107 protein-coding genes, 2 tRNA genes, 1 other RNA gene and 1 pseudogene are annotated in these 88,751 nt (G+C 71.7%); 60 read left to right on the forward strand and 51 right to left on the reverse strand.

Going from position 1 to position 88,751, the window contains the following annotated elements; genetic code table 11:
- Together AB0K37_RS02905 and AB0K37_RS02910 are read left to right on the forward strand one after the other, a co-directional pair.
- Positions 1-2,402, forward strand: a 2,402-nt coding sequence (locus tag AB0K37_RS02905; RefSeq protein WP_363973842.1) for a transglycosylase domain-containing protein, incomplete at its 5' end; no start/stop codon positions are given.
- Positions 2,403-2,496: 94 nt separating this feature from the next.
- Positions 2,497-3,933 (forward strand): glycosyltransferase 87 family protein, encoded by a 1,437-nt coding sequence (locus AB0K37_RS02910; protein WP_363973844.1) that lies wholly within the window; start codon positions 2,497-2,499, stop codon positions 3,931-3,933.
- Between the two features lies 1 nt (position 3,934).
- Here AB0K37_RS02910 and AB0K37_RS02915 read toward each other — a convergent pair whose 3' ends face one another.
- On the reverse strand, positions 3,935-4,867 hold the full coding sequence (locus AB0K37_RS02915) for a MerR family transcriptional regulator (RefSeq protein ID WP_363973847.1): 933 nt from the start codon (positions 4,865-4,867) through the stop codon (positions 3,935-3,937).
- Positions 4,868-4,992: 125 nt separating this feature from the next.
- The gene (locus AB0K37_RS02920) at positions 4,993-5,460 is read right to left on the reverse strand and encodes a hypothetical protein (protein WP_363973850.1); all 468 of its coding nucleotides are present in this window, start codon (positions 5,458-5,460) and stop codon (positions 4,993-4,995) included.
- Positions 5,461-5,764: 304 nt separating this feature from the next.
- Between AB0K37_RS02920 and AB0K37_RS02925 the strand changes: the two genes are divergently transcribed.
- Complete coding sequence (locus AB0K37_RS02925; protein ID WP_363973853.1) at positions 5,765-6,232, forward strand: barstar family protein; 468 nt, start codon at positions 5,765-5,767, stop codon at positions 6,230-6,232.
- A 10-nt stretch (positions 6,233-6,242) separates the two neighbouring features.
- On the opposite strand, the gene AB0K37_RS02930 is transcribed toward AB0K37_RS02925, so the two are convergent.
- The 3 genes from AB0K37_RS02930 to AB0K37_RS02940 form a co-directional block, all read right to left on the reverse strand.
- On the reverse strand, positions 6,243-6,626 hold the full coding sequence (locus AB0K37_RS02930; protein ID WP_345178694.1) for a DUF4190 domain-containing protein: 384 nt from the start codon (positions 6,624-6,626) through the stop codon (positions 6,243-6,245).
- 183 nt (positions 6,627-6,809) lie between these two features.
- On the reverse strand, positions 6,810-7,577 hold the full coding sequence (locus tag AB0K37_RS02935) for a deoxyribonuclease IV (RefSeq protein ID WP_363973856.1): 768 nt from the start codon (positions 7,575-7,577) through the stop codon (positions 6,810-6,812).
- A 56-nt stretch (positions 7,578-7,633) separates the two neighbouring features.
- On the reverse strand, positions 7,634-7,945 hold the full coding sequence (locus AB0K37_RS02940; protein WP_363973859.1) for a hypothetical protein: 312 nt from the start codon (positions 7,943-7,945) through the stop codon (positions 7,634-7,636).
- A 221-nt stretch (positions 7,946-8,166) separates the two neighbouring features.
- On the opposite strand from AB0K37_RS02940, the gene AB0K37_RS02945 reads away from it, so the two are divergent.
- The 6 genes from AB0K37_RS02945 to AB0K37_RS02970 all read left to right on the forward strand — a co-directional run bounded on the left by AB0K37_RS02945 (position 8,167) and on the right by AB0K37_RS02970 (position 11,452).
- On the forward strand, positions 8,167-8,331 hold the full coding sequence (locus AB0K37_RS02945) for a hypothetical protein (RefSeq protein ID WP_363973862.1): 165 nt from the start codon (positions 8,167-8,169) through the stop codon (positions 8,329-8,331).
- Between the two features lie 342 nt (positions 8,332-8,673).
- Positions 8,674-8,964, forward strand: coding sequence for a 30S ribosomal protein S6 (gene rpsF / locus AB0K37_RS02950; protein WP_345178700.1), 291 nt, complete (start codon positions 8,674-8,676; stop codon positions 8,962-8,964).
- Between the two features lie 37 nt (positions 8,965-9,001).
- The gene (locus AB0K37_RS02955) at positions 9,002-9,583 is read left to right on the forward strand and encodes a single-stranded DNA-binding protein (protein WP_363973865.1); all 582 of its coding nucleotides are present in this window, start codon (positions 9,002-9,004) and stop codon (positions 9,581-9,583) included.
- Between the two features lie 82 nt (positions 9,584-9,665).
- Entirely contained in the window at positions 9,666-9,902 is a 237-nt protein-coding gene (gene rpsR / locus AB0K37_RS02960) for a 30S ribosomal protein S18 (RefSeq protein ID WP_019631633.1), read from the forward strand.
- A 17-nt stretch (positions 9,903-9,919) separates the two neighbouring features.
- The gene (gene rplI / locus AB0K37_RS02965) at positions 9,920-10,366 is read left to right on the forward strand and encodes a 50S ribosomal protein L9 (RefSeq protein WP_363973868.1); all 447 of its coding nucleotides are present in this window, start codon (positions 9,920-9,922) and stop codon (positions 10,364-10,366) included.
- Positions 10,367-10,609: 243 nt separating this feature from the next.
- Positions 10,610-11,452 (forward strand): peptidoglycan recognition family protein, encoded by an 843-nt coding sequence (locus AB0K37_RS02970; protein ID WP_363973871.1) that lies wholly within the window; start codon positions 10,610-10,612, stop codon positions 11,450-11,452.
- A 4-nt stretch (positions 11,453-11,456) separates the two neighbouring features.
- Here AB0K37_RS02970 and AB0K37_RS02975 read toward each other — a convergent pair whose 3' ends face one another.
- Positions 11,457-11,645: a hypothetical protein gene (locus tag AB0K37_RS02975; RefSeq protein ID WP_052357975.1), complete on the reverse strand. Its 189-nt coding sequence runs from the start codon at positions 11,643-11,645 to the stop codon at positions 11,457-11,459.
- A gap of 192 nt (positions 11,646-11,837) precedes the next feature.
- Here AB0K37_RS02975 and AB0K37_RS02980 point away from each other — a divergent pair, with 192 nt between their 5' ends.
- The 3 genes from AB0K37_RS02980 (at position 11,838) to AB0K37_RS02990 (ending at position 13,593) form a co-directional block, all read left to right on the forward strand.
- Positions 11,838-12,536 (forward strand): Crp/Fnr family transcriptional regulator, encoded by a 699-nt coding sequence (locus tag AB0K37_RS02980; RefSeq protein ID WP_363973874.1) that lies wholly within the window; start codon positions 11,838-11,840, stop codon positions 12,534-12,536.
- A 92-nt stretch (positions 12,537-12,628) separates the two neighbouring features.
- Entirely contained in the window at positions 12,629-12,841 is a 213-nt protein-coding gene (locus tag AB0K37_RS02985; RefSeq protein WP_363973877.1) for a hypothetical protein, read from the forward strand.
- 8 nt (positions 12,842-12,849) lie between these two features.
- Complete coding sequence (locus AB0K37_RS02990; RefSeq protein WP_363973880.1) at positions 12,850-13,593, forward strand: hypothetical protein; 744 nt, start codon at positions 12,850-12,852, stop codon at positions 13,591-13,593.
- Positions 13,594-13,618: 25 nt separating this feature from the next.
- On the opposite strand, the gene AB0K37_RS02995 is transcribed toward AB0K37_RS02990, so the two are convergent.
- Complete coding sequence (locus AB0K37_RS02995) at positions 13,619-14,944, reverse strand: MATE family efflux transporter (protein WP_363973883.1); 1,326 nt, start codon at positions 14,942-14,944, stop codon at positions 13,619-13,621.
- 337 nt (positions 14,945-15,281) lie between these two features.
- Between AB0K37_RS02995 and dnaB the strand changes: the two genes are divergently transcribed.
- From dnaB to AB0K37_RS03010, 3 genes are all read left to right on the forward strand, one after another.
- Positions 15,282-17,912 carry a replicative DNA helicase gene (gene dnaB / locus AB0K37_RS03000; RefSeq protein WP_363973886.1) on the forward strand — a complete coding sequence of 877 codons (2,631 nt, stop codon included), beginning with the start codon at positions 15,282-15,284 and terminating at the stop codon, positions 17,910-17,912.
- 90 nt (positions 17,913-18,002) lie between these two features.
- Positions 18,003-18,338, forward strand: a complete 336-nt coding sequence (locus AB0K37_RS03005) for a hypothetical protein (protein ID WP_363973889.1) — start codon at positions 18,003-18,005, stop codon at positions 18,336-18,338.
- Positions 18,339-18,526: 188 nt separating this feature from the next.
- Positions 18,527-18,973, forward strand: a complete 447-nt coding sequence (locus tag AB0K37_RS03010) for an NUDIX domain-containing protein (protein WP_363973892.1) — start codon at positions 18,527-18,529, stop codon at positions 18,971-18,973.
- Positions 18,974-19,032: 59 nt separating this feature from the next.
- Here AB0K37_RS03010 and AB0K37_RS03015 read toward each other — a convergent pair whose 3' ends face one another.
- Positions 19,033-19,914: an NAD(P)-binding domain-containing protein gene (locus AB0K37_RS03015; RefSeq protein WP_363973895.1), complete on the reverse strand. Its 882-nt coding sequence runs from the start codon at positions 19,912-19,914 to the stop codon at positions 19,033-19,035.
- Between the two features lie 49 nt (positions 19,915-19,963).
- Between AB0K37_RS03015 and AB0K37_RS03020 the strand changes: the two genes are divergently transcribed.
- Positions 19,964-20,365 carry a MerR family transcriptional regulator gene (locus tag AB0K37_RS03020; protein ID WP_363973898.1) on the forward strand — a complete coding sequence of 134 codons (402 nt, stop codon included), beginning with the start codon at positions 19,964-19,966 and terminating at the stop codon, positions 20,363-20,365.
- A gap of 36 nt (positions 20,366-20,401) precedes the next feature.
- Here AB0K37_RS03020 and AB0K37_RS03025 read toward each other — a convergent pair whose 3' ends face one another.
- The gene (locus tag AB0K37_RS03025) at positions 20,402-20,974 is read right to left on the reverse strand and encodes a PadR family transcriptional regulator (protein WP_363973901.1); all 573 of its coding nucleotides are present in this window, start codon (positions 20,972-20,974) and stop codon (positions 20,402-20,404) included.
- Between the two features lie 118 nt (positions 20,975-21,092).
- Here AB0K37_RS03025 and AB0K37_RS03030 point away from each other — a divergent pair, with 118 nt between their 5' ends.
- The gene (locus tag AB0K37_RS03030; protein WP_363973904.1) at positions 21,093-21,485 is read left to right on the forward strand and encodes a nuclear transport factor 2 family protein; all 393 of its coding nucleotides are present in this window, start codon (positions 21,093-21,095) and stop codon (positions 21,483-21,485) included.
- A gap of 98 nt (positions 21,486-21,583) precedes the next feature.
- On the opposite strand, the gene AB0K37_RS03035 is transcribed toward AB0K37_RS03030, so the two are convergent.
- The gene (locus AB0K37_RS03035; RefSeq protein WP_363973907.1) at positions 21,584-21,868 is read right to left on the reverse strand and encodes a hypothetical protein; all 285 of its coding nucleotides are present in this window, start codon (positions 21,866-21,868) and stop codon (positions 21,584-21,586) included.
- A complete protein-coding gene (locus AB0K37_RS03040; RefSeq protein ID WP_363973910.1) occupies positions 21,865-22,416 on the reverse strand; it encodes a dihydrofolate reductase family protein in 552 nt (183 codons plus the stop codon). The genes AB0K37_RS03035 and AB0K37_RS03040 overlap by 4 nt, the downstream gene beginning before the upstream one ends.
- A 104-nt stretch (positions 22,417-22,520) precedes the next feature.
- On the opposite strand from AB0K37_RS03040, the gene AB0K37_RS03045 reads away from it, so the two are divergent.
- The gene (locus AB0K37_RS03045; RefSeq protein ID WP_363973913.1) at positions 22,521-23,426 is read left to right on the forward strand and encodes a LysR substrate-binding domain-containing protein; all 906 of its coding nucleotides are present in this window, start codon (positions 22,521-22,523) and stop codon (positions 23,424-23,426) included.
- Positions 23,427-23,560: 134 nt separating this feature from the next.
- Here the strand turns inward: AB0K37_RS03045 and AB0K37_RS03050 are convergent, their stop codons facing one another.
- Positions 23,561-23,950, reverse strand: coding sequence for a cupin domain-containing protein (locus AB0K37_RS03050; protein ID WP_363973916.1), 390 nt, complete (start codon positions 23,948-23,950; stop codon positions 23,561-23,563).
- A 76-nt stretch (positions 23,951-24,026) separates the two neighbouring features.
- On the opposite strand from AB0K37_RS03050, the gene AB0K37_RS03055 reads away from it, so the two are divergent.
- The 5 genes from AB0K37_RS03055 to AB0K37_RS03075 all read left to right on the forward strand — a co-directional run bounded on the left by AB0K37_RS03055 (position 24,027) and on the right by AB0K37_RS03075 (position 27,215).
- Positions 24,027-24,983 carry a helix-turn-helix domain-containing protein gene (locus AB0K37_RS03055; RefSeq protein ID WP_363974112.1) on the forward strand — a complete coding sequence of 319 codons (957 nt, stop codon included), beginning with the start codon at positions 24,027-24,029 and terminating at the stop codon, positions 24,981-24,983.
- Positions 24,984-25,056: 73 nt separating this feature from the next.
- Positions 25,057-25,560 (forward strand): SigE family RNA polymerase sigma factor, encoded by a 504-nt coding sequence (locus tag AB0K37_RS03060; RefSeq protein WP_363973919.1) that lies wholly within the window; start codon positions 25,057-25,059, stop codon positions 25,558-25,560.
- Positions 25,557-26,405 carry a hypothetical protein gene (locus AB0K37_RS03065; protein WP_363973922.1) on the forward strand — a complete coding sequence of 283 codons (849 nt, stop codon included), beginning with the start codon at positions 25,557-25,559 and terminating at the stop codon, positions 26,403-26,405. The genes AB0K37_RS03060 and AB0K37_RS03065 overlap by 4 nt, the downstream gene beginning before the upstream one ends.
- A 184-nt stretch (positions 26,406-26,589) precedes the next feature.
- Positions 26,590-26,946: a DUF6247 family protein gene (locus AB0K37_RS03070; RefSeq protein WP_363973925.1), complete on the forward strand. Its 357-nt coding sequence runs from the start codon at positions 26,590-26,592 to the stop codon at positions 26,944-26,946.
- 20 nt (positions 26,947-26,966) lie between these two features.
- Positions 26,967-27,215 carry a hypothetical protein gene (locus AB0K37_RS03075; protein WP_363973928.1) on the forward strand — a complete coding sequence of 83 codons (249 nt, stop codon included), beginning with the start codon at positions 26,967-26,969 and terminating at the stop codon, positions 27,213-27,215.
- An 8-nt stretch (positions 27,216-27,223) separates the two neighbouring features.
- Here AB0K37_RS03075 and AB0K37_RS03080 read toward each other — a convergent pair whose 3' ends face one another.
- Both AB0K37_RS03080 and AB0K37_RS03085 read right to left on the reverse strand, forming a co-directional pair.
- The gene (locus AB0K37_RS03080) at positions 27,224-27,736 is read right to left on the reverse strand and encodes a GNAT family protein (RefSeq protein WP_363973931.1); all 513 of its coding nucleotides are present in this window, start codon (positions 27,734-27,736) and stop codon (positions 27,224-27,226) included.
- Between the two features lie 61 nt (positions 27,737-27,797).
- Positions 27,798-28,262 (reverse strand): MarR family transcriptional regulator, encoded by a 465-nt coding sequence (locus AB0K37_RS03085; protein ID WP_363973933.1) that lies wholly within the window; start codon positions 28,260-28,262, stop codon positions 27,798-27,800.
- Positions 28,263-28,349: 87 nt separating this feature from the next.
- Between AB0K37_RS03085 and AB0K37_RS03090 the strand changes: the two genes are divergently transcribed.
- Complete coding sequence (locus AB0K37_RS03090) at positions 28,350-28,733, forward strand: nuclear transport factor 2 family protein (RefSeq protein ID WP_363973936.1); 384 nt, start codon at positions 28,350-28,352, stop codon at positions 28,731-28,733.
- A gap of 12 nt (positions 28,734-28,745) precedes the next feature.
- Here AB0K37_RS03090 and AB0K37_RS03095 read toward each other — a convergent pair whose 3' ends face one another.
- The gene (locus AB0K37_RS03095) at positions 28,746-29,534 is read right to left on the reverse strand and encodes an SDR family NAD(P)-dependent oxidoreductase (protein WP_363973939.1); all 789 of its coding nucleotides are present in this window, start codon (positions 29,532-29,534) and stop codon (positions 28,746-28,748) included.
- Positions 29,535-29,562: 28 nt separating this feature from the next.
- The gene (locus AB0K37_RS03100) at positions 29,563-30,339 is read right to left on the reverse strand and encodes an alpha/beta hydrolase (RefSeq protein ID WP_363973942.1); all 777 of its coding nucleotides are present in this window, start codon (positions 30,337-30,339) and stop codon (positions 29,563-29,565) included.
- A 145-nt stretch (positions 30,340-30,484) separates the two neighbouring features.
- On the opposite strand from AB0K37_RS03100, the gene AB0K37_RS03105 reads away from it, so the two are divergent.
- On the forward strand, positions 30,485-31,339 hold the full coding sequence (locus AB0K37_RS03105) for a helix-turn-helix transcriptional regulator (protein WP_345178759.1): 855 nt from the start codon (positions 30,485-30,487) through the stop codon (positions 31,337-31,339).
- A 6-nt stretch (positions 31,340-31,345) separates the two neighbouring features.
- Here AB0K37_RS03105 and AB0K37_RS03110 read toward each other — a convergent pair whose 3' ends face one another.
- Entirely contained in the window at positions 31,346-32,467 is a 1,122-nt protein-coding gene (locus tag AB0K37_RS03110) for a class I SAM-dependent methyltransferase (protein ID WP_363973946.1), read from the reverse strand.
- A gap of 17 nt (positions 32,468-32,484) precedes the next feature.
- Between AB0K37_RS03110 and AB0K37_RS03115 the strand changes: the two genes are divergently transcribed.
- A complete protein-coding gene (locus AB0K37_RS03115; protein ID WP_363973949.1) occupies positions 32,485-32,856 on the forward strand; it encodes a YrdB family protein in 372 nt (123 codons plus the stop codon).
- 19 nt (positions 32,857-32,875) lie between these two features.
- Here the strand turns inward: AB0K37_RS03115 and AB0K37_RS03120 are convergent, their stop codons facing one another.
- Together AB0K37_RS03120 and AB0K37_RS03125 are read right to left on the reverse strand one after the other, a co-directional pair.
- Positions 32,876-33,733, reverse strand: coding sequence for a helix-turn-helix transcriptional regulator (locus AB0K37_RS03120; protein ID WP_363973951.1), 858 nt, complete (start codon positions 33,731-33,733; stop codon positions 32,876-32,878).
- A gap of 44 nt (positions 33,734-33,777) precedes the next feature.
- The gene (locus tag AB0K37_RS03125) at positions 33,778-34,494 is read right to left on the reverse strand and encodes a DUF4097 family beta strand repeat-containing protein (RefSeq protein ID WP_363973954.1); all 717 of its coding nucleotides are present in this window, start codon (positions 34,492-34,494) and stop codon (positions 33,778-33,780) included.
- Between the two features lie 180 nt (positions 34,495-34,674).
- Here AB0K37_RS03125 and AB0K37_RS03130 point away from each other — a divergent pair, with 180 nt between their 5' ends.
- Both AB0K37_RS03130 and AB0K37_RS03135 read left to right on the forward strand, forming a co-directional pair.
- Positions 34,675-36,063 (forward strand): MFS transporter, encoded by a 1,389-nt coding sequence (locus AB0K37_RS03130; RefSeq protein ID WP_363973957.1) that lies wholly within the window; start codon positions 34,675-34,677, stop codon positions 36,061-36,063.
- Positions 36,064-36,072: 9 nt separating this feature from the next.
- Positions 36,073-36,828 (forward strand): SDR family oxidoreductase, encoded by a 756-nt coding sequence (locus tag AB0K37_RS03135; protein WP_363973960.1) that lies wholly within the window; start codon positions 36,073-36,075, stop codon positions 36,826-36,828.
- Between the two features lie 69 nt (positions 36,829-36,897).
- On the opposite strand, the gene AB0K37_RS03140 is transcribed toward AB0K37_RS03135, so the two are convergent.
- Positions 36,898-37,260 carry a nuclear transport factor 2 family protein gene (locus tag AB0K37_RS03140; RefSeq protein WP_185029635.1) on the reverse strand — a complete coding sequence of 121 codons (363 nt, stop codon included), beginning with the start codon at positions 37,258-37,260 and terminating at the stop codon, positions 36,898-36,900.
- A gap of 178 nt (positions 37,261-37,438) precedes the next feature.
- On the opposite strand from AB0K37_RS03140, the gene AB0K37_RS03145 reads away from it, so the two are divergent.
- The 3 genes from AB0K37_RS03145 (at position 37,439) to dnaN (ending at position 40,652) form a co-directional block, all read left to right on the forward strand.
- The gene (locus AB0K37_RS03145) at positions 37,439-38,911 is read left to right on the forward strand and encodes an AlkA N-terminal domain-containing protein (protein ID WP_363973963.1); all 1,473 of its coding nucleotides are present in this window, start codon (positions 37,439-37,441) and stop codon (positions 38,909-38,911) included.
- A 10-nt stretch (positions 38,912-38,921) separates the two neighbouring features.
- Entirely contained in the window at positions 38,922-39,431 is a 510-nt protein-coding gene (locus AB0K37_RS03150) for a methylated-DNA--[protein]-cysteine S-methyltransferase (RefSeq protein ID WP_363973966.1), read from the forward strand.
- Positions 39,432-39,506: 75 nt separating this feature from the next.
- Positions 39,507-40,652, forward strand: coding sequence for a DNA polymerase III subunit beta (gene dnaN / locus AB0K37_RS03155; RefSeq protein ID WP_363973969.1), 1,146 nt, complete (start codon positions 39,507-39,509; stop codon positions 40,650-40,652).
- On the opposite strand, the gene AB0K37_RS03160 is transcribed toward dnaN, so the two are convergent.
- Together AB0K37_RS03160 and AB0K37_RS03165 are read right to left on the reverse strand one after the other, a co-directional pair.
- The gene (locus tag AB0K37_RS03160; protein ID WP_363973972.1) at positions 40,649-41,488 is read right to left on the reverse strand and encodes a hypothetical protein; all 840 of its coding nucleotides are present in this window, start codon (positions 41,486-41,488) and stop codon (positions 40,649-40,651) included. The genes dnaN and AB0K37_RS03160 overlap by 4 nt on opposite strands.
- A 420-nt stretch (positions 41,489-41,908) precedes the next feature.
- The gene (locus tag AB0K37_RS03165; RefSeq protein ID WP_363973974.1) at positions 41,909-42,472 is read right to left on the reverse strand and encodes a helix-turn-helix domain-containing protein; all 564 of its coding nucleotides are present in this window, start codon (positions 42,470-42,472) and stop codon (positions 41,909-41,911) included.
- 160 nt (positions 42,473-42,632) lie between these two features.
- On the opposite strand from AB0K37_RS03165, the gene AB0K37_RS03170 reads away from it, so the two are divergent.
- On the forward strand, positions 42,633-43,298 hold the full coding sequence (locus AB0K37_RS03170) for a phenylalanine--tRNA ligase beta subunit-related protein (protein WP_363973977.1): 666 nt from the start codon (positions 42,633-42,635) through the stop codon (positions 43,296-43,298).
- Positions 43,298-44,170, forward strand: coding sequence for an EamA family transporter (locus AB0K37_RS03175; RefSeq protein WP_363973980.1), 873 nt, complete (start codon positions 43,298-43,300; stop codon positions 44,168-44,170). Before AB0K37_RS03170 ends, AB0K37_RS03175 begins: the two co-directional genes overlap by 1 nt.
- 102 nt (positions 44,171-44,272) lie before the next feature.
- On the opposite strand, the gene AB0K37_RS03180 is transcribed toward AB0K37_RS03175, so the two are convergent.
- From AB0K37_RS03180 to AB0K37_RS03190, 3 genes are all read right to left on the reverse strand, one after another.
- Positions 44,273-44,360 (reverse strand) — tRNA-Ser (locus AB0K37_RS03180).
- Positions 44,361-44,370: 10 nt separating this feature from the next.
- A complete protein-coding gene (gene tadA, locus AB0K37_RS03185; protein WP_363974115.1) occupies positions 44,371-44,808 on the reverse strand; it encodes a tRNA adenosine(34) deaminase TadA in 438 nt (145 codons plus the stop codon).
- 37 nt (positions 44,809-44,845) lie between these two features.
- Positions 44,846-45,283, reverse strand: coding sequence for a hypothetical protein (locus tag AB0K37_RS03190; protein WP_363973982.1), 438 nt, complete (start codon positions 45,281-45,283; stop codon positions 44,846-44,848).
- A 186-nt stretch (positions 45,284-45,469) separates the two neighbouring features.
- On the opposite strand from AB0K37_RS03190, the gene AB0K37_RS03195 reads away from it, so the two are divergent.
- Complete coding sequence (locus AB0K37_RS03195) at positions 45,470-46,789, forward strand: alkaline phosphatase family protein (RefSeq protein ID WP_363973985.1); 1,320 nt, start codon at positions 45,470-45,472, stop codon at positions 46,787-46,789.
- Positions 46,790-46,823: 34 nt separating this feature from the next.
- On the opposite strand, the gene AB0K37_RS03200 is transcribed toward AB0K37_RS03195, so the two are convergent.
- Together AB0K37_RS03200 and AB0K37_RS03205 are read right to left on the reverse strand one after the other, a co-directional pair.
- Positions 46,824-47,309, reverse strand: a complete 486-nt coding sequence (locus AB0K37_RS03200) for a tRNA adenosine deaminase-associated protein (protein WP_345178799.1) — start codon at positions 47,307-47,309, stop codon at positions 46,824-46,826.
- A gap of 154 nt (positions 47,310-47,463) precedes the next feature.
- A complete protein-coding gene (locus tag AB0K37_RS03205; RefSeq protein WP_363973987.1) occupies positions 47,464-47,793 on the reverse strand; it encodes a hypothetical protein in 330 nt (109 codons plus the stop codon).
- A gap of 77 nt (positions 47,794-47,870) precedes the next feature.
- Between AB0K37_RS03205 and upp the strand changes: the two genes are divergently transcribed.
- The 8 genes and pseudogenes from upp to AB0K37_RS03245 all read left to right on the forward strand — a co-directional run bounded on the left by upp (position 47,871) and on the right by AB0K37_RS03245 (position 54,147).
- Positions 47,871-48,509 (forward strand): uracil phosphoribosyltransferase, encoded by a 639-nt coding sequence (gene upp, locus AB0K37_RS03210; RefSeq protein WP_363973990.1) that lies wholly within the window; start codon positions 47,871-47,873, stop codon positions 48,507-48,509.
- Between the two features lie 164 nt (positions 48,510-48,673).
- Positions 48,674-48,934 (forward strand): hypothetical protein, encoded by a 261-nt coding sequence (locus AB0K37_RS03215; RefSeq protein ID WP_363973993.1) that lies wholly within the window; start codon positions 48,674-48,676, stop codon positions 48,932-48,934.
- A 101-nt stretch (positions 48,935-49,035) separates the two neighbouring features.
- Entirely contained in the window at positions 49,036-49,194 is a 159-nt protein-coding gene (locus tag AB0K37_RS03220; protein WP_363973996.1) for a hypothetical protein, read from the forward strand.
- Positions 49,195-49,200: 6 nt separating this feature from the next.
- Positions 49,201-49,710: pseudogene (locus AB0K37_RS03225) on the forward strand (PH domain-containing protein); the annotation flags it as partial.
- A gap of 466 nt (positions 49,711-50,176) precedes the next feature.
- Positions 50,177-50,299 (forward strand): hypothetical protein, encoded by a 123-nt coding sequence (locus tag AB0K37_RS03230; RefSeq protein WP_363973999.1) that lies wholly within the window; start codon positions 50,177-50,179, stop codon positions 50,297-50,299.
- A gap of 65 nt (positions 50,300-50,364) precedes the next feature.
- Positions 50,365-51,807 carry a helix-turn-helix transcriptional regulator gene (locus AB0K37_RS03235; RefSeq protein WP_363974002.1) on the forward strand — a complete coding sequence of 481 codons (1,443 nt, stop codon included), beginning with the start codon at positions 50,365-50,367 and terminating at the stop codon, positions 51,805-51,807.
- 222 nt (positions 51,808-52,029) lie between these two features.
- A complete protein-coding gene (locus tag AB0K37_RS03240) occupies positions 52,030-52,728 on the forward strand; it encodes a FadR/GntR family transcriptional regulator (protein WP_345178809.1) in 699 nt (232 codons plus the stop codon).
- 165 nt (positions 52,729-52,893) lie between these two features.
- Positions 52,894-54,147 carry an MFS transporter gene (locus AB0K37_RS03245; protein ID WP_363974005.1) on the forward strand — a complete coding sequence of 418 codons (1,254 nt, stop codon included), beginning with the start codon at positions 52,894-52,896 and terminating at the stop codon, positions 54,145-54,147.
- Here AB0K37_RS03245 and AB0K37_RS03250 read toward each other — a convergent pair whose 3' ends face one another.
- The 3 genes from AB0K37_RS03250 to AB0K37_RS03260 all read right to left on the reverse strand — a co-directional run bounded on the left by AB0K37_RS03250 (position 54,148) and on the right by AB0K37_RS03260 (position 56,096).
- Complete coding sequence (locus AB0K37_RS03250) at positions 54,148-54,456, reverse strand: type II toxin-antitoxin system VapB family antitoxin (RefSeq protein ID WP_345178813.1); 309 nt, start codon at positions 54,454-54,456, stop codon at positions 54,148-54,150.
- A 140-nt stretch (positions 54,457-54,596) separates the two neighbouring features.
- On the reverse strand, positions 54,597-54,986 hold the full coding sequence (locus AB0K37_RS03255; RefSeq protein WP_363974008.1) for a cytidine deaminase: 390 nt from the start codon (positions 54,984-54,986) through the stop codon (positions 54,597-54,599).
- A 165-nt stretch (positions 54,987-55,151) separates the two neighbouring features.
- On the reverse strand, positions 55,152-56,096 hold the full coding sequence (locus AB0K37_RS03260; RefSeq protein ID WP_363974011.1) for an NADP-dependent oxidoreductase: 945 nt from the start codon (positions 56,094-56,096) through the stop codon (positions 55,152-55,154).
- A gap of 134 nt (positions 56,097-56,230) precedes the next feature.
- Between AB0K37_RS03260 and AB0K37_RS03265 the strand changes: the two genes are divergently transcribed.
- Positions 56,231-56,728, forward strand: coding sequence for a MarR family transcriptional regulator (locus tag AB0K37_RS03265; RefSeq protein WP_363974013.1), 498 nt, complete (start codon positions 56,231-56,233; stop codon positions 56,726-56,728).
- Between the two features lie 20 nt (positions 56,729-56,748).
- On the opposite strand, the gene AB0K37_RS03270 is transcribed toward AB0K37_RS03265, so the two are convergent.
- Complete coding sequence (locus AB0K37_RS03270; protein ID WP_363974016.1) at positions 56,749-57,684, reverse strand: SMP-30/gluconolactonase/LRE family protein; 936 nt, start codon at positions 57,682-57,684, stop codon at positions 56,749-56,751.
- Positions 57,685-57,760: 76 nt separating this feature from the next.
- Between AB0K37_RS03270 and AB0K37_RS03275 the strand changes: the two genes are divergently transcribed.
- Both AB0K37_RS03275 and AB0K37_RS03280 read left to right on the forward strand, forming a co-directional pair.
- Entirely contained in the window at positions 57,761-58,213 is a 453-nt protein-coding gene (locus AB0K37_RS03275) for an Lrp/AsnC family transcriptional regulator (RefSeq protein ID WP_363974019.1), read from the forward strand.
- 60 nt (positions 58,214-58,273) lie between these two features.
- Positions 58,274-59,284, forward strand: a complete 1,011-nt coding sequence (locus tag AB0K37_RS03280; RefSeq protein WP_363974021.1) for a hypothetical protein — start codon at positions 58,274-58,276, stop codon at positions 59,282-59,284.
- A 93-nt stretch (positions 59,285-59,377) separates the two neighbouring features.
- Here AB0K37_RS03280 and AB0K37_RS03285 read toward each other — a convergent pair.
- Both AB0K37_RS03285 and AB0K37_RS03290 read right to left on the reverse strand, forming a co-directional pair.
- Positions 59,378-59,462, reverse strand: a tRNA-Ser gene (locus tag AB0K37_RS03285).
- 10 nt (positions 59,463-59,472) lie between these two features.
- Positions 59,473-59,817 carry a DUF952 domain-containing protein gene (locus AB0K37_RS03290; protein WP_363974023.1) on the reverse strand — a complete coding sequence of 115 codons (345 nt, stop codon included), beginning with the start codon at positions 59,815-59,817 and terminating at the stop codon, positions 59,473-59,475.
- 59 nt (positions 59,818-59,876) lie between these two features.
- Between AB0K37_RS03290 and ffs the strand changes: the two genes are divergently transcribed.
- The 5 genes from ffs to AB0K37_RS03315 all read left to right on the forward strand — a co-directional run bounded on the left by ffs (position 59,877) and on the right by AB0K37_RS03315 (position 64,127).
- Positions 59,877-59,972: signal recognition particle sRNA small type (gene ffs / locus AB0K37_RS03295), an RNA gene on the forward strand.
- Positions 59,973-60,057: 85 nt separating this feature from the next.
- Entirely contained in the window at positions 60,058-62,379 is a 2,322-nt protein-coding gene (locus AB0K37_RS03300) for a DNA polymerase III subunit gamma and tau (RefSeq protein ID WP_363974026.1), read from the forward strand.
- Between the two features lie 187 nt (positions 62,380-62,566).
- Positions 62,567-62,935: a YbaB/EbfC family nucleoid-associated protein gene (locus AB0K37_RS03305; protein WP_363974029.1), complete on the forward strand. Its 369-nt coding sequence runs from the start codon at positions 62,567-62,569 to the stop codon at positions 62,933-62,935.
- A 42-nt stretch (positions 62,936-62,977) separates the two neighbouring features.
- A complete protein-coding gene (recR, locus tag AB0K37_RS03310) occupies positions 62,978-63,577 on the forward strand; it encodes a recombination mediator RecR (protein WP_329097482.1) in 600 nt (199 codons plus the stop codon).
- Complete coding sequence (locus tag AB0K37_RS03315) at positions 63,570-64,127, forward strand: DUF5063 domain-containing protein (RefSeq protein WP_345178836.1); 558 nt, start codon at positions 63,570-63,572, stop codon at positions 64,125-64,127. Before recR ends, AB0K37_RS03315 begins: the two co-directional genes overlap by 8 nt.
- Before the next feature lie 53 nt (positions 64,128-64,180).
- Here the strand turns inward: AB0K37_RS03315 and AB0K37_RS03320 are convergent, their stop codons facing one another.
- Both AB0K37_RS03320 and AB0K37_RS03325 read right to left on the reverse strand, forming a co-directional pair.
- Positions 64,181-64,471, reverse strand: coding sequence for a hypothetical protein (locus AB0K37_RS03320; RefSeq protein WP_363974034.1), 291 nt, complete (start codon positions 64,469-64,471; stop codon positions 64,181-64,183).
- Between the two features lie 179 nt (positions 64,472-64,650).
- Positions 64,651-65,214, reverse strand: a complete 564-nt coding sequence (locus tag AB0K37_RS03325) for a TetR family transcriptional regulator (RefSeq protein ID WP_363974037.1) — start codon at positions 65,212-65,214, stop codon at positions 64,651-64,653.
- Between the two features lie 110 nt (positions 65,215-65,324).
- Between AB0K37_RS03325 and AB0K37_RS03330 the strand changes: the two genes are divergently transcribed.
- Both AB0K37_RS03330 and AB0K37_RS03335 read left to right on the forward strand, forming a co-directional pair.
- Positions 65,325-66,494 (forward strand): FAD-dependent monooxygenase, encoded by a 1,170-nt coding sequence (locus AB0K37_RS03330; RefSeq protein WP_363974040.1) that lies wholly within the window; start codon positions 65,325-65,327, stop codon positions 66,492-66,494.
- Positions 66,495-66,535: 41 nt separating this feature from the next.
- Positions 66,536-67,384 (forward strand): LLM class flavin-dependent oxidoreductase, encoded by an 849-nt coding sequence (locus AB0K37_RS03335; protein ID WP_363974043.1) that lies wholly within the window; start codon positions 66,536-66,538, stop codon positions 67,382-67,384.
- 81 nt (positions 67,385-67,465) lie between these two features.
- Here AB0K37_RS03335 and AB0K37_RS03340 read toward each other — a convergent pair whose 3' ends face one another.
- The gene (locus tag AB0K37_RS03340; protein ID WP_363974046.1) at positions 67,466-67,960 is read right to left on the reverse strand and encodes a helix-turn-helix domain-containing protein; all 495 of its coding nucleotides are present in this window, start codon (positions 67,958-67,960) and stop codon (positions 67,466-67,468) included.
- A gap of 92 nt (positions 67,961-68,052) precedes the next feature.
- On the opposite strand from AB0K37_RS03340, the gene AB0K37_RS03345 reads away from it, so the two are divergent.
- Positions 68,053-69,495: an MFS transporter gene (locus AB0K37_RS03345; RefSeq protein ID WP_363974048.1), complete on the forward strand. Its 1,443-nt coding sequence runs from the start codon at positions 68,053-68,055 to the stop codon at positions 69,493-69,495.
- 72 nt (positions 69,496-69,567) lie between these two features.
- On the opposite strand, the gene AB0K37_RS03350 is transcribed toward AB0K37_RS03345, so the two are convergent.
- The 3 genes from AB0K37_RS03350 to AB0K37_RS03360 form a co-directional block, all read right to left on the reverse strand.
- On the reverse strand, positions 69,568-69,828 hold the full coding sequence (locus AB0K37_RS03350) for a peptidoglycan-binding domain-containing protein (RefSeq protein ID WP_363974051.1): 261 nt from the start codon (positions 69,826-69,828) through the stop codon (positions 69,568-69,570).
- Between the two features lie 13 nt (positions 69,829-69,841).
- Entirely contained in the window at positions 69,842-71,008 is a 1,167-nt protein-coding gene (locus AB0K37_RS03355) for a hypothetical protein (protein WP_363974054.1), read from the reverse strand.
- A gap of 381 nt (positions 71,009-71,389) precedes the next feature.
- Positions 71,390-72,409, reverse strand: a complete 1,020-nt coding sequence (locus AB0K37_RS03360; protein ID WP_363974057.1) for a hypothetical protein — start codon at positions 72,407-72,409, stop codon at positions 71,390-71,392.
- A 319-nt stretch (positions 72,410-72,728) separates the two neighbouring features.
- Between AB0K37_RS03360 and AB0K37_RS03365 the strand changes: the two genes are divergently transcribed.
- Together AB0K37_RS03365 and AB0K37_RS03370 are read left to right on the forward strand one after the other, a co-directional pair.
- Positions 72,729-74,003, forward strand: coding sequence for an aspartate kinase (locus AB0K37_RS03365; protein ID WP_363974060.1), 1,275 nt, complete (start codon positions 72,729-72,731; stop codon positions 74,001-74,003).
- 176 nt (positions 74,004-74,179) lie between these two features.
- On the forward strand, positions 74,180-75,274 hold the full coding sequence (locus tag AB0K37_RS03370) for an aspartate-semialdehyde dehydrogenase (protein ID WP_363974063.1): 1,095 nt from the start codon (positions 74,180-74,182) through the stop codon (positions 75,272-75,274).
- Here AB0K37_RS03370 and AB0K37_RS03375 read toward each other — a convergent pair.
- Positions 75,264-75,683 carry a nuclear transport factor 2 family protein gene (locus AB0K37_RS03375; RefSeq protein ID WP_363974066.1) on the reverse strand — a complete coding sequence of 140 codons (420 nt, stop codon included), beginning with the start codon at positions 75,681-75,683 and terminating at the stop codon, positions 75,264-75,266. The two genes, AB0K37_RS03370 and AB0K37_RS03375, sit on opposite strands and share 11 nt — an antisense overlap.
- A 92-nt stretch (positions 75,684-75,775) precedes the next feature.
- On the opposite strand from AB0K37_RS03375, the gene AB0K37_RS03380 reads away from it, so the two are divergent.
- Positions 75,776-76,444 carry a TetR family transcriptional regulator gene (locus AB0K37_RS03380; protein ID WP_363974069.1) on the forward strand — a complete coding sequence of 223 codons (669 nt, stop codon included), beginning with the start codon at positions 75,776-75,778 and terminating at the stop codon, positions 76,442-76,444.
- Here the strand turns inward: AB0K37_RS03380 and AB0K37_RS03385 are convergent.
- From AB0K37_RS03385 to AB0K37_RS03395, 3 genes are all read right to left on the reverse strand, one after another.
- On the reverse strand, positions 76,422-77,120 hold the full coding sequence (locus AB0K37_RS03385; RefSeq protein WP_363974072.1) for a hypothetical protein: 699 nt from the start codon (positions 77,118-77,120) through the stop codon (positions 76,422-76,424). The two genes, AB0K37_RS03380 and AB0K37_RS03385, sit on opposite strands and share 23 nt — an antisense overlap.
- A gap of 177 nt (positions 77,121-77,297) precedes the next feature.
- Complete coding sequence (locus tag AB0K37_RS03390) at positions 77,298-79,061, reverse strand: prolyl oligopeptidase family serine peptidase (RefSeq protein ID WP_363974075.1); 1,764 nt, start codon at positions 79,059-79,061, stop codon at positions 77,298-77,300.
- 46 nt (positions 79,062-79,107) lie between these two features.
- Positions 79,108-79,488: a hypothetical protein gene (locus AB0K37_RS03395; RefSeq protein ID WP_363974078.1), complete on the reverse strand. Its 381-nt coding sequence runs from the start codon at positions 79,486-79,488 to the stop codon at positions 79,108-79,110.
- A gap of 63 nt (positions 79,489-79,551) precedes the next feature.
- Between AB0K37_RS03395 and AB0K37_RS03400 the strand changes: the two genes are divergently transcribed.
- The gene (locus tag AB0K37_RS03400; RefSeq protein ID WP_363974081.1) at positions 79,552-80,040 is read left to right on the forward strand and encodes a MarR family winged helix-turn-helix transcriptional regulator; all 489 of its coding nucleotides are present in this window, start codon (positions 79,552-79,554) and stop codon (positions 80,038-80,040) included.
- 28 nt (positions 80,041-80,068) lie between these two features.
- Here AB0K37_RS03400 and AB0K37_RS03405 read toward each other — a convergent pair whose 3' ends face one another.
- Together AB0K37_RS03405 and AB0K37_RS03410 are read right to left on the reverse strand one after the other, a co-directional pair.
- The gene (locus tag AB0K37_RS03405) at positions 80,069-80,932 is read right to left on the reverse strand and encodes a serine hydrolase (protein ID WP_363974084.1); all 864 of its coding nucleotides are present in this window, start codon (positions 80,930-80,932) and stop codon (positions 80,069-80,071) included.
- Positions 80,933-81,000: 68 nt separating this feature from the next.
- Positions 81,001-81,774, reverse strand: a complete 774-nt coding sequence (locus tag AB0K37_RS03410) for a MerR family transcriptional regulator (RefSeq protein WP_363974086.1) — start codon at positions 81,772-81,774, stop codon at positions 81,001-81,003.
- A 128-nt stretch (positions 81,775-81,902) separates the two neighbouring features.
- On the opposite strand from AB0K37_RS03410, the gene AB0K37_RS03415 reads away from it, so the two are divergent.
- Positions 81,903-82,133: a hypothetical protein gene (locus AB0K37_RS03415; protein ID WP_089310719.1), complete on the forward strand. Its 231-nt coding sequence runs from the start codon at positions 81,903-81,905 to the stop codon at positions 82,131-82,133.
- 87 nt (positions 82,134-82,220) lie between these two features.
- Here AB0K37_RS03415 and AB0K37_RS03420 read toward each other — a convergent pair whose 3' ends face one another.
- From AB0K37_RS03420 to AB0K37_RS03435, 4 genes are all read right to left on the reverse strand, one after another.
- Entirely contained in the window at positions 82,221-82,733 is a 513-nt protein-coding gene (locus tag AB0K37_RS03420; protein ID WP_363974089.1) for a hypothetical protein, read from the reverse strand.
- A gap of 203 nt (positions 82,734-82,936) precedes the next feature.
- Positions 82,937-83,080, reverse strand: a complete 144-nt coding sequence (locus AB0K37_RS03425; RefSeq protein WP_363974091.1) for a hypothetical protein — start codon at positions 83,078-83,080, stop codon at positions 82,937-82,939.
- A 13-nt stretch (positions 83,081-83,093) separates the two neighbouring features.
- Positions 83,094-83,366: a hypothetical protein gene (locus AB0K37_RS03430; RefSeq protein WP_363974094.1), complete on the reverse strand. Its 273-nt coding sequence runs from the start codon at positions 83,364-83,366 to the stop codon at positions 83,094-83,096.
- A gap of 124 nt (positions 83,367-83,490) precedes the next feature.
- Positions 83,491-84,396: a LysR family transcriptional regulator gene (locus AB0K37_RS03435; protein ID WP_363974097.1), complete on the reverse strand. Its 906-nt coding sequence runs from the start codon at positions 84,394-84,396 to the stop codon at positions 83,491-83,493.
- A gap of 88 nt (positions 84,397-84,484) precedes the next feature.
- Here AB0K37_RS03435 and AB0K37_RS03440 point away from each other — a divergent pair, with 88 nt between their 5' ends.
- Both AB0K37_RS03440 and AB0K37_RS03445 read left to right on the forward strand, forming a co-directional pair.
- Entirely contained in the window at positions 84,485-85,603 is a 1,119-nt protein-coding gene (locus AB0K37_RS03440) for a diaminopropionate ammonia-lyase (RefSeq protein WP_363974100.1), read from the forward strand.
- A 136-nt stretch (positions 85,604-85,739) separates the two neighbouring features.
- Complete coding sequence (locus AB0K37_RS03445) at positions 85,740-86,192, forward strand: hypothetical protein (RefSeq protein ID WP_363974103.1); 453 nt, start codon at positions 85,740-85,742, stop codon at positions 86,190-86,192.
- Here AB0K37_RS03445 and AB0K37_RS03450 read toward each other — a convergent pair.
- A complete protein-coding gene (locus AB0K37_RS03450; protein WP_363974106.1) occupies positions 86,189-87,847 on the reverse strand; it encodes a catalase in 1,659 nt (552 codons plus the stop codon). The genes AB0K37_RS03445 and AB0K37_RS03450 overlap by 4 nt on opposite strands.
- Before the next feature lie 115 nt (positions 87,848-87,962).
- A complete protein-coding gene (locus AB0K37_RS03455; protein WP_363974109.1) occupies positions 87,963-88,619 on the reverse strand; it encodes a hypothetical protein in 657 nt (218 codons plus the stop codon).
- Positions 88,620-88,751: the final 132 nt, after the last annotated feature.

Raw genomic sequence — 88,751 nt, forward strand, 5'->3', positions numbered from 1 at the left:
CGGAGCCGCCGAGCCCGCCGGGGCCGCCCGGCCCTCCCGGGCACGGCGGCTCCGGAGGGGGCGGCGACGACGGCTTCTGGGGTGACGAGGGACGCGGCGGGCGCGGCGAGCGCGGCGGCGGCGGCCGCCGCCGCGAACGCAAGGCCGCGGACGAGGCGAAGAAGAAGACGGGCTGGCGGCGCTATGTCCCGAACTGGAAGATCACCGTCGCCGTCGTCAGCGTGATGATCCTCGGCCTGGCGACGCTCGTCATTGTCGCCTATGCCAACACCCCGATCCCGACGGAGAAGCAGCAGGACGCGCTCCGCCAGGAATCGGTGATCACCTACGCGGACGGAACGACGATGGCCCGCATCGGCACCCACCGCGAGGACATTCCGCTGGACAAGGTGCCGAAGTACGTCCAGAACGCCGTCCTCGCCGCCGAGGACCGCAACTTCTGGCACGAGCCCGGCATCTCACCGGTCGGCATCGCGGGCGCGCTGTACCGGGCGGGGACGGGCGGCGGCGCCGCCGGCGCCTCGACGATCACCCAGCAGCTGGCCCGCAACTACTTCGCGAACCTCAGCCGGGACCGCACGGCCAGCCGCAAACTCAAGGAAATCCTCATCTCCATCCGGATGGGCAAGGAGATGGACAAGGCGCGCGTGCTGGAGCTGTACCTGAACACGGTCCCGTTCGGGCGGCACGCCTACGGCATCCAGGCCGCGTCCCGCGCCTACTTCCACAAGCCCGTCACCGAGATCAACGAGTCGCAGGCGGCGATGCTCGCGGCCATGATCCAGCGGCCGGGCTACTTCGCCACCTACGGGCCCGACTCCAACCCCGCCAAGAAGGCGCTGATCAGCCGCTGGAACTACGTCCTCGACGGCATGGTCAGCGAGGGCTGGCTCGACTCGGGCAAGCGCGCCCAGGCGAAGTTCCCCCAGACACAGAAGAACTGGAGCGACGTCCCGGACGACCCGAACACCGGTTACCTCCAGGACCGCGTCATCAACGAGCTGAAGACGAAGCTCGGCATCGACGAGCAGATGCTGGAGACCGGCGGCCTGAAGATCACCACCACGTTCCGCAAGGACCTGCAGGACTACACCAACAAGGCCGTCTCGCAGATCCGCAAGCAGAACGGGCTGAAGAACGACATCCAGTTCGGTCTGGCGGCGATCGACCCGAAGACGGGCGGGGTGGTGGCCGCCTACGGCGGACCTGACTACCGCAAGCAGCAGTTCGACAACTCCTTCCAGGGCAAGGTGCAGCCGGGTTCGTCGTTCAAGCCGATCGTGCTCGCCACGGCGCTCGACCAGGGCATCAGCCTGCGGACGACGATGGACGGCAGCTACAAGCGCACGATCAACGGCGCGTCCTTCACCAACGACAGCCGCTCGGAGAACGGGGTCTACAACCTCAAGCAGATGACGGCGATGTCGATCAACACGGCGTACGTCGACCTGGGGCAGAAGGTCCAGCTGGCCAACGTCGTGGACATGGCCAAGAAGATGGGCATCCCGGCGGACACCCCGAACCTCTCGAACACCATCACGTCGCTGCCGCTGGGCGTCATCGACGCGAGCCCGGTCACGATGGCGTCGGTCTACTCGACGTTCGCGGCGGGGGGCAAGCACCGGCAGGCCCACGTGATCGCCAAGATCACCGACAACCGGGGCCGCTCCATCGTGAACAACGAGCAGAAGCCGTTGGAGAAGCTGCCCTGGCAGAAGCCCACGACGGCCTTCGACGAGGGTGTCGCGGCCGACGCTACGAACGCAATGCAGGCGGTCGTCACCAGCGGTACCGGTAAGCGCGCGAGCCTCGGCGCCCGCCCGGTCGCCGGCAAGACCGGTACCACCGACGAGAACAAGTCGGCCTGGTTCGTCGGCTACACGCCGGAACTCGCGACGTCGGCGGCGATGTGGCGCCAGGACAAGAACGGCAACCGCAAGTCGCTGATCGGCGTGGGAAGCTACAGCCAGGTCTACGGTGGTACGGTCCCGGCCGACCTGTTCAAGACCTTCATGCTGAAGGCCCTGGAGGGCAAGGACATCACGCCGTTCCCGCCGCCGGTCAACGGCGGCGAGGTCGCCCCGTGGGCGAAGGCGAAGCCGACTCCGACGGTGTCCTCGACCCCGACGCCGACCAACACGCCGACCTGCCAGCCAGGGCAGGGGCAGGGCCAGGGGCGCGGGCAGCGGCCGCCGGCCGGCTGCCAGTCGGAGTCGCCCAAGCCGACGGACACGCCGACCATCACCCCGCCGACGTCGGGCGACGTGCCGTGCAACCAGTACAACATGCCGCTCGGCTGCAACCCCGACCTGCCTCCGACCGGCGACAAGACCTGGTGGTGCGCGAAACCCGAGCACAAGAACGACCCGGCCTGCCGGAAGGACGAACCCGGCCCGAACTAGCGGCGCGTCCGCGACGCGACGGCCCGGAGCCCCACGGCTCCGGGCCGTTCCCGTTCTTGATCGCCCGCGTCCCCGGGCGAATAGGCTGCTGTCCATGTCGTCGTCCACGGAGAGGCTCACGATGTCCGCCGACAGCGACCGGGCGAACGCTCCCGGACGGCTGAAGCGGCTCGCGCCGGTGCTGACCGGGCTCACCGCTCTGACGTGCCTTCTCGGCTGGCTGCAGAAGCAGCCCTGCGCGTCGGTGCGGTTCGACTTCCTCAAGACGACGGCGAGCGCGTGCTACACCGACGTCTATCCGCTCTACTACGTGCGCGGACTCAGCGACGGGAAGCTCCCGTACTTCGACACGTTCACCGGTTCCGACATCCGGTACGTGGAGTACCCGGTGCTGAGCGGCGGCTTCATGCAGCTGGTCGCGTGGCTGGTGAAGCCGTTCGGGGTGGACGGGCGCGGCCTCGCGTTCTACAACGTCACCGTCCTGCTCCTCGCCGTCCTCGCGGTCGTCGCGGTCCTCGCCACCGCGTACGCGGCCGGGCGCCGTTCGCTGCGCACCGGGCTGATGATCGCGCTGTCCCCCGCGCTCCTCCTCACCGCCTACATCAACTGGGACCTCCTGGCGGTCGCGCTGTCGGCGCTGGCACTCGCCGCCTGGTCGGCGCGCCGTCCGGCCCTGGCGGGCGTTCTCCTCGGCCTGGCGATCGCGGCGAAGTTCTATCCGCTGCTGTTCCTCGGGCCGCTCGTCCTGCTGTGCGTCCGGGCGGGGCAGTGGCGCCCCATGGGCCGCATGCTCGCCGGCACCGCCGCCGGATGGCTGGCCGTGAACGGGCCCGTGATGCTCTTCGCGTGGGACGGGTGGAAGGAGTTCTACACCTTCAGCCAGAAGCGCGGCATCGACTGGGGCTCGATCTTCTTCGTGCTGCAGGACCACGGGCTGGAGAAGCCCGCCTCCGACACCGGCCTCCTCAACCTGTTCGGCACGGGAACGTTCCTCGTCCTCGCCGCCGGGATCGCCGTCCTCGCCCTGGCCGCCCCGCGCCGCCCGCGCCTGCCGCAGCTGATGTTCCTCGTCCTGGTCGCGTTCATGCTGCCGAACAAGGTCTGGTCGCCGCAGTACGTCCTGTGGCTGCTGCCGCTGGCGGTGCTGGCCCGGCCGAAGCTGCCGGCGTTCGTCGCCTGGCAGCTCGGCGAGATCGCCTACTTCTTCGGCATCTGGTGGTTCCTGCTGTCGGTGTCCGCCCAGACGCAGGGCGCCGACCTGGCCGGAACGCTGTCGGCGGTGCTGAGCCTGGACGCGCCGGACGGCGGGATCAGCAAGGACGTCTACACGCTGGCGCTGCTCGCCCGGTTCGTGACCGTCCTCCTCCTGGCGGTGCTGGTGGTGCGGGACGTGCTGGTCCCGTCCGCCGACATCGTCCGGTCGGACGGGGCCGACGACCCTGCGGGCGGCGTTCTCGACGGCGCCTCCGACGTGGTGGCGCTGGCACGCCGGCGCGGCGACCACCACGCCGGCGTGCCGCTGCCCTCCTGAGTCAGCCGCGGGAGCGCAGCGCGTCGATGAACCACTGGTAGAGCGGCGTCAGCGTCGGCGGGACGGGCCAGCCGTTGATGAGGGCGAGCAACTGCCAGTACCGCTCGGTGCGCGGGTCGTTGCCGATCTCCAGCCGTTGCAGCAGATCGCGCCTGAAAGCGGCGTCGTCGGCGGCGTCCCAAGCGTCGGCGTAGGCGCGGACCAGTTGGTCGACGACGGGGCGGGCCGCCTCCGAGCCGGGCTCGATCCCGTCCGCGATGGCCTGCTCCGCCTTCTCCCGGGTCAGGTCGGCGAGGCCGGCGAACTGGTCAGGGACGGTTCCCTGCGCGACCTCGGCCGCCTGGAACTCGGCCATCCGGCGCACCGAGGCCCGGAAGCGGGGGTCGCCGACCAGTTCGGCCAGCTCGACCCAGGCGTCGACCTGCTCGGGTGCGGGCTCGTCGGGCAGCTCCGGCAGCGCGGCGCGCATCTTCTCCGCGAAGCCGGGGTGCAGGTCGAGTCCGGCGAAGGACTCGTCGATGAAGTCGGTGATGATCCGGCGCCGCTCCTCGTCGGACAGCCGGGCGAGCTTGTGCATGAGTTCGATCTCCTCCGGGGTGGATCCGCGTCTGGCCACCGCCCGCAGCACGGCCCTGCGCAGCCTGAGCGTGCGTATCTGCACGTCCAGCGCGTCCGCGTGCGCCGCCGCGACCTGCCCGACGTCGACCTCCCGGTCCAGCAGCCGCCGGACGGTGGCGAGGTCGACGCCGAGGTCCCGCAGCGTCCGCACGAGGTCGAGGCGCGAGGCGGCGTCCGCGTCGTACAGCCGGTAACCGGCCTCGGTACGGCGGGTGGGCGGGACGACACCGGCGTCGGAGTAGAACCGGATCGTCCGCACCGGCAGCCCGGTGCGGCGCGCCAGCTCGCCGATCGTGTACGTGGTGTCGCCGTCCATGTCCCTCACCCTGCGGCCTCCACCCGCTGGAGACTCAACCCGGAATCGCACGCTCTCACATCGGGCAAGGAACGGGCCCGTCCGGGCGGTTTCGCCGGACGGGCCCGTGACGCCGCGGGACCGGCTCAGTCCTCGTGGGCCGGATCGGCCACGGCGGGGGTGGTGCCCTCGCGGCGGGCGCGGCGGACGTCCTGGACGAACTCGCGGGAGAACATCGCCGACAGGGTGGCGACGCCGCCGCGGTGGACGCGGATCTCCCCGTGCCGGACCTCGCCGGTGACGCGGATCGCGCGGCCGTCGCCGTTCTCGCCCGTCCAGTCCTTGACGCGGCCGCGGCCGGTGTAGCGCAGGTCCCAGTGGTCGATCCGGGCGTCCTGCGGGACGAGCAGCTTCACCATCGAGTGGTCGAGGTCGACCTCGATCTCGATGTCGCCGTCCGGGATCCGCGGCGAGCGCAGGTCCAGCACGACCATGCCGCGGCGGGCGCGGACCTCGAAGCGGCGGCCGGTCGTCCAGTGGCCGAGCTTCTTGACGTTCTCGTAGTGGGCCTGGACGCGGGTCGGCGTGGCGGCGGTGGTGGGCGTGGTGTCCATCTCTGTGTTCCTCTCGGAATCGGGCAACTACCTCGCTCCAAGAGTTGCTCGCTATCTGAGCATCTCTCTAATCGAGAGAATAGGAGTCGGACGGGCCCCTGTCAAGGGACGTGGATGCGCCACGGCCAGGCCTCGCCCGACCCCGCGGGAAGAAGGAAGGCAGGGGAAGGGATGCCCGGTATAGCCGGAATCTTCCGGTTATGACGGGTTCCGTGGTGAGTGTGGGGGAACGGAACGCGGCGGACGGGGCGGCTCGCCCCGGGCCCCGCGCATCGGCGGGGAGCGGCAACTGCCGGGAGATGACGTGAACGCGGACCGAGCACTGACCGAGCTGCTCGCCGGGCGGCTGAGACCGGGCGTCTACCAGTGGCGGACGCCTCCCGTGCCGGGCGCCGTCGGCGACACGAGCTGGCTGGAGCGCGCCGACGAGGCCGGCTGGCGCGGCTTCTACCTCGACGGGCGCCGCGCCAGGGACAGGGACGCGTTCCTGCGGTTGTGCGGCGACGTTTTCGAACTGCCCGAGGGCGCGGCCGCCGACTGGGGCGGTCTCCGCGAATGCCTCAAGGACCTGTCATGGACGCCCGCGAAGCACGGCTACCTGGTGCTCTACGAATCGTGGGCGGAACTGGCCGACGCCGACCCGGCCTCGCTGCGCGCCGTCCTCGACGTGTTCGGGCGCGCGGTGAAGACCTGGCGGGACACCCCCACCCCCATGACGGTGCTGATGTCGAGCGTCGGTGTGGAAGTGGCGGGCGTCCCCCGGCTCCCCTGAGGGGGCCGGATCAGTAGGTGCTGGTGGAGCCGGCGCTCGCCGCGAACATCGCGATCCCGAGGATGTAGAAGAGCAGGATGAGGAGCCAGCCCGCGGAGATCAGGTACCCGAGGATCAGACCGGTGACGGCCATGCCGTGGCCGCCCTCGCCCGTCCGCTTGATCTGGCCGAGCGAGACGTGCCCGAAGATCACCGCGAGGACGGACGTCACACCGCAGGCGAAGAAGCCGATCAGACCGCACACCAGCGACGCGGTCGCCATCCCGTTGGTCGGTGGGGCGACCGGCATCGACTGCCCGTAGTAGTGGTGCTGCACGGCCGGGGGCTGGGAGTAGGACTGGGCGTAGGGGTCCTGGGCTCCGTAGCCGTAGGGGTCGTAAGGGGGCTGTGCCATGTGCTTCCCGATCGATTCGCGCGCCCGCCGCCGGAGAGAGCACGTGCGCTGAGGGCTGGTTCCGGATTATGCCAGTGTGACGTGACCTTCGAAGTTTGTCGTCAGGCTGGGTCTACGCGCAGTTAGATGCCGCTCCCGCCACCGCGGTTCCCGGACACAGGCGACGATCCCGACTCTGCTTCGTCAGAGCTTGGAACGCAACCACGAGATGTCGTCGGCCTGGCCCTCCGCGGGCGTCTCCACCACGACCGGGGCGCCCGCCGCCCTCACCACGCCGAGGATGAGCTCCGGGTCGATGCTGCCGCTGCCCAGGTTGGCGTGCCGGTCGGCCCCCGACCCGAACGAGTCCCGGCTGTCGTTGCAGTGCACCAGGTCGATGCGGCCGGTTATGGCCTTGATCCGGTCGACGGCGTCGACGAGCTCCTCCCCCGCCGCGTGCGCGTGGCAGGTGTCGAGGCAGAAACCGAGCTTGGACTCCAGGCCCGGCACCCCGGAGAGGACCTCCCACAGCCGCGAGATCCGGTCGAACCTGCGCGCCATCGCGTTCCCGCCGCCCGCGGTGTTCTCGATGTAGACCGGGATCGGGCATTCGACCCGCTCGAACACCTTGCGCCAGTTCTCGAAGCCGGTCTCCGGGTCGTCGTCCTTCAGCACGTGCCCGCCGTGCACGATCAGCGCCTTCGCGCCGATCGACGCGGCCGCCTCCAGCTGCTGGGTGAGGTTCTTGCGGCTCGGGATCCGGATCCGGTTGTTGGACGTCGCCACATTGATCGTGTACGGGGCGTGCACGTACACGTCCACGCCGGAACCCGCCAGCGCCTCCACGCCCTCGGGCAGGACCGGCTTCTTCCACCCCTGCGGATCGCCGAGGAAGAACTGGACGACGTCGGCGCCGACCGCGCGGGCGTTGTCGAGCGGGTTGTTCTGGTCGACGTGGGCTCCGATGCGCATGCCAACGAGACTAGCCGCGCCCTGCGACAGGCCGCGAGGTCGAGCCGGCCCCGCCGTCAGATCGAGAAGCCTCCGTGGCTCAGCGCGAAGCCGGCACCGACGAAGGAGGTGACCATCCCGATCACGTTCAGCCACCGCTCGTTCGTCGTCGCGGAGACCATCTGGGAGTACAGGGCGACCGGAAGGCCGATCACGCCGAGCAGCGCCCCGCCGAAGTGGGCCGCGGGGATCCAGCCGAGGATCAGCGCCACGATCCCGATCGTCACCGCGGTTACCGCCAGCACGTCCTTCCGCCGATGGGGCTCGGCCTCGCTCTGGGCGCGGACGGCGCGCTTCGGAGCGCCGGCGCCGGTCGCCTGCTGGGACATCGGGATCCCTCCTCCAGCTCAGACTCCCGCGCCAGTGGCCGCACGGTGAGCGCGGGACCGAACGGACCATGCGGGTAAAGCAATTCCCAGCCAGGCCGGGGATCAACCGGTGGGAGGCGCGGAATGTCGGCGGCACCCGGTACGGTCGAACACGGATTCGAGAACACCGGCTCGGGTCCGTCCCCCGAGGGGAAGCGGGGGAAGAGCAGGAGGTGCACACCGTGAAACAAGCGGAGCTGGGGCTCATCGGTGACGCGGAGCTCGTCGAGGAGCTGTCGATGCTGACCACGCAGGCCGCCCGCATGCGCGCCCGCATGGCGGACATCATGGCCGAACTGGAGCGCCGCCGCTGTACCCGCCCCACCCAGTCCCAGGCAAGGCGCTAGGCCCGCCCATGCCGCACGCCCAGCCCGCCCCTGCGCTCCGCTCCGGAAACCGGCGTCCCTCCTGTCGGGGCGACCCCCGAACCCCGTGATGAGCGGCTCGTGCCGGTTCCTGTGGGGCGCCCCCCACACCCCTGAGACGAACTGCACACGCCGGTTCCCTCCGTTCAGCCGGCGCTCCGCTCCGGGAACCGGCGTGTGCGCCTCCCAGTGTTGGTAGCCTGTATCGGTCTCGCGGCAGGTCCGCCCGGCGATCCGGGTCCGGCGCCGCCGCGACGGACGCAAGAGCCCTCCTGTCACGGAGAGACCGTGACCGCACCAGTCCAGAGGAGGTAGGGACACAGCATGCGTCGTTACGAACTCATGACCATTCTCGACCCCGCCATCGACGAGCGCACCGCGGGCGCGGCGCTCGACCCGTTCCTGAAGGTCGTCAAGGACGACGGCGGCAGCGTGGAGAAGGTCGACGTCTGGGGCCGCCGGCGCCTGGCGTACGACATCCAGAAGAAGTCCGAAGGCATCTACGCGGTGGTCGACCTGTCGGCTGAGCCTGCCACGGTCAAGGAGCTCGACCGGCAGCTCAACCTGAGCGAGTCGATCCTCCGTACCAAGGTCATCCGCCCCGAGGTCCACTGAGCCAGGCTCAGCCCTCACAGCAGCCGGAGCGAGCCCCATGGCAGGCGACACCGTAATCACGATCGTCGGGAACCTCGTCGAGGACCCGAATCTGCGCTTCACCCCGAGCGGCCAGGCGGTCGCCTCCTTCCGCCTCGCCTCGACCCCGCGGTTCTTCGACCGCCAGGCGGGCGACTGGAAGGACGGCGAGGCGCTCTTCCTGACCTGCAACGTCTGGCGGCAGGCCGCCGAGAACGTGGCCGAGACCCTGCAGCGCGGCATGCGGGTGATCGTGCAGGGACGCCTCAAGCAGCGCTCCTACGAGACCCGCGAGGGTGAGAAGCGCACCGTCTTCGAGGTCGAGGTCGACGAGGTCGGCCCGTCGCTGCGCAACGCCACCGCCAAGGTCAACAAGACCCAGCGGCAGGGCGGCGGCGGTGGCGGCGGCTTCGGCGGCGGTGGCGGCCAGGGCGGGGGCGGCGGCTTCGGCGGCGGCGGTCAGGGCGGCGGCGGTTTCGGCGGCGGCGGCCAGCAGGGCGGCGGCTTCGGCGGCGGCCAGCAGGGCGGCGCCCCGGCCGACGACCCCTGGGCCACCGGCGGCGGTGGCGGCGGCGGGTTCTCCGACGACCCGCCCTTCTAGGCCCGCCGCTCCGGCGCGACAAAGAGACAACGAGTACACGTCCATTCCCGCGTGAGCGGGGCTCTCCCAAAGGAGCACCACGATGGCGAAGCCACCTCCCCGCAAGCCGAAGAAGAAGGTTTGCGTTTTCTGTCAGGAGAAGATCTCCTACGTCGACTACAAGGACACGGGCCTGCTGCGGAAGTTCATCTCCGACCGCGGCAAGATCCGTGCCCGGCGGGTGACCGGCAACTGCACCCAGCACCAGCGGGACGTCGCCACGGCGATCAAGAACGCCCGCGAGATGGCGCTGCTGCCGTACACCAGCACCGCGCGCTGAGGCAGGGGGTAAAGAACATGAAGCTCATCCTGACCCAGCAGGTCTCCGGGCTCGGCGAGCCCGGTGACGTCATCGACGTCCGCGACGGCTACGGCCGCAACTACCTCGTCCCCCGCGGGTTCGCGATCAGGTGGACCCGGGGAGCCGAGAAGCAGGTCGACTCGATCAAGAAGGCGCGTTCGGCCCGCGAGATCGCGACCGTCGAGCACGCCCGCGAGGTCGCCGACCGGCTCGGCGGGCTGCGCGTGACGCTGCGCACCCGCACCGGCAGCAACGGCCGCCTGTTCGGCGCCGTCACGGCCGCCGACATCGCCGAGGCGGTCCGTGCCGCCGACGGCCCCGACCTGGACCGCCGCCGCATCGAGATCGGGAACCCGATCAAGACCGTCGGCACCCACCGGGTCAGCGTGCGCCTGCACAGCGACGTCAACGCCACGATCGACGTCAACGTCGTCGAGGCCTGACGCACGACCGTTCGACGACCCCCGGACCCGCCCAGGGCCGGGGGTCGTCGGCGTTCGCGCGCAAACCGAAACTCGTTTTCGGCCTGGTCACAAGGGCCGGGGATGCGGGGTCTGCCGACGTTTGCCAGGCCGTGGATGTTGGATTTCCCGTGAAACGCCCGTGAATCGCCGTGTGTTTGAGTGATCAGCTTTGCGGCGATTACGTTCCGTGATCATAGTGTCGCGGGACGAAGGGGGGCGGTGGTGACCGCGCATTCGGGGGAGGGCGCGCACGACCGGCGGAGCGCGGGCAGGGCAGTGACACGCAGGGCGGTCATCGGCGGCGTCATGGGCGCCGGGCTGCTGGAGATGCTGCCCCTGGGGGCGTCCCGCCAGAATGAGGCCATGGCGGCAGATCTTGCGGCGGGGCCGGGCCGGGGGGCCGGCGACCGCGTGCTGTTCACGGCGGACGCCCCGCAGGTGTACACGCGGGCGCAGTGGAACGCCAGGGCGCCGAGGCGCGCGGCGGAGGTGGTCGACCGGCCGCCGGACCACATCATCGTGCACCACACGGCGACGGCGAACGCGCGGGACCGCTCGCTCGCGCACGCGCTCGCGCTGTCGCGGTCCATCCAGAACATCCACATGAACAGGAACGGCTGGGACGACACGGGCCAGCAGCTCACGATCAGCCGCGGCGGCATCGTGATGGAGGGCCGCAACCGGAGCCTCAGGGCCATCCGGTCCGGGGGCCTCGCCATCGGCGCGCAGGTCCTGCACCACAACGAGCACACCATCGGCATCGAGAACGAGGGCACCTACATGTCCGCGGCGGTGCCGGGCGCCCTGTGGAAATCGCTGACGGAGGTGTGCGTCTGGCTCTGCCAGAAGTACGGGCTCGATCCGTCCGAGGCCATCGTGGGGCATCGCGACTACAACAACACCTCGTGCCCCGGGGACGTCCTCTACGCGCGGCTGCCCGAGTTGCGGCGCTCGGTGGCCGAACGTCTGGAGGGCGCGCCGAGCCAGAGTTCCACGAGCCAGGGCGATTCCGACGGCGGGTCGATCCTGTCGCCGCTGCTGCCGTCTCTCGACGACCTGGGCTGATTCGCTACGTCTCGGGCGTCGTGTAGCGGGTGCGGCGCCGGGCGATCTCGGGATCGATGCCCTCGACGAGCGACCAGATGCCCGCCACCCGTTCGACCAGGGTCTCGGGGGGCAGGCCGGCGAGGCCCTCCGCCGCCAGGTCGTCGATCGCCTGAGTCAGCCGGGCCATCCGCTCGCCATGTGTGGAACACATGTTCGAATAGTAGCGGGAGTGACTGGCGGTGCGGCGGCAAACCGAGAATCGGGCCGGCCGGGCGCGTCCGCATCCGTGGGCCGCAGTAGGGGCTGACCTGCCTGTCGGACCCTGAACCCTCACATCCGATCGGGGTTCATAAAGGGCCGGGCGTATGTCCACACCTCGATGTGGAGGCTTACACTGTGGTGTATGACTCAAGATACATCCTTCTGGGGGAGGCTCGGGAAGGCCGAGCGGGCGGCGCTGCTGGAGTACACGACCCGCGACGTCCTCCCGCCCGGTGACAGGCTGATCCGCCAGCGGGGGCGGTCCCGCTCGGTGATGATCATCTTGCGCGGGTGGGCGGCCGTCGTCTCCGAGCCCGACCCCAGGCCGGGAGACCCCTCCGCTCCCGGAGCCAACGGCAGGCTGCTGGCCTTCCGCGGGGAGGGCGACATCGTCGGGGACATGGCGGGCCTGCTCAACAAGCCGCGCTCGGCGTCCCTGCGCGCCCTGGACGAGGTCGAGGTGCTGGAGCTGGAGGACACCCAGTTCAAGGACTTCCTCTGGAACCACAAGGAGGCGTGGTGGACCTACACGGAGATCCTCGCGGAGCGGGTCGACGAGCAGACCGCCAACATCCACTTCCAGAAGCACAAGACCTCCATGCAGATCCCGGAGATCCTGGTGAGCCTCGTCGACAAGGTCGGCCGGAGCAACCGGGACGGCATCTGGCTCCCCTATCCGCGCACCCAGACCGAGCTGGGCAGCCTCATCGGCATCTCCCGCGAGTCGGTGTCCACCACATGGTCCAGGCTCCGTGACGACGGCCTGGTGGCGACCCGCAACGGCAGGATGCTCATCCTCGACCTCGAAGGCCTCCGCAAGATCTACTCCGCAGATTCCTAAGTACGATCCCACTTGTAGGTGTGGAAGGCTTCACAAATGGATGAGGATGCTTTACCTTCAGGGTGTGGCGACCCGGAAGGAAGGTAGGCACCATGTCGCTGGACGTCGTTGGAGCGGTGTGCATCGCCATCGGTCTCGTGGGGGGAGGTCTGCAGATCGGGGGACTTCTGAACGTCCCCACCCTGTCGAAGGTCAAGGTCATCGCCCTGGTGATCATCGGGGTCGTGTTCATCGCGACGAGCGTGGCCCAGCACCTGATCGCTCCCGCTGAGAGCAAGAGAGCGTCCCAGGTTCAGGCGGAGTAGGAGGAGACGTGAGCACCAGGCCCGGAGAGGCTGATCTCGAAGCGTCGGAGTTCGAAGCGGCGTTCCTGCTGGTGGACATCCGAGGCTTCAGCCGGATCGTGTACGAACTGGGTCCGCACAACCCCAGGCGCGCCGGAGTCCTGGCCCGGAGCTTCTGGTCGAAGGTGGAGCCGATCGCCAAGTCCCTCGGTGGTGACATCTACGCCTGGCAGGGCGACTGCCTCCTGGTCGCCTACCGGGGGACTCCCCGCGAACGGGCTCTCCGCGCGCTCAAGACCGCCCAGGAGGCACACGCGGTGGCATGGCAGGACCTGGTGCCCCAGTGCTGGGAACTCCTCAGGGAAGCCGCGCACGAAGTCCAGTACGCCGGCACGGGACAGGCGCCCAGCCGGGCTACGGGGTTCGCCGTGTCCAGCGCCATCTCCGACGGTTCCGTGATCGCCGTCCCCCGGTCGGACGGGAAGCGGTACACCGAGGAGCTGACCGGCGACACCGTCAACCTGGTCTTCTCCATCACCAAGGCGGTCGCGCCCTGGCACATCGGCGTGACGAAGCCGGTGTACGAGCGGCTGAAGGGGGACGAGTTCACCAAGGCCCTGGTGGACCAGTGGGAGGAGCACTCTCTCGACCTGTGCGGTGCCCCGAGGGACATCGCGTCGGTCAAGCTGCCGAAGCTCGACAGTCCCGTGCCGGACATCAAGGCCTCGACAGCCTCCGCCTCCCCGCCGACCGTCTCCTCGGTGCCTGCCTGATCTTCATGAGGGCGCCTCGTCCGGGTCAGCGGGCGGCGCCGGTGACCATCCAGCGGTCGCCGCGGGCCCGCAGGCTCAGCGTGATCATCCGGGTCAGCATCCACAGGCCGATCGCGGTCCAGAGGCCGACCAGGCCCGCGTCCGCCCGGTGCGCGACGAGGGCGGCGGGCAGGAAGACCGCCGTGGCGACGAGCGTCGTCACGGCGAGGTAGGCGCCGTCGCCCGCCCCGATCAGGATGCCGTCCAGGACGAACACCACCCCGGCGACCGGCTGCAGCACCGCCACGAGGAGCAGTGAGGCGAGCAGGAGGTCCCGGACGTCGCCGTCGGAGGTGAACAGGGCGGGCAGCCACTGCCGGACCACGAGGAGGGCCAGGCCGAACACGACGCCGCAGCCGGTGCCCCACCCCACCATCCGCCGCATGACGGCCCGCGTGGCGGCGGTGTCGGACGCGCCCAGATAGCGCCCGGTGATGGCCTGACCGGCGATCGCGATGGCGTCCAGCGCGAACGCCAGCAGCGTCCACACCTGGAACCCGACCTGGTACGCGGCGATCTCGGGGTCGCCCATGCGCGCCGCGATCGACGTCCCGACGATGAGGACGACGCGTAGCGCCGCCGTCCGAACCAGCAACCCGAAACCGGTCGTGGCGGACGTCCGCAACCCGGCCCAGTCAGGACGGAACGAGGCGCCGTGACGCCGGGCCGCCCGCAGCACCACGGCCACGTAGACGACGGCACTGCCGGTCTGCGCGAGGACGGTGCCCCACGCGGATCCGGCGATCCCCCACCCCAGCACGATGACGAACACCACGTTGAGCAGCAGGTTCAGCGAGAAACCGCCGATCGACACGAGGAGGGGCGTGCGCGTGTCCTGGAGGCCGCGCAGCACACCGGTCCCGGCCAGCACGACCAGCATCGACGGGATCCCGAACAGGCTCACCCGCAGGTACGTCTCGGCATAGGGCGCCACGCCCGGGGACGCTCCGAACGCGTCCACGATCCAGGGGATCAGCGGCCAGCCCGCCACGATCAGCACGGCCCCGATCGCGATCGCGAGCCACATGCCGTCGATGCCCTGCCTGATCGCTCCCGGCAGGTCCCCCGCGCCGACCTGGCGGGCCACCCCGGCGGTCGTCCCGTAGGCGAGGAAGACGCAGAGGTAGACGAGCGTGTTGAGGGCCTGCCCGGCGACCCCGAGCCCGCCCAGCTGCGCGGTGCCGAGATGCCCGACGATGGCCGAGTCCGACAGCAGGAAGAGGGGCTCGGCGACGAGCGCGCCGAAGGCCGGCACGGCGAGGCGCAGGATCTCGCGGTCGTGCGCGGTCGCGAGCTGCCGGGGGGTCGTCATCGCGCCGAGGCTACCAGCGTGTAACTCTCAAATGAAATAGAAGCCTTACAACGTGCCCGGCGCGACACTTTCTTTCCCGCACACCCGGTGGACGAGGTTATCCCAGCTCAGCACCCAGGTCCGGGTGTCGTCCCCGGAGAATCCACAGAGTTGTCCACAGGTCGTGCACAACCTGGCCCGCGTGTCTGCACAGGTCGTCCACAGGCTTGTCCACAGGACGCTTTGCCCGCGAGGGCGCGCCCTCGCGAGAATGTCCGACGCGACAGATAGACGTGGGTGAACGGTCGGCGATGGGCGGACGGGGCCGCCGGCGGGCCAGGACGAAGGGGGTGTGGCGGTGAGCGTTGCGGATATCGGGCCGCAGGAGCATGAGTTCGAGCGCACCCCCCCGCACGACATCTCGGCCGAGCAGGGCGTGCTCGGCGGCATGCTGCTCTCCCAGGACGCCATCGCCGAGGTCGTGGAGATGCTGCGCACCCCCGACTTCTACCGTCCCGCCCACCAGATCATCTACGACGTCATCCTCGACCTCTACGGCCGGGGCGACCCCGCCGACGCCGTCACCGTCGCCGGCGAGCTCACCAAGAACGGCGAGATCGGCCGCATCGGCGGCGCCCCCTACCTGCACACCCTGATCTCCCTGGTCCCCACCGCGGCCAACGCCGGGTACTACGCCAAGATCGTCCACGAGCGCGCGATCCTGCGCCGCCTGGTCGAGACCGGCACCCGCATCGTGCAGATGGGCTACGCCGCCGACGGCGCCGACGCCGACGAGATCCTCGACCGCGCCCAGGCCGAGGTCTTCGCCATCGCCGAGAAGCGCGCCGGCGAGGACTACGTCGCGCTGAGCGAGATCATGCCCGGCGCCCTGGACGAGATCGAGGCGATCGGCAGCCGCGGCGGCCAGATGGTCGGCTGCCCCACCGGCTTCGCCGACCTGGACGCCCTCACCAACGGCCTGCATCCCGGCCAGATGATCGTCGTCGCCGCGAGGCCCGCCATGGGCAAGGCGCTGCACGTCGCCACGCCGCTCCCGACCCCGGCCGGCTGGACGACGATGGGCGAGGTCAGGCCAGGCGACCACCTGATCGGAGCCGACGGGAGGCCGACCCGCGTGGTCGCGGCGACCGAGGTGATGCACGGCCGCCCCTGCTACGAGATCGAGTTCTCCGACGGCGAGGTCATCGTCGCCGACGCCCAGCACCAGTGGCGCACCACCGATGGCGACGCCTCCCCAGACGCCTCCTCCCTTCCTGGCCGGCGCCCGATTGCGGGTGAGGCTCGGCGCTCCGTTCCCACCGTCGCCGAATCCGCCTGCCGCGGCCCTCTCGCAGGTCAGGTGAACGCCCGCGTCCGCGCGGCCGCGGGCACGGGCGGAGGGCCGCGCGCGCACCGCCTGACCGCCGAGGCGTGCCCCGCCACGGCGCAGCAGCCCCGCTCCCCCCACGCTGAGCTCGTCCAGGCCGCCCACCGCCGATCCTCGGCGACCGGCGTCGGCGGCGGAACGCCCTCGGGCTCGCCGTCCCAGGGCGACGGCGCTACGGAAGGCCGCGCCACCACCTCGCCGCACGTGACCGAGACCGTCCGGATCGAGACGACCGAGCAGATCTTCGCGGCCCTGAACGGAGGCGCTCGCCGCGCGGTGGAGTTCGCCGCCGCGTTCGACCTCCCCGAGGCCGACCTGCCGCTCGACCCCTACGTCCTCGGCGCGTGGCTCGGCGCCGGCGACGATGACGAGGCCCGCGTCACCTGCCTCGACGGCGCGGTCATCACCCAGATCGAGGCCACCGGCCAGGAGGTCGCCGCAGAGGCCGTCTTCGGGTGCCATCTCCTGCCCGGCGTCCGCGAGCGGCTCGCTTCGCTCGGCCTGCTCGGCGGCAAGCACATCCCCGCCCGGTATCTGCGGGCCTCCGCCGATCAGCGGCGGGCACTCCTGGCCGGGCTGCTCGACGTCTGCGGGCACATCTCCCTCGACGGCCGCGTCGACGTCGCCGTCCCGTCCGCGCGCCTCGCGGGCGACATACGCGAGCTCCTCCTCAGCCTCGGCCACGATGCCGCCCTGACCGCCGACCCCGCCGGAGAATATCTCTGGCAGATGGGGCTCGTCCCTGCCGAGACGGTTTTCCGGCTGCCGCGCAAAGCGTCCCGGCAGCGTGCGGACGTCCACACACCCGTGCGGCACATCGTGGACGTCCGGCCCGTCGAGAGCGTGCCCGTGCGGTGCGTCCAGGTCGACAACGACGACCACCTGTACCTGGCGGGGCGTTCCTGCGTTCCGACGCACAACTCGACGCTCGCCCTCGACTTCGCCCGCGCCGCGTCCATCAAGCACGGGCTGACCTCGGCGTTCTTCAGCCTGGAGATGGGCCGTAACGAGATCACGATGCGGCTGCTGTCCGCGGAGGCGCGGGTGGCGCTGCACGCGATGCGGTCCGGCACCATGCAGGACGAGGACTGGACGCGCCTCGCCCGGCGCATGAGCGAGGTCGCCGAGGCGCCGCTGTTCATCGACGACTCCCCGAACATGTCGATGATGGAGATCCGCGCGAAGTGCCGCCGCCTGAAGCAGCAGCACGACCTGCGCCTCGTGATCATCGACTACCTGCAGCTGATGACGTCCGGCAAGCGCGTCGAGAGCCGCCAGGTCGAGGTCTCGGAGTTCTCCCGCTCGCTGAAGCTCCTCGCCAAGGAACTGGGCGTCCCGGTCATCGCGCTCTCCCAGCTCAACCGAGGCCCCGAGCAGCGAACCGACAAGAAGCCCATGGTGTCCGACCTTCGCGAATCGGGCTCCATCGAGCAGGACGCGGACATGGTGATCCTGCTGCACCGGGAGGACGCCTACGAGAAGGAGTCGCCGCGCGCCGGCGAGGCCGACCTGATCGTCGCCAAGCACCGCAACGGCCCGACCGCCACCGTGACGGTCGCCTTCCAGGGCCACTACAGCCGCTTCGTCGACATGGCCCAGTAACACGCTCCTGTAGCGCGAGGCCGCCTCGCAGGGCCCAGTGCCTGCGGCGTTGGCGGCGTGGGTGTCCGAGGTGCTCGCTACGGTCCCCACATGATCACGCGTCCTACCGAGAGCTGGCGGCGGCTCGGCACCGTGCCCGGCTCGTTCCTGGAGCGGGTCGACCAGGCGCTGCTCGCCTTCGAGGCCGAGCTGGCCGCCCTGGGCGTCGCCTCTGACCAGGCCGTGATGGCGGCTGTCGAACATGTGGTCGTCGCGCTGAACCGGATCGACGGCACCGATGGCCACGACTTCGACACGGTCGACCGGGAGGAGCTCTGCGAATACATCGACGGCGCACTCGCTCACACCGGAATCGACGTCGAGGCGCTGGCACGCCGGCGGGGCATCGACCCGGCCGAGCTCACGGACGAGTGGCGGGACTGGTGAGACACGCCCGATTGCCTGGCCAGGGAGGCCGCCCCTTCCATGGGTGAACCCGGCTGAGGCGCTCGGACCCTGCCGGACGGCCCCCAGCGGATTCCGGGCCCGGCCTTTAGCTCTCGTGGGTAGACCCCTGAGTTATGAGGCGGTGCGTTCCGGCATCGCCGGAGCTCCGCTTCGTGGAGGGACGTCGGATGATCAGCGCTGTGCCTCAGGACGAGCCGTTCGGAGTGGCGGTGATCCTCACCGATCGCCTCGGGCGGGTCCTGATGCATCTGCGGGACGACATTCCCGGCATCGCATGGCCGGGGTACTGGTCGCTGCCGAGCGGCCTGGCCGAACCGGGCGAGACCCCGGCGGAGGCGATGTCCAGGGAGCTTCGCGAGGAGACGGGCCTCAGCCTCCCCCTGACGCAACGGCTGGAGTCTCCCCCGGGGCCTGATGGTGATCGTGTCGTGTTCTTCACCGGGTTCTGGCATGGGGATCCCGCGACGATCCCGCTGACCGAGGGTGTGAAGCTGGAGTTCTATCCGCTGTCCGGTCTGGCGGGCCTGCGGGTTCCGCCGTTCGTCACCGAAGCGCTCCAGCAACTCCGAGACTCGGGGCTGCTCGGCGGCGAGGCAGACGAGGTCCACCCCTGAACGTCAGGCGGCACCGGCAGGCCTTTCGAGTCAGCCTCGGGCGCGCTCTCGCGACGTGGTCATTTCGGGGCGCCGGGGTTGCGGAACTCGTCGATGAGGACGGGGTACTGCTCTGCTCCATGGCCCGCGGCGATCGCGCGGTCGGCCATCGCCTTGAACAGCTTCGGCAGCTCGGCGTCGACGCCCGCCGCCTCGCTCTCCTCGATCAGGTGCGCCATCGCCCGCGCGTCGGTCTCCAGGGCCGAGACCTCGGCCGGGTAGGAGCCGCGGTCGATCTGCTCGGCGTATCCCGGCAGCCATCCGGCCACCACGCCGGCGATCTGCTGCGCGAACGGCGCGAACGCCGCGGCGTCGACACCGGCCGTCCCGAGCAGGGCGGTGCCCTGGAGCCAGGCGTTCAGGATGCTCCACATCATGGCCAGGCCCGCCACGTCGTAGAGGGACGCGAGCCCGGGGTCCTCGCCGAGGTGGGTGATGGTGCCGAGCGCGCCGAGTGCCGGCTCGTGCTCCTCGAAGTCCCGTCGCGGGCCGCTGTGCAGGATCACCGCCTCGGCGGTGCCGATCACCGGCGGGACGGCCATGATGGCGCCGTCCAGGTAGCGGGCGCCGTGCCGCTCGGCCCACCGGGCGGCATCCCGTGCCTGCGCCGAGCTGCCCGAGGTGAGGTTGACCAGCGTCCTACCGTTCGGCTCGCTCGTGTCGAGCACCTCATGCACGGCCTGGTAGTCGGTGAGGCAGATGATCGCCAACGGGCCGCTCCTGAGCGCGTCGCCGACCGTCGGCGCCAGTCGTGCGCCCGCGGCCACCAGCGGGTCGGCCTTGGAGGCCGTGCGGTTCCATACGGTCACTGGATGCCCGGCCTTCAGGAACGCGCGGGCCAGTGCCTGGCCCATCAGGCCGAGTCCGATGACCGTCACAGGGATGTCGCTGTTGTCGTCCATGGCAGCATCGTCAACGTTGATACCGGTGTGAAGGTCAAGTGAGGATGCGATGCGGATCGGGGAGCTGAGCCGTCGAACGGGTGTCAAAGCCCATCAGCTGCGCTATTACGAGGCGCAGGGCCTGCTGGAGGCGGAGCGCGGCGCGAACGGTTACCGCGAGTACGGCGACGCGGCGGTGGTGCGGGTGAAGCAGATCAGGCACCTGCTCGGTGCCGGTCTGTCCTCTGAGGACATCGCGTACCTGCTGCCCTGCGCGGCCGGGGAGGCCCCGGATCTGCTCGGATGTCCCGAGCTGCTGGCCGCGATGCGGACACGGCTGCGGCGACTGGACGATCAGATGGAGAGGCTCGCCCGGTCCCGCGACGCCCTCACCGGGTTCATCGACGCCGCTGAGCGGACGGGCGGTGAGAGCCCGCCGGTCTTCGCGTGCGCGGAGCCCCTTTCCGCCTGAGACGGGCGGGATGCCGTGCCGCCGCCGGAGACGCGGTCAGCCCTTCAAAGGGTGGCTGGTGGTGCGGCGGTCGAGGATGGTCAGGGTCTCCTCGCACCAGCGGAGGTTCTCGCGCTCGAACGCGAGGCCGCGCATGAGGGTGAGGTAGGGGCCGATCCGGTCGGCGGTGGCCAGGTAGTCCTCTTCGGTGCGGCCGTTCAGGAAGCGGGCCTGGAGCCGCTCGAAGCGGGCGATCTTGGATTCGGCCCAGGACCGGCGCTCGCGGAGGGCGGCCATCACGGCCTCGACGTCCCCCGCGTCCACCGCCTGGACCTGAACCATCAGCTCCTCGCGCATCGCGCCGGGCCGCGGGGGCCTGGCGGTGAACTCGTGCAGGGCGCGGCGGCCCGCCTCGGTGAGGGAGAACAGGCGCTTGTTGGGACGGCGCTCCTGTTGGACGACGCGCGCCTGGATCAGCCCGTCGGCGGCCATCTTGTCCAGCTCCCGGTAGAGCTGCTGGGGAGTGGCCATCCAGAAGTTGGCCACGCCGGCGTCGAAGCTCTTGGACAGGTCGTACCCGGACGCCTCGCCCTCCAGAAGGGTGGCCAGGACCGCGTTCCGCAACGACATGGTCCCGAGCGTAGCGGCCCGTGATCGCCGCCACGCCGCCGCCCGGTGGACGGTCCCCGGCGCCGCGGCTAGTGTAATTTGCACCTATTCAACAAGTTGGATATCTCGGGGGTGTGGCATGCATCCGTTCAGGCGGGCGGTGGAGGCCGGGGACACGGCGGCGATCGCGGGGCTGCTGGCCGACGACGCGGTGTTCACCAGCCCGGTCGTGTTCAAGCCGTACCACGGCAAGGCGATCACGGCGGCGATCGTGCGGGCCGCGGCGCGGGTGTTCGAGGACATCCGCTACGTGCGGGAGATCGTGGGCGCGGACGGCCGCGACCACGCGCTCGTCTTCCAGGCGACCGTGAACGGCCGCGAGGTGCACGGGTGCGACTTCCTCCACCTCGACGAGGACGGCCTGATCGACGAGCTGACGGTCATGGTGCGCCCGCTGTCGGGGGCCACCGCGCTGGCCGAGGCGATGGGCGCGCAGTTCGAGCAGATCGAGCGCGAGGTCCTCAGCTCCTGACCGCCACCCCGCCGGCCGGGGTATGCCGCACGCCATGCGGGCAGACGAGGGCCCTGCCCGGGCGCAGGGACCGCCGCCTCGCGCCGGCCCCCGAAGCCTCACAGATGGATGGTGTCCTGGCCGGAGCGCCCGGCCGTTCTGCCCGTTGGCGCCGGTCCCGGCCGCGGGGCGCCCGCCCATCGGGTAATCACGGTGGACAGCCGCGGCATGACCACGTTCACCATGACCGTGACGAGCACCCCGCTGATGACCGCTGCCCGGGCGGCCATCGGCAGCGCGGCGAGCAGGTCGCCGAAGAGCGCGAGCAGCGCCATCACCACGGCGAACGCCGCCAGCCACGCCACGAGGGTCATCGCGAGCCTGGCCCGCACCGCGGCGCTCACCGCTGCCCGCCCTGCCGGACGGCGTAGGTGGCGAGGACGGGGCCGGAGGCGAACGGCCGGCTCTCGACCAGCTTGAGCAGCGCCGCAGCGCCGTCCTCGAACAGCCGCTGCCCGGACGCGCGCACCACCGGGTACACGACCAGGGTGAGCTGGTCCACCAGGCCCTGGGCGAGCAGCGCGCCGACCAGCTGCCCGCTTCCGTTGACCAGGATGTCGCCGCTCGTCTCCTCCTTCAGCGCGGCGACCCGCTCGGTCAGGTCCGAGCCGATGACCGTGGTGTTGCGCCAGGGCGCCGGTTCGCCGGACGTCACCACGTACTTCGGCATCGAGTTGATCTTGTCGGCGAAGCCGGCCTCGTCCGTGCGGTCCGGCCAGGTGGCCGCGAAGACGTCGTAGGTGGTCCGCCCCAGCAGAAGCGCGTCGCTCGCCATCAGTTCGGCCAGCTTGAGCGCCATGATCTCTTCGTCGTGGTAGTCCATCGCCCAGGTCTCCGGCGCCTCGATCACGCCGTTCAGGGTCATGAACTCCGACACCACCAGCTTGCCCATGGTCAGGCCTCCCGCGTTCCGTTCGGTTCGACGGCTTCGACGCTAGGGCGGCCCGGCATGATAAGTCCAAGACAGGTTCACGCTCTCTGTAATAGCGTTTGTTTATGGAACTCCGGCAGCTCGGGTACTTCGTCGCCGTCGCCGAGGAACGCCACTTCACCCGCGCGGCCGAGCGCGTCCAGGTGGCGCAGCCGGCGGTCAGCCAGCAGATCCGCCGCCTGGAGGCCGAGGTCGGCGAGCCTCTGTTCCGGCGTGATCGGCGCTCCGTCGCCCTGACGGCCGCCGGGGAGGCGCTGCTGCCGCATGCCCGCGCCATGCTCGCCGAGGCCGCCAACGCGAAGGAGTCGATCGCCGCGCTGTCCGGGCTGCTCACCGGGAGCCTCGCGGTCGGTCTGGTCCAGCCGCTGCCCGACCAGCGGGTGCTCGCGCTGCTGGGCGCCTTTCACCGCCGCCATCCGCGGATCCGCCTCACCCTCCGCGAGGACGAGACCGACGGCCTGATCGCCGCCCTGGCCACCGGTGAGCTCGACGCGGCCATCGTCGGCCAGGGCCCGGCCGACACCCCGCTCGCCGCCGAGATGACCCCGCACGTGATCGCCCGGGAGGACGTCGTGGTCGCCCTGCATCCCGACCACCCCCTCGCCTCGCGGGACTCGCTCACCCTCGACGACCTGCGGGAGGAACCCCTCGTCACCGCGCCCCGCACCAGCAAGCTCCGCACCAACATCGAGGCCGCCTGCGCCCGCTTCGGCTTCGTCCCGAACGTGGTCGCCGAGACCCGCGACCTCACCCTCGTCCGCCAGCTCGTCCTCCAGCGGATCGGCCTTGCCGTCCTTCCCGAATCCGCGCTCCAGGGGCCGCCCGCGCTCGCTCGGGTTCCGCTGGCCCGTCCGTCGCTGGAACGCCGGATCGTGCTCGCCGCCCGTCCCCACCACGCCAGCCCAGCGGGCCGCGCCTTCCTCGCCATGGCCCACCGCCGCCTCCTGCCCGACGAAGAGAACGCACGGTGACGTGATCCATCTGCATTCCGGGCCCCCATGAACGAGCAGCAGCACGCCTCCCTCATAGCGGCACTGGTCCGCCGCGCAGGGCCGCGCAGGAGTCCCGCACCGGCCCCTGACCCGTGCAGACCACGTCGCGCGGCCTAGTCGAGCGGCCGCCCGGTGGTCGCGGCGACATGGTCCGGGACGTCATCGTGCCGGTCGCCGATGGTCGGCGTTCCGGTCGGCTCGAACATGAGGATCGAGGCCCCGCCCGGGGCGGACGGCCTGTGCTCGACGCCGCGGGGGACGACGAACACCGCGCCCTTGGGCAGCGTCACGGCGCGTTCGCCTCCTTCTTCGCGGAGCGCGATGGTCAGTTCGCCGTCGAGGACCAAGAAGAACTCGTCGGTGCTGTCATGGGCGTGCCAGAGATGGTCCCCGGCGACCTTGGCGACGCGGACGTCGTAGTCGTTCACCCGCGAGACGATGCGCGGGCTCCACAGGTCGGTGAAGGAGGCCAGCGCGGACTGCAGATCGATCGGTTCGCTCATCCGTCCACCGTCTCGGACGGCCCCGATCCGGTGTGAGTGCTAGGAATCGCATATGTCGCAAGGTTTCTCGCACCGTGTGGTGATGATCGTCGACCGGGGCTCGAACCCGTTCGAGATGGGCGTCGCGACCGAGCTGTTCGGCCTGCGCCGACCCGAGCTCGGAATCCCCTGGTACGACTTCACGCTCTGCGCGCCCGGCCCGGTGGCGATGCACTCGGGAATGTTCACGATGTCGGGGATCCCCGGGTTGGAGGCGGTCGAGGACGCCGACACGGTGATCGTCCCTAACCGTCCCGACCCCGACAACGCTCCCGACGAGAGGGTCCTCGCCGCGATCCGCGGGGCCGCCGACCGGGGCGCACGCCTCGTGAGCTTCTGTACGGGCGCGTTCACGCTCGCGGCCGCCGGCGTGCTCGACGGCCGTCCCGCGACGACCCACTGGCGCTGGGCGGATCTCTTCCGGTCCCGCTTCCCGTCGGTGCGGCTCGAACCCGATGTGCTGTTCGTGGACGACGGTGACGTGCTCACCGCCGCGGGCAGCGCCGCCGCACTCGATCTCGGCCTGCACCTGGTGCGCCGCGACCACGGCGCCGAGATCGCCAACGCCGTCGGCCGCCGCCTGGTCTTCGCTGTGCACCGCGACGGCGGCCAGCGGCAGTTCGTCGAACGTCCCGTCCCCGCGATCCCGGACACCTCGCTGGCGCCCGTCCTGGCCTGGGCCCAGGAGCGCCTCGACCTGCCGCTGACCGTCGCCGACCTGGCCGCCCGCGCCGCGACCAGCGCCGCCACGCTGCACCGCCGCTTCAGGGCCGAACTCGGCACCACCCCGCTGGCCTGGCTGACCGCCGAGCGGGTCGCGCTGGCATGCAGGCTCATCGAGAGAGGCGAGCTCCGGCTGGAGGCCGTCGCGCGCGCCAGCGGTCTGGGCACCTCCGCCAACCTGCGCACCCGGCTACGCCGCCAGACCGGCCTCAGCCCGTCCGCCTACCGCGCCCGGTTCGCCGCGTCCCCGAGGACTGAGCCGCGATCGTAAGAAAAGGCACCTGCCTGCCAATCGACGGGCCTTTCCTGCCAACCATCCGTGCTCCCTGCGGCGTTCAATGGGCGTGAGTGAACCGACGCAGGAAGCCGCGTACGCCACGTTCGCGGCCGCGGCGTGGAAACGCCACTACGGCCTGGCCACGCTGCTGACCGGCGACCCCCACCGCGCCGAAGAGCTCCTCCAGGACTGCCTGGTGAAGCTGTACGTGCGGTGGCGCCGGGTGGCCGACGGCGATCCGGACGCCTACCTGAAACGGATGCTGGTCAACGGCAACGTCAGCTGGTGGCGGCGCAGACGGCGCGAGTTGCTGACCGAGGCCCCCGAACGCCTCGACGCGCGCTCGAACTCCCCGCGGGAACCGGACGACGAGCTGCGCCGGGCGCTGCTCGCCCTGCCCCGCCAGCAGCGCGCCGTCGTCGTGCTGCGGCACTACGCCGACATGACGGAGGCGGCGACCGCCGGCCTCCTCGGATGTTCCGTCGGCACCGTCAAGAGCCAGCACTCCCGGGCGATGAAACGACTCCGTTCGACGCTCGCCCTTCCGCAGACCGAGGAGATCACACGATGAGCGATGAGCAGTTGACCCGGATGCTGCGGTCGGCGACCGACGGTCACCCGATCCCCAGCGCGCCGATCGAGGCCGTGGTGCACCGCGCCCGGCGCGCCCGGCGCAGGCGCCGCACGGCCGCCGGCGCCCTCGGCACCGGCGCGATCGCGCTGGTCGTGGCCGCCGCCACCATCGGCGGGAACGTCGCTTCGGGCGGCGGCGACGGCGACCAAGTGATCGTCCCCGGGCGCGGCGGCGACGTGACCCTGGCCGGTGCCACCGAGGCGACGGCGGGCACGACGTTCCACGTGAAACTGACCTGGACGCTGAGCTCGCGCGGTCGCCGCGAAACGGTGGAGACCTATCAGGGCGCCTTCGACGCCCCCAATCGGCGCGGCTACCTGCGCGGCCCCGGATCGGTGCCGATGGAGCAGCGCTTCATCGGCGACGACTGCTATGTGCTGCGCGGCAAGACATGGCGCAAGCTCGACCATGGGCTGAACGGGCTGACGCGCGGCACCACCGGCCCGCAGGAGCTGACCGCCGACCCCGGGCGGATGCTGCGGATGCTGGCCACGTTCGGAACGCTGACGCCCCAGGGCCGGTCCGGCAGCGGGGCGACGGCGGTGAAGACCTACACGTTCTCCCACGCGGCCCGTCCCGCCGAAGGATCGCCCGCCGGGACGCGGATCACAGGCACGGTGACGATCGGGATCGCGACGCGCAAGATCCAGAAGATCGTGCAGACCACCGTCATCACGAGCGCGACCCCCGAGATCGCCGACCGGGACCCCGTCCGCTTCACCTCCGTCACCGAGTTCTCCGACTACGGGACGCCGGTGAACGTGACGCGTCCGTCCACGTAGACGGACGACGCCGGCCCCGAGGCGCGGCTCGGGGCCGGCGACCGGCCTTGTTGGAGGAGAGCAGGTGACCGACCCCGACGCACGAACAGGTGTTGTGACGGGATCGCCGTGTGCTGCACACGGCTCAGGGTGATGTGGGTAGTGTCAACGTGGAGCCGAGTACCTGACTGAGGGGGTGGGCTCGATGAGCGTGCAGCCGCTCCACCAAGAGCCGGATCCGCGGGACCCGCAGGTCATCGTGGACAGTCTCCCCGAGGAAGAACGGGACTTCTTCCTCTCCCAGTACAGGGAACGTGCCCACGCCGCAGCCGACGACCTCACCGGCTACAAGGCGCTCCAGCGGTTCTTGAACGTGTGGAGCATTCGCGCGCGGACGCAACGTCCCTCCAGCAAGGAGATCCAAGACCGGATCCAGGAGATCCACGACGGCGCCCCCACGGTCCCGATCGAGGAAGTCCTCGCCCAGCAACTCGGCATGTCCCGCGCTGATGCCGCCGCCTGGTGGCAACAGAAAGTCGAACAAGCCGCAGAGGGTCGCTGAAGGTCGGCAAACTACGGCCCATGACCTACCGGGCCGAGCTCTCCCCAGAAGTGATCCGGCAGCTCGCCGGCATCCCCGAGCAGGCACGGCTCGCGCTCGCTGAGACCCTTGGCGTCATCGTCGCCGACCCTCACGACCCGACCACCAGCGAACCGACGCCGGACCCGCGGATCAGGCAGGCCGTGTTCGGCGGCGTGGGTCTCGTCGAGTACCTGATCTGGGACGAACTGCTCGTGGTAGTCGCGGTGGACCTCATCTGGGGTGGCTGATCCCGGCTTTAGCGGGCGGGGCGTTCGTAGATGAGTTCTCGGCCGTCGTCTTCGTCCCATTGCTCGCCTACGTGGGTGAAGCCTTGGCCGGCGATGGTGGCCAGGGACGCCTCGTTGTCGGGGCTGATCGTGGCGCGGACGGTGGTGACGGACGGTTCGGCGGCGGCGCGTTCGAGGAGGGCGGCGAGCATCGCGCGGGCGTAGCCCTTGCGGCGGTGGGCGGGGTCGACGGAGTAGGCGATCTCGACGGTCCCGTTCTCGTCCGGGGCGCCGTGGAAGCCCGCGTGGCCGACGACCACGCCCTCAGGCTCGGCGACGGCGGCCCGGACGATCCAGGGGGCGTGGGACGGGTCGCGGTCGAGTTGGGCGAGGCGGAAGCGCCACAGGAACTTCGCGTCGTCGGTGGTGAAGTAGTCGGTGAGGGGGACCCCGGCGACCGCGCCGGCGCCCTCCAGGTCGTCCTCCAGCAGGGCCTTCATCGCGGCGGGCGGCAGTTCGGCGAAGCGGACGGCGGGTGGCATGGGCGGCTCCTCGGGTCGGGGGCGATCACCTTATGTGGGTCGGCCCAACGGCCGCCAGCGATTAAACGGGGCGGCGGTTCTCCGCGTGGTGGTCGACGACGCGGAGCAGCAGTTCGGTGAGGCGGGCGCGCTCGTCCGGCGACAGGGGGGCGAGCAGGTCGTCCTGGATGCGGCCGAGGACCTCCTCGAGTTCCGCCAGGTGGCGGGAGCCCTCGGGGGTGAGCGTGATGACGTTGCGCCGCCGGTCGGACGGGTCGGGGGAGCGGTCGACCAGGTTCTTGGCGGCCAGCTCGTTCAGGGCGGCGACCACGTCGCTGCGGTCGATGGCCGAGCGGCGGCCGAGGTCGGCCTGGCTGGACGGGCCGTACTCGTCGAGGGCGGCGAGCAGCCGGTAGTGGTAGCCGCGGGCGCCGGCCGCGGCGAATCCCTCGGCGAGCAGGCGGTGGCTGTGCGCGGACGCCAGGTTGATCAGCCAGCTCGGGGTGTGCCGGAGCCGCGTGGGCGTCCGGTCGTCGGACGTCGTCATGCGGACAGTGTAGGGGCTTGTTGGTTCGGCCAACGATCAGCTAATGTTGGCAGCGCCAATGTTGGTGTCACCAATGAATGAGGAATCATGGACGACCGTGCCGAACTCTCCGCCCTCGTCAGCCGCCTGGGACTGTGGCTGGACGACAAGAGCCCCGGCGACGGGCGGGCCGTCTTCACCGAGGACGTCGAGGCCCGCACGCTGGGCGGCGTCGCGAAGGGGATCGAAGCCGTCGTCGCGCAGGCGCGCCGGAACCACACGGTGCCGACCCAGCACTTCATCACCAACCCCCTGATCGACGTGCACGGCGACCAGGCCGCGATCGGCGCGAACCTGCTGGTGGTCTTCGCCCGGGACGAAGGCCTGCGCCTCCTGGGCGAGCGCTACGAGTTGCGCGCCGTCCGGACGGCGGACGGATGGCGGATCAGCCGGGTCGAGGTCCGTCCGATCTGGGAAGCCGCGAATGTCTGAGACCGGCCCGCCTCACGGAGACGTGAGTTGGTCAGAGAGGGCCTTGAGGCGGGCGCGGGCGTCGGAGTCGTAGGCCTGGGCGTTCGCGCGCGCTTCCTGGAGCCCGTCGAAGAATCGGCCGGACACGTCGTCCAGGGCAGGGTCGGTGACGAGGCGGTGAGTGGCGCGGACGCCCTCCTCCAGAGTGCTGATCGGCGCGGACACCATCTTGGTCGGCATGTAGGTGGCCGGGTGCAGGGCGTTCGCGGTGACGCCCGTCCCGGCCAGTTCGGCGGCGAGGTCGATCGTGAACAGGATCTGGGCGAGCTTGCTCTGGCAGTACGCCCGCACCCCGCTGTACCCGCGAGTGATCATCACGTCGTCGAAGTCGATGGCCTGCTGGCCGAGGCTGCTGACGTTGACGATCCGGGCGGGCGCGGAGGCGGTCAGGGTGGGCAGCAGGAGCCGGGTGAGCAGGTAGCCGGACAGGTAGTTCACCTGGAACGTCAGCTCGTGGCCGTCCGCGCTCTCCCGCCGCGGGCCGTCGGCGCCGATGCCCGCGTTGTTGACCAGGACGTCCAGGCGCGGGTGGTCGGCGCGGACGGCCTCGGCGAGCGCGCGGGTCTCGGCGAGCGAGGACAGGTCGGCGCGGTACCAGGAGGCCCTGCCGCCGATCTCCTGGAGGGACGCCTCGCCGCGGCGGTCGTCCCGTCCGTGGACGAGGACCGTGGCGCCTTCGGCGGCCAGCTCGGCGGCCAGGGCGCGACCGAGCCCGTCGGTCGCGCCCGTGATGAGGATGGTCTGCTGATCGATGGGACGCATGTTCTCCATGGTGCCCGGCGCGCGGCGGTCAGGGGCGGTCGAAGAAGTCCTGGACGAGCTTGACGAACTCGTCGGGCCGCTCGGCCATCGCCACGTGGCCGGTGTCGAGCTCGGCGTACTCGCTGCCGCGGATGCCCGAGGACAGCTCCCAGTGGTTCTCGACGGGGATCGTCTGGTCGCGGGTCGCGCCGATGACCAGGGTGGGCGCCGCGACCCGGGGCAGCAGCGGCCGGATGTCGATCCGCGAGACCAGGTCGATCTGCCGCAGCCGGTCGTCGTTCAGGCCCATGAACGCGTGCTGCTGCTCGACCGCGTCATGCCCGATCCGGTTGAGGAACGCGCGGCTGAACGCGGTGAGTGTCGCGAACCGTCCGAAGCTCTCGGGGCTGCCGGCGAGGCTCGACCAGAGGGTCATGTACTGCCGGACGTACTCGTCGCCCGCGTGGGACAGGCCCGCGACGGGCACCAGCCGCCGGACGAGGTCCGGTCGCAGCGCCGCGGCCGCGACGGCGATCGGGGCGCCGAGCGAGAACCCGACCATGTCGGCGGGGCCCGTGCCGGCTTCCTCGATCACGGCGTTGACCTGCGCGCCGAGCCCCTCGATGGTGAGCGGGGAGCCGTCGTCGACGGCGGGGTCGCTGCCGGAGAGGTCGGGCAGGACGACGGTGCGGTGATCGGTGAACCGGTCGAGCATCTGGTCCCACATGGCCGAGCCGGGCCCGACGCCGTGCACGAGGACGAGCGCGGGACCCGAGCCTTCGACGCGGTAGGGGACGGTGGCGTTTCCAACTGTGACCTTCGGCATGGCGGTCGTCCTTCTCGGTGGTGTCGCTGGACGCCGTCAACGCTTGCAAGGCCGGGCCGCGATGAGAATCGGACGGCTCTGGCTAGGACAACCGGTCCCAGTCTCAGCTATACGGGCATTACGGACGGAGCGGAATCATGGGGGCATGGAGATGGACCGCAAGGAGCTCGCCGACTTTCTCCGCCGCTCCCGCGAGCGGCTCCGCCCGCAGGAGGTCGGGCTGGCGGCGGGCCCCCGGCGCCGCACCCCGGGGCTGCGCCGCGAGGAGGTGTCGCAGCTCGCCGGCATGTCGGCGGACTACTACATGCGCCTTGAGCAGGCCCGCAGCCCGCAGCCGTCCACGCAGCTGCTCGGCGCGCTCGCCCGCGCGCTGCGGCTCACGATCGACGAGCGCGACCACCTGTACGTCCTCGCCGGGCACCGGCCGCCCGCCGGGCCGTTCGCGGGCGAGTACGTCCGGCCGAGCATGCTGTACCTGCTGGACCGGCTGCACGAGACGCCGGCGCAGATCATCGGCGACCTCGGTGACCTGCTGGCGCAGAACGCGCTGGCCGAGGCCCTTTTCGGATGCGTCTGCACGGTCGAGGAGCCCAACCGGAACATCGTGTGGCGGTGGTTCACCGACCCGTTCGTCCGGGAGGCGTACCCGGAGGAGGAGCACGAGCCGCACGGCCGCCGGCACGTCGCCCAGCTGCGGGCGGCCGTCGCGCGGCGGGGCAACGACGCGGCGGCGTCCGCCCTGGTCGAACGGCTGCACGCGGCCAGCGACGAGTTCACCCGGGTCTGGGAACGGCACGAGGTCGCCGTCGAGCGCACCAGCCGGTTGAAGGTCGTGCACCCGGAGGTCGGCTTCATCGAGTTCGACACCGAGGCGCTGCTGACCCCGGCCGAGGACCAGCGGCTCTTCGTGTTCACACCGCCGCCCGGCACCGGCAGCATCGAGTCCCTCGACCTGCTGCGCGTCATCGGCCCCGAGACCGCGCACCGCAGCCACCGCTGACCGGCGTCACCCGGCGGTGAGCCGCCACAGGGACGTGGTCTCGGCGGCGCGGGCCGCGTGGAGGGGGTCGTCGGGATCGGCGGCGCGCGGGTGGCGCGGCGCGGTGTCGAGCCTGCCCGCGACCCGCAGGCCGGACGAGGCGATCATCTCCAGGAGCTCGTCCCGCGTGCGGAGGCCCAGGTGCTCGGCCAGGTCGGAAAGGATCAGCCAGCCTTCCCCGCCCGGTTCGAGGTGGTCGGCGAGACCGGACAGGAAGCCGCGGAGCATCCGGCTGCCCGGATCGTAGACGGCGTGCTCCAAGGGGGTGCTGGGCTTGCCCGGAACCCAGGGAGGGTTGCAGACAGCTAGACCGGCGCGTCCGTCCGGGAAGAGGTCGGCTTGCACGACCTCGACGTTCACGCTTAGCCGCTCGACGTTCTCCTGGGCGCAGGCCAGTGCGCGCGGGTCCTGGTCAGTGGCGACGACGTGCTCGATGCCACGACGTGCCAGTACCGCTGCCAGGACGCCCGTACCGGTTCCTATGTCGAACGCCGTTTTCGTCGGCGGTAGTGGTGCCTCGCCCACCAGGTCTACGTACTCGCCCCTGATCGGGGAGAAGACGCCGTAGTGGGGGTGTATGCGGTCGCCGCCGAGCGCCGGGATCGGGACGCCCTTCTCGCGCCATTCGTGGGCGCCGATCAGGCCGAGCAGTTCTCGCAGTGAGGTGATGTAGGGCTGGTCGTCCGGCCCGTAGGCCTCCGTGCAGGCGTCCTGGACGTCCGGGGCTCGCCGTAGCGGAATCACGTGACCGGGGTCGAACGGTATGAGCAGCATGCCGAGCGTCCGCGCGCGCTGGGCGCGTGCCTGCCGGTACAGGTGGAACGCCTGCGCGCGGTCCGGTTCGGGCTTGTTCTTGCGCCGCCGTGGGGGACGGTCGATCCGGCGTGCCATGGCCTGGAGAAGCTGCCGCGCGTTCTGGAAGTCACCGCGCCACAGAAGCGCGGTGCCTTCGCACGCCAGGCGATAGGCGTCGTCCGCGCGCGTCTCGTCGTCGGCGAGCACGACGCGGCGGGGCGGCTGGGCGCCGCTCTCCGACCGCCAGCGGACGCGATGGTCCCGGCCGCCCTCCTGCCAGGAGATCTCGTCCACAGGAGTACCGTATCGGCGTGCGTCTACCTGGGGCATTGCATGCCGCCAACGAAGGCCTCGCCTTCCTGCTGGAACTCGCCGCCATCGCGGCGCTCGCCTGGTGGGGTTTCACGACGGGCGGGAACGTGCTGGTCAACATCGTCCTGGGGCTCGGGGCGCCCGCGGCCGCGATCGTCCTGTGGGGCATGTTCGCCGCGCCACGGGCCCGCTTCAAGATCCCGCTGGCGCTCGTCCTGCTGGTGAAGGCCGCCGTTTTCGGTGCCGGCGCGCTCGCCTTCTACGGCGTCGGCCATGCCGCGGCGGCCGTCGCCTTCGCGGTTATCGCCCTGCTCAACACGGCCCTCGCGACCGCCGACCGCGAGGCCCACTTCCGCACGGCCGCCGAGTGAGGCGTCCGCCGGCCCGCCCTCAGGCGAGGTCGGCGCTGGAAAGGTGGGTGGACGTCTCGGCCAGCCTGTGCAGGGCCGCCTCCGAGGGCGAGCCAGGTTCGGCGGCGTAGAGCATGAGGCGGCTGAGGTCGGGGTCGCCGGGCAGGTGCAGGGTCTCGAACGGCAGGACGAGCCGTCCCACCTCGGGATGGTCGATGCGGGCCTCGCCGTTCGTCAGGTCCGTGACGTGGTGCGCCGACCACAGGCGGCCGAACTCCGGACTCCGCTCCCGCAGGCAGTCGATGACGGCGCGCAGGTGCGGGTCGTCCGGGTCCTGGCCGGAGCGGAACCGCAGGTAGGCCGCGTTGCGGCGGGCCACCGTCGGCCAGTTGGCGCCGAGCCGGGCCTTGTAGTCGGGGTTCAGGTGGATCTGGTGCGACCAGGTCCGCTCGTCCGGCGGGACGTTCGCCAGGTCGACGAACACGGCGGCGGTGAGCCGGTTCCACGCGACCACGTTCGTGTAATGCCCGACGACATAGGCGGGCGCGTGCGTGAACGCGTCGAGCAGGTGCTGCAGCGGGGCCCGCAGGCGCGGAGGCGCGGTGACGGGCGCGCGGCGCGGCGGGTGGGCGAGCCGGTGCAGGTGGGCGTGCTCGTCGCCGTCCAGCCGAAGCGCCCGCGAGATCGCGTCCAGGACCTCGGTGGACACGCCGTCGGCGGTGCCCTGCTCAAGCCTGATGTAGTACGCGACGCTGACCCCGGCGAGCTGCGCCAGCTCCTCGCGCCGCAGGCCGGGGACGCGCCGCCGCGTCCCGTAGGAGGGCAGGCCGGCGTCGTCGGGACGCAGCCGCGCCCGCCGCGACTTGAGGAACTCGCCGAGTTCGCCGTTGCGCGCCATGCAGCCGAGGCTATCCGGGGCCGCCCCGGGCGAGGATCGACGGGTCAGGCGGTCCTGGTGGTGATGTCACCGTTGCTCGTGGTCAGGTCGAGCAGGTGCCGGCCGGACGAGTCGCCCGGGATGCCGAGCTTCCGGTCGCCGTTGCTGGTGTGCGTGCTGACGCGGTAGCGCCCTTGCGGCATGGTGAGGGTGATGTCGCCGTTGGACGTCTTCGCGCGGACGTTCTGCGGGGAACCGGGCGTCAGGGTGATCGAGCCGTTGGACGTCTCGGCGTCGACGGCGCCCTTGAGGCCGCTCCCCCGGATCTTGCCGTTGGACGTCCGGGCCTTGACCGGCCCCTCGACACCGTCGAGATGGACCGAGCCTGAATGAGTGGACACGTCCACCTTGCCCACCTTCGACAGGGTGATGGAGCCGTTCGAGGTGCTGCCGGACACGGGGACGCCGGCCGGGAGTTCGACCGTGTAGCTCACCGAGCAGCGGGAGCCGCAGCCGCGCAGCGTAAGGACGCCGTTCTCGATCTGGTGCGTGGGCCCGTCGGGCTTGTCACCGCGGTACTTGACCTCCCGGTGCAGGGTCATCTTGGGCGCCCCACCGCGCAGCGTCACGCTGCCGGACCCGATCTGGTCCAGCCGCACAGCGGTGACCTTGCCCTTCAGCGTGGCGTCGTCCTCGTAGGTGGAAGCGAATGCCACGTCGCATGCGCTGAGGGCGGTCACGCTGACCGCGGCTAGGGCGAGGGCGAGAACCTTGCCACGCACTGGGAAGCCTCCTGGTCGATCCGGCTGAACGCTGCTGAGCCTAGGAAGACGGGTCCCGGATGGCCGTCACGCCAGGGAGCCAGGTTGGCTCTCCCTCCCAGGTCGCTGAGCCTGCTACTGGGAGTAGTACGAACGGGCGGGGACTGGGTAAGCGCGCCCAGCGCAACGAGGGTCTCTGCCATGACCGCACTCACCACCGCTGTGTCCGCTCCCCAGGAGCGGATGTCGTCACGGCACAAGCTGGTACTGACCCTCCTGCTCGGCGCGCAGTTCATGCTCGCCATCGACTTCTCCATCCTGAACGTGGCGATGCCCGTCGTCGGCAGAGGACTGGGCTTCGGACTGGACCAACTCCAGTGGATCGCCACCGCGTTCGCCCTCCCCGCTGCCGGATTCACGCTGCTGTTCGGCCGCGTGGCCGATCTGTTCGGGCGGCGCCGGATGCTGCTCGCGGGCATGGCGCTCCTGGCCGGAGGGTCCCTGGTCGGCGGGCTGGCCACCTCACCGGCGCTGCTGCTCACCGGACGCGTCCTTCAGGGGCTCGCCACGGCGATCGCCACCCCGGCCGCGCTGTCGCTGCTCACCACGTCCTTCCCGGAGGGGACGCTGCGGACGCGGGCGCTCGGGCTCAGCGGCGCGCTGATGTCGGCCGGGTTCACCGTCGGCGCGATCCTCGGCGGGCTGCTGACCGACCTGCTGAGCTGGCGCTGGGCCTTCCTCGTCAACGTGCCGGTGGCGGTGCTGATCCTCGCGGTCACGCCCGCCGTGGTCGCGGAGAGCCGGTCCCGGGACGGGGCGAGGCTGGACGTTCCCGGCGCGGTGACCGTGACCGGCGGCCTCCTCGCCCTCGTCTACGGGATCACGTCCGCCGGGTCGGCCGGCTGGGGCTCCCCGGCCGCGCTCGGCGCGCTGGCCGCCGCCGCGGTCCTGCTCACCGCGTTCATCCTGGTCGAGCGGCGGTCCCCGGCCCCGCTCGCGCCGCTGAGCGTCCTCACCCGCCGCACCGTCACCTGGGGCAACGTGGGCGGTTTCGTCGCGTTCGCCACGGAGACGTCGCTGGTGTTCCTGATGACGCTCTACCTCCAGAAGGTCCTGGGCTTCTCGCCGCTGGCGACCGGGCTGGCGCTCGGCGTCCTCGGCGCGGGGACGTTCGCCGGAGGCGTCGCCGCGCCCCGCCTCATGGGACGGCTCGGCGGCCGGGCGACGCTCGTGTCCGGCCTCGTCCTGCAGGCCGCCGCCACCGTCGCGCTGCTGGGCCTCGGGGAGTCGCGCGGCGCCCTCGGCCTGCTGCTCGCCGCCACCGCGATCGGCGGGTTCGGGAACCTCGTCGCGATCGTCGCCTTCATGGGGATCGCGACGTCCGGGCTGCCGGACCGCGAGCAGGGCCTCGCGACCGGGCTCGCCACGATGACGCAGCAGGTCGCGATCACCCTCGGCATCCCGGTGATGAGCGCGGTGGCCACGGCGAACGCGTCCGTCCTCGGCGGCGTCCACACGGCGACGGCCGTGAACGTCGCCGTCGTCCTCGCGGGAGCGGCCCTCGCCGGCGCGTTCCTGCGCCGTTCGTAGGGGACCGCCGTGGATCTCGAACTCGAAGGCAGGGTCTACATCGTGACCGGCGCGTCCGCCGGGATCGGCGAGGCGACCGCCGCCCTCCTGGCCCGCGAGGGAGCCCAGGTCGTGCGGGTGGCGCGCTCCCCCGTCGACGTGGCCGCCGACCTCACCCGGCCCGACGCCGCGCAGCAGATCGTGGACGTCGCGCTGGAACGGCACGGACGCCTTGACGGCCTCGTCAACAACGCGGGCGCCCTCGAATCGCGGATCGGTTTCCTCGACGTCACCGACGCCCAATGGCACGCGACGTTCGAGCTCAACCTGCACGCTGCAGTGCGCATGGCCCGGGCCGCACTGCCCGCACTCATCGACCAGGGGGCGGGGAGCATCGTGCACGTCTCAAGCGAGGCCGCCCGTTTCCCCGACACGCCACTGGTCGACTATGCGGCGTCCAAGACGGCGCTGCTGTCGGTGTCCAAGACGCTGGCGGGGGAGTTCGGACCCTGCGGGATCCGTTCCAACGTCGTCGCTCCTGGCCCGACCCGTACGCGGCTGTGGGACGAGCCCGGAGGGTTCGCCGACCAGCTCGCCGACCAGTACGGCCTACCGGTGGAGGAGGCGATCCAACGGTTCGTCCAGGACGAACGGCGGCTCCCCACCGGACGGCTTGGCACGCCCCAGGACGTCGCACGGGTCATCACTTTCCTGCTGTCACCGCTGGCCGCCCAAGTCACCGGCGCCGAATGGGCCGTGGACGGGGGAGCGCTACGGCAACTCTGAGCCGGCGTGCCGGACGTCACGGGCGTCCGGCACGCTGCCCCCCTTGGCGAAACAGACAGTAAGGCCAGGTCAGGCCGGAACCTTGTCGAGGAACCCGGTCACCCGGTCGAAGCGGCCCTCGTCGTCGAACGTCGCCACGTCGAAGCCGACCACGATCGCCTCGCCGCCCTCCGGACCCAGCTCCCAGGTGAAGCGGGCCACGTTGTGGTGGGCGTCCACCGTCCCCGCCGCACGGAACACCAGGCCGGGGAACTGCTGCTGAGCGGCTCCGACGAACGCGTCGATCGCGTCGCGTCCCTCCGCCACGCCGAGCGGGTCCACGTAGACGGGGCTCTCCGTCCACAGCTCGTCGATCGCGGCGCGCCGCGCGGCCGGGTCGGTCTCGTTCCACACGGCCAGGTAGCGCTCGACCCGCTGCTGCACATCGCTCATGTCATGACTCCCATCTGGTTCTTCGGGTTCGTCGCCCCGATGACCTCTACGGTGCCGGGCCCGCGGCGGAAGATCGATTACCTGGGACGTCATGCCCGCGCATCCGCTGACCTGGGCCGCGACGATGATGTCGGATTTCTGCCAGTGAGAACCCCTGACCATCGGTGATGCTGGAGGCATGCACGAGGACGTGGAAAGGTGCGTGCGGGCCTTCCAGGCGAAGGACGCCCGCTTCGACGGATGGTTCTTCGGCGGGGTCGTGACCACCGGGATCTACTGCCGTCCCAGCTGTCCCGTGGTCCCGCCCAAGCCGGAGAACATGCGCTTCTACCCGAGCGCTGCCGCCGCCCAGCAGGCCGGGTTCCGGGCCTGCAAACGGTGCCGTCCCGACACGTCCCCAGGCTCCCCCGAATGGAACCACCGCGCCGACGTCGTTGCTCGGGCCATGCGCCTCATCGCCGATGGCGTCGTCGACCGAGAGGGCGTTCCCGGCCTCGCGGCACGGCTCGGCTACAGCACGCGGCAGATAGAGCGCCAGCTCAACGCCGAACTAGGCGCGGGCCCACTCGCCCTGGCACGCGCCCAGCGCGCGCAGACGGCGCGGCTCCTCATCGAGACGACTGCCCTTCCCATGGGGGACGTCGCTTTCGCGGCGGGGTTCGCCAGCATCCGCGCTTTCAACGACACCGTCCGCGCGGTTTTCGCGCTCACCCCGTCCGCCCTGCGTGACCGCGTCGCGAAGGGACATCCACCGGCCGGGGCCGGTGTGCTGTCCCTGCGGCTGCCGTTCCGGGTCCCGCTGTGCCCGGACAACCTGTTCGGGCACCTCGCCGCCACCGCCGTCCCCGGCGTCGAGGAGTGGCGGGACGGCGCGTTCCGCCGCTCCATGCGGCTGCCCCACGGGCACGGCATCGCCACCCTGCGGCCCCGGCCGGACCACGTCGCCTGCACGCTCAGCCTCAGCGACCTGCGCGACCTCCCCATCGCGATCAGCCGCTGCCGCTGGATGCTCGACCTGGACGCCGATCCCGTCGCCGTGGACGACCTCCTCCGCACCGACCCCGTCCTCGCGCCGCTCGTGGACAAGGCCCCCGGGCGCCGCGTGCCCCGCACCGTGGACGCCCCCGAGTTCGCCGTCCGCGCCGTCCTGGGCCAGCAGGTCTCGACGGCAGCGGCCCGCACCCACGCGGCGCGCCTGGTCACCGCCTACGGCGACCCCATCGACGACCCAGGCGGCGGGCTGACGCATCTCTTCCCGACCCCCGCTGCCCTTGCCGAACTCGACCCGGAGTCCCTCGCCTTCCCCAAGACCCGCCGCACCACCCTCACGACCCTTGTCGACGCTCTCGCCAAGGGGGAGATCGACCTCGGTGTAGGGAGCGATTGGGACGAGGCCCGCGCGCGCTTGTCCGCCCTACCCGGCTTCGGTCCGTGGACCGTCGAGACGATCGCGATGCGAGCCCTCGGTGACCCGGACGCGTTCATCCCCGGCGACCTCGGCGTCAGGGCGGCAGCCGCGACACTCGAACTTCCCGCCACCCCTGCGGCCCTCACCCGACGCGCCGCACAATGGCGGCCATGGCGCGCCTACTCCGTCCAGTACCTGTGGGCCACCCTCGACCACGCCATCAACCTGCTTCCCGCGAACTGAAGGAACCGCTGTGGAAACAACGCACGTCGTCATAGAGAGCGTCGTAGGTACGCTCACTTTGGTCGCCACCGACGGCGCCCTGTCCGGGCTCTACATGGAGATGCAGCGGCACCGTCCAGCCCAGGAGACCTTCGGCGCCCCAGGCGACCCCGAAGACGAACCCTTCGCGACCGTCGCCGCACAACTCTCCGCGTACTTCGCAGGCGACCTGACCGAGTTCGACCTGCCGCTCCGCCTCCGCGGGACGCCCTTCCAGGAGCGTGTCTGGGCCGCCCTCCAGGAGATCCCCTACGGGGAGACCGTCACCTACGGCGAACTCGCCGCCGAGATCGGCAGCCCGTCCGCGTCCCGCGCGGTCGGCCTCGCCAACGGGCGCAACCCGGTCGGCGTCATCGTGCCCTGCCACCGCGTCGTCGGCTCCACCGGCTCCCTCACCGGTTACGGCGGCGGCCTCGACCGCAAGCGCTACCTCCTCGACTTCGAGCGCAAGGTCAGGGCCACCGAGAACGCGCTCTTCTGACCCTCGCGGAGGATTGTCGGAGCCGCGGGTTACCGTGCTCGTGATGGCCGTCCAACCGGAGAAGGGCTGATCGAGGTGGAGTTCCGAGTCGAGCGCCAGACGCTGGCCGACGCGGTGGCGTGGGCTGCGCGGACGCTGCCGGCACGTCCCGCGCTCCCCGTTCTCGCGGGCATGCTCATCGAGGTCACCGGGCAGGGCGAGCTCACCCTCGGCGCGTTCGACTACGAGGTGTCCGCCCACGCCACCGACGAGGCGGCCGTGGCGGAGCCGGGCCGCGCCCTCGTCCCCGGGCGGCTTCTGTCCGACATCGTGCGCAACCTCCCGAACCAGCCCGTGGACGTCTTCACCAAGGGCTCCGAGGTCGTCGTCCGCTGCGGGCCCGCCGAGTTCGGCCTCCTGACGCTCCCCGTCGAGGACTACCCCACCCTCCCCGAGCCGCCCGCCGTCGCCGGCACCGTCCCCGGCGACCTGTTCGCCACCGCCGTCGCGCAGGTCACCCCGGCGGCCGGACGCGACGACACCCTGCCCATGCTCACCGGCGTCCGGATCGACATCGAGGGCGACACGATGTGGCTCGCCTGCACCGACCGGTACCGCATCGCGGCCCGCGAGCTGACCTGGTCCCCCGGGGAGCCCGACTTCACCGCCGGGGTCGTCGTCCCCGCCCGCACCCTCGCCGACACCGCCAAAGCGATCAAGCGCGGCGCGGACGTCTCCATCGGCCTCGGCGGCACCGCCGACACCCTGATCGGCATCTCCGGCGGCGGCCGCAGCATGACCAGCCGGCTCCTCGACGACCAGTACATCAACTACCGGTCCCGCCTCACCGGCACCTGGACGTCGGTCGCCGAGATCCGCGTGGCCCCCTTCGTCGAGGCGATCAAGCGCGCCGCCCTCGTCACCGAGCGCGGCACCCCGGTCCGGCTGGCCTTCACCGCCGACGAGGTCCGCATCCGCGCCGCCACCGGCGACTCCGCCCGCGCCAACGAGAGCGTCGGCGCCCACCTCGACGGCGACGACATCGACATCGCCTTCGCCCCCCAGTACCTGCTCGACGGCCTCGCGGGCATCGACACCGAGTTCGCCCGCCTCGAATGCACCGGCCCCACCAAGGCCGCCCTCCTCACCGCGATCCCCGACAAGAAGGACGACGAGCCCGCCCCGGAGAACACCGACACCGGCTACCGCTACCTGGCCATGCCCGTCCGCCTCACCAGCTAGCCCCGCCTTGGCGCGCCCCACCAGGTCCCGTTTTGATGGTGGACGCGGTTCCAGTCGTCGCAGGAGGCGTCGTCGGGCACTGGGACGAGCATCGCTTCCGCCTCGGCGCACACGTGCTCGATCTGGCTCGCCCTCAGACGTCGACAGTCCCAGAGCAACTCAGCCATCTCGGCCGCCAGCGGATCCTCAGGCGGTGTCACCTCGGACAGGTCGGTGCCGGTGATGGCCGCGAGGTCCGCGGCGGGGATGCCGAGGGCGGTCGCGAAGCCGCCCACCCAGGTCGGTCTCAACGGAACGGTGCCCGCGGCGATGTGGCCGTAGGTGGTGGCGGCCAGGTACATGCGACCTCGGGTCAGCAGGTGAAGTGTCTTGGCGGCGTTGATCGGGGATTGGAGGTTCCGGTTGGCGCACAGCATGGTGACGAGCATCGCGCCCAAGCCACCGTCCCCCCGGTAGAAGGCACGCGGCGGATCGGCCGGACGGATGCGGGGCAGTTGGGGCAGATGTTCGACCGTTTCGTGGATGTGGGTCCGCTGATCTGCCGGCAGGGCCATCACGACATGGATGAGGTTCACGAGGCCGGAGCCTGCTGCCGCTTCGCAGGGCTGAAGGGCCTCCGGCACCGGGAATCCGGCGATCACGAAGAGGTCGGCGGTGTGAAAACCCAGCGCGGCTGCAAGGCCGTCGACCTGCGACGCGGACGGGGGCACGCCGTCGGCCATCGAGCGCAGCTCAGAATCCGGGATGCCGGACGCTGAGGCCAGCCAGGCGATGTCCGTCTGGCGGTAGTCGAGGAGCCGCGTCAACAACCCGCCAAAGTCGGGGTAATTCGCCATGCCGCCAACTTAATCCGACGAGGACCCAACGGCCGGACAGGCACGGCGCCGGCTGGGCACCCGCTCCGACACCCACGAGATCATCACCGCCGCTCACCGCTACCAGGAGCTCCTCACGGGCATCCCCACCCGGAATGGAACATCGAGAACCTTCAAGCGGCCTGGCGATCACCCACCGCCTGGGAGAACCCGGCCAAGACCGGCCACCCGGCTGTTAGGCGGACAGCGCGACGCGCTCACCCGATGGGGCGACACCCAGCGATGCCGGTTCAGTGCCGTCCGGCGGCACCATCAAGCTGAACAGCAGGCCACTTCAAATGGGACAACCGCCCGCCCACATGTCCGAAGGGAAGTGGCCAACCGGGGTCAGAGGCATGGGCGTTGGGCAGATCAACCCGGACCTCACCGTGAGGCGTGGGGTCAGAGGTCGAGGACGGCTAGGACGAAGCGGACTTCCTGGGTGCTCGTGTTGCCGTAGGAGTGAGGGCGGTCGCCGACGAAGACGGCGGCCGTGCCGGCCTCGACGAGGTCGGTACGCCCGTCCACGCCCAGGGTGAGCGTGCCCTCCTGGACGTACACGATCTCCTTGGTGCCCGGTACGTGCGCGTCGCTCTCGCGCGTCTCGCCAGGCTGGAGCACCCAGTTCCACAGCTCCAGCGACGGGCGCGGGTCACTGCCGGCCAGCAGCGTTCCCGTCCCGCCGCGCTCGCCCTCCCACAGCACGACATGCCGCTCCGGCCGGAACATCCGCACCGGTGGCTCCTCCTCGACCTGGACGAGCCGGGTGAGCGGCACCCCGAGCGCGTCGGAGATCCGGATGAGCGTCCCCAGGTTCGGGTTGCCGCGCCCCTGCTCCAGCCCGACCAGCACGCCCTTGCTCACCCCGGCGCGCCCGGCGAGCTCGTCCAGGCTCCACCCGTGCCCGGCCCGCAGCGCCCGCACCGTCCGCGCCACGGCCTCGCCGATCGCCTCCTGACCGCTCAAGCGCCCTCCAGCCGCCTCGCTCCGGTCCGCCGCATGCCAGTCTCCCGCACGCGCGAGGCACGTCGCCGGGACGGCCGGGCGCCGCCTCACTTGGGACCACCGCGGTCGGTCGGTATGATGATATGTCGATATCATTAAAGTGACCGTGCGGAGGATGGGGATGCTGGAGCGAATCGTGGTGGACGAGGCCGTGCGGGAGCTGCGTCCCGACTTCGCCGTGCTCGTCATGACCGCCGAAGGGCTGGAGAACGGGCCGAGCGACGAGATCGGCGAGGGATGGCTGGCCGAGGCGGCGAAGGCGGCGGACGCGGACGACCCGCACGTCGAGGCGTGGCGCGAGGCCTACCGCGCGTTCGGGGCCAAGCCGCAGCGGACCCGGCCCTCGGTGGACGCGCTGCTGCGCCGCGCCGACGCGCTCCCGTCCATCAACAGGGTCGTGGACGCCTACAACGCCGTGAGCGTCGAGTACGCGCTGCCCATCGGCGGCGAGGACCTGGACGCCTACCGGGGTCCGGCGCGGCTGGTCAGGGCCACCGGCGACGAGCCGTTCGACGTGGTCGCGGGCGGTGAGCCCGCGGTCGAGCACCCGAATCCCGGCGAGGTCGTCTGGCGGGACGACCAGGGCGTCACCTGCCGGCGCTGGAACTGGCGCCAGTGCGTCCGGACACGGCTGACGGAGACCACGAAGAACGGCCTGTTCCTCCTCGAACGCCTTGAGCCGTACCCCCTCGACCGCCTGGCCGAGGCCGGCGACCGGCTCGCGGAGCGGCTGCGGACGATCTCGCCCGGCGTGCGGATCGAGACCAGGCTGATCGGCGGGCGTTGATGGTCACGGTTCTCGCCCTGGCCGCCGCCCTCGCCTACGGGGTCGCCGACTTCCTCGGCGGGACCGTGACCCGCGGATCGACCGCGATCAGAGCGCTGACCTGGTGCGTTCCGATCGGGCTGGCGGTCGTGCTGGTGTCGGCGCTGCTCACCGGCGGTGACGTGAGCCCCGGACCGATGGCCTGGGGGTTCGTGGCCGGTCTCTGCGGCGGCACCGGGCTGATCGCGTTCTACCGGGCCCTCGCGCGGGGCCCGATGAGCGTGGTGGCGCCGGTGTCGGCGCTGGCCGCGGCCGTGATCCCGGTGGCCGTGGGCGTCGCCCAGGGCGAGCGGCTGGACGCGTCCGTCCTGCTCGGCGTCCTGCTCTGCCTGGTCGCGATCGGCCTGGTCAGCATGGAGGCCGGTGATGGGCCGGCGGCTGAGGCGGCCGGACGGCGGCGGCTCCTGGACTCGGGCCCGGTGATGGCCGGCCTGTCCGGCAGTTGCTTCGGTGTCTTCTTCGTCCTGCTGAAGGAGGCGGGTGACGGCAGCGGGCTCTGGCCGATCGTCGGCGCCCGCCTCGGCAACCTCGCCATCGTGGCGGTCGCGCTGCTGTTCCTGGCGGCTCGCGGCGGCGACGCGGGCCCGAGGCTGTCCGGCCGGAAGCTGGTCGTCCTGGCGCTGCTGTCCGGGAGCCTCGATGCGGGCGCGAACGTGCTGTACTTCCTCGCGGTCCACAACGGCATGCTCAGTCTCGCGGCCGTCCTCACGTCCCTCTACCCGGCGATCACCGTCCTGCTGGCGAGGGTCGCCTACAGCGAGCGCCTGCGGGCCGTCCAGCGCGTCGGCATGGCCGTCGCCATAGCCGGTGTGGCCCTCGTCACCGTCGGCTGACCGCTCCCCACAGCCGTTCACGCCGCCCTTCCGGCAGGCGGGGGCGGCGGTGCCCGTGAAGCACGAAGGCCGCCGGCCCGGGTCGGGCGGCGGCCATCGCGGTGGCGGTGGTGGTGGGATTCGAACCCACGGAAGCTTGCACTTCACACGCTTTCGAGGCGTGCGCCCTCGTCCACTAGGCGACACCACCGCGGGAGAGCCTACCCGACTCTGCGGCGCGCGAAGAACTCGATTAGCGGGGCGGCGCACTCGTCGGCCATCACCTCGGCGATCACCTCGGGGCGATGGTTGAGGCGCCGGTCGCGGACGACGTCCCACAGCGACCCGACCGCGCCCGCCTTCGGGTCGACCGCGCCGTAGACGACGCGGTCCAGCCGGGCCTGGACGGACGCCCCCGCGCACATCGTGCACGGCTCCAGCGTCACGACGAGCGTGCAGCCGGACAGGCGCCACTCGCCGAGGACCGCCGCCGCCCGCCGCATCGCGACGATCTCCGCGTGGCCGGTCGGGTCGGCGGTCCGCTCGCGCTCGTTGCGGCCCGTTCCGATGATCTCGCCGGACGCGTCGAGGACGACGGCGCCGACGGGGATCTCGCCGTCCGCGGCCGCCTCGCGGGCCGCGTCGAGGGCCCGGAGCATCGCCGGCCGGAACGTCGCGACGACCGGATCGCGCGCGTCAGTCACGGAGGCGGTCGAACTCCTCGCCGAATCCGGCCTGCTCGGCGACGGCGAGGAGCGCGTCGCCGGGCAGGGCGCGCTCGCCGAGCTCGCCGAGCCGCCCGGCGTCGACCCCGAGATCCTCCAGCAGGGCCGCGTCGCCCGCGGCGTCGCCGTCCGGCACCTCGCCGACGAGCTGCTGGAACAGCGAGGCGAGCCCGTCCTCGCGGACGGCCGAGATGTAGGGGCGCGGCTCGTCGTCGCGGTCGAGCCGGACGATCGCGAACCAGTCGTCGTCCTGCTCGACCAGCAGCACGACCGGGTCGCCGTAGGACTCGACGGCGGCCTCCCGCATCAGGTCGGCGACGTCGTCGACGGTCTCCGCCTCGTCGAGCACGGCCTCGGCTCCGACCCAGCCCTGGGGGGTCTGCGCGAACACGGCGGCGAAGTAGGACACGTGCTCATTGTGACCCACGCCGTCTGCCCGGTCACACCCCCTGTGCGCGGGAATCGGAGCCCGGCTGCCCGGAAGCGGTTGTGAATAAACTTCGCGTTCTTGTCCGGTGACGGACGTCCCGCGTCCTTCCCTCGATTCACGCGAGTCCGCATACTGCTCAGCGATCGCCATCCCGGGAGGAGTGCCATGGGTGCGGACGAACTGACCAGGCGCGGGTTCCTGGCGGGGACGGCGGGCGCCGCGGCGATCATCGCGGCGGGCACCGCCTCCGGATCGTCGGCCCAGGCCCACGCGGCGGAACTGGCCGCCGCCCGGCGCGCCCCCGTCGGCGATCTCCCCGATCCGGAGGAGTCCGGCATCGACCACATCGTCGTGGTGATGATGGAGAACCGGTCATTCGACCACTACATGGGCTGGCTGCCCGGCGCCGACGGCCGCCAGGCCGGGCTCACCTTCACCGACGCCGACGGCAACGCGCACGACACCCACCACCTGAAGGTGCCGTGGGGGTGCGGCTTCAACGACCCCGACCACTCCTACCAGGGCGGACGGACCGAATACAACGGCGGCCGGTGCGACGGATGGCTGCGCGCCGGCGACAACGACGTGTTCTCCATCGGCTACTACGAGGGCCCGGACCTCGGCTTCCACGGCCGCGCCGCCCTCGACTGGACGGTCTGCGACCGCTACTTCCCGGCGGTCATGTCGTCCACCTTCCCCAACCGGATCTTCCAGCACGCCGGGCAGACCGACCGGACGTCCAACTCGCTGACGATCTCGGAGACCACCACGATCTGGGACCGGCTCAAGGCCAGAGGGATCTCCTGCCGGTACTACTTCAGCGACGTGCCGTTCACCGCGCTGTGGGGCCTGCGGCACCTCGACATCAGCCGGAACATCGCCGAGTTCCGCGCCGACGCCCGCGACGGCCGGCTGCCCGCGGTCAGCTTCGTCGAGCCGGGCTTCCTCGGCGAGCTGTTCCTGCCGGGCATGTCCGAGGACGAGCACCCGCTCGCCGACATCCGCTTCGGCCAGGCGTTCCTCAACGAGGTCTACACGGCGCTCGTCACCTCGCCGAACTGGCCCCGCACGCTGTTCGTCATCAACTACGACGAGTGGGGCGGGTTCTTCGACCACGTCCCGCCGCCGGAGGGGCCCGACCCGCGGCCCGACCTCGGCACCGGCCTGCGCGGCTTCCGCGTCCCCTGCCTGCTGATCTCCCCGCGGGCGCGGCGCGGGGCCGTCGCGCACGAGGTGTACGACCACACGTCCGTCCTAAAGGCGATCGAGTGGCGCTGGGGCCTGGAGCCGCTGACCGTGCGGGACGCCGCGGCCCGCAACATCGCGGAGGTCCTCAACTTCACCGACCCGCCCGACACGCGCGCCCCCCGCTACGACGCCAGGCGCCCGATCAGCCTCGGCTGCCTCGACCCGCAGCACAGCCACACCGGCGACGACTGGGCGGGTCTCAGCGACTACGCACGGCGCAGCGGCTTCCCGAGCTGACCCTCGGGCAGGGCGGCGGGGCAGGGCGGGCAGGTCAGGGGACGGCGTCGAGGGCGCGTTCGAAGGCCGGGGCGAACCCGATGCGGCCGGCGATGCTGAGGAGCATCTCGTCCGGATAGAGCTCCAGGTCGCCCGAGATCGCGCCGAGCTCCATCTCGTCCAGCCCGAGGTCGGCGAAGATTGACATGTCGCCGACCGGGAGGACCTGGTCGAGCTCCTCCTCGTCCGGGATCGGGATGTCGAGGTAGTCCAGGACCTGGCCGGCGAGCGGCCAGTCGACCGACGCGGTCACATCCGACAGGAACACCATGACCTCGTCGCCGAGCAGGCGGATCGCGACGAAGAAGTCGTCGCCGACCGAGACCAGGCCGACCGTGCCGCCGAGGCTCGGCTGCTGGCGCAGGGCATGGATCAGCCCCGCGAGGTCCTCGGTCAGCGCGACCGGAAGGATCTCGGCCTCCCAGCCCTCGTCTTCCCGGTACACCACGACGGCGAAGTCCGTCGCGTCCACATCCGTCATTTCCACCCCACCGGCACGTCTCCTGCCAGGGCATGGTCGCAGATGCGGCGCGCACGCGCGTGCCCCACCACCAAACTCGCCGCCGCACCCGGAGATGAGGCCGGGAGCCTGCGCCGATCACGGTGCCCGGCGGCATGAACCTAACCGATCTGGATCAATTGATGCGGAACGTGCGCCGGCGAAGTGCCGCGTGGATCCGCGCGCGGCGTGACCGGTGCGGCGTCACACGGCGGCGCAGCTCGCGGGCCTCGGCGAGTTCGCGCAGGAAGACGGCCCTGCGGCGCAGGTGCTCGCGCACCTGCTCGGGGGAGATGTCGCCCTGGGGCCCGGGGCGCCGGGCGGCGTCCTCGGCTGTGACTTCGGTCACCGCGGGGTCGGCGGTCGGGGGACGGTCGTCGTCGGAGGCCTGAGCGCGAGCGGGCGGATCGGGCGCGGATTCCCGGGCCCGCGAGCCGCTCGGCTGCTGATCGCTCTCGCTGTTCATACCGCCATCCTGCCCAGCTCAGCGGCGACCTATCCTGGCGCCCCGAACCGCCCGGCGGGGTGGGCTACCGTGAGCGCATGCAGACCCTCGCCGTCGACCACCCGCTCGTCGCGCACAAGCTCACGACCCTGCGGGACGTCCGCACCGACTCCCCGACGTTCCGCCGCCTGGCCGACGAACTGGTCACCCTGCTCGCCTACGAGGCGACCCGCGACGTCAGGGTCGCCGAGGCCACGGTGCAGACGCCGCTCGTCCCGGCGCAGGGCGTCCAGCTCGCGAGCCCGAAGCCGCTCGTCGTGCCGATCCTGCGCGCCGGCCTCGGGATGCTGGACGGGATGACGCGGCTGCTGCCCACCGCCGAGGTCGGCTTCCTCGGGATGATCCGGGACGAGGGGACCCTCCAGGCCCAGACCTACGCGTCGCGGCTGCCGGACGACCTGTCCGGGCGGCAGTGCTACGTCCTCGACCCCATGCTCGCGACCGGCGGGACGCTGGCCGCCGCCATCCGGCTGCTGATCGAGCGCGGCGCCGACGACGTCACGGCGCTCTGCCTCCTCGCCGCCCCCGAGGGGCTGAAGTACCTGGAGCAGGCCTTCTCCGACATCTCGGCGCCCATCAAGGTGGTCACGGCCGCGATCGACTCCCACCTCAACGAGCAGGGCTTCATCATGCCCGGCCTCGGCGACGCGGGGGACCGGCTCTACGGCGTCGTCTGACCCCTCCGGCAGGACTCGTTTCCCCGACGTGACCTGCGATGTTCGTTCCCGACGGCAGGGGGTACCACAACCTCTACGGAACGCGAGCGCGCGTTCCCCTCCGCCGTCCCGGCACAGGGGACCGTCACGGACCGGGCGGCGCGAGCGAGCTTCGGGGACACATGATGGCTCACCCAGGGGATGGCGACCTTCCGCGCTACATCGAGATCGGTGAACGGCTCACCGAGGAGTTCCGCGACATCCACAACGCCGACACGGTGGAACGGTGCGTGGCCGCCGCGCGCTACGGCGCCGAGGAGGTGACCGGGTCGGCTCCGTCCGACCTCGTGGAGCGGATCGCGCGCCGGCACCTGGAGGTGCTGGCGACGGTCGCGGCGGAGAAGCGCCGCAAGGCGCGCAAATCCTCGCTGGACAACGCGCCCTGACCCGCGGGCGGGCGCCGCGCGCCGTCGCGCTGCTTTGCCGCCCGTGTGGGCTGTGCGAAACTGCTACCGGGGTCCGTGGGTCTACGCTCCGGGAGGCAGTCGTGCCGGCCAAGAAGTACATCACGTGGGCCGCTGCGGCTTTCGTGGCGTTCTACGTCATCACGCAACCGAACGGCGCGGCCCGGACGGTGGACACCGCCGCAACGGGCATCTCCTCCGCCGCCGACTCCATCGCCACCTTCGTCAACTCGCTCGCCTGAGGCCGCATGAGACTCGTCACCCCCGGCGACTCCGCGCCGGCGTCCGTCAACAAGTACCTGCTCCCCCACGAGAACCAGGTGATCACGGTGCGGCGCCACCCGGCCGTGCTGATGGTCCCGGTCGGGCTCCTGCTCGGCGGCCTCATCATCGCGGGCCTGCTGAGCCAGACGCTCGCCGAGAGCGGCGGCGCTGTGTTCAGCTGGGTCTGGTGGGGCTGGCTGATCCTTCTCGCCTGGTTCGTCTGGCGGGTCGCGGAGTGGTCCGTCGACTACTTCGTCATCACCAACCAGCGGATGCTGCTCACCACCGGCCTCATCACCCGCAAGGTCGCGATGATGCCGCTGGCGAAGGTCACCGACATGAGCTTCAAGCGGACGATCGCGGGCCGCATGCTGGGCTACGGGGAGTTCGTCCTGGAGTCCGCCGGCCAGGACCAGGCCCTCACGAACGTGGACTTCCTCCCGTACCCCGAGCAGCTCTACCTCGAGGTCTGCGAGATGATCTTCCCGAACAAGAACCCGGCGCCGGAGGAGGCGCTCCCTCCGCCCCCGCCGCCGCGCCGTCCCCGCGTGCCGGATGACGCACCCGACGCCGACGCGCAGGACGCGCCCACCGCCACGCTGCCGAAGGGCGACGACCCCGACGGGGAGGTCTAGCCCCGCGACGCGGCTGACGCGAGGAGCCGGGCACGGTCGTGCCCGGCTTTTCCGTTGCCGCAGGGGGGCCGGCGAGGTTCTCGCGGCGATCTGAGACGATGCGGGTCGGGTCGGCGCGCCTCACCGGCCGCACCGCCGAACGCAGGACGCGGCGATCCGCAGATGTCGCGGCCCGGCACCGCCCTTACCGGCCGATCCCGCTGGGAGCGGTCCCAACCTCGCGGAACGCGGGGCAGGCCGTCCGGTACTGGCCGGAATGCGCGGGAGGCTGATCAATATCGGCGGTCTCTGCGATCTTGCCCGGACGGTCGGATACCGTCGGCGAATGACAGACGTCGCGATCGACGGGAGGGCCCGCCGGCGCGAACCGGCGAATCTCGCCGATGCGCTGCGCGCGGGCCTTCCGGCTGGTCTCTTCTCCTGTCGCTTCCTTGCTCTCGATGTGTGATAACCCGCAATGTGCAATCATGTCGGCACCCCAGCCGCCTGTTTACTTCCGCTAAGTGAGTCCACATGCCGGGTCCAGGCAACGTCGGCGAACGTGTCCGCAACCTGCGGCTGACCAGACGCTTGTCGCAGGCACAGCTCGCCGGTCACGACCTTTCCGACAGCTACATCTCTTTGATCGAGTCGGGCAAGCGCACGCCGACGCCGACCGTCCTGCGGATGCTGGCCGAGCGTCTCGGCTGCACTCCCGAATACCTCGCCGAGGGCGTCGAGCCGGAGCAGCGCGCCCATCTCGAGGTGCGGGAGCGGCACGCCCATCTGGCGCTGCTGCGCGGCGACCCCGCCACGGCCGAGGCCGGTTTCGACGAGGTGATCGCCCGCAGCGACGACCCCGACCTCACGGGCCGCGCCCGGCTGGGCCGCGCCCGCGCCCTTGAGGAGCTGGGCCGCACCGACCGCGCGATCGAGCTGTTCGAGGAGCTGCGCGAGCAGGCCGAACGCGACCCGGGACGGGCGAGCTGGCTGCCCCCGGTGATCGCGCTGGCCCGGGCGTACCACACCGTCGGCGACCTGGGGCAGGCCGTGGCGCTGGGCGAGCGCGCCCTCGAACGGCTGGAGCGGCTCGGTCTCCACGCCGGCCACGAGTACACCGAGGCCGGACGCATCCTGCTGCTCGCCTATGTGGATCGCTCCGATCCCGTCCGCGCCCACGAACTCGGGCGGCGCCTCCTGCATCCCGGGGGATCCGAGGACGCCGAGCCGCTGAGCGTCCACTACCAGCGGGCCAGCATGCGCGCGCTGGAGGAGGGGGCGGTGGGCGACTCCCTGTACTTCGCCGACCAGGCCCTCGCCGCGCGGACGGACGCGACTCCGACGCAGGCGCACGCGCGCCTCGCCCTCGCCGGGGCCAAGGCGCTGCTCAGGGGGGTCAGGCCGTTCTCCGTCGCAGCCCCGCCCACCGAGGCGCCTTCCGGTGAGTACGGGTTCGAGCGTCCGCGTCAGGAAGGAACCCGCGAAGCGGCCCGGGAGGCTCTCACCCTCCTCCAGCACGCGACCGGCCTGGACGACGCCGAATGCACCGAGAGCACCATCGCCAAGGCCCGCGCGCTCGTCCTCGTCGGTGACCTGGACGAGGCGATCGCCGCCCTCGAACAGTTCCTCGACACCGGCATGGCCCTCGCCGCCCCCACGAGCGGACGCACCATGGCGCCTCAGCCCGCCGACGACCTGGGCGTCCGCACCCAGAAGACCGTCCTGGCCCGCTTGGTCCTGGCCCGCGCACGGGTGGCCCAGGGAAACACCACGGCCGCCCAGGTCGTCCTTCGCGCCGCCTCGGAACAGCTGGCGACCCTTCCCGAGGGACGTCCGGCGGCGCACCTCTACAGGGAGCTCGGCGAACTCTACGAACTCATCGAATCTCCTGAGAACGCCGCCACCGCCTACCGCCAGGCCCTTGAGGCGGCCGGCCTGTCGGTCTTCAACCGCGTCCCCCTGAGCGCTCCCCACTAGACCGCTCGCCCGCAAGAAGGCGAGGCGGCCGCGACAGCGCGTGCCACCTCGCCTTCCTGCGGTGTGCGTCATCACATTTCGTTCGCCGAACTGGGCGGTGACCTGCGGATTCTGTCCATCTCGCCGGGCGGCGCGACCCGTACGGCGGTGAGGCGGAATAGATCGGGACGTCCGGATGTCGTACTCTCCAGACATGGGATGACTGGTTGACTGGAGGTTCGGGTGACTCTGCGGACGGCACGGCGGTCCTCGCTGGTCGACCAGGTGATCGACCAGCTCAGGGGCGAGATCACCGGAGGCGGCTGGCCGGTGGGCGCCAAGATCCCGCCGGAGCCGGTGCTGTCGGAGACGCTCGGGGTCGGGCGCAACACCGTCCGGGAGGCGGTGCGCGCGCTGACCCACGCGGGGCTCCTGGAGAGCCGCCAGGGCGACGGGACGTACGTGCGCGCTACGAGCGAGCTGTCCGGGGCCGTCCGGCGGCGGCTGGAGACCGCGGAACTCGTCGAGATCCTGGAGGTCCGGCGGGGGTTCGAGGTGGAGGCGGCCAGGCTCGCCGCCACCCGCCGCACGGACGCCGACATCGCCGCCATCGCGGTCGCGCTCGCGCGCCGGGACGCGGCATGGGCGGCGGGCGAGCACTCGGCGTTCGTCGAGGCGGACCTCGAATTCCACACCGCCGTCGTCGAGGCCACCCACAACCGCGTCCTGACGGACCTGTACCGCGACTTCAGCGCGGCGCTCCGGGCCAGCATCGGCGCGGCCGGGAGCCTGCTCGAACACGCCGACGTCCCGCACGGTCCCATCGCGGCCGCCATCGAGGCGGGGGACGCCGACGCCGCCACTCGGGCGACCCACGCGTGTCTCGACCAGATCCTCGCCTCGACCGTCCCGCCGTCCGGGACGGCTCCGCAGGAGACCTAGCGCGGGAGCGCAAGTCCGCACCATGACCGGGGGCGAGACCCGCCCCGCCCCATGGGCGGCCGTCGTGATGCCCGGCGACCGGCAGGACACGGGCAACGGAACGCAGCAGAACACAGCTCGACGCAGCAGACCCTGCGATCGAAGCGACCGAACAACGAAGGTGACATGAACAGCTCCACGACTCCAGGTTCCCGGGCCGCGGCCGTCTGGTCGCTCGTCGGTCTGGTGCTGCTGACGATCAACCTGCGTGCCGCGATCACGGGGATCTCGCCGGTGCTCGGCGACCTCCGGGACGCGTTCGGGCTGTCGGGCGCGGAGACCGGCGTCCTCACCACGCTGCCGGTGCTGTGCCTGGGCGTCTTCGCGGCCGTCGCGCCGGTCGTCGCGCGCCGGTTCGGCACCGAGACCGCGATCGCCGGCTCCCTCGTCATGATCACGGCGGGGATCGTGCTGCGGGTGGTGCAGTCCCCGGTCTCGCTGTTCGTTGGAACGGTCCTGGCCGGGGCGGGGATCGCGATGGGCAACGTCCTCATGCCGGCCGTGATCAAGCGCGCGTTCCCGTCCCGCCTGGGCTCGCTGACCGGCCTCGCGATGATGCTGATGGCGGCCAGCGGCGCGGTCGCCGCCGGCCTCGCGGTGCCGCTGGAGGAGGCGGGCGGCTGGCGGCTCGCGCTCGCCGTCTGGGCCGTCCCGTCGCTGGTCGCCGCGCTCGTGTGGGGTCCGCTCGCCCTGCGCGGCCGCCGCGCCCCGACGCCTCCGGTCACCGCCCCGCGCGCCGAAGGATCGCTGCTGCGCTCCCCGACCGCCTGGTCCGTCGCCGCGTTCATGGGCCTGGCGTCGCTGATGTTCTACGTGCTGCTGTCGTGGCTTCCGCAGATCATGCGCGACGCCGGCCACCCGGCCGCCACCGCCGGGATGATGGTCTCCACCATGATGATCGTCGGGATCCCGCTGGGATTCCTGGTGCCGGTGTTCGCCGCCCGCCTGCGCGACCAGCGCCCCCTCGTCGTCGCCGTCGCGGCCACGATGGTCGTCGGCCTGGTCGGGCTGCTGCTCGCCCCGTCCGCCGGGTGGACGTGGGTCGTGGTCCTCGGCATCGGCACCGGCAGCGCGTTCCCGCTGGCGTTCACGCTGCTCAGCCTCCGCTCGCCGAACCCGTCCACGGCCGCGGGCCTGTCGGGGATGGCGCAGACGGGCGGCTACCTGCTCGCCGCGGCCGGACCGCTCGCGGTCGGCGTCCTGCACGACGCCACGGGCGGTTGGAACGTGCCAGTGGCCCTGCTCCTCGTCCTGGTCGTCCCGGAGGTCGCGGTCGGGCTGCTGGCCGCGCGGCCCGGGTTCGTCCGCCCGGCCCGTCCGGCGGCGCCGCTTGTCGAGCCGAAGGCCCTCCCGGCGCCGGAGCCCGCCCGTACCCGCTGATCAGGACATGTCGACGGCGTCGAGGTCGAGGACGCGCGCGTGCAGGACGAGCCGCTGGTGCAGCGCCGCCCGGAGCGCGCGGTGCAGGCCGTCCTCCAGGTAGAGCTCGCCGTGCCACTGGACCACGTGGGGGAACAGGTCGCCGTAGAAGGTGGAGTCCTTCGACAGCAGCGACTGGAGATCCATCTCCCGCTTGGTGCTGACGAGCTGGTCGAGGCGGACCTGACGAGGGGGGATCTTGGCCCAGTCCCGGGACGAGAGACCGTGCTCTGGATAGGGCCTTCCTTCACCCACCGCCTTAAAGATCACCCTTCGAGTCTAGGGGCTCGCCAGTGCGCGGAGAAGGCGCGCAACAACTTGCGTCACTCCGCTTTCCAGATTCGGTAAACCAGTTACCGCCCAGCTCAGCCCGCCCGTGACTTAGCACCGGGCGGGCGGGCCGGAGGCATTCACGCCTGGTGCTCCGACCAGATGTAGGCGCCGGGAAGCAGCTCTGCCACGGGAACGGCGCGCAGATCACCGTCCCCGCCGACGATGACGCGGATGGACGGAAAGTAGTCGAGAAGGACTTGCCGGCACCGCCCGCAAGGAGGCATCACCCCGCGGTCGCCGCTCCCCACGGCGACGACCGTGTCCAGTTGGTGGGCGCCCTGGGCGGCGGCCGCACCGATCACGGCCAGCTCCGCGCACGGCCCGCCCGTGAAGTGGTAGACGTTCATCGCGGTGATGATCCGCCCGTCCCGCGCGCGAGCGGCGGCGGCCACCGTGTGCTCGTCCCCCTTGCTGTTGCCGGCGGCCACACGCCCAGCCGCCTCGACGAGTTCGTAGTCGACCGTCATGTCCTTCTCCAAAGCGTCCGGAACAGCGGTTCCAGCGAGTCGACGTCGTCCGTGGTCCCCGCCGCGATGTCGATGTCCATGATCACAGCCTATTCACCGCGATCTTCGCGAGCCGGACGCGGCGTCGGCGCCGGCCGGACGATGCCGCCGCCTTCCCCGGGCGGGTCAGGCGGTGGCCGGCAGGACGACGACCTTGCCCGGGAGCGTCCCCGCGGCCGCCCGGGCGTGGACTGACGCCAGGTCGGCCAGCGGGACACGCTCGGCGACGCCGACGGTCAGCGCGCCGCGGTCCACCCGCGCCACGAGTTCCGCCAGCTGCCCGGCGTCGCTGCGGACGTAGACGTCGACGGCCCGCACGCCGCGCCGCTCGTCGGCCGGGGCGGGCATCCACACGGTGGTGCTGACCACGATGCCGCCGTCGCGGACCAGGTCCGCCAGCGCCGCGAACTCCGCGGGGTCGATCGGCGCGAGATTGAGCAGGACGTCGACCGGCTCGGTCACCGCGGTGGTCACCCGGGTGGTGGTGTGGTCGACGACCTCGTCGGCGCCCGCCGCCCTGACGTGCTCGACGCTGCGGGGGCTGCCGGTGGCGATCACGTGGGCGCCGGCCGCCTTGGCCAACTGCACCGCGTAGCCGCCCACGGCTCCGCCGGCGCCGTTGACCAGGATCCGCTGCCCGGCCTTCAGCCCGGCGTGGTCGAAGAGCGCCTGCCACGCGGTGAGACCGACCAGGGGCAGCGCGGCCGCGTCGGCGAGCGGGATGCTCGTCGGAGCCGGTGCCAGGACCTCGGCGGGCGCGAGCGCGTACTCCGCCGAGGCGCCGTCGTCGACGAACGGCAGGAAGCCGACGACCCGGTCACCGATCTCCAGGCCGCCGACGCCCTCGCCGAGCGCGTCGATCGTTCCCGCGACGTCCAGCCCGGGGATGTGCGGAAGGGTCAGGGGCATCGGGCCCTGCATGAACCCCGCGCGGATGTTGCCGTCGACGCCGTTGAACGTGGTCGCGGCGACGCGGACCCGCACCTGCCCGGCGCCCGGCGCCGGCTGGTCGACGTCCTCGTAGCGCAGGACGCCGGGCTCGCCGTATTCGTGGAATCGCACTGCCTTCATTCGCACTGCCTTCATTCGCTGTGCCTCGCTTCCGGCCAAGAGTGCTTCGAAACTGAAGCACTTGCCCAGAACGTAGCAGTGCTTCGAAGTTGAAGCAAGTGCTTTGAAATCGAAGCAGGTGGTAGGGTGCCGCCATGTCCGAGACACCGCCGGCCCTGGACGCCGTCCAGATGGGCGCGTACTTCGCCCTCATGGAGGTGGCGGGCCTGCTCCGGCACGCGGTCGAGCAGCAGCTGCGCGAGGCCGGCGACCTCAGCTACGTGCAGTTCCAGCTCCTGGCGCGTCTCGGCCTCGACTCGCCGAGCGGCAGTGAGCGCATGACCGACCTGGCCGACGGCGTCGTGTACAGCCGCAGCGGGCTGACCTATCAGGCCGGCCTGCTCGAAAAGGCCGGGCTGGTCAGGCGCACGCGCTCCGCGGACGACGACCGGGGCGTCACGGTCACGATCACCGATGCGGGGCGGGCACTGCTCGCCAAGGTGCTCCCCGGCCACACCGAGGTCCTCAGCCGGCAGCTCTTCCAGCCGCTGTCGCGCAAGGACGCCCAGGCCCTGGCCGACCTGCTGTCGCCGGTGCGCGACCACATGCGCGCCGCGCCGCCCCGTTCGGCGGCGCCCCGCCGCCGGCGGTAGCACGTCGGCGGCCGAGCAAGTCAGTTCTCGATCACCTGGGGGGTTCTCGGCAGGCCCGTCACCGAGGTCACCACCGAGTACAGGCCGGTCGTCGCGGTGATGAACAGGCGGTTGTTCTTGGGGCCGCCGAAGGTGATGTTGGAGACGGGCTCGGGGACGCGGATGCGCCCGATGAGCGTGGCGTCCGGGGCGTAGCAGTGCACGCCGTCCTCCAGGGCCGCCGCCCACAGCCGTCCGTCCCGGTCGAAACGGATGTTGTCGAACCGGGCGCCGTCGCGGGCCTCGGCGAAGACATCGCCTTCCGAGAGCGAGCCGTCGTCGCGGACGTCGAAGACGCGGATGTGCGCGGCGCGGGTGTCGGACACGAAGAGGCGGCGCTCGTCCAGGGAGAACACCAGCCCGTTCGGCCCGCCGAAGCCGTCGGCGACGAGGCGGACCTCGCCGGTCGCCGGATCGGCCCGGTAGACGTTGCAGGCACCGATCTCGCTCTCGGCGCGATGCCCCTCGTAGTCGCTGGTGATGCCGAAGTCGGGGTCGGAGAACCAGATCGACCCGTCGGAGCGCACGACCGCGTCGTTCGGGCTGTTGAGGCGCCTGCCCTCGTAGCGGTCGGCGATGACGGTGACGGCGCCGTCCGGCTCGGTCCTGGTCACCCTGCGTCCGCCCTGCTCACAGGTGATCAACCGGCCGTGCCCGTCGAGGGTGTTGCCGTTGCTGTGGCCGGCCGGCGCGCGGAACGTCGAGACCGCGCGGGTGACCTCGTCCCAGCGCAGCATGCGGTCGTTGGGGATGTCGCTCCAGATGAGCTGCCGCCACGCGGGCAGGTAGAGAGGGCCTTCGACCCAGCGGCCGCCGGAGTGCAGGCGTTCGAGGTGCTGGTCGCCGTGGCAGCAACGTCCGGTGCGGAAGCGCTCGTCCAGAACCTCGTATACCCCGTCGGCCGCTTCCTTGGGCATCGTTTCCCGTCTCGCCGTTGTGACTGAAGATTGTTCAGAACAACTTCGGGATGATCGTACGCGATACAGTCATCCTGTGAGGAACGTGGATGACATCGATCGTCAGCTGCTGGAACTCCTCCAGCAGGACGCCACCCGGTCCTACGCGGCGCTCGGCACGGCGGTCGGCCTGTCGGCCGGGGCCGTCCACGAGCGGGTCCGGAAGATGCGCGAACGGGGCGTCATCCGGCGGACCAGCGTGGACGTGGAACCGGCCGCGCTCGGGCAGGGCGTGCTGGCCTTCGCCCTGATCGACTCCTCGGTCTGGATGGGCGACCGCGCCGCCGAGTTCGCCGCCATCCCGGAGGTGCAGGAGGCCCACGTCGTCGCGGGCAGCGCGTCCGTGCTCGTCAAGGTGCGGACCTCGACGACCGCGCGGCTCCAGGACGTCCTGCGGCGCCTGTACGACATCCAGGGCGTCAGCGGGACGAAGGCGACGGTCGTCCTGGAGACGTTCTTCGAACGCCCGATCTCCCCGATGGGCCAGTGACCGCGTCCCACCGGAGTGCGGGACCGGAACCGGTGTGATCGTCTTTTCGTCCGAACCGGCATGACCGAAATCGATCCGTCGGCCGTTCCGGATTCGCCCGACGCCTGGCGTGCCCTCGCCACCGGCTGGGCCGAGACCTCAGGCACCCGCTCGCGGCGGTATACGGACCTCATGCAGGGTGCGGCCGCCCACCTGCGTGCTGCCCCGCAGGATCCGCACACCCTGGCGTGGGCGCTGGGCGTCCTCACACTGGCGGCCCGTCTGGAGGGAATGGCTCTGCCCGATGCGGCGCCTGTCGTGGCGGCCCTGACCGCGGCGGCGGAGCGGCTGGACGGCGCGCCCTGCGACCACGCCGACCACCCGTATCTGACGGACTTCGACGCCGAAAATCTCACCTGGAGGTTCCGGCCGGAGGAGATGGCGCTGCGGGTCGTGGGCGCCGGACCGCCCCTGGACGACCCCGGCCGGTGGAGTTGCCCGCGCAACGTCGCCGGGTTCGCGCGGGCGGCGGCCGAGGCGGTGTCCCCCGGCACCTTCGACGATGTCCCCGTCCGTGCTCCCGCGGGTGTCGGGCGGGGCCTGGCGTACCTCTCCGACGTGATCTATGACCACCCCCACGGCGACCCGTATGAGACCCTCGTCGACGAGGCCCGTGCCCTGCTGGAGGCCGCGCGCGAGGACTTGCCCGAACTGCCGGGCCTGGTGGTCACCAACTGCGCGCTGCTCCCCTACGCCGTTTCCGAGCGGGTCGAGTCCGTCGAGGTCCTGGACGAGATCATCACCGCTCTCGAAGCCGCCGCGCGACGCTGCGACGACGCCCCGACGTGCGACCACGCCGCCCATCCGGACCTCGACGACTTCGAGGACTACCGCAGAGACGCCGAACTCATGCTCACCCCCGGAGGGCGGCGCGCCTACCGGTGGCGGCAACGAACGCTGGGCGGTCTCCCGCTGGAGGCCTGGACCTGCCGCCACCACTTCGGGGTCGAGGCCGAGATCGCGCTGGAAGACCTCCGCGAGGCCCGCGCGGAGATGGCCGGCGAAGCCGGGCATGCCGACGAGAAGGGTTAGGAGGCTCGGCCGAAGCAAGGCGACTGCGCCTAGAAGTACTGAAGGGCGGCACCTACAGGTGCCGCCCTTGTCGTGTTCTGCCGGTGAGGCAAGCGGAGGATACGAGATTCGAACTCGTGAGGGCGTGAACCCAACACGCTTTCCAAGCGTGCGCCCTAGGCCACTAGGCGAATCCTCCACGCGGAAGCCTACCGGTTCTCGGGCAGTGACCTGACATCAATAACCGCGTCGACCGGGATAGGTCCGTAGACGTGGGGGAACAGCTCGTCCCCGGCGGGCTCGTAGCGGACGGGCGCGTCGAGGCGGGAGACGTCGATGACCAGCAGAACCAGGGTGTCGCGAGGGACGTCGCCGTAGAAGCGGCCCAGGACGCCGTCCACCTGGTCGAGGTCGGACGAGCAGTGGATGAAGCCCTCCTCGTCCAAGGTCCGGCCCAGGGTGGACATGGTGTACGCCACGCCGGTGCTCCGGGCGGATTCCCAGTGGGTTCGTTCGGCGATGTGCAGGAGCGTGTCCTGGGAAGAGGCGGGCATGGGCGGAGACTACGCTGGAATGCGTGGCGATCCGGGGCCGGGGATGCCATAGACTTTGGGCAGACCCCTCGCACGGCGTCACCCTGTGAACCTCCCCAGGGCCGGAAGGCAGCAAGGATAAGCAGGCTCTGGCGGGTGTGCGGGGGGTCCCTTGGTTTGACGGCGATCGGCCCGCGACGGCCGGTCCACGGCGACACGGCGCTTCTGACGCTCTGCTTCTCGAGGGAGGGCGGACCCCCGATGAGTCTGGCTCTGTACCGCAAGTACCGGCCAGCGACGTTCGCCGAGCTGAAGGGGCAGGAACACGTCGCCGAGCCCCTCCAGCAGGCGCTGCGCAACGGCCGGATCAACCACGCGTACCTGTTCAGCGGTCCGCGCGGCTGCGGCAAGACGTCCAGCGCCCGGATCCTCGCCCGCTCGCTGAACTGCGAGGAGGGGCCGACCCCCGACCCGTGCGGCAAGTGCGACTCGTGCGTCGCGCTCGGACCGTCCGGGACCGGGCACATCGACGTGATCGAGATCGACGCCGCCTCCCACGGCGGGGTCGACGATGCTCGCGACCTGCGGGAACGGGCCTTCTTCGCCCCGGTCGCGGCGCGCTTCAAGGTGTACATCATCGACGAGGCGCACATGGTCACCCGCGAGGGCTTCAACGCGCTGCTGAAGCTCGTCGAGGAGCCGCCGCCGCACCTGAAGTTCGTGTTCGCGACGACCGAGCCGGAGAAGGTCATCGGGACGATCCGGTCCCGGACCCACCACTACCCGTTCCGGCTGATCCCGCCGGGCGTCCTCCAGGACCTCGTCGAGGAGATCCTCAAGAGCGAGGACGTCCCGTACGAGGCGTCCGCGCTGCCGCTGGCCGTCCGGGCCGGCGCCGGTTCCGCGCGCGACACGCTGTCGATCCTGGACCAGCTCCTCGCCGGGTCGGACGAGAAGGGCATCACGTACGCGCGGGCCGTCTCGCTGCTCGGCTACACCGACTCCGCGCTGCTGGACGAGGTCGTCGCGGCCTTCTCCTCCCGGGACGGCGCCGCCGTGTTCGCCGCGATCGACCGCGTGATCGAGAGCGGCCAGGACCCGCGCCGCTTCACCGCCGACCTGCTGGAACGCCTCCGCGACCTGGTGATCCTTTCGAACGTCCCGGAGGCCGGGGGTTCGGGGCTGCTGAACTTCCCGCCGGACGAGCTGGAGCGGATGCGGCGCCAGGCGTCCTCGATGGGGCCCGGGGAGCTGACGCGTGCCGCCGACCTGCTGCACACCGGGCTCACGGAGATGCGGGGCGCCACGTCCCCGCGGCTGCTGCTTGAACTGATCTGCGCCCGGATCCTGCTGCCGGCCGCGTACGAGGACGAGGCGTCCATGTTCGCCCGCCTCGACCGTCTGGAGCGCCAGGCAAGTCAGGGCGGCTTCGGCGGTGGACAGGCCGGGTTCGGCGGCGGGCAAGGCGGTGACCCTCTGGCGCAGGCCTTCGCGTCCGCGGCGCCGGTCGCGGCCCCCGCCCCGGGCGGCGCAGGGCAGGGTGGCCCCGCGCAGGAAACGCCAGGTCAATCTGGCCAGCCAGGACACTCGGGGCGGCCCAGCCAGCAAGGGCAATCGGGTCAGCAAGGCCAGCAAGGGCAGCCGGGGGCTACGTCGTATCGCGACGGGGGTTCTCAAACGCCCGGAACCCAGTCCCCTCCCTCCCGGGGGGCCGTCCCCACTTCCAGTGTCAACCCCGGCCCCGGCGCGGCACACGCAGAATCCGGTTCTGTGGATAACCGTGCAGCCGCCCCGACCACGGTCGCCCCGGCCACGGCCTCAGCCACCCCGGCCCCAGGCACCCCGCCCGCGGCCCCCTCAGCTACGGCCCCCCCGGCTGCAGCCGCCCAGCCCTCGGCCGCGCCGGCCGGCGCGCGACCCACGTCCAGCGCGCCGCCCGCACCCTCCAGCGCACCACCGGCGCCCGCCGCGTCCAGCACAGGAGGCGGAGGGGCGGACTTCTCCACCATCCAGCGGCTCTGGCCGGACGTCGTCGAGGCCGTCAAGCAGAAGAGCCGCGCCACCTGGATGGTCATCATGTCCGGGGTGCAGCCGGTCTCGCTCGACGGCAGGATCCTCACCCTCGGCTTCGACGCGGAGGGACGCCGCCTCGGCTTCGTCAACGGCGGCCGCGACGCCGTCCTGCGCGAGGTCTTCAAGGAGCGGATGGGCGTCGACTGGCGGATAGAGACGGTCGTGGGCGGAACGCCCGGCGGCGGGTCCCCACCGGGGGGGAGGCCGGGCCCTAGCGCGGGGTTCGGTGGGGCGGCCACACCGAACCCGGCACCGCAGCCGCGGCCGCCCGCCCAGCCGTCCGCGCGCCCGTCCGCGCCGAGCGCCGACCGGGGCCCGGAGCCGCCGCCCCCGCCGCCGGACGAGCCCCCGCCGCCGCCCGAACCCTCTCCCGTGGACGAGAGCGACGAGGTCGACCCGGAGGGCGACGCCGACGCCGACGGCACCGAGGCCGAGATGAGCGGGATGGCCCTCATCCAGCGCGAACTCGGCGGCCAGATCATCCGCGAGATCGACAACTCGGCTTCCTAGGCCCGGCGGCCGGGCCCCGGCGGCGGGACCGGGAGGGGGCCGAATCCCGGATGTGCTTCCGAAATGGCGCGCTGGGGTCCTCGCGTACCGAAACGGCCTGGGAACCCGTAGTCTCGTGGGACGGACGTCCGGTGGCTGGCGGAGCGCCAGAGAGAAGGCCCTCGGGGGCCGGAAGAGGGAGTGCACCGTGGAACCCGGTGGTCAGCTGAACATGCAGGAACTCCTGCAGCAGGCGCAGGCCATGCAGGAGCAGCTCTTCAACGCCCAGCGCGAGCTCGCGGAGACCGAGGTGACGGGGACCGCCGGCGGCGGGCTCGTGACCGCGACGGTCAACGGGCAGGGCGAGGTCACGGGGCTGGCGATCGACCCGAAGGCGATCGACGCCGACGACCCGGCCGACACGGCGGAGACGGTCGCCGACCTGGTGCTTGCCGCGATCCGCGACGCCGCCCGCGAGGCGCAGGAGCTCCAGCAGGAGAAGATGGGCCCGCTCGCCCAGGGGCTCGGCGGCGGCGGGGGCATCCCCGGCGGCTTCCCCGGCCTCGGCGGCGCCTGAACCGGGGCGCGGGCAGAAGACGACCAGTAAAGGAGGGGTCCGTTGTACGAAGGGGTGGTTCAGAACCTCATCGACGAGCTGGGCAGGCTGCCCGGCGTCGGCCCCAAGAGCGCGCAGCGGATCGCCTTCCACCTCCTCGCAGCGGATCCGGCCGACGTCGAGCGCCTCGGCAAGGCGCTCAAGGAGGTCAAGGACAAGGTCCGCTTCTGCAAAACCTGCGGGAACGTCGCGGAGGAAGAGGAGTGCCGGATCTGCCGTGACGCGCGCCGCGACCCCCACATCATCTGCGTGGTGGAGGAGTCCAAGGACGTCGTCGCGATCGAGAAGACCCGCGAGTTCCGGGGCCGCTACCACGTGCTCGGCGGCGCGATCAGCCCGATCGAGGGGGTCGGGCCGGACGACCTGCGCATCCGCGAGCTGATGCAGCGGCTCGCGGACGGGACGGTGACCGAGCTGATCCTCGCCACCGACCCCAACCTGGAGGGCGAGGCGACCGCGACCTACCTCGCCCGGCTGGTCAAGCCCATGGACATCACCGTCACCCGACTGGCCAGCGGCCTTCCGGTGGGTGGCGACCTCGAGTACGCCGACGAGGTCACGCTGGGCCGCGCATTCGAAGGACGGAGGCTGCTCGATGTCTGACACCAACAGCCCGCAGGACTGGAACGCCCTCGCCGAGCGCGTGGCGTGCCACGTCGACAACTACCTGGACGGCCTGGAGGCGGTGGCCCGCGGTGACGGCGGGACGCACACCATCCCGCTGCTCCTGCTGGAGGTGTCGCAGGTCATCCTGGCGGGAGCGCAGCTCGGTGCCAGCGCCGACGTGATCCTCCCGGACAACTGGGAGCCCGAGGTGGGCGACGACCCCGACCTCGACTCGATCCGGCAGGGCCTGGCCGAGCGCCTCCAGGCCATGGACGAGTACGTCGAGGTCTTCGACCCCTACAAGGACACCGAGCCGACCTCCTACCGGCTGTCGGACGACCTTGTGGACGTCGCCAGCGACCTCGTCCACGGGCTCCGCCACTACAACCAGGACCGTCCGCTGGAAGCCCTCTGGTGGTGGCAGTACTCGTACTTCAACCACTGGGGCAACCACGCCGGCGCCGCCCTGCGGGCCCTGCACGCCTTCGTCGCCAACGCCCGCCTGAGCGTCGCCACGGAAGCGGCCACGGAAGCCGCCCCCGCCTGACCCGACCGGCCCTCTGACCCGGCCTGGGCCCGCCTGACCCGACCGGGCCTCGCCTAGCCGGACGCGGCGGGGCCGGTTCGCGCGCCGAGCGCCCACGCGATCAGCTCGGCCGCCTTCTCGACGTCCGAGCCGATCTGGCCGCTGCCTCCGGATCGCCACGCGAACTGTTCGAGGTCGTCGTCCCAGGCGACCCGGGCCTCCTGCCCCCGGTAGGAGACGTGCAGCGGGCCCCCGCCGCCGTCCGGCCGCGCCGCCGCCACCTGCGGGGCCTTCCGGCGCAGCGCGGCGTAGAGGGACGGCAGGGGTCCCCGGCGAACCTTCGGCAACTCGTCCAATCCGCCCATCAGCTCTCCCATCGACTCCCTCACCGCCGCACCGCACGGCACCGCCCCGAGCCGCGGTGCGAGCACGACGGATCCCTGGTGGACGAGATGGCCCCGACACCCCGCCAACGTCTGCCTTTACATAGACGCTTGACCCCACGTCCGGGTGGTCCTCAAAAATGATCTGGACGGGGCCGGGTTCAGGGCGTGCGCGGGGCGTGGAGGGGGACCCTGGCGGCTCGGGCGGCCATGGCGGCGATCTCGCGGACGTCCATGGACGCCAGGGGCTCGATGCCCAGCAGGTAGCGGCCGTAGGCGATGCCGAGGGTCTGGCTCAGCAGCAGGGCGGCGCGCTCGCGGGCGGCGGGGTCGTCCGGCAGGACCTTCTCCAGGGCGGGGACGATCTCCTTGTCGAAGATGGCCTGGACGCGGGCCGCGGCGTCGGGGTGGGTGGGGGCCGTGCGCAGCAGGACGGCCTCGGCGCTGTTCTCGCCCGCCTCCCAGCGGGCCAGGAAGGCCTCGATGTAGGCGGCCGCCGGGTCGTCGGCGCCGGCGAGGTCGGGGACGGCGAGGTCGATGGCCGACGCGGCGGCGTAGAGCTCGGCCTTGCTGCCGAAGTACCGGATGACCATGGACGGGTCGATCTCGGCGTCCGCCGCGATCGCCCGGATCGTCGCGCGGTCGTAGCCGTCCTCGGCGAACCGGCGCCGGGCCGCGTCCAGGATCGCCGTCCGGGTAGCCGCGGACCGCTCGGTGAAGGCCATGCCGCCAACATATGCCATCAACTGTTGGCAAACACGGGGACAACGGTCTAGGGTCCATCACAAGTTGGCCAACGAGTGTTGGCAAACGCCTATTGGCAACAGGAGTGATCATGAATGCTCTTCCCGAGTCCACCGGCGTCCTCGTGATCGGCGCAGGGCCCGTGGGGCTGTCCCTCGCCGCGTCGCTGCGGCAGAAGGGGGTGGACGCGGTCCTGCTGGACCGCGCGGCGGAGGGCGCGAACACCTCCCGGGCGGCCGTGGTCCATGCCCGCACGCTGGAGACGCTGCGCGAGATCGAGGCGACCGGCGAACTGGTCGAGCGCGGGATCATCGTGCCGCGCTTCACCGTCCGCGAGCGGGACCGCGTGCTGCTCACCGTCGAGTTCGGCGACCTGCCGACCGAATTCCCGTACACGCTGCTCGTCCCGCAGAACGTCACCGAGGAGATCCTGCTCGGACGGCTGCACGCGGCGGGCGGCCTCGTGCACCGGCCGTGCGAGGTGACGGACCTGACGCAGGACGAGGACGGGGTGACGGCCACCCTGGCCGGCGGCGAGCGGATCCGCGCGGCCTACGCGGTCGGGACCGACGGGATGCACAGCACCGTCCGCGAGCACGCCGGGATCGCCTTCGAGGGCGACGCCTACCCGCAGTCGTTCGTCCTCGCCGACGTGCGTCTCGACTGGGCCGGCGGCAGCGAGGAGGTCATGCTGTTCTTCTCCTCGGAGGGCGTCACGGTCGTCGCGCCGCTGCCCGGCGGGCGGCACCGCATCGTCGCGACCGTCGACGAGGCGCCCCGGGAGCCGACCGCCGCCGACGTCCAGGCGCTCCTGGACGCGCGCGGCCCCAGGCGCAGTCCCGCGCTCGTCGAGGACGTCGTGTGGAGCTCGCGCTTCCGCGTCCACCACAGGCTGGCGGCGCACTACCGCGCGGGCCGCGTCTTCCTGGCCGGCGACTCCGCCCACGTCCACAGCCCGGCGGGCGGGCAGGGGATGAACACCGGCATCCAGGACGCCCTCAACCTCGCCGGCAAGCTCGCCGCCGTGCTGGGCGAGGGCGCCCCCGACTCCGTGCTGGACGAGTACGAGACCGAGCGCCGTCCCGTAGCCGAGCAGGTCGTCTCGTTCACCGACAGGATGACCAACGTCGCGACCGTGGGCAGCCCGGTGCTGCGCGGGGTGCGCAACACCCTGCTGCGCACTCTCGACTGGATCCCCGCCGTCCACCGCACGATGGCGATGAACCTCTCCGAGCTGTCCACCGATCCCGCCCGGCACTGAGCCGGTTGCCGCGGCGGCGGGGGAGGGCGCAGCATGCGGGGGTGCGATATTCGATCAACATTCCGAACTTCGGCGACTTCGCCGACCCGAGGACCGTCGCGCGCGTCGCCGAGGCGGCGGAGCAGGCCGGGTGGGACGGGCTGTTCGTGTGGGACCACGTCGTCCATGTGAAGAGCGATCGCAAGTCCTTCGGCGATCCGTGGATGCTGCTGACGGCGGCGGCGCTGGCGACCCGCCGGATCAGGCTCGGCACGCTGGTCACGCCGGTCCCGCGGCGGCGTCCGCAGCAGCTGGCCCGCCAGGTCGCCACGCTGGACGTCCTGAGCGGCGGCCGGGTCGTCTTCGCGGCGGGCCTCGGCGGTCCGGTCGCCGACGAGTACGGGGCGTTCGGCGAGCCCACCGACCCCGCCCTTCTGGCCGAGCGCCTGGACGAGGGGCTCGGCCTGCTCGAACGCTACTGGTCCGGCGAACCGGTCACCCATCACGGGCGCCACTACCGGGCCGACGACGTGGCGCTGCTGCCGGCGACGGCGCAGCGGCCGCGGCCGCCGGTGTGGATCGCCGGCTTCTGGCCCAACCGGCGGCCGATGCGGCGGGCCGCCCGCTGGGACGGCGCCGTCCCGCTGTTCGGTCCCGGCTCCCACGGCCGCGCGCCCGCCGTGGAGGACGTCCGCGACCTGGCCGCCTACGTCCGGCGGCACCGGGAGGGCGACGGGCCCTTCGAGATCGTCGTCGGCGGCGCCAGCCCCGCCGACGCCCGCGACCTGGTCGGCCCGCTGGCCGACGCGGGCGCCACCTGGTGGGACGAGCGCCGGATCATCGGCACCGAGGAGAACGAGCGCCTCGAACCCGTCCTGCGCCGCATCGAGCAGGGCCCGCCTGCGCTGTAGGGCTGCGGCCCCGGCCGAGCGGGCCCGCCGCGGAACCCGCCCGCTGCACCGGACGGGCGGTGATCCTCGCGCGCCGCGCGGTCAGCGGCGGTAGGCGAGGACGTCGCGGGCCACGGCGTCGCGTTCGGCGGCCTCCTGCTCGGCCACCCGCCGTTCGGCTTCGACGCGGGCGTCGTAGGCGGTCCGGGCGGCGGCGATCGCGCTCTGGTGCTCCTCCGTCCACACGACGAGCGACCGGATCGTCGCGTGCAGCGTCGCGCCCATCGGCGTGAGCGCGTAGTCGACGCGCGGCGGGACGGTCGGGTGGACGGTGCGGCTGACGAGCCCGTCCCGTTCGAGGTGCCGGAGCGTCCGCGCGAGCATCCGCTGGCTGATGCCGTCGATCCGGCGGCGGAGCTCGGTGAAGCGCAGGGAGCGCTGGTCGAGCAGCGCGATGACGAGCAGGGACCACTTGTCCGCGACGCGGTCGAGGATCTGCCGGACCTCGCAGTCGTTGCGGGTGTCCCACTGCAGAACGTCCTCGTCGGCGGCGGTGACCCCGCAGTAACCGGGGGACGCGAAAGTTCCGTCTTCCATGCCTCCCGATGGTGTCGGACGATGCTGCCGGTAACAAGAGGGAACCGGCATCCATCAGGGGAACCGGTGCCTCGAAGGAGAGGAGCCGGGTCATGTCCACATCCGCGTCCCGCATGGACGGCCGCGCCTGGGCGTCGCTGATGGTCCTGTGCGGTGCGGTCTTCCTGGAGGGGATCGACGTGGCGATGCTCAACGTCGCGCTGCCGTCGATCCGGGCGGACCTGGGGTTGTCGACAGGGATGCTGAGCGGCGTCATCAGCGCCTACGTGCTCGGCTACGGCGGGTTCATGCTGCTCGGCGGGCGCGCCGCCGACCTGCTGGGCCGGCGCCGGGTCTTCCTGTTCTGGCTGGCGGTCTTCCTGGTGTTCTCGGGACTCGGCGGCCTCGCCACCGAGGGCTGGATGCTGCTGGTCGCGCGGTTCGTCACCGGCGTCGCGTCGGCGTTCATGGCCCCGGCGGGGCTCGCGCTGGTGACCGCCGCGTTCCCGGCCGGGCCGGCGCGCACCCGTGCGCTCGGCGTCTACGCGGGGACGGCCGCGGGCGGCTTCTCGCTCGGCCTCGTCGCCGGCGGCCTGCTGACGTCGCTCGGCTGGCGCTGGGTGTTCTTCGCGCCGGTCATCCTGTCGGCGCTGCTGCTGGCGGCGGCCGTCCCGCTGGTCGCCGACCCGGACGCCGCCGGGCCGCGGAGGGGGCCCCGCGACTTCGACCTGCCGGGCGCGTTCGCCGTCACGGGCGCCATGCTGCTCCTCGTCTACGGGGTCGTCCGGCTGGAGCACCCTGGCGAGGGCACCGTGCTGACCGCCGGGATCTTCGCCGCGGGCCTGCTCCTTCTCGCCGCGTTCACCGTGATCGAGCGCCGGTCGCCCAGCCCGCTCGTCCGGCTCGGTGTCCTGCGGTCGGCCGCCCTCGTCCGGACGGACGCGAGCGCGCTGCTGTTCATCGGCGCCTTCGCCGGCTTCCAGTTCCTGATGACCCTGTACCTGCAGGAGCTGCGGGGCTGGACGACCTGGCAGACGGGTCTGGCCATGCTCGTCATCGGCGTCGACACCGTGCTCGCGCCGACGCTGACCCCGCGCCTGGTGAACCGCTTCGGCAACCCGCGGGTGCTGTTCGGCGGCATCGTCCTCGCGGCCGTCGCCTACGGGCTCTTCCTGCCGGTCGGGCTCGACTGGGCCTACGCCGCCATGTTCCCGATCATGGCGCTGCTCGGCCTGGCGTTCTCCCTGGCCTACGGCCCGCTGACGATGGCGGCCACGGACGGCGTCGACGAGAGCGAGCACGGCCTGGCGGGCGGCCTGCTCTACACGGCGATCCAGTTCGGCACGGCCCTCGGCCTTTCCGCCGTGACGGCCGTCCAGGTCGCGGCGCTCGGCGGCGACGGCTCCCCCGAAGCCCGCCTCGACGCTCTGCGAACGGCCCTGGCCGTCCCCTTCGCCGCGGCCGTCGCCGCCGCCCTGATCACGGCGTTCGGCCTCCGAACCCGTCCCGCGAGGGCGACCGAACCGGCAGAGGCCCCCATCAAGACCGCCGTCTAGGGCCGGACGAGAGGAATCGAAGGGCGGGCGTGCCGTGACCGGCACGCCCGCCCGATGGCGGCGCGGAGGGCGCTACGTGATCGGCGCCTTCCAGGTCGCCTCCCAGGTCTGCGGTCCGACGATGCCGTCGACGTGCAGCCCCTTCTCCTTCTGGAAGGCCGCGCAGACCTCCTCCGAGTGGGTGCCGTAGATGCCGTCGACCGTGAGGCTCGTCCAGCCGCGCTTGCGCATCTTGTCCTGCCAGGTGCGGACGTCGTCGCCCTTCATCAGGGCGAGGAACCGACCCGGCCAAGGCGGAGCGTGGACTGCTTCCTGCACGCTTTGCTGGGTCATTCTGATCCCCTCCTCATGGATTGGTGATTTCGCTCTTCGTGCTTGCGGCCAGCCGGCCGCCGTCGCCGCTGGTCCCCGGCGCCGGAATCACCGGCGCCGTCACCGCGGCCGTGGCCGCCGCCGCGGCCTCCGAGGGGGAGGACTCCCGAGGCGTCTTCGGATCGGCGGTGCCGTGCACGCCTTCCAATATCTGGCGGCCCTGCTTGTCCACGAAGTTGGTGAACAGTTCCTGCGAATAGCCGAACAGAACCGCCCAAGCGATGATCTGGCCCGACGAGTCCAGGGCACTCAGCCCCGGCACGATCTGGCCGCGCAGAAGCATGATCCCGAGCACGGCCACCAGTGCCCCCGTGGGCAGTTTCAGCAAGGCCAGCGCCACGGGAATTCCGTAGTTGGCCGTGGAGCCCCGAACCTTTCGCAGAGCGGTGGCCGCCGCGATGCAGGCCGCCGTCAGACCGGCGATCTCGACGATGGCGTAGTCCCCCCGGGAGGCCACCGAGCCGAGCGAGTTGACGGATGTGAGGTCTTCGGTTCTGCTGGGGCACGCGATCTTACCGGCAGGCGTAAAGCACAGGGGCGCGGCCGATTTCCAGACGGCCCCGGCCACGGCGAGGCCGACCGCGAGGAAGAACAATGCGGCGGCCGCCCCCCGGACGATCCGCGCGAAATTCACGGCACGCAGCCTCTCCCGCAGGGAAGCCTCTCGTGCGGCGTCGACCGCGTCCAGGACGGTCGCCAACTGAGGGACCGTGGAAGACGTGGAACGGTCGGCGCCGCGCGTCACCGTCCTCCAGCGGTGCCGGCCTGCCCCATCGCCTGCGGACGGCTCCGCCCAACCCGCGCGTTGCAGTTGCCACACGGTCTTCTCGGCGGCGACCCGGCGAGTGTCGTCCGGGGGGAGATGCTGCTTGATGATGGAGAACAGGTCCGGCAGGTGGGGTATGAGGTCCTCAGGAGGGAGTGTCCGCAACCACATGGTGCGTGCGGAATTGACGTGCATTTGAGCTGCGTCAACCTGTGTCGTCCCTCGGCCTCGGGAATCCTCATAGGCGTGGATGACGCGGCTGGCGTTGTCCAAGGCCATGAACGCGTTCGAGATGAGTTGCGCCTGCTCCGCGGAGCGCGGACGCATGTCCTTGGGGGGCAGTTGGGCGTTCAGTTCCCGGACGTTGGCGTGCACGCCCTCACAGAGAACCCAATTGGCCCGCTGATGGAATCTCTTAGTCGAATGGGATTCGCGCATCCGCGATAGCCAGTGCCACATTGGCACCCCCTCGGTATGGCATTCGCCCGCTGTACCGCCCTCACTTCCGAGTTTTTCGCGCGCGCCGGCCATCAGGAATCCATGGCGCGTACATTCTGCGCCACGGTCGTCCATACCGCCCGGCCCGCTTCGCAAGGCCGCGCCACCAGGTGGTGACGCCCCGCGAAAGCCTCTGAATACCGCCCGCCCAGCCGCTCTCCAGCGGGGGTGGTCGTCCCCCTGCGACGCCGGCGCCATCCGGTGGGATGGGCACCGGCGATCGACGGTGACGGCATCGACGGGCCGGGCCCCGGGCGGTCAGTCCTGAATGGTGATCTCAGTGGTCACCGGGGACGGGCCGAGCACCCAGGTGGCGGTGATCTTCACCTTCGTCCCGATCGGGACCGACGGGTCCACCCCGATGGGGAAGCTCCGTCCGACGTCGGAGGACGACAGCTGCAGCTCGGGCGGGACGGTGACGCCCGGAGTGTCGCTCGTCAGCTTGATCACGGCGCCGAACGGGTGCCAGATGTCGCCGAGTCCCACCACGCCGTAGTTCGGCCAGTAGCCGGGCGTGTTCCGGATCTCCCTGACCTGGCCGACGGAGAACTGCTTGGGCACTCCGATCAGGCTGGAGGTCATCACGTTGTTGCCGAGGTCCGCCTTCATCCCGACGTAGCGCGGGCTCCTGTCGGCCGAGACGCTGATCGGGAACGTGGCGCTGGTGGCGCCCGCGGGCACGACGACGTAGGGCGCGGAGTAGGCGGTTCCGTTCCAGGTCGGGTCGTTGCGGATGTCGACGGCGAGCCCGCCGACGGGCGCCGGTGACTGGATGCGCACGGTGCCGGTGACCGTCGTGCCGGTCACCGCGATCGCCTGCCCGTACTGCTGCTTGACCCAGAAGTTCGTCACCCCTTGCTCGCGCCAGTCCGGCGGCACCACGGTGACGGCCGTTTCCGCCGCGCTCCCGTTGGCGGACGCCTGGAGGCGGGTGACGGTCGTCTTGTCCTCCGATTCCACCCGGATCGGGAAGGTGACGGTCTGTTCGCCCTCCGGCACGGTGACCTTGCGCCCGGTCGACCTGGCGTAGTTCGGGTCCCCGAACTCGGTCAGGTCGCGCAGCTCGACGACGGTTCCGCCGGCGGGCGCGGGCTCGGTCAGGGTGACCTTCTGGAGGGCCTCCTGCCCCGCGCTGATGGTGGACGGTGTGACGCTCGTCGACTCGACGGCGACGGCCGCCGCCTGCGCGGCGAGGGGCGTCGCCAGGCCGAACAGGAGCGGTGCGGCGGCCAGCACGGCGGCGCGGCGGCCCACGGCCGCCCGGGAGAGGTTTGCCATGATCGCTATCCAAAGATCAACGGGGGTCGATCCGCCAGGCCGGGAAGCCGCACGTCAGACACTCGTAATAACCGGCCGGCGATGTGCACGAGGAGACCCGCGCTTTCATCCCCCGGCCCGAGCCCCGATCTCCCGGCCTGATGAGCCCCCCGCCCGCCGGGCCCGGAGGCCGGGCCGGGGAGGGCGGCCGCGCCCGGCGGGCGGCCGCGTCCGGCGGGCCGCCGCGGGCGGGACAGTTACCTGGTCGTGATCCATGGGCTCCGCCTCTGTAGACTCGATGACCACGAACGCCCGACCCCGATCCGAGGAGCGCCCACTCGTGGCTCTTGTCGTGCAGAAGTACGGTGGCTCCTCCGTCGCCGACGCCGAAGGCGTCAAGCGGGTCGCCCAGCGCATCGTCGCAACGAAGAAGGCGGGCAACGACGTGGTCGTCGTGGTCTCCGCCATGGGCGACACGACGGATGACCTCATCGACATGGCCAAGCAGGTCAGCCCCCTGCCGCCCGGCCGTGAGCTTGACATGCTGCTCACCGCCGGCGAGCGGATCTCGATGGCGCTGCTGGCCATGGCCATCGCGAACCTGGGCCACGAGGCCCGCTCGTTCACCGGCTCCCAGGCCGGTGTGATCACCGACGGCTCGCACGGCAAAGCCAAAATCATCGATGTGACGCCGGGACGGATCCGGACCGCGCTGGACGGCGGCTCGATCTGCATCGTGGCCGGATTCCAGGGCGTCTCGCAGGGGACCAAGGACATCACGACGCTCGGCCGCGGCGGCTCCGACACCACGGCCGTCGCGCTCGCGGCGGCGCTGGACGCCGACGTCTGCGAGATCTACTCCGACGTCGACGGCGTCTTCACCGCCGACCCGCGCATCGTGACCGCCGCCCGCAAGATCCCGAAGATCTCCTACGAGGAGATGCTGGAGATGGCGGCCAGCGGGGCGAAGATCCTGCATCTGCGCTGCGTGGAGTACGCGCGCCGCTACAACATCCCGATCCACGTGCGGTCCTCGTTCAGCCAGAAGGTGGGCACGTGGGTCGTCGACAGCAGCGAGATCGAAGGACAGGACATGGAGCAGGCGATCATCTCCGGCGTCGCGCACGACCGGAGCGAGGCCAAGATCACCGTGGTCGGGGTGCCCGACAAGGTCGGTGAGGCCGCCACGATCTTCACGGTGCTGTCCGAGGCCGAGATCAACATCGACATGATCGTGCAGAACGTGTCGGCGGCGTCCACCGGGCGCACCGACATCTCGTTCACGCTGCCGTCCACCGACGGGCAGAGCGCCCTCACCGCGCTGAACAAGGTCAAGGAGAAGATCGGCTTCGAGTCGCTGCGGTACGACGACCGCATCGGCAAGGTGTCGCTGATCGGCGCCGGGATGCGCTCGCACCCGGGCGTCACCGCGTCGCTGTTCGGCGCGATCGCCGAGGCCGGCGTGAACATCGAGATGATCTCCACCTCGGAGATCCGGATCTCGGTCGTCGTCGCCCAGGACGACATCGACACCGCCGTCGCCGCCGCGCACCGCGCGTTCGACCTGGACGCCGAGCAGGTCGAGGCCGTCGTCTACGGGGGCACCGGCCGCTGACCGCACGCCGAAGCGGGCCGCACGGGTTTGCGTGCGGCCCGCTTCGCCGCGCCCGTCCTGTGGCACATGACGCTGATGCCGGCGGCCCCCGGTGGCAGGGTCGTTCAGGGAACCGCCCGCATACGGCGGGAGTTGGACGTGCGGACACGACTCGACGGCGAGAGGGTGGCGCGACCATGGCCCTGAATGCCCGGCCGGCCGGCGCGAGGACCAGCGGGACGGACGGGCCGACGCTCGCCGTCGTCGGAGCCACGGGGGCCGTCGGGACCGTGATGATCGACCTGCTGTCCACCCGCCGCGACGTGTACGGGGAGATCCGGCTGGTCGCCTCGCCCCGGTCGGCGGGGCGGACGCTGCCGCTGCGGGGCGCGGAGGCCCGGGTGGCGGCGCTGTCGCCCGAGGTGTTCGACGGCGTCGACATCGCGGTGTTCGGAGTGCCCGACGCGGTGGCCGCGCGGTGGGTGCCGGTCGCGACGGACCGCGGCGCCGTGGCGGTCGACAACTCCGGGGCGTTCCGGATGGCGCCGGACGTGCCGCTCGTCGTCCCGGAGGTGAACCCGGAGCGGGTGCGCCGGCGTCCCCGCGGGATCGTCGCGAGCCCCGGCTGCACCACGCTCTCGTTGATCACGGTGGTCGGCGCGCTGCACCAGCGGTACGGGCTGCGGGAGCTCGTCGTGTCGTCCTACCAGGCCGCGTCGGGCGCGGGGGTGGAGGGCGTCGACACGCTGTACGAGCAGATGGAGAAGGTCGGCGGCGACCGCGCGCTCGGCAACCGCGCGGGCGACCTGCGCGGCGCGGTGGGCGAGCTCGGGCCGTTCCCGGCGCCGCTCGCGATGAACGTCGTGCCGTGGGCGGGCGAGGTGCGCGGCGGCGGCTGGAGCTCGGAGGAGCTCCAGATCCGGGAGGAGGCGAGGAAGGTGCTCGGCCTGCGCGACCTGCGGGTGACGGCGACCTGCGTCCGCGTCCCGGTGGTCACGGCGCACTCGCTGTCGGTCCACGCGGTGTTCGAGGACCGGGTCGACCAGCGCGAGGCGCAGGCCGTCCTCGCCGGGTCGCCCGGCGTCGTCCTGTGCGACAACCCGGAGACGCAGGAGTTCCCGACGCCCGCGGACGTCGTCGGCACCGACCCCGCCTGGGTGGGGCGGGTGCGGCGCTCGCTGGACGATCCGAGGGCGCTCGACCTCTTCCTCTGCGGCGACAACCTCCGCAACGGCGCCGCGCTCAACACCGCCCAGATCGCCGAGCTGGTCGCCGCCGAGCTCACCCCCTGAGGGCCGCGAGGACGGCGGAGGTGTCCAGGTAGAAGGGGCGGAACTCGCTGACCAGGCCGTCCCGCACCGTGATCCACTGCAGGACGGACGTGTCGACCTCCCGCCCGGTCGCGCGGGCCCGGAAGACGCAGTCGTTGCGGACCGTCACCGTCTCGCCGTCCACCGCGTAGCGCTGCTCGCGGAACGTCAGGTCCGACCACAGCTCGCTCATCACGGCCATGAACCGCTCCATGCCGTCGTGGCCGCGCCACGTCCCGCCGTAGGGGAGGCTGGGCGCCTGGTACATCACGACGTCCGGGGCGAGATGGGCGGCCATCACGGAGAAGTCCCCCTTGCCGGGGCCGCCGGCGGCGAGGTAGTCCGCCTCGGCGGCGTAGAAACGTTCGAGGGCTTCCAGGGCATCGGTCATGCTCGGGGAACACCGGGCGCGGTCGCCGGGTTGCGCCGCGCGGCGGGCGGCGCCATGAGCGGGAGGCCGTACTCGGGCTTAGGGTGGCATGCGTGACCGAGACGAAGGCCGTGAAGTCCGAGCAGACGCGCGCCCTGATCGTCGAAACGGCGCTGCGCCTGTTCCGGGAGCGGGGATACGAGCAGACGACCATGCGGGCGATCGCCAAGGAGGCGGGTGTCTCGGTCGGCAACGCCTACTACTACTTCGGGTCCAAGGAAGAGCTGATCCAGGCGTACTACGACGAACTGCAGGACGAGCACGTCGCCGCCTGCAGGGCCGTCCTGGACACCGAGCGCGAGTTCGCGCCCCGGCTGCTGGGCGTCCTCAAGGCCCGGGTCGACACGATGGTCCCGTACCACGAGTTCGCCGGGAAGTTCTTCAAGTTCGCCGCCGAGCCGACCAGCCCGCTCAACCCGTTCAGCGCCGAGTCCGGGCCCGCCCGCGACTCGGCGGTGGCGATCTACCGCGAGGTCGTCGAGGGCTCCGACCTGAAGATCGACAAGGAGTTCCGGGCGGAGCTGCCCGAACTGCTGTGGATCTACTCGATGGGCATCGTGCTGTACTGGGTGCACGACAGCTCGCCCGGCTGCCGCAAGACCTACCTCCTCGTGGAGCGGACGGTCCCGCTGGTCAACCGCATGGTCGCGATGTCGCGCATCCCCGGCTTCAAGTCGGTGACCCGCGAGCTGGTGGGCATCATCCGCGAGGTCCGCGCCTGATCGTGATGTCCCAGTGGTCCTTCTCGCGGGCGAAGACGACGCCCTCGGGAGACCGGTGGAGCCGCGCGCCGTCCCCCCGCACGCCGGTGAACGGGTAGCGCCGCACCGCCTCGTCGACGCAGGCTCCGGTCGCGATGTCGACCTTGTAGCCGTTGGCGTGGCTGTAGGCGCCGCCCGCGTGCCCGTGCTCGGTTCCGCCGGTGACGACGATCTCGCAGCCGCTCGACTCCGCGAACTCGATCAGGCTCCTGATCGTCCCCCACCGGATGCCCTCGAAGGAGGTGCAGGTCCGCACCGTCCGGTCGGAGCAGCCGCCGGAGGAGTGCCAGCCGATGCCGCTCGCCCGCAGCGCGTACTCGGCGAACTGCTGGTCCAGGCGCTGCGAGCTCGGCAGGTCCGGCGAATCGTCGCGCGGCGGGACGGTCCGCGTCCGCGCGGCCGGCGACCCGGTCTCGGGCCGGGGCGCGGGCGCCGGGGCGAACAGGCGCCCGGCAGAGGCCGGCGGGCCGGCGTCGGACACAGGAGGCGGGCCGGGGGGAGGGCGGGTCGCGGCGGACGCGCGGGGAGAGGCGAGCGCGAGCGTCGTGGCGGCGATGGCGAGCGCGGTCGCCGCGGCCGCCCGGCGGAAGGCCGGATGACCGGCGATGCCGGGCGCCCGGCCGCACCTCGACGGCATGGCGCAGTGGACGCTGCACGGCCGTGGCATGGGCGATCCCCCCGATCGGTGACGTCCGGGGGGCGAGAGCCGGTCCTCGCTGGACCGGTGGTGCGTTCGGCCGATCGGAGGGATGCCCGAAGGGTCGATCTTGTAAACCCGGGCCGGGCGCGGCGGCCCGCCCGGCCCGGAAAAAGATCACGACATGCCGAGATGTTTCCGGGCGAAGTCGATCTCGGCGGCCATCTGGGTGATGCGCTCCTCGACGACGAGGGAGCCGTGGCCCGCGTCGTACCGGTACACCTCGTGCGGGTGCCCCAGCTCCGTGAGCCGCGCCAGGTAGTTGTCGATCTGCCGGATGGGGCAGCGCGGGTCGTTCTCCCCCGCCAGGACCAGCACCGGCGCCTTGACCTGCTCGACGTAGGTGATGGGGGACGACTCGCGGTACCGCTCCGGCACCTCCTCCGGCGAACCGCCGAACAGGGACCGGTCGAACGCCTGCAGGCCCTCCATCTCGTCCTCGAACGCGGCGACGTAGTCGGCCACCGGAACGGCCGCGACCGCGACGCTCCAGTCGTCCGGCTGCGTGCCGATCCCGAGCAGGGTGAGGAACCCTCCCCATGACCCCCCGGTCAGCACCAGCCGCGCCGGGTCGGCGAGGCCCGACTCGACCGCCCAGTCGCGGACGGCCTTGATGTCCTCCAGTTCGGTGATGCCGACGCGCCCCTCGATGGCGTCGCGCCATTCGGAGCCGTAGCCGGTCGAGCCCCGGTAGTTGACGCGGACGACCGCGAAACCATGGTCGACCCACGCGGCGACGGCGGGGGCGAAGGAGTCGTCGTCCTGCGCGGTCGGCCCGCCGTGGACGTCGAAGACGGTCGGGTAGGGGCGGTCCCCTTCCGGCTTGCTGACCAGCGCGTGGATGCGGCCGGCCGGGCCGTCCACCCACACGTCCTCGACCGGGACGGACGGCGGCGCCGCGGGCCCGGGCGGGGCGAGCACGACCGCGCCGGACGTCGAGCGGATCACCGGCGGCTCGGCGGCCGACGACCAGAAGAACTCGACGGTCCCATCCGGCCGGACGTCCGCCCCGCCGAGCACCCCGCGCGGCGTGTCGATCCTGGTCAGGTCCCCGTCGGTCAGGTCGTAGCGGTACAGCTCGTCGCGCGCCTCGTGCGAGTGGGAGACCAGCAGCGCGGCCCCGTCCGGGTACCAGGTCGCGCCGATCTCGCCGGGCAGGTCGAGGACGATCTCCTGCTCGGTGCCCGCGATCGGGTCCCAGATGAGCATCTCCTCCCGCCCGCGCCGCTCGTGGTGGACCAGGAGCCGCGGATCGCCGTCGACCGGGGCGAACCCGGCGCCGTAGACGCCCTTGCCCGGCCCGTCCCACAGGTCGGCCACCGGGGAGCCGTCCTGCCGCACGACCCGCAGCGCCATGTGGCGGCTGTCGCCGTGCTCGCTGTGCCCGATCGCGATCAGGGACTCGTCCCGCGAGACGTCGGCGACGTGGGCGTCCTCCGCGTGGTGGTAGATCACCTCCGGCGCGGCGCCCGCCCGGCACAGGTGGACGGTGTTGCCCTCCCCCGTCGTCCGTCCGATCACGGCGAGGCCGCTGCGGCCCAGCGCCAGCCCCGACGGATACGACGGCTCCAGCTCGGGAACGGCCGGAACGCCGCCGGCCTCCCCGAACGGGACGCGCTTCCACACGCCGAACTCGTCGCCGTCCGTGTCGGCGAACCACCACACCCACTCGCCGGACGGGTCGACGGTTCCGGCCCAGGTCCCGTTGGGGCGGTCGGTCACCTGGCGCTGCTCACCCGTCTCGCGGTCCCAGGTGTAGATCTCCCAAGTCCCGCTCACGTTGGAGCGGTAGATGCTGCGGCTCGGGGCGTCACGCGCCCATCGGGGCAGGCTGATCCGCGCGGCCCGGAAACGCGCCTTCCAGCGCTCGTCGTCGACCATCCCCCCAGTATCGCCGAGCCTTCCGCGCTGTCATGGAGGGGACGGGTCAGGGGGCGGGGACGCCGGCGACGAAGGTGAGCTCCTGGGGGGAGGGCACCAGTTCGACCATGGTGCCGGGGCGGAGGTCCTCGCCGAGGACGGCGGTGATCGCGTCGGTGAGGGCGGCGGCCAGGTTCGCGCTGATCTCGGCGGCGTCGGGACGGTCGAAGGCGGCGGCGCGGACGCCCATGACCAGCGAGACGTTCGTGTCCACGGCCTTCCCGCCCTGAGCGAAGCGGCCGGCGGGGACGCCGGACAGGCGGATGCCCACGAGCCCGCGGGCCCATTCGCCGTAGACGCCGACGATCGCCTCGGTCAGCGCGGTGACGAGCTCGGATTCGTGGCCCGCCAGCCTGTCTTCTGGCAGATGGGCGGTCAGATGCGGCACAGTGGTCCCCGTTCTCTTTGGCCTCAAAGCCTTTGAATTCAAAGATAACTGGGGAGGGCGCCGATGTCCACCGACTCGGGCGGTCCGGCCGTCGACGAGGCCGTCCGCACCCTGCTGCTGCTCATGCCGCGGCTCGTCGGCCGCGCCAAGCGCCTGCCCATTCCGCCGGCGCTCCAGGGCCTCGACCTGGCGCCGCGCCATCTCGCGCTGCTGGCCCACCTGGAGTACGACGGCCCGGCCAGCGTCAACGAACTGGCCGCCCGGCTGGAGGTCGCCCCGACGACCGTCAGCCTCATGGTGAGCGACCTGTCGCGGCCGGGCGTCCTGGAGCGCACCGCCGACCCCGCCGACCGCCGCCGCCGCATCGTCGCCATCGCCCCCGCCTTCACCGCGCCGATCGGCGAATGGCTCTCCGGCAGCGCCTCCGCCTGGGAGCGCGTCATGCGCGACCTCGCACCCACCGAGCGCGCCACGGTCATCAGCGCCCTGCGGGCTTATGAGGCCGCCTTGGAGCAGGGCACCGCCGAGCGTCAGGATGCCGATCCGGGGTAGCGGTCGCCTTCGCCTGGCCCGGCGCCGGTCAGAGGGCTTTCCGCGTACGGCCGTGCGGCGTCAGGTGCTTCGTGCCGGCCAGGGTGTGGTGGACGGTGCGGGCCACCCGTTCGATGGTGGCGATCCCGTAGGCCATGGACGGGGTGTCCTGCGTGAGGACGACGATCATGTAGTCCTCGCCGTGCCCGTCGAAACTCCCGATGCTGTGGACGCGCCAGCGCCTCTCTGGGCGGGGCAGCCAGCCGTTCTTCATGTGCCAGGCGACCCCCGGGGGACGTCCCGCCGGGGTGCCCCACCGCTGCGCCGGGACGACCTCGTGCATCAGCCTCAGCGCGTAGGCGCGGGCCCTGGTGGGCAGGAGCGCGTTCGGCGTGGTGAGCCGCCTCAGCAGTTCGATCTCGTCGTGCGCGGTGATCTGGGTGAGTCCCCAGTGGCCGTCCGGGTCCAGTTCGGTCTGGTCCATGCCGGCCCGGTCGATGAAGTCCGCGATGCGGGCACGTCCCACCGAGCGCCACAGGTCGGACGTCGCGCGGTTGTCCGAGCGGATGATCATCCTGCGGGCCCGGAGCCTCTCGGCCGCCGTCAGCGGGCGGTCCTCGTCGGCCGCCCGGCGAAGCAGCGCGCCCAGGACCGTGACCTTGACGACGCTCGCCGAGTCGTAGCGCCGCCCTGCCGCGACCGCGCAGCGGATGCCGCGCCGGCGGTCGTACACGGCGACGGACTCGGTCCCGGCGCGGCCGCGCAGCGCCTGCCTGATCCGCGCGCCGAGCCGGTCGGCGGCCTTCGGATGCCGGACCGACGAGCAGGGGCCGTCCGGGGCCGCGGCCCGGGCAGGCGCGGCGGTCGGCAGCAGCGCGGCCGCGAGCGCGAGCGCGGCGATGGATCGTGCCATCCGGCCACGCTATTGATCACGAAATCCGGGACGGGCCATCCCGGGGCCGCGCTTCGGTAAAGGAGCGCTCAGGGAGTGGCCAGGCCGCCGAGCAGCTCGTCGATCGCGGCGCGGACCTGCCGGTCCATGGCCCGGGCGAAGCCGGCATCGACCGTGACCTGGGCGCCGGAGCGCAGCCGGGCGATGGTCTCGGTGAGGGCCCCGAGGTGCCGGTCGTCGACGGCCTCGTCCAGCCGCCCGACGACGTGCGTCGTGATCAGCCGGACGAACATCGCGGCGAGGTCGTCCATGCTGCGCTGGAGCTCCTGGCCGGCCGCGAGCACGGCGTCGAGCGGCACCCCCGCCCGCACCAGCGTCACCGTGGCGTCGAGCTGGCGGCGGCTCCAGTGGGTGACGCGGTCGCCGTCCACCTCGATGTGCCCGAGCGCGACGGCCCGCTCGACGGCCTCCGGACCGACCTCGCCGGGGAACAGCGCGGCCAGCTCGTCCAGCGTCATCGTCACCGGGACCTCGTTCGACCACGGGGTCGTGACCGCCTTCTCGACGCCGAGGACGGTGCCGATGTCGCGGCCCTGCTCCCAGGCGGCCAGCAGCTCGCGGATGCCCTCCAGGGTGTGACCGCGGTCCAGCAGGTTCCCGATCATGCGGAGGCGTGCCAGGTGGTCCTCGGAGTACAGGCCGATGCGCCCCACGCGGCGTGGCGGCGGCAGCAGCTTGCGCTCCTGGTAGTACCGCAGGGTCCGCACCGGGACCCCGGCGGCCGTGGCGAGTTCGCCGATGCGGTACTCGCGGGCCCCGGCGCCGGGGTGGCCGCCCTGTTCCTCCGTCGGCTCTTCGCTCACGGCGGCCAGCATAGTTCGCGGCCGGTCCCGGCCACGTCCCGTATCGTGCGGCGACGGAACGCCGGTGCGGTCGCGCACGTCAGATCCCCGTCGTTGCCGACGCCCCCTGCCGGAAAGAAAGGCGAAAGATGCTGAAAACCCGTTCCGCGGCCCTCGCGCTCGTCGGTCTGGTCGCCGCGTTCGGGCTGACCGCCTGCGGTCAGGACCGGTGGTGCGAGCACGATGCGACCGACACGAAGGTGAGCGACCGCTTCTGCAAGAACAACACCCCCGGGTACGAGTGGGAGTCGGACGGCGGAGGCCACAAGAAGAAGTCGTCCAAGCACAAGACGGTCAAGAAGACCAAGTCGCGCCACTGACCTCCGGCGGGCCGTCCGCCGAGACGGCGGCCCGGAAGCCGAGACGGCCCCGGACGGACGAACCGGCCGGGGCAGAATGGCCGTGGCTCAGCGGGGGCATCGGAGCCGCGCGTCCTCACTCTTCTGGTGCGTATCCCAGCTCTGGATGACACCTCCGGCGACTGCGGTCCGGTAGGTCTCCCGGCCCGAGGTCCAGTCGCACGGGATCGTCGCCTTGACCTGCAGATACGCCCCCCATTTCTTGGGGACGTACGAGTTCTGGCCCGTGTTGCAGGCCCAGCCGCCGACCGGTCCGCGCTTGCAGAGCGACACCTCGACGGTGATGTATCCGGGCTTGTCGCAGATGATGCTGCCGTAGCCGACGACCTCGGCGGCCGCGCCCTTCCCGCGGACGGTCGGGCGCCAGGAGCGCAGAACGCATTTGTTCTTCGCGACCTCGGGCTGGAAGGACGGCGCGTTCCGGGCTCGCGCTCCGGAACCGGCCGTGACCCCGGTTTGCGAGGCGCTGCTCGTCACTTCCCCGTGCCCCTGGAAACCAGAGAAGAACATCAGGGCGGCCGTTATGGCGCTGCACGCTGCGCCGCCTGCGGCGATTTCCACGATTCGTCGCCTCATCGAGCCCCGTCCCTCCACGCGTTCTTCCAGGTGAGAACACGCTAGGAAGGATCGGGTGCCGCATTTCAGGGCCCTAGGGCCCCGTCCGGCTCAGGCCGGGCCCCAATACGAGGAGAGGATCTCGCCGGGCCCGCGGGTACACGGGAGGCGGCCCGGGCTGATCACACGGAGGCACCGAACCGCGGCGGCTATGTGACGCGCCGCGCTGTCATGGTGCGGCGCTGCCGGCGCCGGGTCGTCTCGTCCTCGGCGCGGGACGCCTCGGCGGCGAGCAGGTCGGCGAGCGAGCGGGGGAGGATGTCCTCGCGGCGGTCGGCGAACGGTGAACGCATGATCCCTCCCGGATCAGGCGGCGGTTGTCAGGTCGGGATAGGCCGCGTACACGCTGGTCAGAGCCCAGCGCATCCGGGCCAGGTAGGCGTCCGGATGGTCGCCGGCCTCCTGGGCGACGGCGGCGATCCAGCGGGAGACGTCCCCGCCGCAGGCCCCGAACCGGTCGTTGATCGCGGTGCGGACCTGCTCGGCGGAGGGACGGTCGGACTCCTGCAGCGGGGAGGTGAACAGGATCTCGGCGAGGTCGGACGCGTTCATCGAGGTGAAGCTCGGCATGGTCGACATCGGAGTGCCTTCTTCCTGCGGGAGACTTCCTCGTCACCCTTCTGCTGATTACGACTCTGCCTCCCGCACGAATTCATCGCCATAGGGGAAAACCCCTAATCACGGTGGAGTTTCCCCCCCGGGGTCACCCTGAGCGGCCTTGGGAGCGGGGCGAGAAGGCGTCCGTGAGGGCTTCGCGGAAGGCGCGTACGGCCGGGTGGGAGCCGCCTCCCCGGCGGGACGCCGTGAACAGGCGGCGTGTGCGGTGCTCCTCCGGCAGCTCGACGACGGGCACTGCGGGTGGGCCGTCCTGCCAGACCAGGCCCGGGAGCAGCGCGGCGGCGTGGCCGCGCTCGACCAGCCGCAGATGCAGCAGCAGGTCGGTCGACTCGAAGCGCACGTCCGGCTCGAACCCCGCCTCCCGGCACAGCCGCGTCGCCCACCGCCGGGACGCCGTGCCCTCCGGCTCCATCACCCATGGGCTCTCCGCCAGGTCGCGCAGGCCCGCGCCCGGCGACCGCGCGGGGAGCGCGAGGCGGATCTCGTCCGTCCCGAGCCCCTCGTGGTCGACGCCCGCCGGGCGGGGGCTCGGGTCGCCCGGATACTCCTCGGTGATCACCAGGTCGAAGTCGCGCGCGAGCAGGGCGGGCAGGGCGCTCTCCGGCTCCCGCTGCGTGACCTCGATCCGGAGCCGCGGATGGGCGTCGCGCAGCGCGCTGAGCGCGTCCGGGACGAGCGCGAGCGCGGCCGTCTGGAACGCGGCGACCCGCAGCACCCCCGCGATCCCGCGCAGGGACGCGGCGAGGTCGGCCTCCGCGCGTTCGAGGCGCTCCAGCACCGCCTCGGTGTGCGCGACGAGGATCTCGGCCTGCGCGGTCAGCCGGACGCGGCGGCCCACCGGTTCCAGCAGCTGCACCCCGGCCTCCTTCTCCAGGACGGACAGCTGCTGCGAGATCGAGGACGGGCTGTAGGAGAGGGCCTCGGCGACGGCGGCGAGCGTCCCCCGGTGCTTCAGCTCGCGCAGGAGCCGGAGCCGGTGCAGGTCCAGCATGGCCGCTCCATTCATCGGCTTGGGTGACGATTATCGCTCGGAAACATTCGCTGGACCGATCGGACTCCGGCGCGGGACGGTGTTCGCCATGGTCACGGCCCCCGCCTCGCTAGCCCGTTCGTCCTGGTTCGCCCGTCCGGCCGCGCGTCACTGGACGTGCCCGCCCGCGCCGGGCGACGTGGCCGCCTTCCACCGGACGCTCCCTGGTCACGCCGCGACGCCGCTCGTCGAGCTGCCGTCCCTCGCGGCCGAACTCGGCGCCCGGCGGCTGTTCGTCAAGGACGAGTCGGCGCGCCTCGGCCTGCCCGCCTTCAAGATCCTCGGCGCCTCGTGGGGCGTCCACCGGGCGCTCTGCGACCGGCTGGGTCTCGCGCCCGGCGGGACGTCCCTCGCCGCTCTGCGGTCGGCGCGGCCGGACGTCCGGCTCGTGACGGCGACGGACGGCAACCACGGCCGCGCGGTCGCGGCGATGGCCCGGCTGCTGGGGCTGCCGGCGGAGGTCTGCGTTCCGCACGGCGTCCACCCCGAGGCGGTGGCGGCGATCAAGGCGGAGGGCGCGGCCGTGACCGAGATACCGGCGCCCTACGACGAGGCTGTGCGGGCCGCCGCCGATGCCGCGGCCGCCGGCCATTCGGCGCTGCTCGTCCAGGACACCGCATGGCCTGGTTACGAACAGGTGCCGCAATGGATAGTCGAGGGCTACTCCACCCTCTTCACGGAGATAGACGAACAACTCGCTGAGGCGGGGGCCGCCCCAGCGGGCCTTGTGGCCATTCCAGTGGGTGTGGGGTCGCTGGCCCAGGCTGCTGTGACCCATTACCGGTCCGGGCGGTCCGCTCCCACGTTGCTCTCTGTTGAACCCGATGCGGCGCCCTGCGTTTTGGCGAGCCTCCACCAGGACCGGCCGCTGACCGTCAGGACACGGCCGACCATCATGGCGGGGTTGAACTGCGCAACTCCGTCGACGCTCGCTTGGCCCGTCCTACGCGCCGGCCTGGACGCCGCCGTAGCGGTCACCGACGCATCCACGGCCCGCGCGGCGCGCGACCTGGCCCGCCTCGGAGTCGCGGCCGGCCCGTGCGGCGCCGCCTCCCTCGCCGGTGCCCGTGCCGCGCTGGCGCCGGACCGCCGCCCGCTCCTCGCGTCCGGTCACGGGGAAACGGTCGTCCTCCTGGCCACGGAGGGACGAGCCGCTAACCCCGCATAACGACATTTCGGAAAAGGGGGCAGCGCAGCTGACCTACGCGCCGGTAACATAATGTCGCCGCATCCGCCTGGATCGGTGTGCTCTCGGCCAACGCTCCCGGTCGCGCCCGGGGACGAGCAACGAGAGGGGACGCGCCATGCAGCCCACTCTGGACCAGTTCCTCGCCGACCGCCTCGAAGAGATCACCGCGGAGGTCGCCGGAGAGATCGCCGAGCGCGTCCCCGCCTACACGCACCTGCGGGCGCGCGAGATCCTCGCCCTCGTCCGGGACGCCCTCGCCGCCTACACCGGCGCCCGGGAGACGGCCGCCGTGCTCGACGCGTTCCGCGCCCTCGGCGCCAGCCAGGCCCGCGCGGGGCACGACGTCCGGCACTTCGAGTCCGCGCTGCGCACCGGCGCCCGCGTCCTGATCCGCCGGACGGCCGGCGCCGCCGCCGGCCTCTACCCGCCCACGGCCGAGTACATCACCGTCATGGAGCACGCGTTCAGCGCCGAGGGCCGCATCGTCCAGGCCGCCGTCGAGGGCCACCGCCGGGCCGGGCGGCGCGCCGGGACGCGCCGCCTCCGCACCCTCGTCTCCGAGAACTAGCGGCGCCGGACGGCCCTCTCGTTCGGCACGCAGTGCGTCATCCTCAGGCCGTCGACGTCCCGCGGACCGTTCTGGCCGAGGTTCTTCAGCCGCTGCTGGTCCTCGTCGGTGAGGTCCTGCCCGGGCAGCGGGCCGAGGTTCCTGACGTCGTCGGCGGAGATGCCGAGCCCCCGGCCGACGCGCAGCCCGAGATCGTCCTCGACGAGCAGGAAGTGCCACACCATGCGCTCCTGGACGGGACGCGCGCACTGCGAGATCAGCTCGACGAAGTTGCGCACCAGGTCGTCGCGCTCCCACTCCTCCATGAGCAGGTAGCGCTGGCCCGCCTGCTTGTAGTCGTTCGCGCGGGCGATGCGCTTGCGGGTGAGGCGCCCCGTGATCTCCGGGCCCTGCTCGTCGTGCGTCGGGTACTCGCCCTCGCGCAGGCCCCCGGTGATGGACGGCTCGTAGTTCACGTGGGGGTTCGCCCCTCCGGCGTCCACGTGGTACGTCATCTGCCCGTCGCGCTGATTCGTCCGCACATGGGCGCCCTTGGCCCGGTTGACGGGCAGCTGGAGGTAGTTCGGGCCGACCCGGTGGCGCTGGGTGTCGCTGTAGGAGAACGTCCGTCCGACGAGCATCTTGTCGTCGGAGAAGTCGAGTCCGTCGACCAGGACGCCGGTGCCGAACGAGATCTGCTCGTTCTCGGCGAAGTTGTCCTCGACGTTCCGGTCGAGCACGATCCGTCCGACCGGCTTCGGCGGGAAGTCGTTCTCCGGCCACACCTTCGTGTCGTCGAGGGGATCGAAGTCCAGCTCCGGGTGCTCGTGGTCGTCCATCACCTGGACGACCAGCTCCCACTCCGGGAACTCCCCGCGGTCGATGGCCTGGTGGAGGTCCCTCGTCGCGTGCCCGAGGTCGCCGGCCTGCACCGCCGCGGCGTCCTCCGCCGTCATGCTGCGCACGCCCTGCTTCGGCATCCAGTGGTACTTCACGAGCTTGGTCTCGCCTGCCTGGTTAACCCACTTGTAGGTGTTCACGCCGAAGCCCTGCATGTGCCGGTAGCCGGCCGGGATCCCGCGCGGGCTGAACAGGTTGACGAGCATGTGCATCGACTCGGGCGTCTGCGACATGAAGTCGAAGATGCGCGCCGGCTCCTGCCGGAACGTCACCGGATCGGGCTTGAGGGCGTGGATGACGTCGGGGAACTTGATGGCGTCCCGGATGAAGAAGACCGCCAGGTTGTTGCCGACGAGGTCCCAGTTGCCGTCCTCGGTGTAGAACTTGATGGCGAACCCGCGCGGGTCGCGCGCCGTCTCCGCCGAGTCGCGCCCGCCGATGACCGTGGAGAACCGCAGCGCGATGGGCGTGCGCTTGCCCTCACCCTGGAACAGCTTGGCGCGGGTGTAGTTCGCGATCGGCTCGTCGCCCCATTTCCCGTACGCCTCGAAGAACCCGTACGCGGTCACGCCGCGCGCGTGGACGACCCGCTCGGGGATGCGCTCCCGATCGAAATGGCTGATCTTCTCAAGGAACTGGTAGTTCTCCAGGGTGGCCGGGCCCCGAGAGCCCACCGTCCGCTGGTTCTGGTTGTCGTACACCGGGTGGCCCTGCCGGTTGGTCAGCACCGGACGGTCGTCCCCCGGCTGTGGCCCCATGCTCGCAACGTCCGTCACGACGCCTGTCTCCTCTCACCCGCTCTCGCTGGCGCTCTACCCGGCGGGGGACAGGGGAAGGTCCGCACCAGGTAAACCCTGCCCGGCGAGCTCGACGTCATCCGGCGAGGCCAGGTCATTCGGCGAGCGCGGCGGCGAGGTCGTCCAAGTGCCTGGAGACCGGGCCCAGGGTGAGCAGCCCGCTCTGCGCGCCCGCCAATTCGCCCGCGGCCGGGACGAGTTCGTCGTGCGCGCGCCGCATCGCCGCACGGTCGCCCACCGCGATGGCGGCCTGCGCGGTGAGGCACCACAGGGCTTCGAACAGCAGGTCCCGCGGGGGGTCGGGGACGTCCCGCAGCGCCGCGGCGGCCTCGCCGGGACGTTCGCGCGCCAGCAGCACCAAAGGCCGGGCCCAGGGCAGGTACGGCCCCCAGTCGGCGGGCCCGGTCTGGGCGGGCAGCCGGTGCCGGACGCGCAGGCAGAGGAGGGCGAGCGGCAGCAACCCGTCCTCCAAACCGGGCATGCCGCACCCCTCCATGTGCGCGGCCGCATCCCGGTAGGCGCTCTCGGCCTCCTCGAACGACGCCTCGCCGGACGCCGCGAGCCGCAGCGCCCGGTACCAGGTCGTGAACACGCCGACCAGCGGACGCTCGTGCCGTTCGGCGAGGCGGTCGGCGGCGTCCGCGTGCCGGTCGGCCCCGCCGAAGTCGCCGAGCGCGGCGCGGGCCTGGAGCCGGACGAGATGACCGAGCACCTCGTAGCTCGACAGGTCGTTGCGCGCCGCCAGGTCCACCAGCTCCGCGCCGATCCCGTCCCGCCGCGGCGCCAGCCCACGACTCCAAGGAGACCCAGAAGGCCGTCGGGCGGAAGAAGAACGCCATCGTCCTGGACGGCGAGACCCGCGAGGTCGCGGGCCTGCGCGTCT

The sequence above is a fragment of the Actinomadura sp. NPDC049753 genome, from assembly GCF_040674655.1.
Taxonomy (GTDB): Bacteria; Actinomycetota; Actinomycetes; order Streptosporangiales; family Streptosporangiaceae; genus Spirillospora; species Spirillospora verrucosospora.

What these genes read in the sequence shown, in the direction of transcription:
- AB0K37_RS02910 (WP_363973844.1), top strand. Translation starts at nt 2,497, where the DNA reads ATGTCGTCGTCCACGGAGAGGCTCACGATGTCCGCCGACAGCGACCGG.
- AB0K37_RS02915 (WP_363973847.1), bottom strand. Translation starts at nt 4,867, where the DNA reads ATGGACGGCGACACCACGTACACGATCGGCGAGCTGGCGCGCCGCACC.
- AB0K37_RS02920 (WP_363973850.1), bottom strand. Translation starts at nt 5,460, where the DNA reads ATGGACACCACGCCCACCACCGCCGCCACGCCGACCCGCGTCCAGGCC.
- AB0K37_RS02930 (WP_345178694.1), bottom strand. Translation starts at nt 6,626, where the DNA reads ATGGCACAGCCCCCTTACGACCCCTACGGCTACGGAGCCCAGGACCCC.
- AB0K37_RS02935 (WP_363973856.1), bottom strand. Translation starts at nt 7,577, where the DNA reads ATGCGCATCGGAGCCCACGTCGACCAGAACAACCCGCTCGACAACGCC.
- AB0K37_RS02940 (WP_363973859.1), bottom strand. Translation starts at nt 7,945, where the DNA reads ATGTCCCAGCAGGCGACCGGCGCCGGCGCTCCGAAGCGCGCCGTCCGC.
- rpsF (WP_345178700.1), top strand. Translation starts at nt 8,674, where the DNA reads ATGCGTCGTTACGAACTCATGACCATTCTCGACCCCGCCATCGACGAG.
- AB0K37_RS02955 (WP_363973865.1), top strand. Translation starts at nt 9,002, where the DNA reads ATGGCAGGCGACACCGTAATCACGATCGTCGGGAACCTCGTCGAGGAC.
- rpsR (WP_019631633.1), top strand. Translation starts at nt 9,666, where the DNA reads ATGGCGAAGCCACCTCCCCGCAAGCCGAAGAAGAAGGTTTGCGTTTTC.
- rplI (WP_363973868.1), top strand. Translation starts at nt 9,920, where the DNA reads ATGAAGCTCATCCTGACCCAGCAGGTCTCCGGGCTCGGCGAGCCCGGT.
- AB0K37_RS02975 (WP_052357975.1), bottom strand. Translation starts at nt 11,645, where the DNA reads ATGTGTTCCACACATGGCGAGCGGATGGCCCGGCTGACTCAGGCGATC.
- AB0K37_RS02980 (WP_363973874.1), top strand. Translation starts at nt 11,838, where the DNA reads ATGACTCAAGATACATCCTTCTGGGGGAGGCTCGGGAAGGCCGAGCGG.
- AB0K37_RS02985 (WP_363973877.1), top strand. Translation starts at nt 12,629, where the DNA reads ATGTCGCTGGACGTCGTTGGAGCGGTGTGCATCGCCATCGGTCTCGTG.
- AB0K37_RS02995 (WP_363973883.1), bottom strand. Translation starts at nt 14,944, where the DNA reads ATGACGACCCCCCGGCAGCTCGCGACCGCGCACGACCGCGAGATCCTG.
- AB0K37_RS03005 (WP_363973889.1), top strand. Translation starts at nt 18,003, where the DNA reads ATGATCACGCGTCCTACCGAGAGCTGGCGGCGGCTCGGCACCGTGCCC.
- AB0K37_RS03010 (WP_363973892.1), top strand. Translation starts at nt 18,527, where the DNA reads ATGATCAGCGCTGTGCCTCAGGACGAGCCGTTCGGAGTGGCGGTGATC.
- AB0K37_RS03015 (WP_363973895.1), bottom strand. Translation starts at nt 19,914, where the DNA reads ATGGACGACAACAGCGACATCCCTGTGACGGTCATCGGACTCGGCCTG.
- AB0K37_RS03020 (WP_363973898.1), top strand. Translation starts at nt 19,964, where the DNA reads ATGCGGATCGGGGAGCTGAGCCGTCGAACGGGTGTCAAAGCCCATCAG.
- AB0K37_RS03025 (WP_363973901.1), bottom strand. Translation starts at nt 20,974, where the DNA reads ATGTCGTTGCGGAACGCGGTCCTGGCCACCCTTCTGGAGGGCGAGGCG.
- AB0K37_RS03030 (WP_363973904.1), top strand. Translation starts at nt 21,093, where the DNA reads ATGCATCCGTTCAGGCGGGCGGTGGAGGCCGGGGACACGGCGGCGATC.
- AB0K37_RS03040 (WP_363973910.1), bottom strand. Translation starts at nt 22,416, where the DNA reads ATGGGCAAGCTGGTGGTGTCGGAGTTCATGACCCTGAACGGCGTGATC.
- AB0K37_RS03045 (WP_363973913.1), top strand. Translation starts at nt 22,521, where the DNA reads ATGGAACTCCGGCAGCTCGGGTACTTCGTCGCCGTCGCCGAGGAACGC.
- AB0K37_RS03050 (WP_363973916.1), bottom strand. Translation starts at nt 23,950, where the DNA reads ATGAGCGAACCGATCGATCTGCAGTCCGCGCTGGCCTCCTTCACCGAC.
- AB0K37_RS03065 (WP_363973922.1), top strand. Translation starts at nt 25,557, where the DNA reads ATGAGCGATGAGCAGTTGACCCGGATGCTGCGGTCGGCGACCGACGGT.
- AB0K37_RS03070 (WP_363973925.1), top strand. Translation starts at nt 26,590, where the DNA reads ATGAGCGTGCAGCCGCTCCACCAAGAGCCGGATCCGCGGGACCCGCAG.
- AB0K37_RS03075 (WP_363973928.1), top strand. Translation starts at nt 26,967, where the DNA reads ATGACCTACCGGGCCGAGCTCTCCCCAGAAGTGATCCGGCAGCTCGCC.
- AB0K37_RS03080 (WP_363973931.1), bottom strand. Translation starts at nt 27,736, where the DNA reads ATGCCACCCGCCGTCCGCTTCGCCGAACTGCCGCCCGCCGCGATGAAG.
- AB0K37_RS03085 (WP_363973933.1), bottom strand. Translation starts at nt 28,262, where the DNA reads ATGACGACGTCCGACGACCGGACGCCCACGCGGCTCCGGCACACCCCG.
- AB0K37_RS03090 (WP_363973936.1), top strand. Translation starts at nt 28,350, where the DNA reads ATGGACGACCGTGCCGAACTCTCCGCCCTCGTCAGCCGCCTGGGACTG.
- AB0K37_RS03095 (WP_363973939.1), bottom strand. Translation starts at nt 29,534, where the DNA reads ATGCGTCCCATCGATCAGCAGACCATCCTCATCACGGGCGCGACCGAC.
- AB0K37_RS03100 (WP_363973942.1), bottom strand. Translation starts at nt 30,339, where the DNA reads ATGCCGAAGGTCACAGTTGGAAACGCCACCGTCCCCTACCGCGTCGAA.
- AB0K37_RS03105 (WP_345178759.1), top strand. Translation starts at nt 30,485, where the DNA reads ATGGAGATGGACCGCAAGGAGCTCGCCGACTTTCTCCGCCGCTCCCGC.
- AB0K37_RS03120 (WP_363973951.1), bottom strand. Translation starts at nt 33,733, where the DNA reads ATGGCGCGCAACGGCGAACTCGGCGAGTTCCTCAAGTCGCGGCGGGCG.
- AB0K37_RS03130 (WP_363973957.1), top strand. Translation starts at nt 34,675, where the DNA reads ATGACCGCACTCACCACCGCTGTGTCCGCTCCCCAGGAGCGGATGTCG.
- AB0K37_RS03140 (WP_185029635.1), bottom strand. Translation starts at nt 37,260, where the DNA reads ATGAGCGATGTGCAGCAGCGGGTCGAGCGCTACCTGGCCGTGTGGAAC.
- AB0K37_RS03145 (WP_363973963.1), top strand. Translation starts at nt 37,439, where the DNA reads ATGCACGAGGACGTGGAAAGGTGCGTGCGGGCCTTCCAGGCGAAGGAC.
- AB0K37_RS03160 (WP_363973972.1), bottom strand. Translation starts at nt 41,488, where the DNA reads ATGGCGAATTACCCCGACTTTGGCGGGTTGTTGACGCGGCTCCTCGAC.
- AB0K37_RS03170 (WP_363973977.1), top strand. Translation starts at nt 42,633, where the DNA reads ATGCTGGAGCGAATCGTGGTGGACGAGGCCGTGCGGGAGCTGCGTCCC.
- AB0K37_RS03175 (WP_363973980.1), top strand. Translation starts at nt 43,298, where the DNA reads ATGGTCACGGTTCTCGCCCTGGCCGCCGCCCTCGCCTACGGGGTCGCC.
- tadA (WP_363974115.1), bottom strand. Translation starts at nt 44,808, where the DNA reads ATGCTCCGGGCCCTCGACGCGGCCCGCGAGGCGGCCGCGGACGGCGAG.
- AB0K37_RS03195 (WP_363973985.1), top strand. Translation starts at nt 45,470, where the DNA reads ATGGGTGCGGACGAACTGACCAGGCGCGGGTTCCTGGCGGGGACGGCG.
- AB0K37_RS03200 (WP_345178799.1), bottom strand. Translation starts at nt 47,309, where the DNA reads ATGACGGATGTGGACGCGACGGACTTCGCCGTCGTGGTGTACCGGGAA.
- AB0K37_RS03205 (WP_363973987.1), bottom strand. Translation starts at nt 47,793, where the DNA reads ATGAACAGCGAGAGCGATCAGCAGCCGAGCGGCTCGCGGGCCCGGGAA.
- upp (WP_363973990.1), top strand. Translation starts at nt 47,871, where the DNA reads ATGCAGACCCTCGCCGTCGACCACCCGCTCGTCGCGCACAAGCTCACG.
- AB0K37_RS03215 (WP_363973993.1), top strand. Translation starts at nt 48,674, where the DNA reads ATGGCTCACCCAGGGGATGGCGACCTTCCGCGCTACATCGAGATCGGT.
- AB0K37_RS03230 (WP_363973999.1), top strand. Translation starts at nt 50,177, where the DNA reads ATGACAGACGTCGCGATCGACGGGAGGGCCCGCCGGCGCGAACCGGCG.
- AB0K37_RS03235 (WP_363974002.1), top strand. Translation starts at nt 50,365, where the DNA reads ATGCCGGGTCCAGGCAACGTCGGCGAACGTGTCCGCAACCTGCGGCTG.
- AB0K37_RS03245 (WP_363974005.1), top strand. Translation starts at nt 52,894, where the DNA reads ATGAACAGCTCCACGACTCCAGGTTCCCGGGCCGCGGCCGTCTGGTCG.
- AB0K37_RS03255 (WP_363974008.1), bottom strand. Translation starts at nt 54,986, where the DNA reads ATGACGGTCGACTACGAACTCGTCGAGGCGGCTGGGCGTGTGGCCGCC.
- AB0K37_RS03260 (WP_363974011.1), bottom strand. Translation starts at nt 56,096, where the DNA reads ATGAAGGCAGTGCGATTCCACGAATACGGCGAGCCCGGCGTCCTGCGC.
- AB0K37_RS03265 (WP_363974013.1), top strand. Translation starts at nt 56,231, where the DNA reads ATGTCCGAGACACCGCCGGCCCTGGACGCCGTCCAGATGGGCGCGTAC.
- AB0K37_RS03270 (WP_363974016.1), bottom strand. Translation starts at nt 57,684, where the DNA reads ATGCCCAAGGAAGCGGCCGACGGGGTATACGAGGTTCTGGACGAGCGC.
- AB0K37_RS03280 (WP_363974021.1), top strand. Translation starts at nt 58,274, where the DNA reads ATGACCGAAATCGATCCGTCGGCCGTTCCGGATTCGCCCGACGCCTGG.
- AB0K37_RS03290 (WP_363974023.1), bottom strand. Translation starts at nt 59,817, where the DNA reads ATGCCCGCCTCTTCCCAGGACACGCTCCTGCACATCGCCGAACGAACC.
- AB0K37_RS03300 (WP_363974026.1), top strand. Translation starts at nt 60,058, where the DNA reads ATGAGTCTGGCTCTGTACCGCAAGTACCGGCCAGCGACGTTCGCCGAG.
- AB0K37_RS03315 (WP_345178836.1), top strand. Translation starts at nt 63,570, where the DNA reads ATGTCTGACACCAACAGCCCGCAGGACTGGAACGCCCTCGCCGAGCGC.
- AB0K37_RS03320 (WP_363974034.1), bottom strand. Translation starts at nt 64,471, where the DNA reads ATGGGCGGATTGGACGAGTTGCCGAAGGTTCGCCGGGGACCCCTGCCG.
- AB0K37_RS03325 (WP_363974037.1), bottom strand. Translation starts at nt 65,214, where the DNA reads ATGGCCTTCACCGAGCGGTCCGCGGCTACCCGGACGGCGATCCTGGAC.
- AB0K37_RS03330 (WP_363974040.1), top strand. Translation starts at nt 65,325, where the DNA reads ATGAATGCTCTTCCCGAGTCCACCGGCGTCCTCGTGATCGGCGCAGGG.
- AB0K37_RS03340 (WP_363974046.1), bottom strand. Translation starts at nt 67,960, where the DNA reads ATGGAAGACGGAACTTTCGCGTCCCCCGGTTACTGCGGGGTCACCGCC.
- AB0K37_RS03345 (WP_363974048.1), top strand. Translation starts at nt 68,053, where the DNA reads ATGTCCACATCCGCGTCCCGCATGGACGGCCGCGCCTGGGCGTCGCTG.
- AB0K37_RS03350 (WP_363974051.1), bottom strand. Translation starts at nt 69,828, where the DNA reads ATGACCCAGCAAAGCGTGCAGGAAGCAGTCCACGCTCCGCCTTGGCCG.
- AB0K37_RS03360 (WP_363974057.1), bottom strand. Translation starts at nt 72,409, where the DNA reads ATGGCAAACCTCTCCCGGGCGGCCGTGGGCCGCCGCGCCGCCGTGCTG.
- AB0K37_RS03370 (WP_363974063.1), top strand. Translation starts at nt 74,180, where the DNA reads ATGGCCCTGAATGCCCGGCCGGCCGGCGCGAGGACCAGCGGGACGGAC.
- AB0K37_RS03375 (WP_363974066.1), bottom strand. Translation starts at nt 75,683, where the DNA reads ATGACCGATGCCCTGGAAGCCCTCGAACGTTTCTACGCCGCCGAGGCG.
- AB0K37_RS03385 (WP_363974072.1), bottom strand. Translation starts at nt 77,120, where the DNA reads ATGCCGTCGAGGTGCGGCCGGGCGCCCGGCATCGCCGGTCATCCGGCC.
- AB0K37_RS03390 (WP_363974075.1), bottom strand. Translation starts at nt 79,061, where the DNA reads ATGGTCGACGACGAGCGCTGGAAGGCGCGTTTCCGGGCCGCGCGGATC.
- AB0K37_RS03400 (WP_363974081.1), top strand. Translation starts at nt 79,552, where the DNA reads ATGTCCACCGACTCGGGCGGTCCGGCCGTCGACGAGGCCGTCCGCACC.
- AB0K37_RS03405 (WP_363974084.1), bottom strand. Translation starts at nt 80,932, where the DNA reads ATGGCACGATCCATCGCCGCGCTCGCGCTCGCGGCCGCGCTGCTGCCG.
- AB0K37_RS03415 (WP_089310719.1), top strand. Translation starts at nt 81,903, where the DNA reads ATGCTGAAAACCCGTTCCGCGGCCCTCGCGCTCGTCGGTCTGGTCGCC.
- AB0K37_RS03425 (WP_363974091.1), bottom strand. Translation starts at nt 83,080, where the DNA reads ATGCGTTCACCGTTCGCCGACCGCCGCGAGGACATCCTCCCCCGCTCG.
- AB0K37_RS03430 (WP_363974094.1), bottom strand. Translation starts at nt 83,366, where the DNA reads ATGTCGACCATGCCGAGCTTCACCTCGATGAACGCGTCCGACCTCGCC.
- AB0K37_RS03435 (WP_363974097.1), bottom strand. Translation starts at nt 84,396, where the DNA reads ATGCTGGACCTGCACCGGCTCCGGCTCCTGCGCGAGCTGAAGCACCGG.
- AB0K37_RS03440 (WP_363974100.1), top strand. Translation starts at nt 84,485, where the DNA reads ATGGTCACGGCCCCCGCCTCGCTAGCCCGTTCGTCCTGGTTCGCCCGT.
- AB0K37_RS03445 (WP_363974103.1), top strand. Translation starts at nt 85,740, where the DNA reads ATGCAGCCCACTCTGGACCAGTTCCTCGCCGACCGCCTCGAAGAGATC.